Source organism: Hymenobacter sp. YC55, assembly GCF_029433095.1.
Lineage (GTDB): Bacteria > Bacteroidota > Bacteroidia > Cytophagales > Hymenobacteraceae > Hymenobacter.
The window spans coordinates 922,745-1,038,087 of the sequence record NZ_JARNTX010000002.1 but is presented as its reverse complement, the minus strand read 5'-3'; the positions used below and the strand labels follow the sequence as shown (position 1 = coordinate 1,038,087).

Sequence of the window (115,343 nt, the reverse complement as noted above, 5' to 3'; positions counted from 1 at the left end):
AGGCTGGTGCCGACGACTTCATTGCCAAGCCAATTAAACCTCGGGCCCTGCTTAGCCGCCTAGCCGCCTTTGTACGCCGCGACCGGGACCCACAATCCGTGCAAGACACCATCGAAATCAACGGCCTCAAAATTGACCGCACAGGCTTCTCGGTGTACCAGGAGGGCCGCAAGATTACGCTGCCCAAAAAGGAATTCGAGCTATTAGCTTTTCTAGCCGCCACCCCCCACAAGGTATTTGGGCGTGAGGAGCTACTACAAAATATCTGGGGCAACGACGTATTCGTGCTGGCTCGTACCGTGGACGTGCATGTGCGCAAAGTGCGCGAGAAAGTAGGCGACCACCACATCCAAACTATCAAGGGCGTCGGCTACAAATTTAACACCGACTAACGCTCTGCAACCCCAATTAAAGAGGCCTCTTTTGGACGGCAGAGCGGTACTTACAAGCAGTATTCTCTAAGTTCGAAAGAGGTCTTTTCTTGACGTCCTATCAGCTTTCCTGATTTCAAATTAGCCTCTGCCACAGCTACTGATAGCTTATAATCATCATTTGATCATTTATCTTTAACCTTGAATTAATTGTTGTGTTTGGCTTGAATCTCTCATCGCGCATTATTGCCATCATTCTGTCGTTGCTTGTCGCGGCTGCGCTTACCACGCTTGCGTGGGTAGGCCCTACTATGGAGTTGCGCGAGGGTGTTTTGGCAGCGGGCATCACAGTGGCTACGTGCTTTTTGCTGCTGTATTTGATGTTCGAGGCGTTAATTTTTCGCGAAATCAACAGCATCTATTCTAGCCTGGAAAATGTGAAGCGCAAAGAGTTTCGCAAGCTGTCCAATAAGTTCTTGTTCCGGCCCGAACCTCTCAAGCGCATGCGCGACGAGATAGTGGAAATGGCCGAACGCAAGCAAAAGGAAATCGACGAATTAAAACGGCTGCAGGCTCTGCGCCGTGAATTCCTGGCCGATGTATCGCACGAGTTGAAAACGCCCATATTCGCTGCGCAAGGCTTCTTGCACACCATCCTCGACGATGAAGAAGTAGATGATTTCACTCGCCAACGATTTCTACAAAAGGCCGCCAATAGCCTCGACGCACTGGACACGCTGGTTCAGGACCTAGTCACTATTTCGCAGCTGGAAAAGGGCGTAGTACGAATGCGACGCCATGGCTTCGACTTAGTGGCTTTAGTACAAGAGATTTTCGAGCAGTTGGAATTGAAAGCTGCTCACCGCAATGTGCGCCTTGAATTGTTTCCTCCTGATCTGACCGAAACTGGCGTACGGGTACTGGCTGACCGCAACCGCATCCGCCAAGTGCTCATCAATTTAATTGATAATGCCATTAAGTACGGGCGCGAAAACGGACACGTAATTGTGTCGTTGCAGGAAAGTAGCAAATCCGTGCGCATATCCGTGCGCGACGATGGCGCTGGTATTCCGAAGCAGCACATGAACCGCATCTTCGAGCGATTCTACCGCATCGACAAAAGCCGCTCACGCGACTCGGGTGGCTCTGGCTTAGGCCTCGCTATCTGCAAGCACATCATTGAAGCGCACAAATCAACTATTCGGGTGCGCAGCGAAATGGGCCAAGGCACTACACTCGAGTTCAAGCTGATGAAGCCAAAGAACGTACTGCCTGAAGCGAAGCAGAAAAGTGATGAGCTGACGTATGATGGGCAGTTGAGCGACAACGAATTGTCGGGCAGCAGGTAACAAGCAGCGGACGGATGGCACCTTAGTGCTTACTATTTTGTCAGCTAGGACCTGTCACTTCAATCCGCTTACCTTTGCGGCTTCCTTATGAAGCTACCTAATTTTCAAGATCTCATTCTGTTCGAAGACGAAGATTACGTCGTCATCAACAAACCTCCTTTTCTTGCCACCCTCGACGAGCGATTTGGCGGCGCGCCCAATATCCTACGCCTCGCCCGCGAGCAGTACGACGACGTGCAGGCCTGCCACCGCCTCGACAAAGAAACCAGCGGTTCCTTGGCACTCGCTAAAAATCCGGCTGCGTACCGCCATTTGGCCATGCAGTTCGAGGATCGCAAAGTGCGCAAAATCTACCATGCCGCAGCTTGGGGAGTACACCAATACGAGGGCTTGCGCGTAGAGCGCAACATCGAAACCACTACCAAAGGCAGAGCTCGGTTGGCGTACAATGGCAAACCTGCCGTGACGCTGGTGCGCACTATGGAGGCGTTTGCCCGCCATACGCTGCTCGAGTGTCAGCCCATTACGGGCCGTATGCACCAGATTCGCTTGCACCTTGCCTATCTGCAAGCTCCTATCATTGGCGATAAGATGTATGGCGGCGAAGATTTCTTTCTCTCTTCTCTGAAGAAGAAGTTCAACATGAAAGAAGGAGAAGAAGAGCAGCCCTTCATCAAGCGTTTTGCGCTACATGCCGCCAGCCTCACGTTTGCCAAGCTCGACGGAGAGAGCGTCACTATTGAAGCGCCTTACCCAAAAGATTTCCGGGTGCTGGTTGATACACTGCGGCAGTATCAGTAAGAGGGTAAGCAGCACGAAAACTTTCCTTCTCAAAACCAGGAGGCAGCTAGTTTCTGCTTAGCGCCTGTCTTAAAGCCTCTTCCTCGGCACAATTATTAATCACTATGTTGTAAATCCGGGGAAAGGCGGTAACTTTGTGTCCGTTTTTCCCGGACCTAGTTCGGTTTCATCTCATTTCCAAACGCTTACCTTCCTCCCAATGGATCATCTGAGCTTCAAGACGGTATCCGTCAACAAAGCCAACGCCGATAAGGCCTGGGTTGTGGTTGATGCCAGTGTTGCGCCCCTGGGCCGTCTGGCCAGCCAGATTGCCAACATGCTGCGTGGCAAGCACAAGCCATCGTTCACGCCCAACTCCGATTGCGGCGACAACGTTATTGTTATCAACGCCGACAACCTGCGTGTAACTGGCAAGAAACTGACCGACAAAATCTATGTAACCCACTCGGGTTATCCAGGTGGTCAGAAGCGCGTTAATCTGCGCGACAAAAAGGCTAAAAACTCGGCTAGCGTAATCGAGCACGCCGTGAAAGGCATGCTGCAAGGCAACCGCCTCGGCCGCGAGCAGTTCCGCAACCTGTACGTGTACGCTGGCAGCGAGCACCCACACCAAGCACAGCAGCCACAAGCTGTTGAACTGAAAAACCTCTAAGCCGATTTCGGCCTCTTTTTTCTTTAATTTTTCACTTAATGGAAATCTCCAACACCTCTGGTAGAAGAAAAACCTCGGTGGCGCGCATTTACATGCAAGCCGGGCAAGGGAATATCACTATCAATGGCCGGGACATGAAGACTTACTTCGGTAACGAACTCCTGGAAAACATTGTCAATCAGCCCCTCGCTATCGTAGAGCAGGTTGGTCAGTACGACATCAAGGTAAACGTAAATGGTGGCGGTATCTCGGCGCAGGCTGAAGCTATCCGTTTGGCCATCTCGAAAGCCCTCGTAGGGAACAGCGAAGAAGTTCGTCCGGCCCTGAAGAAGGAAGGCTTCATGACCCGCGACCCGCGCATGGTGGAACGCAAGAAATTCGGTAAGCGCAAAGCTCGTCGTTCGTTCCAGTTCTCGAAACGCTAATCCCAGAGGAAATTCATCATGGCTCAGTCCACCACTTATAAAGAACTGCTTGACGCTGGTGCCCACTTTGGTCACCTCACGCGCAAGTGGGACCCGAAAATGGCTCCGTTCATCTTCATGGAGAAGAACGGCATCCACATCATCGACCTCAACAAAACCCTTGTTTCGCTGGACCAGGCCGCTAACGCCATCCGCAACATTGCAAAGAGCGGCCGCAAGGTGATGTTCGTTGCAACCAAGAAGCAAGCGCAAGAAATAGTAACTTCGGAGGCTACCCGCCTCAAGATGCCTTTCGTAACCGACCGGTGGTTGGGTGGTATGCTCACCAACTTCGCCACGGTACGCAAGTCGCTGAAGAAAATGAGCACCATCGACAAGATGGTGAAGGAAAACACTGCTTACGCTGCTCTCGCTAAGCGCGAGCGTCTGATGATGACGCGTGAGCGTGAGAAATTGGAGCGTGTACTCGGTGGTATCGCCGACCTGAGCCGCCTCCCCGCTGCCCTGTTTGTGGTAGACGTGAAGCGCGAGCACATCGCCGTGAAAGAAGCCAAGAAGTTGGGCGTTCCAGTATTCGCTATCTGCGATACCAACTCCAACCCTGAATTGGTAGACTTCCCAATTCCAGCCAACGACGACGCTTCGAAATCTATCCAGCTGATCGTAAACGTGATTGGCAAGGCTATCGAAGAAGGTCTGTCGGAGCGGAAAGTCGACAAAGAAGATGCCGACAAGAAGCAGGCTGAAGACGAAGGCATCCAGGAAAAACTGACGGCCGACGAATAAGCTTTCAAGAAGCTAGAAGTGAGAAGTCAGAAGCTAGAATCCGATGGTGCTTACCAGTTTCCGGGTTTTGCTTCTGACTTCTTCTTTTGCCGTTTCCACTCACAAATATCAACACTAGCTAGTAGCTACTAGCATCTAACTTTTCCCAAGAATGGCAGCAATTACCGCCCAAGACGTGAACAAGCTGCGCGCCATGACCGGCGCCGGCATGATGGATTGCAAAAAAGCTCTGGTAGAAGCCGAAGGCGACTTCGAAGCCGCCCGCGACATTTTGCGCAAGCAGGGCCAAAAAATTGCTGACAAGCGCTCCGACAATGCTACCTCCGAAGGTCTAGTACTGGCAAGCGTAAGCGAAGACGGCACCAACGGCAAACTGGTAGCTTTGGCTTGCGAAACCGAGCCGGTTTCGAAAGTTGCTGACTTCCGCAACCTCGTTCAGCAAATCCTGGATTCGGCTGTGAAGACCAATGCTGCTACCAAGGAAGACCTGCTGGCAGCTTCGCAAGAAGACGGCCGCAGCCTGCAAGACCACATCACCGACTTGATGGGCAAAATCGGCGAGAAGCTGGACGTAGTAGCCTACGCCAACATGACTGCTGAGAAAGTAGCTTCTTACATCCACTCCGACGGCAAAAAAGGCGTATTGGTAGGCCTGAAGAACGTGAACGGTGCCGACGTAGAAACTGTAGGCCGCGATGTGGCTATGCAAATTGTAGCTATGAAGCCCGTAGCCGTTGACAAGGACGGTGTGGATTCTGCTACCGTTGAGCGTGAAATCGAAATCGGCAAAGAGCAGGCACGTGCTGAAGGCAAGCCTGAAGCCATGCTCGAGAAGATTGCCCAAGGCAAACTCAACAAGTTCTACAAAGAGAATACTTTGCTGAACCAAGAGTTTGTGAAAGACAACTCCGTAACCATCGCGCAGCTGCTCGACAAAACGTCGAAAGGCATGACCGTAACCGACTTCAAGCGCGTAGCCATCGGCGCTTAGCTTTTAGCCTGATATAATTGAAAAGCCCCGCTAGCATTATGCTGGTGGGGCTTTTTTATGCATCATTGCGGTATGGATGCAAACAGAAAAAATGCATATCGGTATTTACTATATCAATTCTTAATCGAAGTCAGAACAGTACCTATTCCGCCAAGTCCTCAGCAATTTGATACTGCAACTTTCGAGTGGTTAGCTAAAACGAATTATTACACAGGAGCGGTGGCCTATCAATTACACAACTTTGCTCTGGCTGCGGCCAACGACTTCACTGACTTCAACGAAGAACATTTCTGGGCCGGCTTGGAGCACTTTTCAAAGCAAAACCCTGAGATACCACTAGCAAGGCGTTACAGAACAGTATTCGAGCGCCGTTTAGCTGAATTGTTAGAATAGTAGACTATTGCCCATTACTCCGCCGCTCATATGCCCGCACCCGCGCTGCGGCATTCTGTCGAATGTTCATGTAGAACAGGGCATAATCGACGAGGTGAAAGGAGTGGCTTAGCTCGGGGCGGCCGGGCAGCAGGAAGCGGGGGTAGCCGTAGGATTGCGGCCGGTGAATCCAGAGCAGGCCATTATGGGCTTTGGCATCCACTACGGCGGTATCTACTTTATTGAAGCTGTAGGAAATGCCACCGAGGTTGAGACTCGATAGGGCCGCGGTGGTGTCGCAAGTCCAAGTAAGGGGATTGGTGACGGTACTGTGCTGATAGGGCGCATATTCCTGGCCCCAGTCCACGGTGTTCCAGGCCACGTAGCAACCGGTTTGGGTGGAATCAGCACACGGACGAACTGCCTGTAGTGTACTATCGGGCACGTTAAAGCCAATCAAGTAGGCAGCCACGAGTTGGCGACGCAGGGCGGGGTCGTGCTCGAAAAAGTCACGCAGTAGCTGAGTGAGGTGGCGGGTGCCTTGGCTGTGCCCGGCAAGGATGATGGGACGGCCTTGGTTGTAGTGCGCGAGGTAGTACCGGAAAGCTGACTTCACGTCCTCGTACGCTAAGTTGATGGCTTGGGTACCGTTATCGGTTTGCTCATCAAAAAATGAGAACAGAGTTGCCTGCCGGTAGCGCGGCGCATAGATGCGGGCGGTACCGTTGAAGACTGATGCCTGCCGACGCATCGTGCTGATGTCGGTAATATGGTTGATTTGCTTGTTGTCAAGATCAGCGTTCCAACCCGCTCGGCCTAGATAAGTGGTAGGATGCACGAAAAACACGTCGGCAGCGGCCGTAGCTTGCTGGTCGTGCAAGCCGGAACGCGTGGGCACGACGTCGGCGGCATCGACGCGAGACGGCAAAGCGGCCCAATTAGTAGGCTGCGCGTAGTCGGGAGCGGCGGGCACGGAATAACTAGGAAACTCGCGGCTAGGCTTGATAACGTTCAGGCAAGAGCACAGTAGCAGCACGGGCAGCACGAGCGCTAGCCAGCGTGGAAAGCCATAAATAGCAGAAATCATAGAAAGCTGATAGTCCTACTAAGAGCGCTACTGGAACACAGGAGCGCATTTTCAATAGTGTCCAGCAAAAGTACGGCAGGCGCTGCACGTAACCACCTGATACTGGACTAGAAATAATGAACCAACGAGATTTTTAAGTGGAATTCTCTTACTTGCATAACCCCGCTAGCGCTACTTTTTCGGGGTATCCGACCTTGCAAGCTTTATGATTATACATAATCGGGAGGCTAAGACGTTTACTACGCTTCATGTTCAGGCAGGAGGTAATCACCTTTTCGCTAAACACAGGCAGTTAATTTAACTTGTACTTTTCGGCTAGCCTTAGACGAGGTTGAGACCTAAACATAATATTTTAATGTGCACGCCACAAAGTATATACACAGCAATACCCTCTCGACCTGAATTGAGTGGCACGATATTGCCTTGCTGCTTTCTGCTTTGCTAGTCCTTGCCTCACCACCAACACCAACCAATACTCTTGCCGGAAACCATTGCCAGCTAAAGCCCCGAATGAACGTATTAGCTACTCAGTGCCTTTCCTGTACCCTACTCTGCATTCATTCTTTCATGGCCTCGACTAGTAAACGCCACCTATCTTTTTGGGCCTGCGGCTTGGCCTTGTTGCTAAGCGCCTGCGATGTACCGGGCGAGAAACGAGCCGCAAGCAAGGCCGCCGCTACCACCGCTGCAACTCCTAAAACCGAAGAAACAACCAACAAGACCACCGGTCTGCGCCAGCTCAATGTATTTGTCGATATATCGGGCGGCATGCAGGGGTTTGTGCGGGCCAACCGGCCAGGCGACCCGGGCAGTGAATTTCAACGCACCGTTACGGCCTTACTCTCCGACGTGCAGGGCCGGACGACGCAAGGCACGACAGCCGGCTACTATTTTGTGAAAGAGAATCCGGTAGTTCAACCCACTTCCTACGCCGAGTTAAGCCAGACTATAAGCCGCGGCATCGAGAATCCGGCGGCGGGCACTGAAATGCCCGATATGCTACGCGAAGTGCTAAAGCTACAAACGCAGAAGCCCGGCACGGTCAGCATTATCGTTTCCGATTTCATCTACGGCCCCAAGGACCCCACCCAAACGTGGCGCGTGCGCACCGACGTAAAAGATGCGCTCAGCACCGCGAATCCAGCAGAGCTAGCGGTGTCGGTATTTGCGAATACGTCGGAGTTTCGGGGCAACTTCTATCCTGGCAACCGCACCAAGCGGCAGACCCTAACTGGGACCAAACTACCCTACTACGTGTGGGTGCTCGGGCCAGCACCGTTGGTGGCGCAGGTAAATCAGCAATTGATGGGACGGCTGGATCAGCAGCCGCAGGTGCATTTCAATGCCAAATACGAGGCACCTACTTACGGTGTCGTGACGGGCTACCAAGGCAAGGGCGAATGGTATGCGGAACCCGGACCCCAAGGGGGCAAGGCCACGGGCGTGTCGTTCACTTCATTGTCGGCGAAAGAGCCCGCGCAGTTTGTGGTTGGCTTTGATTTGAAACACCTCCCGCTGGCCGCGCAAAAAAGCTTTTCTGTATCGCAGTTGCGCCTGGAGCCAGGCAACACCGATGCCAAGTTGGTGAAAACGTGGGCGGCGGCTGGTGGCCCACCCGTACCGGCTGCGGGCCGAGCATATACGCATTTCACTCAAATCAGCGTTTCGAAGCTTCCTTCAACGGCCTCGCGGCAGAAGCCACAAACGCTCCGGCTGGCGCTGGCGCCTACCGCTCCTACTTGGGCTAGTACCTACTCCACTTCCAATGACAGTAACATTGCCGGCCAAGGCCCCAAGACCTTTCTGCTAACGGAAGTGCTTGCGGGCGTAGCCGAAAGCTTCGGCGGTCAATCCGCCACTGGCCCTGTGCTCTTCGATGTGCCAGTGGCCCTGCGTCGCGACTAACACTAACACAATTATCTACCAACTCTCTACTGCCTCTCCCTTTCTCTTCCAACTCTATGCTCCAATCGTTTTTCACTGCGCTTTATCAGGCCTTGTTGGGCAACCCGGACCCGTCCAGTCTTATTCCGGTGTACCGGCAAAGTATTTTCCCGGGAGTGGGTTTGACCACCTTCTTTGTGGCCTTGGGTATGGCGCTGCTTTTCTATGTGGTGTTAAACCGCGTGGTTACTACGTCCTTTTTCAAGACGCAGCATTGGGCCATTATGCTTTTGTTGACGGCCGTATTAGGCGCTATCGTTGCCTGGCAGCAGGCCGCTGCCGCAGTGGAAGCACAACTGGCAGAAACCGGCGAGGAGCTGGCCGTAGCGCAAGTTTCCACGCTGAAACGCTACCTGTGGGGGTTCACGGCCACAAATACGTTGGTAGCAGTTCTATTTTTCATTCTCTGTTCTTTCGCGGTGAAAAGCCTTTCCGTTAGTGCCCGTACCACACCGGTGCGCTGGCCTAACTAGACCTTCATCCAACCAGAACGTCATGCTGAGCTTGCCGAAGCATCTCGCTAGTGTGGTAAACCTTAACGCTGGCCCAGCGATTCGAGCGAGATGCTTCGGCAAGCTCAGCATGACGAGTATACCTTAGCAACATCAGCATCCGAAATGCTTCGACAAGCTTTCAAGCTTAGCATAACGTTCTGATGTAATCCTTAAATCTGGCAGAAACGATGCTCAGCACTGTTTTAGCCACTTCCTTTTACATATGGCAACGCTTTATATTTTCGGCATCGGGGGCACTGGCTCCCGGGTCATTCGTTCGCTCACGATGCTGCTGGCCGCGGGAGTGGAACTCCAGAACTGCAACCGAGTTGTTCCCATCATTATCGACCCGGATGCGCTGAATGGTGATAAGCAGCGCACCATTGAACTGCTGAAAACTTACCAGCGGCTGCGCCAGCAATTGCGGCCCGCGCCGGAAGCTGGACAGTTTTTCCACACCGAAATTGCAACGCTGGCCTCTATGGCTGCTACTTCGGGCCAGGAGCGCGACCCGCGGGTGAAAGAAACCTTCGAGTACAACTTCAGCGGCATGGACGAGCCGTTGCGCGACTATCTGCACTACAACTCGCTGCCCGTTGAAACCAAGCACTTGGTTGATTTGCTGTTCGACCCCAAGAGCCTGAACGAGCCGCTGACAGTCGGCTTCAAAGGCAGCCCCAATGTGGGCAGCGTGGTGTTGAATCAGCTGATGAACTCGCCGGAAATCGAGTTTTTCGCCAACGGGTTCGGGCCCGATGACCGAGTGTTTTTTATCTCGTCGATCTTCGGGGGCACGGGGGCGGCTGGCTTTCCGCTGCTGCTCAAGAACCTGCGCAACCCCAAGGGCAACTTGGCCAAGAAGCACCTACTGAACACGGCCCCGATGGGCGCGCTGACGGTGCTGCCCTACTTCGACCTGAAAAGCGACGAAACCAGCTCCATTGACTCCAACACCTTCATCACGAAGACCAAAGCGGCACTGGCCTACTATCAGCGCAATTTGCCCGACCTGAACTCGCTCTACTACGTGGGCGACCAGGCACAGAAGCAACAGGAAAACCGCGAAGGCGGCAACCAGCAGCGCAACGATGCCCACTTCGTGGAGCTAGTCGGCGCGCTATCGGTGCTGGACTTCATGCGCCAACCCGCCGCTGTGCTCCAAAACGACCATCATTTCTACGAGTACGGCTTGGAGCGCGACGACAAGGAAGTGCGCTTTGAGAGCTTCGACCCCAACCAGACTCGGCCGCTACTCGGCCCGGCTCTCACCCGGTTCCAGTTCTTCACGACGTGGCTGGAGCACCACTTCCCCGCCACCGACGACGCGGTGTACGCCAAGAACATCAACCTGAAGAATGCCTGGCAAACCACGCCCTTCTTCCGCGACCTGCGCCGCTTCCTTTTCGACTACAACTCACCCGAAGGCCAGCCGATCAGCTTCAAATCCTGGCTGCGCGAACTACGCGACAACGCCCGCCACTTCGTGCCTTTCCGCCTCGACGAGGCTGATTTCGACAAGATTGTGCAGGGCCAGGAAGTGAAGAAAGGCTTTTTCAACTCCGACACCATCAGCCGCAGCTACGTGCGCGAACGGCTCGACAAGCAACTGCGCAAGGTAACCGAAGCGGAAGCGCCCGGCGAGTTTGTGCGGGCCTTCAGCGAGGTAATGGAGGATGTGGTAGACGCCAAAGTACCAGGGTTTTAATCAGTAGCTAGCTCCTAAATACTTCAGAACGTCATGCTGAGCGCAGCCGGAGGCGAAGTCGAAGCATCTCGCTCGACTCGTTGTAACGGCAAAACGAAGTTAGCACACTAGCGAGATGCTTCGACTCCGCTCAGCATGACAGACGATTCTAATAGAAGAGCCAACAATCAGAAACGAAACGCACTACATGAGTAATATCTTACAGCTGCTGGAGCGCGGCAATGCTAACCTGCGCGGCTGGCAGGAATCCAACCAACTAACGGCTTTGGAAGCCGAGCGGATGCTCGACCCCGCCGGCGGCAACTCCCGCCGCACTGCTACTGCCATTCCCACGCCTTTTGGCCGGCTGCACTTGCTGGAAACCGCATTCAAGTTCGTGAAGCAGCAGCCACAGGGCCACTCGCTGTACCACCGGCAGGTGTCGCAGTGTTGGGACTTGCTGGAGCTACTGTTTTACAGCAAGCCCACCGACGAGTACCAGCTGCGCTTTGTGGCTTGGCACAAGCAGGAGCAATTGCAGCAGTTGCAAGGCAGCTCTGATCCGCGCGTGAAGCTGCTCGGCGACACGCTGGCGCTGTACCTGGCCGATGAACACTTCCGCGAGGTAGACGCGCTGTATTTGATTTTCGCGGACCGGCAGGATGCCAGCGGCCGCCGCACCACACAGCTGTTGGGCGGTACTTCGCCGTTTACGCTGGTGTTCGTGCATCCCGAAGTACGTCCCCTCAACACGCAGCGCAAAGGCGGCACCGGCTTCTACTTCGACAACGAAGTAGTGCCTCTTACTGCCCGCAAGGCTGATTTCCAGACCTACATCTTCGGGCTGTTTGAAGTCGAGAAGACCTTGCGCAGCAAAGATTTTGCGGCCAGCGTGTACGACTTCCTAACGGCGCTGGACCGGAGCCGCATGAACGAGCTGGCGGAGCTGAATCAAACGGCATCTTCCTTCAACCAACCCTACGAGCCGCTGCGCGATGCGCAAGGCAACGCCGTGCAGATTCGGGGCGTGGAGCTGCGCCACTTGGCCGAGGCACAGCAGCCGATTAGCAGCGACTGGTTTGTGGCCGCTACCGTGCCACAGCTCGGCAAAACGCCGCTGGCGCTGCTGCCCGGTCTGGATTTGCGCCGCGGCAACTACTTCGGCGGCACACCCGGCACCGATTCTACAGTCATCAAGTGGAGCTACGACGAAGAGCTGGACAAGCGCCGGCTGGAAGGCTTGGGCGTGCAGTACCCCTTCCTGACGGTGAACGACTTGCTGGAAGACATGCTGGTGGAAGTCCCGTTTGCGGTGAACACCGAGCGGTTCCACTTCGGCACGGTGCTGCCGGAGCCGGGCACGCGCCTGGAAGACCGGCCATTCCGGTTCCTGCTGCCGCTGAAGCGCCGCTACTTCGACTACTTCCGCCCCGAGGACCTAGACCGTTACCTGCGCCTCACCGTGTTCGACAACCACGTGCTGGTGCAGCTCGCCATACCTGTTACGAGTGGGCGCGAGGTGATGTACGAGCGGCGCTACTACTACCGCCCCGGTCCTGGCTCCAGCGCCGATCAGACGGTGGCCGCTGTGCCGAGCGACAACGCCAAAACCCCTTACAATGGCGGCCGGGTAAGTGCCCGCGTGAACGTGGGTGTGTTCCCGTTCTACAAATTCCCGAACGTGGCGCAGACAGGCGGCAACAGCCACTACTACGTGCAGCTAGCCGACCAAAACGAAGGTGCCGACTTGGCGCGTCTGCGCTTCTACACGGGACAGCAGGCGTTGGCACCGGCAGGCGCAGGCAACATGCGTGGTGTGCGCACGCACCAGCGCATGGGCCGCAACGCCCGCGGGCCGGCCAGCACCTACTACGAGGTGGTGGGCACCCATTTCGATTTCATGGAAGTGGAAACGCCAGCCGCCGACTTTGCACGGCCGGGCCGGGCAGTGAGTGGCTTGCTGGTGCCGCGCTGGCAAACGGCCGTGGGTGGTTCGCAGCGGTTCACATTTGCCGTGGACTTTGGCACTACCAACACGCACGTGGCCTTCGCAACGGCCGAGCGGGGCGAGCCTCAGCCGTTCAGCATCACTAAGGAGAAAGAGCTGCAAGTGGTAACGCTCAACAAGCCTCTTGCTTCTGCTGATTATCTGCTACCCGTTCGCTACGGTGTGGGCAGCTTGGGCACCATGCCACTAGCCGACACGGTGCGCAACCGCGAATTCGTGCCCGCCTTCATTGGTACCGATGGTGCTGACGTGGCCTTCCCGATTCGGACGGCCACGTGCGAGTCGCCGGCGTTTGTGGGTGAGGGCGACCCGATGCTGTTTGGCAGCATCAACATCGGCTTCCACTTGAGCCGCGACGGGTCGTTGTACAACCACCCCGAGGATGGGCGCTATCAAACCAACTTGAAGTGGGATACGGAGGGCGCCCACCGTGCCGCCGGGGTACAGCGCATTCGGGCGTACATTCGGGAGCTGCTGCTGCTTATAAAGCACAAAGTAGCGCTCAACGAAGGCGACGTAAGCCAGACCCAAGTGGTATGGTCGCGGCCCTTGAGCATGAAGAAGAGCGGCATCCGGGATTTCGAGGAAATCTGGCAGGAAGAATTTTCGCGCATCTTCGGGCAGGAAGCCGGCACCCGGTTGGCGCACATCAGCGAATCGTGGGCGCCGTATCTGTACCTGACTGACCCGCGCACCGACGGCGGCATTGTGCCGACCGGCGACGAAAACGTGGTGAACATCGACATCGGCGGTGGCACTACCGACGTGCTGCTGTTGCGCGGTAGGCAGCCGGAAGCTACCCTCTCGTTCCGCTTTGCCGGCGACGTGCTGTGGGGCGACGGAGCCGGCGGCGGGTCGCGCCAGCAGAATGGCTTGCTGTATTACTACGTGAGCCGCACTGCCAACAAGCCCATCAGCCAAGAAGCGTGGGCGGCTCGCGAGGTGGTGAAGGCGGCGTTGGAAAGCAAAGCCGGTTCGGCCGATGTGGTGAGCTTGCTGTTTGGGTTCGATAAGCAGCTGGAATTCTCGAAAGAGTTGCGCGGCGCCAAGCATTTGCGCGTGGTGCTGTTCTTGCACTTCGCGGCCATCGTGTACCACGTGGGGCAGGTGTGCAAGGCCCGCGGACTGGATGTGCCGCGCCATTTGTGCTTCAGCGGCAAAGGCAGCACCTACCTGCGCATGCTGGATTTAAACTCCAACCTGTCGGCGCTGACGGAGCTGGCGAAGCTGGTGCTGCAATTTGCCTCTGGCCAAACCGCGCCGCGCGACTTCCGCCTCACGCTGGTAGGTCAGCCGAAAGAAGCTACTGCCAACGGCGCCGTGCTCTGGAAGATGAAGGACGGCAACCACCTCAACGACCCCAAGGAGTTCGTGCTGCCCGGCACGGTACCCGCCGACGTGGAGCCGTTTGCAGCGCCAGCCCCAACCTCAGTGTTGACCTTGGGCGACGCCACTGCCCTTCGCGAAGATGTGCTAGCCAACGCCCGCCGTCTGGTTCGTTTCCTCACCCACGATTCGCAGGAAGTCCGCGACTTGTTGGAGGATTTGAACGTGGAAATGAATCCGGACTTCGTGTACAACTTCCTCGATGGCCAGCTCAAAGACAGCCTGAATGCCGGTCTGAACTCCTTGCTCAACAACGGCGCGAAGCCGGACGACCGACTGCCCGAAACGCTGTTCTTCTTCCCCTTCCGCGACGCCCTATTCCAGTTAGGCCGCGAGCTATTCAAACGGAATTATGCCACGCAACTGCAGTAAGAGTTCGGCCGCCGGCCAGTGGCTACGCGCCGCCGCGGTAACCGCCTCGCTGCTATCCGGGCCGGCGGTACTGGCACAAACCAGCGGCAACGCGGCGGGAACCACCGAAGTGGTTCCCGCCAATGCCCGCGCCCAAATGTGGGCCGCTACCGCCCGGTTTGTTTACACCGATGACCCGGCCTTAAAGCCAATCCAGGCGGAACTGCTGAAGACTATCCAGGACAAGAGCATTTCTGCTTTCAATCAAGGGGTTGATGCCGCAGTGGTATTGGAAAAGCAGAAGCTTGGTGCGCAACAGCGGGTACTGAAGTTCCGGGGGGTTGTAAGCACTATTCAAGACAAAGTCAACCCGAGTGACTACGGTGGGCTGGCCCAAGCCATCGTGGCGGAGCTGCAAAAGAACCCGGACCGCATGGCGGACCTGGAGCGCAAAAGCAGCCTAACGGCGCTGTCTAGGCAGCTCAACCAACTGGCTACGGGTACCGCAACTACGGCGGCCGAAGCAGCCGATACCGCCCCCACTATTGCCGACGTCACCGATGTAGCGGCTACCCCGGTTCAAGATTCCGGAGCTGATGCCTACGAGGTGCCGGAGGGGCAGCTACAGCCTGAAGCACAAACCAATATTCCTACCTCAACCCCTGCTCCTGCTATGCCCGATTCCGCTACTCCCCCACTTCTCTGGGCTGCTTTGTTGATGTCGGGTCTGAGTTTGTTAGGCGTGCTGTACTTGCTGCTGACTCGTAGCAAATCGAGTGGGCGGCAACGTTCTTCGTCTTATGACGCAAGCAGTTACGATAGTGAATCCGCTAGGACTTCAACGCAACGGCAACAGTCATTCAGCCAAGACGGTCGTTTGAGCAATGCGCAACTTATGGAAGTGCGCGAAGTGGTGTACAAGGCCTTGAATGAAACCAAGTCGCCTTCAACAGCACCAGCGGTACCAACTCCCAAACCAAAGCAAGCGCCCAAGCCGCCAACCCGCCAAGCACAACCCCAAGCGGCCGCACCAGCCCCGGTAGCTCCACCGCAGCCGGTGGCTTATGCGGCTCCTGAGCCCGAACAAACTGACGACCCATTTGCCGTAAGCCCACACGTACTTGCGGCACCGGTAGAGCCGGCGGCCCCGCGGGTGCACGTCATCTATGCCAATCAGCAGCCCATCAACGGGGCGTTCTTGCGCGACAACCTAGCCGACGCGCCCGCATCGTACACCATTTTCGAAATCATGGTAGACGAGCGGACTCCCGATCAAGGCACCTTTGTGGTCACGCGCAACGAAAGCGGCCACGGCGGTTACATCGGTAGTCACATGAGCATCTTGGAGCCGGCTTGCACCTACAACTACCCTACTGGCCCGGTGTCGCGCATTATCACCGAAACGCCTGGCACTGTGCAGCGCACTCCGTCCGGCGACTGGCGCATCAATCAAAAAGCTCGGATTTATTTCGTGTAGTCGGGTGTAACTTTGTAAAGGAACGTCATGCTGCGCTGGCCGGAGCATGACGTTCTTGTTTTGATCTAACACAGCACACTTGTCAGAGTGATTTCTCTGCTGATGTTGTCAAACTATATCCGTTATGCTGAGCTTAGTGAAGCATCTCGCTAGAGTAGTAAAATCATTTACTATCACAACCTCAGCACGCGAGATGCTTCGGCTGCGCTCAGCATGACACACTTACCACTTACACTTCTCTTTTAAATCGTACGTGCCAATGGTAATTGCCCTGCTGGAACTGCTAGTAGTTATAGGCATTCTGACGGTGCAGATACTGGCTTTCCGCCGGAGCCGCCTCGATATTGAGCGGCTAGCTACCCTGTTTCCGACGGACGACCAGTTGCGCCTGCGCCGGGTGGAAGACGCCACCACCGGCCAGCAAGTAGACACGCTGGAAGCTCCCGCCGCCTCCCCCGACTTCAAGGACGTGCTGGTAGATACCAACGCCTACCTGCTCAAAAACAAGGGTACCGCTAGCTTCGATATTCTGCAAAACATTGCCGAGCGCCGGGCCGAAGCACTGGACAACGAAGTGCAGCAAGGCACTTCTACGCCCCTGTATGTCGGCTTGATGGGCACCTTTTTGGGAGCCATTCTTGGGTTGGGAAGCTTGCTGCTGAGCGGAGGCAAGTTCGATGAAGCTGCCATTCAGTCGTTTTTGCAGGGCGTGGCCATTGCCATGGTGGGCAGCTTGCTTGGCTTGTTTTTCACGCAGTGGGCCGGCATGCTTTACCGCGCCGCGCACCGCCAGGCCGAGGAGCGCCAAAACGACTACTACACCTTCCTGCAAGTAGAGTTGCTGCCCATTCTGCACTCCGATATGGCCAGTAGTTTGAGCAACCTCAAGTCGGTGCTCGACAGCTTCAACAAGGAATTTGTAGATAAGATCTACGAGTTCGGGCCTATTATCAATGCGCTGAACGAGAACATCAGCACGCAGAAGAACTTTCTGGAAGAACTGCAGAAAGTAGGCTACACCCAAATGGCCGATGCCAGCATCCGGGTGTTCGATAAGGTAGCCCAAAGCGCCCACCACTTCGAGAACTTCCTGGTGTACCAGGATAAGCTAAATGCCACCATGATGGCCGGCAACGCCGTGGCCGACCGAGTTTCGGGCTTGCTCAACCGCCTCACGAATCTAGAAAAGGGCTTAAATGCCGTACCAGAGCTAGTTTCGCAGCACGATGGCACGGTGCGGGCGCAGCTCCAGTTTTTCCAGCAGAACCAGGCCGAAATGGCGCGCATGGCGGGCCAGACGCAGCAGTTCTTTGATGAGCAGTATCATCAGCTGGCCGATGTGATGCGCCGCCGCATGGGCCACTTCCAGAAGGAAGCCGATGAGGCCGCCAACTTGTGGCAGGACCACTTTAAGACGCTCAACCGCGACAATATCTACGAGAAGATTGTGCGCTACATGGAGCCATTCAAGAACCTGCACCACCAACAAGCGCAGCTCAACGCGCAGCAAGACCTGCTCAGCCAGTCCATCAACCGCACCAATGACCGGTTGATGCAAAAAATGGCCGACGATGCGGCCATCAATACGCAGCTTCTTCAGCAGATGAACACCCTCAACACACTGCTCGAAAAAGCCACCGCCAAAGGCCCCGTCGGCCGCATGATGGAAAAAGTATTTGGGGGCCCAGCTCCTGCCAAGCCCAAGGCCCGATGAAGACGACCGGCCGCAACAACTTCTTCTGGCCAAGCTACGTGGACCTGATGACAGCGCTGTTTCTGGTGATGTTGGTCTTGTTCGTACTTAGCTACAAACGCTTTCAAGACCAGCAAAACAACAACGAGCGCCTGATTGCCGAGCTCCGCGTGCAGGTGCAGGAGAAGCGCAAGCTCGACGAAATAAAAGCTGCCCTCCAACGCCTGGAAAGCGACTATTTCACCTACAACCAGCGCTACAAACGCTACGAGCTGAACTTCCCCGTCACGTTTGCGCCCAAGAGCGACGCCCTGCCCGATGTGGCCCGCACGCCCCTCACGCAAGCCGGCCGCTTCCTGCAACGCCAGATGCAGACGCTCGACAACGACAATGTGCAGTACCTCATCGTGGTGGAAGGCCGCGCCGCCAAAGACCTGCGCTACCCCGACGACGACCCGCGCAACCTCGACGGCCCAGCCGTTCGGCAGCTTAGCTACAACCGCGCTCTGGCCGTTATTCGCCTCTGGGAGCAAGCCGGGGTCCGTTTCCCCGCCAACCTAGAAGTGGTAGCCGCCGGCAGCGGCTTCCGGGGCTCTGGCCGCTACACTGGCCCCGAAGAAGGCAAAAACAAGCGCTTCATCATCCAGATTCAGCCCAAGATTGGCTCTTTGGGGAAGTAAAAAACAAAGGTCATCACACAGAAACGCCATGCTTCATCAGGTGAAGCATGGCGTTTCTGTGTGATGACCTTTTGTTCTACTCCGTAGTTGGACTGGTGCCAGGAGTTGTAGCAGTAGGAGGATCGGAAAGTGTGTTTTCTAATAGGCGCTCCTGCTTTTGGTAGGTGATTTTGTAGTCGGGATTGAGGCGCAGGCGCATTTGGGCGCGGATGTACTGGTTTTTCTGGAGTGACTGACGGAAGCCACGGCCCCGCTCGATGTAGGTAACCACGCGGGAACCGTCGTTGGCGGGTGGGCTTACCCGAAGGGAGCCGGGCTCCACTTGAAACTGAGCGTCTTTTAATTCCGCAAACCGATTCTGTTCCAGCCAGGCGCTAATAGCGGCCGGTGTGGTATTGCGCAGAATAACGAATAGCTCTACCTGCGGAGCAAAGTACTGGTCGGCGCTGAAAGGGGGCGCTTGAATATCGGCGTAGTAGGCGGCTAGCACGTCGCGCACTCGGTCGGTGGCCTCACTGGCACTTTCGGCGGGCGTCGTTTCGGTGGTGGCAGGCGCGCTGGCGGATGGCGTTGCTTGAGTAGCATCGGTGCTGCTACCAGCCGCCGCAACCGAATCGGTGGTGGCGGTGGGAGGAACAACGGGCGCTACACGTACGGTTTCGGGCGCAGTGGCTGGTGGCAAATCCAGCTGCTCGGCCTGCGGGCCCGTTTCGGGGGCTACAGCTACTGTATCGGCGGCGGTTTGGCTGATACTCGTCAGGTGCTCACTCGACCTTGATTGGCCCATAACCAGATACCAGATCAACCCTAACAGCAGCAACGCACCGCCAATAGCTAATATTTTACCTAGAGGACTCTTAGCGGGCTCCTCCACCTCGTCGTCCTCATCGATAGGCTCCGTTGCTTGCGTCTGCTGCCTTGTATTGACGGGAGGCGGCGGCACAGGAGGCGACGTCGGACGCACAATGGGCTCCACTGGCACCGTCGTTTGAGCTTTCGGCGGAAAGAAATCAGGCGGCGCGGCCGCGGGAGTTGGTGGAGGCGTAGAGGAAGCAGGCGGATAAAACTGCGGTGTTTCCCTTGGCGGCGGGGGCGGCGTGGTGGGCCGGGGAGGAAAGAACTCGGGCGCAGCCGTTGGCGCAACAGGAGCAGGAGTGGGTGGTGTCGGCGGCGTGTAGGGGGCGGCGTATGGTGCGGGTTTCTCCTCGCGCACTGGAGCCGCAGGTGGCGGCGGGGGGGGCGAGCCTGGTGTTTGGGGCTGCTTGAAAAAGTCTATCAGCGGCGGCAGTTCTTCCACCGGGGTTGGGGCCGAAGCGGGTGCAACGGGCGGCGTGGCTTGTGGCTCGGAGCGTACGGGCTCGGTTGACGAACTCGTTGTTGCAGGTGAGGTGAAAGTCGGGTTTAGTGGAACCGTGGGCGGGGCCGATGGTGGAGTTGCTGGCGCCGCCAATTGATCGGCCAGCAACCGGCCCTTCAGCGTCTCGAATTCCTGCGGCGTAATCGTGCCCGCGTCGAGCAGCTCCCGGAGCTGGCGAAGCGTATCGAGGGGTGAAGAACCTTTTTCCATGTACAGAGAGCGTGTAACGAAGGCAGAATGACTCCAGCCTTAAACGGTAGTAAGCGAATGACGTTATTTCGTAGTAACCAGCTCGAACTGAAGCGGCTACAACAAACCTGATTTATTTTCGGTCGAGAGTGGAAAGCCGGTCTTTCCGCCGCTGGAGCTTGGCCTTGCGTAGCTCCAGCTGCTGGGCATTCACGAGAAGCTGCGCAGAATCCTGGCTGGCTTTGGTCTTGTTTTCGATGTTTTGCTTTTTCAACGACTCAATCTTTTCTAGGTTGCTTTCCGTGTTTTTAGCCAAGCTCGCCCGCTCTCTTTCCAGCCGCTCTTTTTCTTTCTCGGTATCGCGGAGTTCTTTCTCTGCTGCCTCAATCTGCTCCCGGTATGCTTTGAGGCGGGCAGCCGAGGCAAAGTTTTGCGCCATCGTACGCATGGCCGCAAATTCGGTGGGCGTACTCTCCGGGCTGAAATACGTCTTAGCATCGTAGCCGCCAAACACAGCCAGCTCCGTAACACTATCGGAGGGCGCCGTTACCATGGCGTAGAGGTCAATAAGCTTACCCGATACGCTCGACGCGGGCACTTGCTTGGCGGCTAGTACGTCGCGTTTGCCTACGCCGAAAGTGCCGTTGCCTTTGGGTTTGATATTGTACGTATCCTTCAACCACGACTGCCAAAAATCACGCGTCCACTGGGGCGTACCTTCCACTAGCACTTTGGCAGCGGCCCGCTCACTCTTTTCGTAATTGACACTATTGTCGCGCACCTCATACATCTGCGCGTTGGCGGAACGACCTGCTAGAACGCATACAAGCAGGCCAAGCAGAAAGGCAATTTGGTTTTTCATCGGAATTGAAATCAGTAAACACTGAAAAAGCCGCTCGTAGGGGCGGTGCTAAGGGGCGCTAGTAGATGTCGTGGCGCTCGAAGGTGGCCTGCAAATCCTGGTGCATGAGCTGAAACCGGTTGATGACGGCCTGCATAAACTCCTCGTCGAGCAGACTGCGGACTTCTTCGTCGCTGGTTACATCCATTTCGCTCACCTTATAGGTTTGTTCGAGCGGGCCTTTTTCGAGCTTGATGAGGTACTTACCATTCCAGGAAAAAAGCGTGATTTTGACCTCGGGGTGCGGAATATCGGCAAGCTGGCGCATGGCGGAAACGGGAAATGAAAAAGAATGCGCGAAGATAGGCAAGGCCGCTCGACCAACAGGCCAAGCTCGACATAACACCTGACTTCGCGCATCGTAACAGTGCAAATCACCCTACTCCCTTTTTGTTTCACACTCAACCTCTTGCATCATGGCACAAGGAGATAAGTCGGCGTACACCGACAAGCAAAAGCGTCAAGCTGAACACATTGAAGAGAGCTACGAAAAGCGTGGCGTACCCGAGGAAGAGGCCGAAGCCCGCGCCTGGGCCACTGTTAATAAGCAAGACGGCGGCGGCAAAAAGAGCGGTTCTGGTCGTAAAAAGCCCGCTAGCCGCGCTAAAGACGAGGAATAAAAGAGCAAGTGCATAATGTGAAGCGCTGCTTCGCGGCCCCCAGAACGACTTTCGTTGTTCTGCCGCCCGCGAAGCAGCGCTTTAAGTTGTATGAAACTGCTGTTGCGCGTACAGCAGGAACCGTTGCGCTGGCCGTGCCAGGGGCTGCCCTTGCAGCCACAACGCCTCGAAGTTGCGGGGCAGCCGCAGTTGCTGTATCGGCACCACTTCCAGGAGGCCGGCGGCCAGCTCCCGTTCCAGGGCCCGCCTCGATACAAAGCCTAAGGCCGCGGGGGCAGCTTCCAGATAAGATTTAATGGCCTCGGTGTTGTCGAAGTAAAAGGCTACTTGCAAGTCGGCGAGTTTGATTTTGTGTTCGCGCAAAGCAAACTCCAACACCTCCAGGGTGCCAGAGCCTCGCTCCCGCAACACCAGCGGGTGGGCTAGGGCTTCAGCCAGCGGCATGGGCTCGGAGGGTGGCCCCGCTGGTGTAGCCCGGCGCACGGCTACTAGCTCATCGGGCAACAGAGGCTCGTAGTGCAGGTCGCGGCTCTTAGAACGGCCTTCCACAAAGCCCAAATCGAGTTGCCCAACCAAGATGGCCTCGGCAATATGCTCGGAGTTGGCGTTGAGCAAGGTCAGCTCCACCTGGGGGTAGCGCCGCTGGAAGCCGGGCAAGATGGCGGGCAGTACGTATTGCGCCAGCGTGGTGCTGGCCCCAAGGCGCAAGCGGCCGGCGGCTTCGCCGTGCAAGTTGTGCAGTTGCTCGGTAAGCTGCTGATGTAGCCCTTCCACTTCGTTGGCGTGCGTGAGCAGCAAGTTGCCCGCTTCGGTGAGGGACACCCGATTGCCACGTCGCTCAAACAAGCGTTGACCGTAGCTGCGCTCCAATTCCCGAATATGTTTGGTAATGGCCGGCTGGCTGATATAAAGCTCCTGCGCGGCCCTGGTAAAGCTTAAGTGCCGGGCCACCGACTGGAAAACGCGCAAACGAAAATCAGGCATATGCGCAAGGTAGATGGGCAAGGTGATGTTTTAGCAACGCAAGTTGAACATCACCTTTGCTACGTCACCAAACCACTATTTCTTCTTTTGTGCTACCAGCTTCACCAGCCGCATCTGCTGCAAACCAAAGTCGCCTACGCCTACTTTCTCTTCGTAGCGCACGATGGTAAAGCCAGCGGCGGTGTATAGCTTTTTCAGCTCGTCGGTATCAAAAACCACGTTCTCCCCAATCTTGCGTTGTTTGGTAGCATCTCGGTGGAAGCCTTCGATAACCACTAAGCCACCCGGTTTCAGGCTCTGGTACACTTTATCGACGTGGTGGCGCCCGCCCGCGTAGATGAAGGCCACCAAATCCCACCGATTAGAGCCAAAGTCGAACTCTGAGTCGTCCTGTATAAAGGTAGTGATGCGCAAATTGGCTTTGCGGGCGTTGTCCTGGGCCAGATTCACGGCTTCATCCGCAATATCGACGCCGTACGCGTCCCAGCCTTGACGGGCCAGAAACAGCGTGTTGCGGCCTTGGCCCATGCCTACATCGAGCGCCTTGCCAGGCCGAAGGCCTCTAATCGTTTCGGCTAGTAGCTTATTCGGATTGGTACTGAACGATACGCGCGTTTCCTTTCCCGTCAGCACGGCATTCCACTTCTGCCGCTCCATCTCCTTCGCTTCTTTCTGGTTTGCGCCCGGCTTTGCGGTCGAGGCAGCTTGTTGTGCATAGCCTGCTGACAGCACCGACAGCACCAGCGAAATAGTAAACAAGGATTTCATAGTGGTAAAATAGCTAACCAAATTTATATGTAATCAACCAGCTACAACGCCATGTACTCGGTCAGGACCGGATTTTTCTGGCTGAAGTGGCCGCGGAAAGCAGTTCACCTCAATGAACGTAACAGAGCTAAACATTAGTTTTTATTGCTATTGATTTTCAAGCTCAACAATAGCTTATATACGGTAGCAGCTAATTGCCATGAAACAGCTGTACACATTGGTGCATATAGAGTACCCGCGGACCCGAGCGGCAAGTAGAAAACATAAAAAAGGCCTAGAAATACTCTAGGCCTTTTTTATGCAAGTAACAGCACTCCTACGATTTGCTGTACTCGGTGATAAGGCGCACTAATAGGTTGTTGAGGTACTCAACTTGGTAGTCGCCCACTGACGCTTCTAGGTGGGTGTTGCCGATACCGCTGTGGTTGGTGATGAACACGTAGGTGCCACCAGTGCTCAGGGCCAGCGTCCGCATCAAAAACTCGGTGCTGGTGTCGATGCCGCTAGCCGTTATCGGAATCAGCCGGATGCCTTGGCGGGCAGCCGTGCGCGTGAGTTCCTGGATGCGGGTACGGTCTTCGTCGTGGGGCGGCGCATCGAGCACCAGAAACAGCAACCTGCAACGCGCCTCGGTGCTCCATTGCTGTTGCAATGCCACGCTCAGGGCCTCGTCTACGGCTTCCGGAAAGTCGCCGCCCCCGCCTGGGCCTTGGGCCTGCACGAAGGTGAGCAGTTGGTTTACGTTTTGGGTGAAGGGCAGCGCGCGGGTTACGTACTCGTCGCCTTTGTCGCGGTAAAACACGCTGGCTAAACGCAAATCAGCGGCGGGCACTTGGGCTTCTGCCCGCGTAACTACGTCGCGCAACTCGGTTTTCAGGTAGTTGATTTCGTCGCCCATCGAGCCGGTCGCATCAACCACAAACATGATATCGACGGGCGTCGAAACCGTTGGGCTGGCAGCAACAACCCGCGTGGCTTGGTGCTCGGTGGCGGGTACGGGCGCGGGAGTGAACACCTGGCCGTGGTAGTTTACCTGTACTGGCAACGAAGTGCTGGCAGCCGCAGCCTGAAACAATGTCGGAAACAGTTCGACCCGGCCCAGACGGTCGGTAACCCCAGCGGTAACTCCCGTTGAGGCGGGATTCGCTCCGATGGTTACGCGGGCACCTGCTAGTGGCTGCCCGGCGGTGTTGGTGAGCGTGAGAGTGTAGCGCTCGGTGGAGTATAGCTGCCACTGCGCCGGCAGGGCTGTCCAGGTCGGCCGTTTTAGCACATCCAGCCAGAACCCCCAGTTGCGTAGATCATTCCACTCACCGGCCGTTATTACCCCAGCCTGACTGGAACCGCTGGGATTGTTGCTGCTCCCCGAGCCGCCCGACCCAACACGTCCACTCGGGCCCGCGTCAGTCAAACTATAACCCGACGAAGAGCTTCCGCTACTATCATCAGCATCGGCGCAGCCCTGCAATAGTGGCAGAAGCAGAAAAGAGAGAAGAAGTTTTTTCATCGATAAAAGCGAAAGGTGCGTGGTATATAGCTTCCCAAGGAAGAGCCACTTGTCGCGCCAGGAGTTGCAACCAGCTAGTCATTTTTCTTGGCGGTTATATTCTCATGCGCTAGTCACTAGCACCTAGCGCCATTGCGTGGTTACAACGTCTATAGGTTTTGCAGTAGCAACCTTCTGCCAACAGGGTTTGCACCACCTAGTGTGCATTAGTGGCAAGCTTGAGCTATGCAGCCAGAAGCACGCTTGCTAAGCTTAATAAACAATACAGCGACCAGCTGCTCCTTGGGCTGCAAACAGCAGCCTTGCAGTGGCATGCTCAAAAAATTCTAAGTACTACCACTTAAAATATTAATTTAGTGCTATAGTATTGTATTATGCCTTCCATACGTGTTTTATCACTAACAGAAACCGCTCGTGTTAACACGTTTACTAAGTTTTTGGCTGCTTATAGGCTGTTTTTTGGGTAGCAGTGCTATTAAGGCAACTCCATTGCAGGATCATATCGTAGCAGATACTCTTTATCTCAAAGAGTCGAACGGCAAGCACCTTTCCGAAACGTACCGGTATTGCACCGAGCCTTTTAGTGCGCCGGCTAGTGCCCAACACGCCGATTCGCTGTGGCAGGCCGGCAAATTTCAAGCTGGACCTTGGCACCGCACACTCAACCTTGGCTTTGTGCATCGCCGCTTGTGGCTACGGCTGGTGGTGAAGAATACCCTGGTTGAAAAACGGCGCTTCCTGTGGAGCCTGTACAACTACACCGATAGTGCTACGCTCTACTGCCGGCGGCAAGGCCAGACGGAATTTCAGCAAATAGCCTCCGCTAGTTCCCGGGTGCCAGCCAAGGAGCGAGTGTTTCCGGCACGGGGCCTGTGCTTGCCCTTCGAGCTGGCTGGTGGCGAGGCCGCGGAACTATACCTGCGCATCGACCACCACGCTGGGGCCCTGTACCTGCCCACCGACGTAACGACCACCGAAGATTTTCTAGCCTGGGAAGTGAATTACGTCTTCCACAAACGCTGGATTTGGCTGGTGGGCTTCTACCTCAGTAGCGCGCTGTTCAACCTCGTGCTGTTCGCTTTTCTGCGCGACCGGATTCATATCTGGTATGTGTTGTACGTGGTGTGCACCACCATTTTCCTGCTCATGGAAGATGGTCTGGATGCTCTGATGCTGTCCACCGGCCCCTACCAGCTGCTCTGGGGTATCGGGCAGTTCAACTTCATGCTGCTGGCGGTGGCGTGCGGCGTACGCATTATGCAGTTGTTTCTGCGGCTGCGGGCGGGCTGGCCGCGGTTGTACCAAGCCGGCAATGTGTTGGCGGCGCTGGCGCTGGTGTTCGTTGGAGCGTATTCGCTGCTGTATCCGGCGGCAGCGCGCAGCCACGGCATGGGGCTCTTGGTTCTTAATGGCGGCCGTGAACTGCTATTGGCAGCCATTTTCATGTATGGCTGGGTGGTGTTGTTGGCAACGCTGCTCACCAAGCGCCGACGCCGGCTAGCCGCCTATTATGCCCTCACGTACTTCTTTTTCTTCACGGGGTTCATCTTGTTTTGGTTCAACCACATTGGCCTCACCAACCTGCACCTGATGCAGCCCAATGCCTTAGCTTGGGGCTTATTTTTCGAGTTGCTGGTATTGAGTGCGCTGCTCACAGGTCGTTTCCGCTACACACTTCACCAAAACGCGCAGCTACGCATCAAGCAGCTACGGCAACGTAATGCACAAGGAGCCAAGCTTATAGCGGCCCAGGAAGAAGAGCGGGAACGGCTGGCGCGGGAACTGCACGATGCCCTCGGGCCTAATCTAGCCGCCTTGCACTTGGCCTGGCAGGGCCGGGCCGTACAGCAAGCCATTGCCAGCTCGCCAGAAGCCGCTGCCGCAGGCCGCCATACCGAGCTGCTGCTCCGCCATCTGCGCGACGAGGTGCGTACCTTCAGCCACGCGGTACTACCCGCGGAGCCTGGCTTGGGGGGATTGACGGAGTCGGTGGGAGCGCTGGCCGAACTGCTCAACATCTACGGTAGCCCCACGGTGCGCACCTTCTGCGACGAGGGCATCGACCAGCTTCCGCAGCCTTTGCAAACAGCCGCTTACCGCATTGCCGCCGAACTACTCAACAACGCGGTGCGCCATGCCAACGCGACCGAGGTGCAGGTGCAAGTGCTGCGGCACCCGAACACCTTGGAAATAATGGTGGAAGACAACGGAGACGGTTTCAAACCGAAAGTCAACGGTACTGGCATCGGACTACGCGGCGTATATGCGCGGGCCGAGTATCTTCGGGGCCAAGTGCATATTGATAGCACCAACAAAGGCACTAGCATTGTGGTCCGCTTGCCTTATTCAAGCAAATAAGTTGGAGGCAGAAGCTAATTGTTGAGTTGGGGAATTAAAATTTCATGCTGAATTTACTGTTTGGGGCCCTTGCTGCTCCTCACAATTTCTAGCTCAACTGCTCACTAGTACATCATTTCACCAGTTTGCTTATGCCCTGCCGCTTACTCATTCTGGATGACCACCTCATGCTCATGCAGGGGCTGGCACGGCTGGTAGCCGAGCAGCCCGACTTGCAGGTAGCCGGGCAGTTTAGCTCGGGCGAGGCGCTGTTAGCTTGGCTGTCCGCCCCGAATCCGGCTCCAGCCGACGTGCTGCTGCTCGACTTGCACCTGCCCGGCCAAGATGGCCTAACGCTGCTGCCCCACCTGCGGCAGCAATGGCCCGCCATGCGCGTGTTGGTGTTTAGCACCGCTTCTACAATGGAGCTCATGGAGCGCTTGCACGTTTTGGGGGCGAGCGGCTTCGTGCCCAAATCGGCGGATGCCGATAGCTTGCTGACGGCTATCCGGACGGTGTATGCCGGCAAACAGGCGTTTCCGCAGACCCGTCAATCCGCTACGCAACAACTCTCCAACGACTCGTCCCCGCATGTACTGCAGCGTCTTTCTGCGCGCGAACGAGAAATTATTGGGCTGGTGCGCGCGGGGCTCACCACTCGGCAAATTGCGGACCGCCTCTGCTTAGCAGAACTGACAGTAGGTACCCACCGCCGTAATATCATGCACAAGCTCGAGCTACATGGCCCCGCAGCCTTAGTAGAATTTGCGCACAAACATGGCTTACACTGAGTAGGCCTTCGTGAACCGGTAGCAACTGCTAACCGAGTGTACAGCTGCTACTCGGCGGTTTCGGGCACTGCCAATACTCGTGACGGGCGCAGCAACCAGACCAAACCAAGTACCACCGCGCTGCAAACCAGGCCTAGAACGGGCACGGTAATAAACTTCAGCAGCCAGCCCGTGAAGTAGGCACCACTCACACCGCACAAATTCACGAGGGCCATATAGGTGGTGAACTGCGAACCTTCGATGCGCGGCTGGCATAAAGCCATGAGTAGTGGCAGCGCGGCCACGCTCAAGCTGGGGTCGGCCAAGTTCCAGACCAACAGCCCCACGGTAGCTACCGCCGAATTGTACCACCAAAAGCTTAGGCCACAAAACAGCAGCAGGAAGCTACCCAGCCCGAGCAATACGCGGCGCTGGAGTCGGGCGGCGCCGATACGGTCGGCGAGCGTACCGCCCGCTATGACCAGCGTAAGGGTAGCCAGGGTGCCCCAGCCGCCTTGCAGAATCGAGACGTCGCCATCGGGCCAGTGCAGCACCTGAATAAGGTGGTAGGAATACGCCCACCCAAACATGCCCAAACACAGATACGCCACGGCAATAATGACAAACAGCCGCAGCGTGCGAGGTGCCGTAATAGCCCGAAACAGCTCCTGAAACAGCCATTTTAGCGGCGGGTTGTCGTTGTGGCGACGAGGCTCTGGGCTTGCTCCGAATGTGGGCACAAGCCGGTCGGTACGGTCGAGGCGGATGAAGAAGGTGAGTACCGTGAAAAAGAGCAGTGCCAATGACTGCGCCAGAGCCGCCTCGAAAAAGCCGTAGCGGTGCAGCAACCACGACAGCCCCGCCGCCCCGGCCGAGATACCCAACAGAAAGCCGCCCCGCATAAAAGCATTGACCCGGCCCCGCTCCTCTTCGGGCACCACCGCAATGGCAATGGCATCCACGCTAGCATCCTGAATGGAAGCAAACACGCTGTGCACCACAAAAGCCAGCTTCAGCCAAGACAGTTGCGCCACCGGGTCATGGATGAGCAGCAGGGCAAGAGAGGCCAGCGCGGCAACTAGCTGCGTAAGCACCACCCATTGTTTGCGCTGCCCAATAATGGATTCCTGGTACTTGTCAATCAGTGGCCCCCACACAAATTGCAAGGCCCAAGGCAGGCCCACAACCGCCGAAAATGCAGCCACCGTGGCCGCACTCAAGTTTTTGCCTATCAGATAATTGACCACCGCCGTCAAGCCGAAGCCCGCCGGAATACCTTGCATTACATACAGATAGAAGAAAGTGAAGTACCGCAGACCAGCACTTTCGCGGAGCACAAGATGGCGCACAGAAACAGGCTAAGACAGAGGCGTATAGATGATACCGTGGATGCAGGTACTAGGTAACAGCTACGCTTTGAAAACATCCCGCACCTATTTCAATACTTCTTCGGTCACCTTGCTGATGTCGCCGCTTACCTTCTGAATGAAGTCTAGTTGCTCGGTGAGCTGCGGGTCGGGAGCAGTGGTGGTTTCGGTGCGGGCAGGCGAAGTGCCAGCTTCAGTGGATGCGGCCGGTAGTTCTTCGGGCTCCTTGATATCGAGGCGGCGTAGGCTGCGGTGCAGGGCTTGCTGCGCTTGGCGCACTGGCCGCAACAAGTTGCTGCCGCCCAGCGGGCTGCGGCTGTCGTTGTTTGAAAGCAGGGCCGAAGAAATGGACGCCACGTTGGAGGAGAGAATATGGTTGAGCACCACAAATTCGTGCACCTCGTTGGGGTGGTGCTGCTTGGCGCGCGGCTCCGACATCATGCGCTGAAACGCCGCCGCCAGGTTGGCCGAGCTAACGTACACTTCCTTACGGGCCAGCTTGTAATCCACTTCCGCCACCGACGAACCGAGCAGTGTTTCGGTTAGCGTTTGAAGATAAAGCAAGTTGGCCCGCAGTACAGCCGTCATGTAATCCTGCAGCTGGTCGGATTCCCAGTTCGGAAACAATAGGTAGCTAGCTGCAAATGCAATGAGGCAGCCGAGCACGGTATCTAGAATCCGCTCTTCTACCACTTGCAAGTAGCCGAGGCCCAGGAAACTAAACAAAATCAAAACGAAGGGCGTCATAAACGTGACGGCCACAATGTAGTTGCTCCTTGTGAAGCTAAACGAGGTCAGCATAAACACGAACAGCAGTGCCACCAGCGCCATCCGGTCTTGCACCAGCCACAATACTAGCCCCCCAATGATGCCGCCCGCCAGCGTGCCTAGTACCCGGTGAATATTGCGCTCCTTGGTCAAGCTAAACGCAGGCTTGAGCATGTAGGTGGTGGTCATCAGAATCCAGTAGCTGTGGTGGCCGGGCAGTAGCACCTTGGCTATCACATACCCCACCAAGCAAGCCAGCGCCATCCGGATTGCGTGCCGAAAAGCACTGGAGTTGAGCGTCAAAGAACCCCGCAGCTCGTCGAGCGCAAAGCTCTGGTGCGATACAAACCGTCCATATTCCAGCTCCCGGCTCGCCGGGGCCGCCTTGCCATCGAAGTACGCCAGAATGTCCTGGAGCCGCTGGCTGAGGTTGCGCAGATTCACCAGAATCTTCTTTAGCACCAGCGTGTGGCCGGGTTGGGTGGGGTCATCCAGCGCATCGATGCGGGCCTTGAGCTGCTCTAGGCTGGCGGTGAGTTGCAACCGTGAGGTGTAGCTGTGGTTGGCTTGAATAGCGTAGCCAATGCTTTCCAGCTCGGACGCCATTTGCTCTACTAGCCCCGCTATGGCGTCGAGTATGCCGGTACTTTCGAACCGGGAATGAATGGCTTTGTAGTCGTAATACGTGACGGTGATGTGCTCGTAGAGGTCCATCAAGTCCACAAAGGTGAGCACCAGCCGCCGGCCCGTGCCCGTCGATTCCTTCATCATTTGCCGGGTGCGGAACAGCAACTCGCGCACGGCATCCTGCTTTTCGCTGACCGTCACCTGCTGGGTCATGAGGCGACGGTAGTCGTTTTCGAGGTTGGTACCGGTGCGGTAAAACTCGGCTTTGAGACGCAGAAACCCCGCCACCGCCCGAATACACTCGCCCAGCGCCTGCTGGGCCGAGCGGTACGGCCGAATCTGATAAGTAAGCAAGCTAACGGCCATGTACCACGCGGCCCCCGCCATAACAAGGGCCGTAAACTCAAGCAGCTTCGCAAACGGCAACGCGCGGTCCATCATCAAAATGACCAGCAGCAACCCTGCCGTACCCACCGAGCCCGCCCTAGTGCCGTACACCAGGAACAAAGTAAACAGGAAACTAAATAGCACGATTTCCACTCCTAGCAGCCACAGATGCGGCTGCGCCAAGCCCGTAATTAGGGCCACCACAGGCAGCAGCACCAAGCCGGCGGCCATACCATTGCGCTTGTGAATGAGAGGCCCCGGGGCGTCGGTGATGCTCAGGCACAACGCGCCGAGCGATAAGTCCATGCCTATTTCCAGCTTGCCTAGCCACCCAAACACGAGGCCAGGCAGCAGCACAGCCAGCGTAATACGCAAGCCGTCGGAGAAGTCTTGGCTGAAGAAGAAATATTGAAGCTTGCGGGTGTGTTCGTTCATTGCAGCAGGCTGCGGGTCCAAACTCATCTATACGATGAGTTTGGTGCCAAGCTACACACGGTTGTTGATTGTTGGTTGTTGCATGCTAATTGATGATAGGTAATTGTTGAAGGTTGATGGCCGGGTTAGCCGCAACCGGGCATGAACATTCACCCTTCAACCATCAATAACCAACTATTTGCTTACGCGTGCATCTGCTCGATGATAGGCAGCGTGTACCGCTCGCCGCTGCTTAGCAAGTGCATGCGCAGGTCGCGGATAGAAAACGGCTTGCCGGGCTCCACTTCATGAATGTTGGTGTCCGTCACGCCCATGCCATCCAGCACCACCACTAGGCCACTGCCAATTACTTCCAGCTCCCGCCCTTTGGTCACGACTACGGCGGTATCTTCTTCCAGCCCCAACCCTATACACGACGGATTGGTGGCAATAATCTGGGCCATGCGTACGATGCGGCCACGGGCCACAAAGTGCGTGTCAATGGCTACGTTGTGCAGAAACTCCAGCCCGGTCGTGATATGGATTTCATCTTTATTCATTCCCGCGTTGTTGCGGCCCTGGTAGATCATGGGCGTACTCATGGCCGTAGCCCCGGCGCTGGTGCCGGCAATAACGAATGGCTCAAGCGTGTACCGCTCTTTGAGGCGTCGCTGAAAAGCAGTACCCCCGAGCAGCGCCGTCAGCCGAAGCTGGTCGCCGCCGGTGAACATCACGCCCCCAGCTTCTTCCAGCAAGCGCAAGCTTTCCTCGCTCTCTGCTTCCTCACGGCTCCGAATATTGAGCACATTCACCCCACTGCATCCTAAGTCTTTGAAAACGTCGATATAGTCTTGCGCTGCTTCTTCAGGCTCTTCCGACGCAATGGGCAGCACTAGAATAGGGCCTTTGTTGCCTATCTCATCAACCACCCGGCGCAAAATAGAGTCGGCGGCCATGTCGGCATCCTCGCCATTCGAGACATCCTTGCGCTCGTGCCCCCCAATAGAAATCAACATTCCGAGTGGATGAGGACACAGGGATTCTTGTTGAGCAGCTGCGGTTTTCTTTTTCGATGCGGGCATGAGAATGGGAAGGATGAGTTGAACAGGTGGGTTGGGCTCGATGCTTCAAGCAGCCACAGCAGAGCCAGCCGAAGCATCGGACGGGAATTGGAATAAGGTTTTGCAGAAACCTCTGGGACAGATGGCACCCACCACTACTACAGGGTGATGGGCACCATTGCTTGTTCAAATAAGAAAGTGCTTGCTGCCTCTCTACAGAAAAACAGCAAGTAGTTTACTGCTCGATTTTAGCCAGGTCTTCGTTGGCAGGCCCGTCGAGTAGGCGGCCATAGGCATCGAAGCGCGAGCCGTGGCAAGGGCAGTCCCAGCTGGTTTCCAGAGAGTTCCAATGCACGATGCAGTGCAGGTGCGGGCAAACGGCCGAGCACTCGTGCACCTGACCTTTTGGGTCGCGGTACACGGCTACTTTCAGCGGGCCACGGCCTATTACGGCCCCGGAACCAGGCGCGACGTCTTCGACGCTCTTCACTTCGCCGCCCGTTAGCAGTTCGGTGTACTCGGCGGCTACGTTCAGGTTTTCCGTGACGTATTCTTTCACTGATTCCAGCTTCAGCGTCACGCGGCCGGGGTCGTAGAGCTTGGCCCACGGGTTTTCGCGGCCCATAATCAAGTCGGTGATAATGATGGGGCCGAGCGTGCCGTGGGTCATGCCGTGGCCTGAGTCGCCGGTGATGATGTACACGTTGTCGTCGTCCAGCGGATTACGGCCGGCGTAAGCCAGCCCGTCTACTGGCTCCATCACCTGCCCCGACCACCGATAATCAATGCCTTTCACCGAAGGGAAGTTTTCGCGCGTCCAGTCTTCGAGGCACTGCAGATGGTCCTCGGGATTGGGCTCCTGGCCGGTTTTGTGGTCTTCGCCGCCCACTATCAGCAAATCGTAGTCAACTTGGCCGCCGCGGGGGCCAGCGTCTACTTTTTGCAGGCGGATGTAGTGGTAGGGGTCGGCTGTGTCCCAGTACAAGGCCGTCGTGACGGAGCCCTTGGGCACCCGGGCGCCTATCACGTAGGTGCGGTACGGGTGTTGCTTGGTGTGCATCACCACCCGGTCGTTGAAGGGCGTGTTGGTGGCGATTACCACAGCTTCCGCTTTCACTTCGTGGCCTTCGGTGGTCGTGACGCCGGCGTTGCTGCCGCTCTTCACTTCGGAGGCATGGGTGTTGGTGAAAATTTGGCCGCCCTGGCGCGTAATGGCCTCAGCCAAGCCGCTTAGGTATTTCAGAATGTGAAACTGGCCCTGATTCGGGAACACCAGGCATTCGCCCGTGATGAAGCCTTGGGCACCCGCATCGGGCAGACGCTTCACATCGGTAAGGCCGGCGCGGTGCGCAGCTTCCAACTCTTCGTCCAGCTCTTTTACTTTGCCGTCCTTGGGCAGATACAAGTAGCCGTTGAGGCGCTCGAAGTCGCAGTCAATGTTCTCGCGCTTTACTATGTCCTCGATTGTATCGACGGCGCTGCGGTGGCTGTCGGCGGCCAGGCGCGCGCCTTCTTTACCAAAAAGCTGTTCCAGCGTCGTGTATCGGTCGTCGAGGGCAAACGAAAGGTGCGCCGTGGTGCGTCCCGATTCGCCAGACGCTATTTCACCATCTTCCAACAGTACCACGCTGCGGCCTTCACGACCTAGCAAGTAAGCCGTAGTCAGCCCGGCAATGCCCCCTCCTACCACCACCACATCGGCGGTAACGGACTCGGTTAGCTTCGGAAACGTAGGCAGCGGGCCAGTGGTAGGAAACCACGACGTCTGGGTGACGCCGGTAGTGCGGGCGGGGTTCAATTGGGCCATACATAGAAAGGTTGGGGAGCCTTTCTTTACGCCCGCTTTCCAGTCTTAGTTAAGGCCGAGCTTCAGGGTGAATAGGTGACGTGTTGCCTTTGCCAACCAAAACGTCCTGCGGAACCTGTAGCGCCTCAAGCCAAGGACACAAGCATCTGGCATGCTGACATTGCCAAAGTAACTGTCATGCTGAGCGTAGCCGAAGCATCTCGCGTGCTGACGTTGCAATGGCAAGGGGTTACCACACTAGCGAGATGCTTCGACTGCGCCTCCGGCTCCGCTCAGCATGACAGTTACTTTAGCAGCATCAGCACGCGAGATGCTTCGGCTGCGCTCAGCATGACGGGCTGGTTGTATTTGTATTGTTAGCACGCCAGATGCTGTGTCCTTGGCTTGAGGCGCCACTGGTTCAATTAGCCAACTAGATATGCCACGAAGAATTTGTAAGGCCTGACTACCCTAGTAAAGAATATCGTCTACGGGTGAGAGCTTGGGCGGGAGGTGCGTTTCGCCGAGCATCTCGCGCAGGTCGATTTCGATGGTGCGGCAAATGGCGGTCATCGGCACGTCGTTCATCTCGTTTTCAAACGGGTTTTCGCTGATGTGCCCGACGATTTCGATGGTGTTGAACACCCACGACACCAGCACCGAAAACGGTACCGTGAGCCAGATATGGTCGGGGCCCATTTTTTCGAACTCCCCGATCAGGCCCAGGGGTAGCAGCGCCGCAAACAGCCACACAAAGACAAAGCTAAAAAACGCGTATTGGCGCGGGAAAGGCGTGTTTTTGATTCGTTCGCAGCCGCCTTGCAAGTTGTTGAACTGCTCGATGCTGGTCATCATGTTCACGTGCTGAAAGTCGTTGAGCAGGCCCCGCTCCTCGCGCAGCACGCGCAAATCGGCGGCTTGCTGGCGCAGCAAATGCACCGGCGGGTTTTGCTTGCGCTGCATCTCCATCGATTCGGCCGGGTCGAGGAAGGGGCCGACCTGCTGGTCCCACTGGTCGTTTTGGCGGCGCAGGTGCAGGCGTAGCGCGTTGCACCACGCTATTTGGCGGTACACCAAGCGGCGGTGCCGCAACGTCAACTCGGCGTGCGAAGCCGCCGGAGCATCCACCCCGGGCCCGTCCACCACCGACGTTACAAATTCCAACGCCTGCATCGACCAGGTGCGGCTGTAGTTGACGATGCCGCCCCAGATCTGACGCGCCTCCCAGAATCGGTCGTACGAGCCGTTGTTTTTGAAGCCTATGTAGAAGGCCACCGCCGTACCTAATGTGGCAACCGGCTGCCACGGAATCGACAAGGAACGAAAACCAATTGGCCCATATACAAGACAAACCAACAGGGAGTACAGCGTGAAAACGACCACACCCTTCCAGGCATATTTCCAAATGATGTGCCAGCGCAGATTACTACGAACGTACATGGGCTATTTGTTGAATTGTTGATTGCTGACTGGTTGAGTATTGAACACTAAATGGCAATTGTTCTGGCGAAGGCTAGCCCCATCAAGCCACAAACAACCACTTATTTACTAGCTCAACAATTCAACAGCTACCCTTCGACTTCAATTCCCATGAGCTGCATGAGCTGGCTGGCATTGAAGGAGCGGCAAGGGCCCGGCGTGAGGTGGTAGTCGAAGTGAATCTGGCCGTTGGCGAAAGTGCTGTTGAAGCTGAAGTTGCGGACTTGCCCCGGCCACTCTTCTTCCAGCGCTGCCAGCTCTAAGTCGTGGGTGCTGACGAGGCCCGCCGCACGGCGCTGGTGTAGCTGCCGCAGCAAGGCGCGGGCGCCCCGGTGCCGATCCAGCGAGTTGGTGCCTTTCAGGATTTCGTCGAGCAGGTAGAAAACCGGCAGTTCGGCCTCATTGGCAGCGGCTTGCCCACTGCTTAGGTCGAGGAGCAGGCGCAGGCGCTTGAGTTCGGCGTAGAAGGAAGAGGTGCTTTCGGCGAGGTTGTCTTGGGTGCGCATGGCTGTGAACACCTGCGCCGGGCTGACGCGAAAGTGCCGGGCACACACGACGGCACCGGCCAAAGCCAGCACCATGTTCAGCCCTAGCGTCCGCAGAAACGTGCTTTTACCCGCCATATTGGACCCGGTCACCACCACCGTTTGGGCCAGCCCTACGGTATGAAAGTCGTTGGTGATGCGCGTTGAACTGAAGATAAGGGGGTGCCCTAGTTCGGTAGCTGTTACTTCCAGCTGCTCGGCGCTGAGTTCGGGCACCACGTAGCCGGGGTTGGCAAATTGCCACCCGGCCAGACTAACCAGCGCCTCTAGTTCGGCTTGCACTTCCAGCACCGTAGTCAGCTCCGAGCCGAGGCCGCGCTTCCAGCGCTCAAGCTGCCATACAGCGTGCAAATCCCAAAGGAGCAAGCTATTCAATAGCAACGCGCCCAACGGATGCTCGCGCCCCCGAAACAAGCCCGCCACGCTGGAAAGCTGCCCGAGCCGCTGCGTAGCGGCCGCGCCGTGGCTGGCTTGCTGCAACGTGGCCAGTAGCTGTTGCAGCCGGGGCGCCTGCCAGTTTCGGTCTGGGTCCTGCTCGAACAAGGCCAGTTGCGCCTGGGTGGCCCGTAAGGCGTCCCGCATGGCGGTGGCCTGCTCGGCGTACTCGTTGCGCACAGCCGCCAAGCGGCCATTCAGCAACCCAACCACCAGCTGCACCGCTACCAAGGCGTAGAAGCCATAATCGAGCAGCCAGGCCACAATGCTTGCCACTACCAGCAGCGGCAGCAGCACCAGCAGCGGCTTCAGCCAGGGTTTGCCGGCGAAAAAATCGGGGCGAGCCAGCCAGGCGCTAAACTCCCGTGGGTCGGCTTGCTGGCGCGGAAAGTGCCGCGCCCGAGCCTGCCATTCTTGCAGCCAGGTTACATCGGGCGCCAGCTCGGTGGTAGCTTGCTGGCGGGCCTGCACCTCGGCGGGTTTGGCAGGATGCAGCAGCCAGCTAGCTAGCCAGTCGTGCCCGAGCCGGGTGGTAGCCCGGTTGAGTAGCTGAAACAGCGAGTGTTCCCCGAATACATCGAGGTCGGCGGCGTACGGATGCAGCGCGTCGAGGTAGCGCAAACCCGGGTCGAAGCCCGTGAGCTTACCGGCCAGCCGATCCAGCTCGTCTTGGTTGATGCGGGCCAGCAGCCGATGATGCTCGCGCTGGTAGCTGATGCCACCGTGCCAGCGCACCAGAATAGAAAACAACACCCATATAGCCAGCACAAAGGCTATACCCGGCGCAATGTGTTCGTTGGAAAACAGCCACCACGCGCCCGCCGCACCGCCCACAAACAACAGTAGCCGCAGCCAACCGCCCAACTGGTGCCGCCCGGCAAAATACTTTTCGCGGGCTACATGGGTGGCTAGGTTTTCCGTGAAAACCTCGGACGGAGCAACAGTAAGCGGACGGACAGCGTTGGAAATTGGCACGGCAACAGCATGGGTAGAGAACTACGAAGGTACGAGGCAGCAAATAGATGATCAGGGCACCACGGCTCAGGTAACGATGGACTGATGCCCTATCCTCGCCTGCGCAGTGTTGCGCCCCGTCCCCTACCGCTCGAACCGCACCGTAACAAACAAGTTGCGGCCGGGGGCACTAATGCCGGAGGCAAACACGCGGTAGTTGGTATCCAGAATATTCTCTAAGCCGGCTTGCAGGGCCCAGCGTGGCGTGAGCTGGTAGCTGGTGCGCAGGTTAAGCGTGTACCAACCCAGAGCCCCAGCCGGCGTGGCCTGCGGTAGGTTGTCCTCCCCGCTCGGGCTGTATTGCGCCACAGTTTTGCGGCCATTGAAGAGCGCCGAGCCTTCTGCCAGCACGCGGCGCAGCTGATAAGTAAGCGCCGTACGACCGTAGATTGGCGAAATGTGGTCGAGGGGTACGTCGGCGGTACGGTCGCGGCCGTGGGTGTAGGTTAGGGTGCCGTCGAAGCGCAAGTGGGCCGGTAAGGCTAGTTGGGCGCGGCTCGAAATACCATAGATGCGCGCCTGACCCGTGTTGACCGTGGCCACGGTCTGGTAGGTTTTGCCGTTGTACTGCGTGGTAGTTTGCCCATCAGGAGCCGCAAAGGGGCGTACCACCAGCGCATTGCGCAGGTTGGTATAAAAGCCCGTAACAGCCAGCAGCAAGCGGTTTTCAATGTTTTCGGACAGCTCTAGTTCGTAGTTCACTACCCGCTCGGGTTTCAAAGTAGGATTCGGAATAATGAGCGTGCCGATGGTCTGACCGGTGCCGGTGGTTTGCTCGAAGGTGCGGCTCAAGTCATCTACGTTGGGGTTGCGGAACCCGGTAGCCACCAGCCCGCTCACGCGCAGGCCAGCCGGCAGCATGGCCACCAAGCCCACATTGCCATCCAACGACGATGAATTTTGCTTCACGGTGTTGTAAGGCGAGTCGAAGAACTGCCGGTTGAAGGCTGCTTCCACTTGCACGTTGCTGAACCGCAGGCCGTCCGAGAAAATCAGGTGGTCGGTTATTTCCCAGCGGTGCGCGGCGTAGGCGCCAAGCGTACCGTAGGTCGAGCCGTTGGGGTAGCGGGTAGCAATGGGCCGCACTGCGCCGGTCAGCACGTTTACGCCCTCGCCGATGCTGCGCACTTTGTTGTGGGTTATTTCGGCGCCGTAGCGCAACTCGTGCTGGCCAAGGTCCTTAAACAAATCGAGGTTGGTGCTTAGCACCCGAACTTTCTCAGTGTTTTCCTGGCGTTCATTCACGCCAAAGTCGCGCACCAAGCGGCTTTCCTCGATGTCCTGCACGGCGGGCGTCAGGCGCAGCACGTCGTATAACTTGTTTTGGCGGGTTAGCTCCAATTGGTAGCTGGCAAACAGACGCTTTTGCGGGCCGTACTCCCACTCAGCATAACGCAGGGCGCCGTTGCGGTAGGTTTGAAGGCGGTCGAAGCGCGGAATATCGGAGGTGGTGGAGAACTGGAGGTTGAGCGTGTGGCGCTGCCCGACCTGCGGCTGGAACAGTACTTTCTGCACCACGTCTAGCTGGCGGTAGCCCGTGAATTTCTGTTGGTTGGGATGGTCGTTGTTCACCACTACATCCTTGCCGTCTTGCCGCTCCACGTACTGTTTCACCTCCCCAAAGCCGGGGTACTTATCCATGCCATTGCGGCCTTTGCGCAAGTCGTCGAAATCGGTGGCCGTAATGCTGGTTAGCAGGGCCCACCGCTGCCAGCCCAGGCTGACGTCGGTATGGGCGGTTTTTTCGCGGGCGGCGGTGGCGTAGCGCAGCAGGTTGTTGGTGTGTACCTGCGGGCCGGAAGTGCCGCCGTCCGCTAGTTTTGGCTGCTTGGTGTAGAGACTGATAACGCCGCCCAACGCGTCGGAACCATACATCACGGCTCCGGCCCCACTTAGGATTTCCGTCCGCTCCAGCGAGTTGGCATCTACCGTCAGAATGTTTTGGAGGTGGCCCGCACGGTAGATAGCATTGTTGAGCCGGACGCCGTCCACGACTAGCAGCACCTTATTGGCCTCGAAACCGCGCAACACCGGCGAACCGCCCCCGAGCTGGGACTTCTGCACAAACACCCACCCGGATTGTAGTAGCGCATCGGCCGTAGTAGCCGGATTCAATAACCGAATCTGGCGGGCGCTCAGCACGTCTACTTGCTGCGGCAGATCTAGTTTTCGCTCGCCCTGAATGCGGTTAGCCGACACCACCACCTCATTTAGGCCCACAATGCGGGTGGTATCGGGCACGGCGGTTTGAGCGGCGGCAGGCAGCGAATAAAGCAGGCCGAAGAAGACGGGTAGAGTTTGCTTCATGAAGGTTAGATGAAGAGAGACAAACTCAAAGTTACTCAACAACAGTAAGTGCCAAACTATCTTTCCTATAGGCGCTTTCGCGCGTTGCTTCCAGGTCAGGCAAAGTAGTTGCCGGCCCTAGGTTCGTGCAGTAAAGCAAAGCTCCGGTGCCTTCCCAAACGCCTCTTCTGCTCCTGGCCTGCTCTTTCTGCTACCCGGCTATCCTGCCACTGCTGCTATACATTTCAGCTCGATGGCAATGGGTGTAGGCAAGCAGTTCACCTCCACTGTGGTGCGGCAGGGCTGGTTGCTCTGGAAATATTCGGCGTAGAGGCGGTTGTAGGTTGGGAAGTCAGCTTTCATGTTGGTCAGAAACACCGTTACGTCTATTAGGTCATCCCAGCGGGCCCCGGCTTCTTCCAAGATGTAGCGCACATTCTGAAACACGGCATGGCACTGTCGCTCGAAGTCATAGTGCAGGATGTTGCCTGCCGCATCTAGCTCTACGCCGGGCACCGCCTGCTGCCCACGCTGCCGCGGCCCCACCCCGGACAAGAACAGCAGGTTGCCCACCCGGCGTGCGTGCGGGTACAGCCCTACCGGCTCGGGTGCCCGGCTGGAATTGTGGGCGGTGGAGGCAGCCGATGCGCCACCGGCGGAAGTAGTGTCAGGTCCCATACGCCAAAACTAGCCGATTTTCGGGGTGGATGGAGCGCCACTGAACCAGCATGCCGACTGGTGCGGTTGTTGAGTTACCTTCATGCACTCCACCCTATCTACTCCTGTATTTCTCGCTATGCAGTCTTTTTTCCGTCGTTTCGCTTTTGTGGCGGTGCTGGCCTTGCCGATGGCCGCACCCGTACTAGCCCAGCAGAAATTGAAATACCCCAAGCCGGAGCCCGATCAAATCTATGATGCCGTGGCCCAGCCTGCCGTACCCATCGGCGGTGTAGAAGCCTACGCTCAATACCTGGCCGACAATCAGCAATATCCCACCGCTGCCTTGCAGCGCGGGGCGGCCGGCACGGTGGAGGTTACGTTTGTAGTCGAAAAAACGGGCGTGATTTCCAATGTCGCGGCCAGCAAGCCCGTCGATCCGCTGCTCGATGCTGAAGCCGTGCGCTTAATCAAGGGCGGCCCCAAATGGACGCCTGCGCAGCACAAAGGCCAGAAAGTGCGCCAGCGCGTTAATATCCCAATAGCCTTCCAGATACCGCTCGGGGCGGGCGGCCCAGCGCCGGCCACCGAACCAGATGCCGCTGGCACCACCCCGGCAGGCGCTCCCAAACCAGCGGGCAACACCACCAAGACGGGCGCCACTATCATCACGCCCGACCAGCCGGCCCGGCCTGTGGGCGGCACCGAAGCGTTTTTCGAGTGGATTCAGAAAAACCAGCAGTACCCCGCCTTGGCCCGGCAACGGAAAGTAGAAGGCAAAGTGATGGTGGAATTTGTGATCCAGAAAGACGGCTCCCTCACAGATGCGAAAGTGGTGAAACCCCTCGGCTCGGGCCTCGACCAGGAAGCGCTGCGGCTGATTAAGATAGCGCCCAAATGGACGCCCGCTTCGTATCAGGGGCAGCCATTAAAGCAAAAGATGGTCTTGCCTGTTCTATTCCAGTTATAAAGTATTTGGCGAGCCTATGCGTCCTGTTAAGTAGGAAAAGGGTATCAGGTAGCGGATATAGGCGGCGTTTTGCCTCGCACAAATGACCTGCGTGCAGTATCTTGTTATTAATATCCAACTACTTATACGGAGTAGCTAGCTTGTTATTTGTTTTCAAGTGAAACTATTGGCACCTAGCCCACACTAGTTGCCAACGGTTTTCGAGCGTCCTTTCCGCCTTCCACATGCTTACTCTTCCGCTGCTTTCTGCTCCACCCGTAGCTACTCAGCCCCCCCTCGAAGCCGATACCTTCAAGGTTTGGCCCTACCAAACGCGTTTTCTGCAAGCCGCTCAAACCATAGCCAACGGTATTTTCAACGCCCTCGACGACGAGTTGGAACCGTTCACGATGCTACTGGCCCTGCATGTCGATTCGCCCCAACCCGATGCGCCGCTGGTTCATCTGGAACCCGCCAACCACGGCCTTGATACGCTGCATTTCACGAATGCCGTAAACCGGGGCCGTGACATCGAACGCCTTGTTCCCGTTTCGCTTGCCATCCGCGAGGAAGTAACCCCCGAAATGCTCAACCGGCGGCAAGAGTCGTTGGGCATTCGCACGGCCGTGCAAGACATATTCGACAAGCTCGACGAAAACACCATTTACCAGCACGTGCCAGGCTGGCCTATCCGAATCAACGGCTACTTCGTGATGACGGTACTGCGGGTGCGGCGCAAAGCTATGCGTGCTTATCCGTCGTTGCGGCCGCACCGCTTCTTTACCGATGGCCGACCATTGGCGCCCTCCCTGTTGGCGGCAGCCATTTTCCGCTTTACCGAGGAGTGCGTGAAGTCGTTGAGCGAGCCGGAACCTGGTTCTGGTATTATGATGCGCCCCCGCGAAACCGAGGAAATATTGCGCGCCGCCGGCAAAAGCCTACTCGATACGCCCGCGCAGGCACTCGGGGCCGAACCCGGAGCGGCCCGGCTTTTCAACACTCTGAACACCATTTCCAGCTTGCGCTACGAAGGTGCCGGCGGCGTGGGCAAGCTCATTATGGCCCGCCGCCGGCACCCCAACGTGGAAGAGGTGTTTGCCCTGACCTGCCCTACCCCACTCACCGACTACCGGGCCGTGCGCAAGCTGCTCGAAATGACTACGCCCGACGTAAGCTTGCTCTCCGACAGCGAGAACGTGTATGCACTTGGCCGGTTAGTTGGCGAGTACGACCCCACTCGGGAAGACCTGTTTGTCATTAACTTCATCAACCACTACGCCTGGGAGTTTCAGCACGACGGCAAGGTGCTAATGCGCACTATTTACAGCCAGCCGAGCCTGCCCCGGTCGCGCGTCAATCGTACGCGGTTCCGCAAAGACCTTAAGCGCACGTTTCATCTCACCGACCCCGCCAAGATCGAGCACCTGTGGGAAGTGGTGCTGGAAGCCAGCCGCCAAAAGCACGGCACCCTGATGGTCATTACCACCGAGGCCCTGGCCGAAGCCGACCGCCTGAAGCTGCAATGTACGCTTATCGAGCCGGTGCCCCTCACGCCCCTCATCACCCGCCTGGTTACGTCCATCGACGGCGCCGTACTTCTCGACCCCGACGGCTACTGCTACTCCATCGGCGTCATCTTGGATGGTAAAGCTTCGGGTCGTGGTACCAGCACCCGCGGAGCCCGCTACAATTCGGCCATTCGCTACGTGGAAACCTCGCCCTACCCCTGCCTGGCCATTGTGGTCAGCGAAGACGGTATGGTGAACATCATTACCAAAGACCGATTGGAGGAAGAAGACTAGCAACACTGCTTCTCTTAGCTGCACTGCGCAAAGCTCTGCCTTCCCGGAAGGCAAGCTTTGCGCAGTTTTTTATTGCCTCTTGAGTAGCAACACCAGCTACTGCTAAAGCTTAACAGTAGCGCAGCCGCAGGTAGGCCTGACAAACAGTAATTGAAAAGTGCTTACGCTCTGTTAGTCAAGTCGAAACAAAAAACAGGCGGTATGAAAAGGACAGGCTATTGAAGTCTGCTAACACGTTCATGCACATAATTTTATTGGTTTATATCTAGATAAACATTTCTGATTCTCCTATATCATGGATAGGTTTAGACACAAGCCGCCTTCCAGGCCATTGTGTTTCGTTCTTTCACTTCTATCCAGTTCTATGAAAACAAGCTTTACGCCTTCCAACTGCCGCCCCCTACTACTAGCTGCTATGCTGGCATTGCCCGGTTTAGCAGCGGCGCAATCCACGCCCCTACGCACTGCCTTGCAGCAGCTCAGCAGCCGAAGCACCAAGCTTGGGTTGAGCGCTACTGATGTAGCCGACCCCGCCGTAACCAGCTCTTACACCGACGAAGGCTCTGCCATTACGCACGTGTATTTGCGCCAACGGTATCAAGGAATTGAGATTTTTGGGGCAGAAGCCGACATGCACCTCGACCGCAACGAGAAAGTGGTGAGCATGAATACGGCTTTCCTGCCGAACGTAAACTCGCTGGCCCGCGCAGCGGCAACTGAGCCTTCGCTCACGCCCGTGCAGGCGGTGGCCGCTGCTGCCAGCGCGCTGAACCTGCCGGCTCCCGGCAACCTGACGCTCACCAAAGCAGGCGCGCCAGCGGTCGGCATGGTTTTCAATGAAGGCGGCATTTCACTGGACCCGATTTCGGTTAAGCTCATGTACCAGGCTCGGCCTAGCGGCGAGTTGGTACTGGTGTGGGACGTAACTATTGCCCCCAAGAGCGGCGACCATTATTGGAATGCCCGCGTTGACGCCTCAACCGGCCAATTGGTAGACAAAACCGATTACACCATCTCGGAGCCTTTGGGCTTTGTGGAGCTTACCCAACGGGCGTTGGCTACCCCCACCTGGCCCGAAACCCAACCTGGTGCGGCCGCCACACCCAATAGCTACAACGCCTACCCCTTAACCGTGGAGAGCCCCCTCTACGGGGCCCGGCAACTACAAATAAACCCGGCCGACCCCACGTACTCGCCCTACGGCTGGCACGACACCAACGGCGCAGCCGGCCCTGAGTTCACCATCACCCGCGGCAACAACGTGCACGCCTACGAAGACCGGGCGGCCCGCAACGGCAACCCCGTTGGGTACAGCCCCGATGGTGGCACCGATTTGTCGTTCGACTTCCCTTTTAACCAGACGGATGCCCCGCAGGTATATCAGGACGCGGCCATCACCAACTTGTTTGTTTGGAACAACCTGATGCACGACGTCATGGCCTACAAGGGCTTCAACGAAGTGAGCGGCAACTTCCAGGTGAAAAACTACACCGACACGGGCCTCGGTAACGACGACGTGCGGGCCGAAGCGCAGGACGGCGGCGGTACCAACAACGCCAACTTCTCGACTCCGGTTGATGGCGCGCGTCCCCGCATGCAAATGTACCTCTGGCCCGGTGGCACGGGCAGCATTGTCAGCCCCGCCACCATTGCGGGCTCCTTGCCGATGCGCGGTACAGCGTATGGCCGGACTTTGACAGCCGCCGGTCCTATCTCCGGCAAAGTAGTACTAGCCAACGACGGCTCGGCCAACCCGCCGCGCAGCTGCAACCCGTTGCTGAACGCCGCCGACATCAATGGCAACATTGCATTGGTGTATCGGGGCGGCACTTGCTCTACTCCTACTAAAATCCGGAATGCACAAAATGCCGGAGCCCGGTTGGTAATCATTGCCGACAGTATTCCGAATACGGCCATTGCCAACTACGGCGGCGCCACCGATACGGTAGGGCTGCGCATCCCCTCGGTTGCTATTTCCAAGGCCGATGGCGACAAAATCAGAGGCGTACTGACCTCCGGCACTGTCGTGACGATAAGCGTGAGCGGCATCACCCGCGACGGCGACTTCGACAACGGGGTTATAGCGCACGAATACGGACACGGCATTTCCAACCGCCTCACCGGCGGTCCGGCTAACTCGAATTGCCTCGGCAACGCCGAGCAGATGGGCGAAGGCTGGAGCGACTTCTTCGGCCTCTGGATGACCACCAAGCCCGGCGACCAAGGCTTCACTCCGCGTGGCATCGGCAACTACGTAACCGGTGCCCCCACCGATGGGTACGGCATCCGTCCACAACGTTATTCGACCGACTTCGCCGTCAACAACCAGACCTACGCCAACATTGGGGTGGCGCCTTATACAGCCGTGCACGCTATTGGCTCGGTATGGGCGGCTACACTCTGGGACTTGAACTGGAAGCTGGTGGAGAAGTACGGCTACAACCGCAACCTAAAAGCGGCCACCGGCGGCAACAACATCGCCCTGAAGCTGGTACTGGATGGCTTGAAGCTGCAAGTGTGCCGCCCCGGCTTCCTCGATGGCCGCGACGCCATTCTCCGTGCTGACTCTATCTATAATAATAAGGCCAACACCTACCTGATCTGGCAGGTATTCGCCCGCCGGGGCATGGGCATTGACGCCGTGCAGGGTTCGAGCAACATCCTCACCGACCAAGTGGCCGGCTACCTGATACCGACCCGCGTACTGGCTACGCAGTCGCAACAGCAGCGCGACGAGCTAGTGGAAGTATATCCGAACCCCGCCAGCAGCGAGCTGACCGTGCGCCTACCTGTTAGCAGTAAAACGCCCGTGCAGGTTTCTCTCTTGACGGTGCTGGGCAAAACGGTGCAAACCACTGCCGTGCCATCTGGACAGTTGCAGCAAGGTGCTCGCCTGAACACCAGCGACGTGGCCAATGGTCTCTACATCGTGCAGCTACGCTCCTCTGCCGGCACCTTCACCAAACGAGTGGTGATTCAGCACTAGAAAACGTTCAATTTCGATCAAGCAACAAAACGCCCGTCTGAAGCTTCAGACGGGCGTTTTGTTGCTCTTGAAAGTAGAGTAAAAGAGAATCTTTATGGCTGGGAGCTTTTAGAAACATAAAGCGTCCCGTTTTGCTCGCCGCAAAAAGCAAACTTGTCTCGCCGGCCGCATAAGGGGGCTGAACCCGTGACGTACAGCCGAGACTTACTATCTAGGTATAAACTCGTGAGTTCATGCTCCTGCGGCAAGCTCAGCGAACGACCAGTCGAAGTCTTGATACCCACCGTCTCAACGTAGAAGCTACCAGTAGAGCTTGGCGAAGTAGGGGTTAACAGGTAGTCAATGCTGTATTCGGTACCCACCGAGTTAGTGACGCGGTTTCGCGCTACCCTCGATTCGTACGTTTTTCTGCTCCATTTTCTATAAAGCTGCCACGTTGTACCTCCGTCCAAGCTGAAATGAGAAGGGTTGGCTGCATAAGCTGTCGAGGTATTTGAAGCATTTCCAATTTGGCCATTCAGGGCTAGCAGTGTATCCTGCTGCTCAAGGAAGCCAAACAGGCCAATGTTAGACGTATAGTTAGCGGTTGACCACGTCTTGCCCCGGTCTTTGGTTTGGTAGATCTTGAAATTTGTGGTAATAACCAACGTGCCGTCGATGTCGCCGTGTACGGCTTGAATGGCGCGGTTGTCGGGAGATGTAAGGATGTACCAGTCCTTGTTTTCAGGCTGTACATCGTTTTCCGAATCTTTCTGGCACGCGTTTAATGTTAATAAGAGTACAGCGGGTAAAAGGAACCGTTTCATAATAAATAGATAGAGAGTGAATTGCGGGAAGCAAAGGTAGAAGTATCCTGCCTGCCGACTTCGAGCATTTTTTATCAGTTTAAAATCAAACTACTTGCTCTTTGTTGTATCCGTTTCGCTTGGTCGGAATGCTAGGCAAAGCAGAAGCTGGGTACTCCCCTGGCCCAGGCGGATGCTGGGAGTACAAAGCATTCCTATCTTTTCACTAGCCACGCCTTCGCCGCTTCTATGGTTAGGTCGGTGGCTTCCTGCGGCTGCTTTTCTATTTCCTGATCGGGCGTGAGCCGCTGGGGATATTTTTGGTGGTTTCGGTCGGCAGTAACCGAAACGGCCAAGTTGATTTTAGCGCCATCCGATAGATCAAAGCTGCGGTTGGCGGTGGTGAACCCGGCGGTGGGCTGGCCGAAAAAGCGGGTTGCTGGCCGGCCCACAAAGGATATAGCCGTCATTTCGCCGCTGCTAGCTGTGCGGGACCCAATCAAAACGGCGACTGGCGCATTCTTGCTACGCAGGTGATAGGGCGCCGCTACTTTTGTTCCGCCTCCTGGCTTTCCAGCGTAGGCTTCGCCTTTATTGTAGGCCCAAGCCACCTCGTCTTTTGCCTTCACGAAGTAGCCTAAGGTTCCTTCTCCTAGCAAGGGACCTAGCCCGGCAATCATTGGGTACATATTGCCGCCGCCATTATTGCGCAAATCCACAATCCAGCCTGACACGGCGTGCTTGGTGTCGATGGCACGAATGAGGCTTTGTATTTCGGTTGCGAAATCGAGTGTTCGTTGTTCGTTAACAGAGCCAAAGCTGGGCACCGCTACGTAGGCTATGCCTTGTTCTAAATAGTTAGCCACCGGTTTGGGAGCTTGCTCGGTAGGCTGAGCGGCGCGGTAGGCAGCAGCCCGCTTGGGGCCACTGAAACTGCTGTGTTTGTCGCCGTACTGGGTCAGCACGTTAATCAGATGCTCTACTACCAAATGGGCCTCGCGCTCCGTTTGCATGCCGCTGGCAAAACCGAGCATTTCTGCTTTCGTCTGCGGCCATTGCACCGAATCGCGCACCAATGCATTTTGCTGTACTATGACAATTGCCTCGTCGAGGTAGGCTTTTACTACCGGAGAGGGAGGAGTATCATTTGTACCGGCGGCCGTTTCAAAGCGCACCTCATCAAACCAAGCCTCGCCTTTTCCTTGCATATAACCGCCAAACACAAACCGCTTGGCGTTTGGTTTTACCAATAATGTTAAGTCCAGCTCGCGCCAGTCGCCCGTGCCAGTTGGTTCAATACCTCGGCTTTGCGAATTGACGAAACCAATCATCTTTTTATCGTCCCATATCTGACACCAAAGCGCCACCCCGGCTGGATTTCCCGATTTTATGGAAGTTCGTAGGTGCACCACAGTGGGGCGGGTTAGTTGCACCGGGCAAGCTTGCGAAAAGCTTTGAAAGCCACTGGGCGCATCTACTGTACTAGCTATTTTCAGCGCTTGTGCGCCGCTCAGAGTGTGGGTGCGGTCTAGCTGCGCACTGAAGCCCGCTGTTTCCTTGATAGTCCACGCATCGGGCCGAAGCTGGTCGGTGGGCTTGGTAGCCTCGAAACCAGGGTTCTGGATGCTCTGACTCATGGCGGAGCCACTAAGCAGCAGCGCTAGCAAAAGAAATAGTCTTGTTGTCATACCAAATCGTAATGGCCTTACCCTTCTGCAACAGCTGGCGGCCAGCACAATATAGCTAGGCAAAGTGGCAGTTATCGGTAGACCACGAACTTGGCAGGAAATCTATGCGCCTAGCAGTTTCATTTTGCCCTGAACGACCACGTAATGCGGAAGGTGGCCACTGTGTCGCCGGCGTGGTCCACGCCCGTGCTGGTGCAGACCACCGTGCGGCCCTCGCCGCTGGCGCGGCTGTCCGCAATGGCTTGCGCAATACGGAGGCCGTCTGCGCTGGTGAAGGCAATCAGGCCCGTTGCCTTTTTGGTGAAATCAGCTTCTAGGCCTACCACCAACATCGAGACACGACCGGCACCTTGGGTATACATCATGGCCAGCATGCCGCTGGCCATTTCGGCGGCCATGCTCAGGCAAGCGAAGTAGATACTGCGGAATGGATTCTTGGTGAGGTACTTGAACGGCACCGTAATAACGGCCCGCTCTGCTGTAACCTCGCGCAACCGCAGCCCCGCCAAGTAGGCCATCGGTAGGCTGCGTAGCATAAACAGCCGCAGCTTCAACGGATTCGAGATGGTGCGTCGGAAAGCCGCAGCAGCCGGCGTGTCGACAGAGGCAGCAGGAACAGGCGTCATGGTAGCGGAGTGTAGTGTAGCATAAATGTAGTCTTTTGCTTCACGCATCGTGGCTAAGCCAGCGGAACAAAGTGCTGTCAAAAGCCCTATTCAACAATACGCGAAACCTCTTCTTCGCGCTACACAGTAAGCTGTTTAAAAACCGAGGGGAAATAGAGCCACACCGTATTTGCTGTGGCTCTATTTCCCCTCGGTTGTTCTAAGGTTCTGACAGTTGCCAGGCTGTCAAGTAAGCTCGATTACAGATTAGCTTTTCGTCTTCTCCAAGACCAGCACTACTTTGTTGAAGTTGGCGGCGGCATTCACTACGTCGCGGAACACTTCAAAGTCCTTCTTCGGCCAGCGAATCTGGCGGTAAGCTTCGGTGATGGTGACTTTGACGGTCTGGCCCTGCACATCGTACTTCGAGTTGAAGTAGTAGAGCGGATCTTTGGCATCGGGGCCGGCTTTCACGTCGGCATTCAGGTCTTGCAGGTTCCGAACGTGGTAGCCCGCTGGCAGTTCTAAGGTAATAACGCGGTTGTAGCGGCGGTTATAGTCGTTTTCCACGTCGTACTGCCGGGTTTCCGGCTGGTACAGCTCCGACTGCGGCCCCAGCAAGTCGCCAATCTTGAATAGGTAGCGCTGGCCCGCCTTGTTGAGCAACGCAGCCGATTCTACATTGGCATCTACCAGAAACGGCTTATTGAGTGGGCTCAATCCGGCCTCGCCATTGGTTGCTTTCACGCTCTGGAAGGTGGCATCCGGCACGCTGGACTTTATCAACGACTGCAAAATTTCCGCACGCTTCTCTTCCGGTATCAGGGAGTAATAAGGCTGAATGTCCTGCGCGTGGTAGCCGCCCAGAATTTGGTGCATGTCCACAATAGCCTTGTCTAGCTCGGGCGAAAATTTCACCTTGATGTCTAGGTCATAGGGGCTTTGCTCGGCACTCAGCGTTGGAATGTCGCGCACAGTACCCACCGCCGACTCCGTGGACCCAAGCTTCACGGTTCGCACGAACAAGCCTTTGTTGGCTGTCCAGCCGGGGGGCACCATGCCGTAGCGGAAATCGGGACGGGCGGGGGCCAGCAGTTGCTTGGTTTCGGGGAAATAGAGGATGTAGTTGTCGAGGTAGTTCCAGGAATCAAACGACTCGTCGAAGACTACGCTGGAACGGTCGGAAGTCACTACCAACTCGTGCTCGATGTTGAGGCGCCGCAGCAGGGCCGCAAACAACCGGGTCATGCCCATTTCGGAGGCATTGTGCGTGGCCGCTATCCTAGTTAAGTTGGATTCGGCGCTTTCCTTCACATTGAAATTAGTTTTGAGATACTGCTCTAGCGCCCGCACCCGCGTTTCCAAGTCACCAGTTGGCACCTTGGCAGTTTTCAGAATCTTATCGGCCGCCTTGGCTTCGTCTTTGGCTAGCGTGTAGGTGCTTTCGTACAGGTACATACTGGCATCGGCCCAAGTAAAGAGGCGAGTCCGGCCGCGCTGGGCGGTATAGGCTAGCTTGTACTCCACACGCATACGCTCAGCGTCGACGGTGGCAAAAGCTTCTTCCCGCACGGCCGGTACGTGGGCCAGCTTCATGTTGAGGTGGTGCTTGCCAGCCAACAACGTGTCGCGGGGCGAAGCCGGGCCGTTGTACACCCGGGCGTCGAAGGTGAGGGCCTCCGGCGAAATCAACTCGAACGTTACGTCCCGCGCTGGCAGGTCGCTCTGCAAATAGTCGCGCCCGAAGAACTTGGGGGCCTGCTCCCGGAAAAACACGTACTCTATTTCCGAGCCTTTCTCGACGCCTTCCACCGCAAAAATCTTGAAGCCCCGGCGGCCGTCTTCGTCTTTCAGCTCTTTGATGTTGCCTTGGTTCACCTCTACCACTTCCCCGCGCGGGCTGATGGTGCGGGCCTTCAGGGACAGCAACTGACCACCGTCTTCGGGAATATAGATTTTGTTGAACCGCTCGATACCGTCGGAAGTATTCACGCGCATAATGCGGTGCTCGGTCGAGTACAGTTTTAGCGCCTTGTCTTGGGTGCTGTACATGTATTCGTGCGCCGTAAACTCGCGCAGCACCATGGCCGGGTGCTTTGCTTCTTCCTCAGTGATGGACAGACGCTTGGTGCGCTTGGCGTCCCAATCGTAGGTGGCGTATTGCAGCGCAGCCGGCACCGTTTGGGCCAGCACCGGGCTAGCCGTAAGCAAGAATACCACCGCCGTGGTGCGGATAGTTGATAAGAATTTCATAGGTAGTAAAAGATGATACTAGCTGATAGGGAGAAGGCCCATTCAGGAGGTTCGCCTGCCGCGGCTACACTCGCTTTTTCTTGAAAATGACGGTTTCGCGGTAGGCAGCATTTAGCTTCTCAATACCGGCGTTCCACTGACTGAACTGCTTGGGCTCCAGCATCAGGTAGTTGATGTACACCTCCCGATCCTGCACGATTTTGTTGCCTTGCCGCTCGTACTTGATGCGGAAGCCGAACAGCGGGTCGTGCGACTCGGTAGCGGCTGGTAAGTACTCCACGTCGTAACCGGCTGGTATTTCCAGTTCGGTACGGGTGCGGTTTTGATGCGCGTACTCGTTCACGCGAGGCAAGCGGCGCTTGGTAGCGTCAATCTTGTCGTGGGCGTAAGGCTGCTCCAGGTTCAGGTTCACGTAGATTTCGTCGTCGAGCTTCTGCACATAGTCTTGCAAACGGTACTCGTAGTCGATGGTCAAGGGCTTGTCGTGGGTATCGAGGTGGCTGACCTTGTAGCTATCCACGAAGAACTTGTTGTTGCCTCGTTCCAGCAGCGCCTTCACGTACTTGTTTTCCTGCTGCTGATCGAGGCCATCAAGGGCATAGCTCTGCCGCACCTTCGCGTAACCGCTGAGTTGCATGCTGCCTTTGCCACGCAGCCCACCCTTATCGTCCAGCATCAGCGCCGACACGTCGGAAATAGGGCTCCGGTCTTTCTCCATCACCGGCACGCCCACCACTTTGCAGTTTTTACCGTCGATTGCCAGCAAGGCTTCTTTGCCTTGAATGAAGGACGAGGGCATCCCAAACGGCATGTATTTGTTGGTGGCATCGAGGAAAACATACTTGCCAGGGCTGGCTTCGTACGTCGTTATCATATGGTTGTCAACGCCGGGTGTGGCTAGCTCGGAGTAGCGGTAAGGCAGGTCGCGGGTTCCTATCCAGGTGAGGTAGGATTTGATGCCCGCCATGCGGAGCATCTCGCGGGTTAGGTTGGCCATGTCCTTGCAATCGCCGTAGCGCTTGGCGTACACTTGGCCGGCGTCGCGGGGAATAAACCCGCCCATGCCATTCTCGAAAGCCACGTAGCGGATATTGTCTTGCACCCAATAGTAGATGCGCTGCACCCGCTCTTGCTCGGTTTTAGCTCCCACCACCAAGGAGTCTACCACCTTGTGCAGGGCGGGGCTTTCCTTGGGGTCGAGGTTGCTCACGAACCCCGAATACAGGTTATACAACTCAGGTACGCCGGCTAGCATCTTGCGCGCCGGCCCGGCCACCGAGGGCACTTCCTCCACAAAATAGACGAGGTGCGGCAGGTAATAGGCTGCCTCCGGGCCGTTGTCGTCGCGGGGCGGGCTTGGCAGGTTTTCGGCAGTCCACCGGTAGGTTACCAGATTGCCTTTTTCCTGCTTGGTGAAGTTGATGGGCGTATTCTCGACGTGAAACAGCTTGTAGTTGACTTTGATGCTGCGCGGCGCTGTAATCGTTAGCTCGGCATGCCGCATTGGCACGTGCGCTCCGAAATAGAACGGCGTCAAAAAGCGCGGGTCGGGGTGGCGCACGGTATAGTCCGTGATGGTGCGCGCCCCCGGCGACACGGCCGGAAAGCTGAACGTAGTAGCGCGGGTATCATCGTAGAATATACCCGACTGCAGCTCGAACTTCTCTTTGAAGTCGGTCACCTTAACCGCTTTGTAGCCGTTGCCGGCGGGCACCATCGTGCGGGCCTCCAACTTCTGCAACCGGCTGAAATGCGAATTGAATACCCGGTCGCTGGCATAAGCCACCGATTGGGCATCGAGGTGCAGCATATCTTGGTAATGACGCGCCAAAATCACCACCGAGTCGCCTTTTAACTCCAGGGTTAGGTCGGTGCGGTAATCTAGGTACACTGCTTTCTCGCCGGGAAATTGCGCCTGCATTTGAGCAACCAATTGCGTAGGCTGCTGAGCCCTGACGGGTGCAGCGCCTAACAGCAAACCTACTTGCAATACCAGCAGCGCAGCGGCGCGGCCCACTTCCTTACTTGCCTTCATACACGTACTGGTTCCAGTGAATTTCCTTTTTGATAGGCTTGCCTTGAGGGCTATAGTACACGGTGGGCCCTGATTTCTCGCCGCTACGGTAGCTTTCTTCGCGCTCCAGCGTCCCATCGGGCCGGTAGTAGCGGCAGCGGCCGTGGCGTTCATCATGGAGATACTCTTCCTCCTCCATAAGCTTGCCCGATGAGTAATAGCTGGTCAGCTTACCGGTTATTAAGCCGTCGACGAGCGTCATGCGCCTAAACACTTGCCCGGAGCTGTAGTAGACTGTGCGAGTTCCATCCCGCATGCCGCCCTTGATGGTTTCCTCTAGCGCAGGCTTACCGTTGGCAAAACTAGTTTTGATAGTCCCGGCCATGTGCTCGATGCGCTGCCAAGGTCCGGCCGGGTCGCGCCCGTCGCGGAAACCGACCAAGTCGCCCCGCTCGAACAGTTTTTCCACCAGCAGTTCGCCGTCTGGGTTGTAGAAGCGGCTTACGCCTTGCTCGGCCCCGTAGAGAAAATGCCGCACCACATCCAGCTGACCGTTTTCATAGTAATAGCTCACGTCGCCGTCGATGCTGCCTTGGCGGTAAAATGCTTTAAGCTGTAGCTGCCCCGATGCGTAATACTCGCGCCACTCCCCATCCCGCTGCCCACCCACGAAGTTTCCTTCTCTACTTGCCTTGCCATTGGGGTGGAAAGACTTGTATGCCCCTTCCCGCATGCCGGCCACATAGTTGGAACTGATTTCGGGCTTGCCAGAACTATAATACCACGTAGAAGGCCCTTGGTACTCGTAGCAAGCCAGAGCTGCGCGGTTGCGCAGCTTACCGTTGGGATAGGCTAACGTCGACTCTTTGGTGTCGGGCTGTAGCACATTGCGGCTAACTACTTGCCCAGTGGTGTCATAGGTCGACACCTGCACTTGGCGCCCAAACTCATACAAGCGCGACTCCGTGAGTTTGCCGTTGGGGTCAAGGCTACGGGTCAGGCCATTTTTCTGGCCTTTGTGCATTTCGTATTCTTCGCTCACGCGGCCGTCGGCGTAATAATCGCGCCAGGGTCCTTGCAGTTGCCCGTTGCGGTAGTAGCCCGTTTGGGATGGTTTACCGTCGCGGTAATACATCATGAAAGACCCATCCAGCAGGTCGTTGTGGTAGGTAGATTGGCTCTTGAGTTGGCCGTTAGCGTAAAAGTCTTCTGCAGTGCCTTCGAGTAACCCTTTCTGATAGTGCCGTATCCGCTGCACCCGACCGTTGGCATAGGCCCAGCGCCATTCGCCGTCCATTTGCCCGTTCAAGTAGTTGCCGCTGCCTTTCGAAACACCGTCAACATTCAGCGTTGGCACGGTCACGCGGCCCTTTTTAACGGGAGTATCAAGGAGGGCACGGCCATTAGCCGGATCATAATAGCGCTGACGCGTGACGCGGCCATGCTCGTAGTCGATATCAGAATAGAGCCGGCCCTGGTAGTTGTAGTCGTGGTAGGTGCCGTGCAATTCGCCAGCTTCATCGAAGGTTTTTTCTACACTGAGCTTGCCATCCGGGAAAAATTCTTTCCAGGTTCCGGTGCGCTTGCCGTGCGTAAACGTGCCGCTAATCTCCACTTGCCCGTTCGAGAAATACTCGGTGTAAGAACCGTGCAGTTCGCCCCCATCATACGAGCCGCGCTTTTCGGGCGTGCTGTCAGCGTAATTCACTTGGAATGGCCCCTGTTTTTTGCCACCCACGTAGTTGTACTCATACTCCACGGTGCCATTCGGGTACAGCGTGGTTTGCGGGCCTTCCTGCTTGTCGTCGCGGACCTGCACGCGCATCAGCGGCTTGCCGTTGGGATGAAAGGTGTTGTAAGCACCGTGCAGCAGCCCCTGCCGAAAAGTGCGCACTTCCGTTAGGGTGCCGCAGTAGTTGAATAGCTTCATCTCGCCGTCGGTCTTGTCGTGCGCATAAGTCATTTCCGCCGACGGCACTCCGTTGTCGTGGAACTCGCGCACCGGACCATGCACTTCACCATTAACGTAAGTGGCAGTTCGGGTGAGTTGGCCGTTCGGCCCGTAGTTGCGCCAAACTCCCGTGCGCTTGAAGTCGGCGCCGTAGCTGCCTTCTTCCTCCACTGCTCCATCTGAGGTTAAGTAAGTCCAGGGCCCCGTGAAATGGCGCTCCTTTCCTTCTATAGTGCCCGCGCCCAACCCTTGCAAATTTCCTTCGTCACCAAACCAGCCGTCCACAATTGCAGTTTTGCCTTCGCGGACTACAGGTTGCTTGTCGCGGAAACGGAGCAAGGCGGGCGAAAGCACTTGGTACAGCTTCTCGACTTTGCTTTTGTTGCTCTTCACCCACTGAGCGGCCTTCGTATCGTCGGCAGAAGCTAGGACGAGGTAAGTACCGGTGGTTAAGTTGTCGCCCTGACGCAAGACTTCCACCAAAGGTGCGTAGAGGCGCACCCACAAGTCATCGGCGGGTGTGGCCGTAGTTGGAAACTTCTCTACCAGCAACTGCACCTGCTTCACCAGGTCGGCGCTAAACTTCACTTTCGAAACGTAGTCTTTTCGCAGCGCTACTTTGGAATCGAGCAGCAAGTCCAGCTCCTTGAAAGCCTCATTGCTAGTTAGAGCAGAAATACGGTCAACATCTTTAACTTCCACCGTATGGGAGGCGTGCTGTTCCAGTTCTACCAGCACATCGTGGCTGCTCGGGCCGTCGGGCAGCACCAGCAGATACGCCAGCAAACTAAGCATAGCGTGGCTGGTCTGCCCCTGCCGCGATGCTAGTTCGGCTAATACATAATGGCTGGCTGGATGCGCAGGGCGTAGTTCCAAGCTACGCTGCAGGCTCGCTAGCCCGGGCTGAAATTTCTTGGCCGCAATCTGGGCTACTGCTTGGTTGTACCACAAGCTTTGGTAGTAAGGAAACAGCTTCAAGCCCGCCTGGAAAGCAGCTAGTGCTTTGTCTGAATGCTTTAATTCATCTTCGGCCGAGCCGAGCGTGATGTATGGCTGGGGATCAGAAAAGTGCAAGGCCAGGGCCCGGTTAGCGGCATCCGCAGATTCCTGATAACGCTTGGCCGCTAAGTAAGTAAGCGACAGTTCGGCCTGCACCGATGCATACAGAGAGTCTCCGGGCGTGACGGTGGAGTAGCGGGCAATAGCGGCATCAAATTCGTCTTTGTCGTGCAGCTTAACGCCTTCTTTCAGTACTTCAGCTGAATTGATAAGTGGCGGCAACCCACTCGATGCTGGGCCTTGTGCATAAGCAGCGCAAGCAGCTAAAAGCAGCGCGCAGGTTGTACTATAAGGTAAAAGGTGCATCTAATTAAATAATCAAACAATGCTAATTCAAGAGGCATGCCCACTATTACAAAGCGGATATTCTTACAATAATACACAACAGACCCTCCTTCTGAAACAGTCAGAGGGGTTCTCATAAATAATATTTTTCAGGTAGGGCTTGCTATCTACTGCTTTCTACTGCCCAGCTGCTTTCTTTTGCTTGGGAGCTGGAGCAAGCGGATACACGGTTAGTTCGCGGTAGCCATACGTAGGGTCAGGCTCGCGACGAAAATCGAGCTGTTCCAACACGCCTATTACCACTTCGGCCGTGGTGTAGATCAGGTTGCCATCCAGCAAATGCCCGCCTAAGGTTCGTCCTGTCGAATCGGATACGGCCAAGTGCAAATGGCTGCCATTGGTAGAAAGCGTACCAACCAACGACACTATCTCGAAATGGCCCCGGTACACAGTTGGGTTTTCTTGGTTGGCCAGCCGCAACGTAGCTTGGGTGAGGCTGCCTACACACGTTACCATAGCTCCTGCCCGAATTTGATGCTGCCGCACGAAAGCATCGAGTTGCTGCCGCAAATCCTGACCAGGCGTTAGGCGCAGCGCGTAGGTGCGCATAGGGGAGGCAGTAGGCTTGGCAGGTAACGCAGTGGGCATAACAGCGGGGGTTTGAGCGAAAAGAAAAGCCGGCCACAAAACCAGCAGCAAGATCAAGCGCATCAAGTAAGCAGTTGAGTAGGCTGTAAAGAACGAATAAGCGGCGCAAACATAAACGGGCCGCGAGCTTCGTCACAGTGGTTACTTACCACTACAACTTAGCCCGCGGCCCGTTTATGTTTGCGCCGCCTGATTAGCCTTCTGTGTTAGCAGAAGTTACAGATAGTCTTACCGATTGAAACGCACGTTGCCATAGCGCACCCGAATGTTGACGTTGCTGGCAGCCGGAGCGCCGGTTTTCACCACATTGAAGGTGCCTTGCATATCGCTGGAAACGGGGCTGGTTTCTTCGGAAGCCACGCGCACCAACTTCTTGTCTACCAAGAGCTTACCATGTTGCGTATTTACATCGAAATTGAAGCCAGCTTCGTCTTCGAAGTTCAATAGGATAGTGCTGTAGCCGCCGTCCAAGTTGATCTGACGGAAGTTGCGCCCTGTATTGCGCACCTCGAAGTTGGGGCAATACTGCACCGTCATATCCAACTGGTTGCTGAGCTTATCGATGCTGAATTTCGAGTAGCCTGAGGTGCCACGTAAGTTACGCACAGTACCCAGGGCCACGTCGCCATATTTGCTATGTACCGTGAGGTCCTGCACTATCCCGATGTTGATATCAGAGTAGTTGTTGCGCAAATCTACGTTCTGACCACCGTCGAGGCGCAGGCGAGAGTACGAGGCATCAATACCCGCTTGGCGCACATACGGTATGGCAGCTTGGCCATTGCCAATGCGCAGTAGGTTTTGGCTTCCTTCGAGGCGCCCAGTACGCAACGTACCGTACTCAACAGCCAGTTCGGTGGAGCCGCTTAGGTCGCCTAGAATGCTTACTTCCCCAAACGTGTTATGAATGTTCAAGGGGGTGTTCCGAGGCAGCCAGATGGTGTAGTTCACCTCGTAAAGCTTAGTCCGGCTCCAGCATCCGTGCGGCATTGTGCTGAACTTCGACTTGGCCGATACGCCCCCGGTGGTTGGATCAGTTTCCAGCAGCTGCACCTGAATCATTTCCTGTAGCTGCTGGGCTTTCTCGTCGGTGTCGGCGCGGGTAATGATGTCCACATCAGTCCGAATTTCTGACCGGCTCCACACATTAACCTGTACCCGGCCGTAGCGGGTAATTAGGTTAAAAGGCTTGCCGTTGGGCACCGCAAAGGTGCGGCTTAGCTTGCGTGTCCGTTCGGCAGCGGGCAGGGCCGTTCCATCATTCTGCTGCTCTTGCTGAGGGTCCTGGCCCAAAGAAGCTTGCTGTCCTTGCTGGCAACGCCCATCTACTGGCACCTCTGGCCCACCACCTTGAGGCCAGAAAGTCGGAATTTCCGCCCCGGACTGCTGATAGTACTGAACATCAGTTGCGGGCTGCGTGCGAACCGGTTCCTTTGTTTGCTGCTGCGCCTGCACGGTATTGCCGGCCACTACTAGGCAGCTTACCGCCAGCACACGGCTGGTCCACAGAAAAGTGCGGCGGGAATAGTTCATGGCATCGGGTGATTGTCGGCAACCATCATCGGTTGGGCATGGTACTCTTGTACCTGCTCGCGGGTGCGGGTCTGCTGGTTCAGAATGTCGAGGCGAATTTGCAGGTTGCGGTTCATGGCTTCCAACACTACATCAGGCTCCGGATTGCGGTAGAGCTCAACCTTCAGCTGACGATAGGTGGAATCCAGACTAGCTAGTTCACGCTGCCAGTCGGCCGTGGACGGAGCGCTGGCTACGGCCGTGGCCGCTTCAAGCTGACGCAACTCGTTTTGCCGCTCGCTGATTTCGGCTGCATAGTAGGTTTCCATGCGGCGCACGGCAGTACCTAAGTGCTGCGCTGGTGCTTCCGTTGAATTAGCCACCGGCGAAGCACCAAAGTATAAGCCGGCACTCAGGTCCTCCAACTCGGTGCTTGGCGCAGCCAGCACCAGCGGCGAAGTGCCTGTATTGGCCCAGCCAATTGCCTGCTGTTGCTTGTTCCATACGGCACCAACACCAGCCATCAGCAAGAGTGCTACTGCCGCGGCCACACCAGGGCGTGGCAGCCAGCTGTGGGTACCAGCAACTTTAACTGGTTTTGCCGGCGTGGCTTCTGGCGTTTCAGGATACAGTTTTACAATGCGCAACGATTCACTAGCAGCCGCTTCTTCGGAGACGGGAGCTACAGCGCTGGCCGTGGGTGCAGCCAGTTGCTGTTCGATGTCATCCCACAAATCCGGGCGCGGCTCGAACGCATCGAACTTGGCGCGGTGCCGCTCGATGAAATTCTCCAGTCCGGTTTCTTTGTCGTTCATAATGAGGGTGGTACTAGGCACGTGGTTTATTTCAACCCGTCGCGCCCCGTCGTTTTGGGGTGGGCGGTACACGGCAGGCGAAATAAAGTGAAGTAAGAAAGGTGTGTTTACGAAGTCAGGCCCCGCTGGCAAGCTAGTTCAAGCAGTTTTTTGCGGGCCCGGCTATACTGCGACTTAGAGGTAGATTCGGTAATACCTAAAATGCTGGCAATTTCAGCGTGGTCGTAGCCTTCGAGGAGGTATAAGGTCAGGACTACCCGATAGCCATCGGGCAATTCTTGTACGCAGCGCCGCACCACATCGGCCCGCCACTGCACGCCCTCCATGTCGGCGGCCTGATCTGGCAATTCCAAGCCGGCCGCGTCGTGCTGCTCGCCTAGAGGAACCAGTTGCAAGCGCCGATTGCGCAGGCAGTTAATACTCTTATTGATAACTATTCGTTTCAGCCAACTACCAAAAGATGAGTCGCCTTTATAACTGTGCAATTCTCGGAATGCACTCAGAAACGACTCTTGCAACACGTCCTCGGCCTCGGCGAAATCACCGGTAATCCGCAGGGAGGCGTTGAACATGGCTTTCGAATAGCGCTTATAAATTTCGGCCTGCGCCCGTCGGTCGCCCAGGCGGCACCGCTCGACCAGCGGGGCGTTGATATCGGTATACGCAAAAGCTTCCATAGCGTCGGGCGAAGGCAGCGAATTAGAGGATGGATGATCGTAAATATCCAACTTTCTGGGCAAAGCCGCTAGAGGGTGGCGGTCATGCAGGAGAAAGACTTAGCTACTTAAGGTGAGGTTGCACAGCATCAGTAAAATTTCAAACAGTCGGCACTTTCGCCGGCGGCTGTGTTGCCTAAGCTGGCTTCACTAAATGCAGAAAACACACAACGCAATAGGCCTGCCTAGTAGTACTAAGCAGGCCTATACAAGGGAAACGAAAAGGAATATTATTTAAACATCAAACTTAATGCCCTGCGCTAAGGGCAACTGGGTGCTGTAGTTGATGGTGTTAGTTTGACGGCGCATGTACACACGCCACGCGTCGGAACCGGACTCCCGGCCGCCGCCAGTTTCTTTCTCACCACCAAAAGCGCCCCCAATTTCTGCGCCACTCGTGCCAATGTTGACGTTGGCAATTCCACAATCGGAGCCGGTATGGGCAAGGAAGGCTTCGGCCTCGCGCATGTTCAGCGTGAATATGCTGGACGACAAGCCCTGCCGCACGCCATTTTGCAGATCTATGGCTTCCTCCACCCCGCCGTTGTACTGAATCAGGTACAGGATCGGCGCAAAGGTTTCCTCCTGCACCATGTGGTAATGGTTTTCAGCCTCTACTAGCGCCGGCTGCACATAAGTGCCGGTCTCGTAGCCCGCACCCGACAGCACTTCGCCACCGACAAGTAGTTTGCCACCTTCAGCCTGCACCTCTTCGAGGGCTTTGGTGAAGTTCTGAACGGCCTGCTGATCAATCAGTGGGCCAACCAGCGTGCCTTCCTGCAAGGGGTTGCCAATGGGTAGGTTGGGGTATATTTTCAAAAGGCGAGCCTTCACCTCCTCAAATACACTGGCATGAATAATAACCCGCCGCGTAGTGGTGCAGCGCTGTCCGGCCGTACCTACTGCACCGAACACAATGGCTCGGATAGCAATGTCGAGGTCGGCGTGCTCGGTAACGATGATGGCGTTGTTGCCGCCAAGTTCCAGCAAAGCGCGCCCAAGCCGGGCACCTACGACTTCGCCTACTTTCTTGCCCATGCGGGTGCTACCCGTAGCTGACACCAGCGGCACGCGGCTGTCAGCGGCCATCTGCGCCCCAATTTCGGCTTCCCCAACAACCAAGTTGAAGATGCCTTCTGGCAGTTCGTTTTCGCGCAGCACGTCGGCCAGAATATGCTGCACGGCTACTGCGGTAAGTGGGGTTTTCTCAGAGGGCTTCCAAATGCATACATCACCGCACACAGCAGCCAGCATAGCATTCCAACTCCAGACAGCTACCGGGAAATTAAAGGCCGAGATAATACCAACTATGCCCAGTGGGTGGTACTGCTCGTACATGCGGTGCGCAGGCCGCTCCGAGTGCATGGTGAAGCCGTGAAGCTGCCGCGAGAGGCCCACTGCAAAGTCACAGATGTCTATCATCTCCTGCACTTCGCCGAGGCCCTCCTGCAAGATTTTGCCCATCTCGTAGCTTACTAGCTTACCTAGAGGCTCCTTGTATTGGCGAAGCTTATTGCCGATCTGCCGCACTATTTCTCCGCGCTTCGGAGCAGGCACGGTGCGCCAGGTAATAAATGCTGCTTGTGCTGTTTCAACTACGTGGTCGTAGTCGGCGGCGGTGGCCAATGCTACCGTCCCGATACGGCGGCCGTCGGCGGGCGAATGGATTGTTTTGGAAGGGCTATCCGCGGCGCTGCCCCATTGCAAACCCGTACTCCAGGCTCCATTGGTGGCTTGTATACCTAGCTCACGCAGCACCTGTTGAATACCATGTGGATCATGTTCTTGCACGTCGGTGCCAGTGGCGGCCGCTTCTTCTAAGGCTTGTTTCATGATATGAGGAATAGGATGGGGTTGGGTACAGCAAAGGTACTCTGCTTCCAGAACTAAGATTGACAACACCGTGCACAACGATGACCTGCCTATCTAGGTGATAAGGCCACATTACTTCAGCCAAAACCACGCAATGGCATTTTTTCAATAATTAAATAAATCTAATTCTTGCTTACTTTGCATGCAAACCGTGTTACTGATCTGCTTGTCATAGAAAAACAAATTATTTATCATTACGTCAGATTTCAAGACACTTTGTACTATGCCGTCTCCCACCTCCGCTACTATACCTGATACAACCTATACAGATTATCTTAATCTTACTTATCGCCCCGACTTACAGACGGTTGTATTGCGCTGGTTGCGCGATGTTTCATTTCCTGAATTACAACTAGCGCACCGTGCGGCTTTAGAGCTCACAACATATCATAAAGCCAGCTTTTGGTTTGTGGATGTGCGACGTAGACTAATAGTTAATAACACTCATACTCGTTGGCTGACTGATGAATTTTTCCCGCATGCAGCAACTCAATCACCAACAGGCAATCTGCGAATTGCTTACCTCACGTCTCCTAACCGACAACGGATTATCGACGACGATTCCGATATGCAGCTCACAATTGCCCGTGCCGCAAGCACTAGCCAGCCTTATCGTTTGTGTACCTTCGTCGACGAAGCTTCCGCTATGTCTTGGCTGCTGAATGGCTAATTAGTTGGTTTACACTTGGCAAGGAGCCTTCTACTCAATATGTTCACTAAAAATGGAGGTTGAAATCAACAATCACTCTGTCGTCGGCTTTCGTAAGGCTATCTTATTACGATGTCTGTCGGGAGAAAGCTTGCTCTAATCATCAAGTGTAACCCGACAAACGTATGCAGCCTCAAACCTCTACCATCGCCGACCATCTTTCTCTTACCTATCGCCCTGATTTGGGTGTACTTATTGCGCGGTGGCAGCGCCCTGTAACCTTAGAGGAACTACAAATCGGTTATCGGGCCTTGGCTGACGAAGCGGAGCGTGTCGGGACAGTACGATGGTTGCTCGACACCCGAGCCCTGACTCTAAGCAAAGAAGCTGGCCAATGGGTGAACGATATGTTTTACCCCACCCTGGCATCTCGTTTCAACCAACCTTTGCGTATGGCCTATATGGTCCCCCCCGATAGCCAGCGCCAACTGCGGACCGATGCCGAAATGGCCGCACTTCTCGAACGGTTCGAACAAACGATGTATCCGTATTGCTTTCAGCTTTTCGATCAAGAAGGGGAAGCGCAAAGCTGGCTAGCTACCCCAATTACTTAGGGCGAAGACAACGACTACCAATGAAGCTGTTCCTTTTCGGGAACTGTCCTTTGTTGAGAGTACTATCCACTTTGCCACATAAACGCAATAAATTAGTAGAAGCATATACAATAGCTACTCTTGTATTCTATCCTTTAGCCTGCCCTCATTATTTGCTGTGCTAAACTCTTATCTTATACCCTTGGTCTAACATCTATATGCACGCCGTAATGTCAGCCGTTACTTGCTCGATCCAGTACCGACCAGACCTGGACATTCTGGTGGTGCGTTGGCCTGATGATGCGGCCTTGCTGCAATTGCAAGCCGACTTCACGGCCGTATTGGCTGCTGCTCAGCAGCACAATGCTGCGCGCTGGCTTCTCGACGTGCGGCGGCGAGAGCATATCAGCGTAGAACTAGGTCGCTGGACTACCACCCTTTTCTATCCGCAAGCAGCAAGTCGCTTGGCACCTCAAGTGCTTCATATAAGTGTGCTCTGCTCTCCAGCCCGCATGGCCGTTTACGCCGGAGACCCTGTTCAGATGCAATATCTTACGTTTGGTTTGGCTCCTGAGCGCCCCTATTTTATGCGCCTTTTCGGCGACGAAGGTTCGGCCATGGAATGGCTTCGTACGAAAGCGTAAACCTGATTAGCCACGCATTGTAACCCGACTGCACACTGACTTTTGACTGTATACAAAAAAAGCCTCTGCTATTCGGCAGAGGCTTTTTTAATTAAGAATACTTGAAATTACTCGGCTTGCCCAATGGGGTAATACGCCTTACGACCGTCAGGATAAACACCTTCTACAAGGGCACCTTCGCTGTCTTTAGCCGCTTCGAGGAACTTCTCTACATCTTGAGGCTTCGTTACCCGATTCTTGTCGATGCGCGTAATGATGAAGCCGTCGGCGATGCCAGTTTCACGGAAATTAGATTTGCCGATACCGCTGATCTTAGCACCACCATCCAAACCAAGCTTATTCATCTCCTGCTTGGTTACGGGTGCCAGCGTAGCACCTTCGTACTTAATGGCTTTGCTAACTTCCTCCCGAATGATATCCGTGGTGCCAGTAGCGTTGCGCAGAGTAGCAGTAGCGGTCCGAGCATCATTACCACGCAGGTAAGTTACCTTAATCTTGTCGCCAGGGCGGAAGCGGGCTACTTGCTCCTGAAGCTGAGACGAGGTGTTCACCTTGGTGCCGTTGATTTCAGTGATGATATCACCGGGCTTGATACCAGCCTCCGATGCCGAACTACCCTCCGTCAGAGACTGAACATAGACGCCATTGAGCGTAGGGAGCTTTTTCTCGGAAGCCAGCGTGGCATCAACTTCCTGGATGCTCACACCCAAGAGGGCGCGCTGTACCACTTTATACTTCAGCAGGTCGTCGATTACTTTGCTCACGATAGAGCTAGGCACGGCAAACGAATAGCCTACAAACGAACCAGTTTGAGAAGCAATAGCCGAGTTGATACCAATCAGGTCACCGTTCAGGTTCACAAGAGCACCACCAGAGTTACCAGGGTTCACGACAGCATCGGTCTGCAAGAACGACTCGATGCCCATACCTTTCTGGTCGCGCAGGATGCTGATGTTACGCCCTTTGGCCGAGATAATACCAGCTGTAACCGTAGAGTTCAGGTTGAAAGGATTGCCTACCGCCAGTACCCACTCCCCTACTTTCACTTGGTCGGAGTTGCCGTAGCGGATGAAAGGCAGGTTGTCGGCCTTTACCTTGAGCAACGCCAAGTCGGTGGTTGGGTCAGTGCCTACTAGTTCGGCGTCAAACTTACGCTTGTCGTCCATTATCACCGTAATCTTGTCAGCCTTGTCGATTACGTGATTGTTGGTAACGATATAACCATTGGCAGCAATGATAACGCCCGAGCCAGAGCCCTGCTGTACCCCTTGGCCACGGCCATGATATTGTTCGAAATCGTCGCCAAAGAACTGCCGCAAGAACGGATCCATCTGAGCACCGCCCTGGCTAGGCTTCGGAGCATACTCAGTTGTGACGTGCACCACAGCCGGCGTCACCGATGCTGCCGCCGCCGTGAAATTAAGACCTTCGGGTACCACGTAGTTGCTGCTGCGCAGCTCACTCGTGTACCGAACGTTAGGGTCAGCAGCCACGGTTTGAGGCGTAATCGCACGCTCGGGTTCCAGCAGCTTGTACCCACCCACTGCTACACCGCCGCCAAGAATGGCAGAGCCTAGCAGACCGAGCATCATTTGTTTTGCTTGCATGGGTAATATGATAGTTGAAGAAGAAAAAGAAGAGAACCTAATTTACAAATCCAGCATGAAAAGCAAATGAAACTACTTGCTTATTCCGCTGCAAACGAAAGATGCGTACCAAGTAGTATTGGGTTGCATCCAAGGAAGGTTTTTAGTTACTCTAGCTGATTTCCAGTTGTTGTTCTACGTCTCTCGGAACGACAACTAAAAGCTAACGAGGAAGTAACTACCAGCTATATATACAACACTTAAACCAAGTAAAAAGGCACCCAAACGGATGCCTTTTTTTCAGTTTTTTCGGTGCTTAGCGCACTTCGATGTGATGTTTCGTCACTTTCTTGCTGTCAAAAGGTAACGTCACGCGCAGGATGCCGTCGGTAAGTTGAGCATCAATAGCGGTTACATCAACGGTGTCAGGGAGGCGGAAGCTACGCGTGAAGCTGCCGAAGCCGGTTTCAACACGGCGGAACTTAGGAGCATTCTCTTCAGCTACCGGAGCCTTGCGCTCGCCACTGATTACCAGTTGGCCTTCCTGAAAATCGATTTTTACGTCCTCTTTCACTACGCCAGGTAGCGCTAGGTGCAGTTCGAAACCTTGCTCAGATTCCAGCACGTCGGCGGCAGGTACGAAAGATTTAGCGGGGTCCGTAACAGCTGGCAGGGTGTCGCGCAGCATATCATTCAACAGAGAGTTGAAAGTGCGGGTAGACCGGAGAGTAGGACGGTTGTTATACAGCAGAGTTGCCATGGTAATAGGTTCTATTTTGAAGTCAGAAGTTGATGTTTCCTTTGCAGGTACAACCACTATCTATAAAATCTATACCAAAGGTATTTGACCTACTACCTTTAAGACATTATGTCCTATTTTTGAAAATTTGTCTTAGCTAATATTAAATCCCAATGTTCAAAAAGTGCGCTTAGAGCATTTCAGCCAATAAAAACAGTTTAAAACGAATCAGACATATTGTCCGCATTTGCAATTAGTGTTGCGTCGGAAGCTGCCGCCGCTCAAAAGGTTCACCACCCCTAAATAAGGTTAGACGCATATCTAGCCCGATTATAGGCGCGATAAAATTTGTTCGCCCACCGCTCGTTTGGTTGCCAAGGGCATCGAACTGCGGCAGCGTGTTGAGGTAGGTTGACTGAGATGCTACCCAGGGCGTAAAGTCGAAATGTTGCGAAACCCGCACACCTACCTCGGCCCGTAAGGTGCCAAAGTCAATAACTCGTTCTTTCAACTCTGTTTCTTCACGCTGTAAGCGCAGATAGGCCCCTGCTTCATAGGCCAGTCGAGGGCGAATGGCTGTGTGCTCGCCTAGGGGGAAAACCCGGTCTAAATCGAGGCGCAGGCGGGTGATAGCACGGCTCTCAAAATTTTCACCGCCCGGAACGAAATACTCTATTCCAAGGCGCTGCCGAAAATTGAAGCTACCCAACGTGCTCCAGTGGCGCAGGAACAGCTCGGGAATAAGGTCAGTGTATAACTTACCTACATCTCCGCCTCCGCTATACCCATTGTAGAACTCGGCCCGGAGCGTAGCACCTCCGCTCCATTGCTGGTCCCAGAATCGCTCGTACCCCACGTTCAGTCCTACACGCTCAACATCAAACCCTCGCGAAGTTCCTGTATAAAGCGGAGCCCGCAGGCCAATTAGCAGGTAGTCATCGCCTTTGAGGGCTACCTCTGTTTGTAGCTCTGGCAACAGCGATGTATTCGTGATACTACGGCGTTGCGCAGTAGTCGAAACAGCACAGAATAAGCTGAATACTAGTGGCAAACAGTACAAGTAGCGCATATGACAAAACTATAATAAAGTATACTGCTTAGCTTCTCCTCTTCGAGCGTCAACTTTGAGGCACATTGCACCTCTGCCTTAGCTACCCGCTCATGCAAGCGGGTAGCTAAGGTTTATGTTTAGCTGAAATCACCTGTGCAGGCAGCCAACGTTAGCAACGGCTTAACCGCGGCTGTATGCTATTGACCTGCCAACTCGTTCAGCGTGAGCCACGCCATTAGACCGGGTCCTGTTTCCAAGGACTTGGGCTCGATGTCGAAAGTAGGCGTGTGCACAGAAGAAGAGAAGCGGCCATCATCGGCACGGGTCCCGAGGCGGTAGAAGCAAGCATCAGCGGCTTGCGAGAAGTAGGCAAAGTCTTCGGCGGCCAGCCACTGGTCGAGTTCGATTACGTTTTCAGCACCTAAGTACTGTTCGGCAGCGGCGCGAATACGGGCGGTTAGTTGAGGCTCGTTCTCCAAGTACGGGTAGCCCCGCCGGATTTCCAGCTCGCACGTAGCGCCCATCGACTCAGCTAAGCCTTCGCAGAGACGGCGCAGGTGCTCGTGCGCCTCGTTGCGCCACTCCTCATTTAAGGTCCGAAAAGTGCCTTCAATGTATACTTCGTTGGGAATAACGTTGGTGGCACCGTTGGCAATAACTTTTCCGAACGACAGCACGGAAGGCATTTTGGGGCTGGCACGGCGGCTCACAATCTGTTGAGCGGCCACAATAATGTGCGCCGCTACCAGCACAGGGTCGAGGTTCATTTCGGGCATGGCCCCATGGCCACCTTTGCCGCGCACCGTCAGGTACAGTTCGTCGGTGCTAGCCATGTAGCGACCCGGCCGGATGCCAATCTGCCCGGCGGGCAGCATCGGGAAGACGTGCTGGCCAAGCACGCTGGCCGGCTTAGGGTTTTCCAGTACCCCTTCTTTGATCATCAGCGACGCTCCGCCCGGCAGCAATTCCTCGCCTGGCTGAAACATCAGCTTTACGGTGCCCTCAAACTCGTCGCGCAATTGCGTCAGGATGCGGGCTGTGCCGAGCAACGACGACGTGTGTACGTCGTGGCCGCAGGCATGCATCACGCCAGGATTCGTGGATTTGTAAGGCACCTCATTCTGCTCGGTGATAGGCAATGCGTCCATATCGGCGCGCAGAGCTACGGTCCGAGTGCCAGGGTTGCGGCCTTCGATAAGCGCCACCACGCCGGTGTTGGCAATCGGCTGCGGGGAGAGGCCTAGCTTAGTTAACTCAGCCGTGACAAAAGCGACGGTGTTAAATTCCTTGAACGAGAGTTCTGGATTGGCGTGTAGGTGCTGGCGTAAGGCTACCGTGTCGGCGGCTGTTTCAGTTGCCAGGGCTTTGATACGAGGAAGCAAGTGTTGCATAGACAGACAGAAACACCACCCGTAAGTTGGTGCATAGTTGAATGAGGCCGCAAGATACTCTAACCCAACGGGCATCGATAGCCGGTACCAACAGTTTGCCGACTGAACGTCGGTATTGCCCTAGTAGGCCGCCTTGTTCAAGAGCACTTGCATGGATTCCAATTCGGCTTTGGGAGCCAGGGGGCGTATGCGCATCATGGCTTGCTCGGCCTCCAGGCGGGTTAGGTAGTCGCCGACGTGCAGGCGGAATACGGGCTGCTTGAACGTGAGGTAATCCGTTTCGTCGGGGTAGCGGCTGATGATGGCGCGGCGCACTGCCATAGCTTTCTCACGCTCCAATCCTACGTAAGCCAGAATACGATACCCTTGGGCATACTTTACGTTCTGGTTGGTATAGGCCTGGTCGCGCAAGCGCTGCTCTATTTGCGCGTTTACGTGGTTGGTAGGTGCTACCACAGGCTTAGGTGCCGGAGCAACAGGCTCTTTGGGCGCAGGAAATGTGGGCCGATACCGGCTTACATCTTCAACAGTACCTGCTTGACCTGTCTGAGCTTGAGAATTCCGCACCTTGGAGGTATCGGCGGGGGTTGCGGTGCTGGTGGCCACCGGGGCCGAAGTGGCACAGGCACCTAATGCAAACAAAGTGGAAAGCAATAACACGTTACGCAGTAATGGTAGTATCATCTTCATGAAGCAAAACGAGGCTATTAGACGAGCCGATTCGGTCGGCGCCAGCAGCTATGAGGGCCAATGCTGCGGTGCGGGTGCGAATTCCGCCAGCTGCCTTGATGCGAATACTAGCGGGCAGAGACTGCCGCATCAGCATCACATCTTCTACCGAAGCCCCGCGGCTGGCAAATCCGGTTGACGTCTTCACAAAGTCGGCACCAGCTTCTTCGCATAGCTCACAGGCCAATACAATCTCGTCTTCTGAGAGTAGGGCAGTTTCAATAATCACTTTCAACAGCGCCCCGCGCAAGTGGCATAACTCCGCCAACTGGCCAATTTCCTCTTCCACTTCCTCTAAATGCCCCGCTTTCAACGCCCCAATGTTGATAACCATATCTAGCTCGGTAGCGCCTTCGGTCAGGGCTTGATGGGCTTCAAAAAATTTCACCTTCGCCAACTGATACCCGAGCGGAAACCCTACTACCGTGCAAACTGCCACGCCAGAATTGCGTAATTGCTCGGCTGCTTGGCGAACGTAACACGGTGGCACACATACAGTGGCAAAGTGATATTCCGCGGCTTCAGCGCAAAGCTGGCTGATTTGCTCGGGGGTGGCATCGGGTCGGAGCAGTGTGTGGTCGATGTGGGGAGCGAGGTTCATATCACTAAAGATAATGTCAACGAGGGATTTAGCTGTGAGTTTGCTGGAGCAGCAGGTAAACTATGTACGTACTAAAGTCGATTGGCAGACTGCTTATAACACCAAGCGGGAGCCAGCGACTTTCGCCGGCTCCCGCTTGAAGCAATTATTCAGCCGAATTTTCTAGGCTATATCTACTATTACGCAACGGTTGTTGAGCAAGTCTTCTTCTACCGTTTTGAATTTTACATCCCGCAGGATGCGGCCATCCATGTACTGCACGCTGACTTTCTCGTTGCGGTTGGCAATTTTCTGCGCCCGCGCTGGCTGCTGCTTTTCGGCAACGGCGGCCTCGTGGTCGATGTCCTCAGGACCTGCCCCCAACGATACCGACGATACTTCCTTCTCAGCCTTTAGCTTGGGCATAGGGGCTGGAGTGGGTAGTTCATCTTCGATGTAAAACTCGGGGTCGTTGGTGCCTTCGGCGCCGGCTTGTACGGGCACATCGGCGCGGAACAAGAAGGCGAGTGTCTCCTCGTTCACTTTACCAATCATGCCTTTAAACAGCTCAAAGCTCTCGAACTTGTATACCAACAGTGGGTCCTTCTGCTCGTACACGGCGTTTTGCACCACTTGCTTGAGGTCGTCCATCTGGCGCAGGTGCTGAGTCCAGGCGGTGTCGATGGTCGACAGCACCACGGCTTTCTCCATGCTCCGGATGATTTCGTGGCCACCGGTGGCTTGGGAGCGGCGCAGGTTGGCTACGGCCGATACTTGCTTGCGACCATCCGTGAACGGCACGGCAACATTTTCGAACGGAGCGTTTTGCGCCAGCAGGTCGTTGACCAGCGGCATGGCGTTGGTAGCAATGTGGTCGTTCTTGCTGTGGTAGTAGCCGAGCGCCTCGTCGTAGAGCTTCTGCGTGAGCTGACCAGCGGCTAGGCCTTTCATTTCCTGCTCGGTGATGTACGTGTCGTAGCCGTAGATGCGCAGGATAGCCAGCTTGAAGTCTTCGTAGTCGCCGGAAATTTTGTGCGTAGATACCACGTCCTCGGCCACATCGTAGATCATGTTCCAGATGTCAAGCTCCAGACGCTCGCCGAACAGGGCGTTGCGGCGGCGCTTGTACACCACTTCGCGCTGGGCGTTCATCACGTCGTCGTACTCTAGCAGGCGCTTGCGCTGGCCGAAGTTGTTTTCCTCGACTTTCTTCTGCGCCCGCTCGATGCTCGACGTAATCATGGAGTGCTGAATTACCTCGCCTTCTTCGAGGCCCATACGGTCCATGAGTTTAGCAATCCGGTCGGAGCCGAATAGGCGCATCAGGTTGTCTTCCAAGCTCACGAAGAACTGCGAAGAACCTGGGTCGCCCTGGCGGCCGGCACGACCACGCAACTGGCGGTCAACGCGGCGCGACTCGTGACGCTCGGTACCAATGATAGCCAATCCGCCCGACTCCTTAGCAATGCCACGCAGCTTGATGTCGGTACCACGGCCGGCCATGTTGGTGGCAATAGTTACAGTACCTGGATGACCGGCAGCAGCTACAATCTCGGCTTCGCGCTGGTTTTGCTTGGCGTTCAACACTTGGTGCGGTATGCCGCGCAGTTTCAGCATACGGCTTACCAGCTCGGAAATTTCCACGGAGGTGGTACCCACCAGCACAGGGCGGTTGGCTTTCACTAGTTCCTGGATTTCCTCAGCTACCGCGTTGTACTTCTCGCGCACGGTTTTGTACACCTTGTCGTGCTCGTCGTGGCGCTGGATACCGCGGTTGGTGGGTATCACTACCACGTCGAGCTTGTAGATGCTCCAGAACTCGCCGGCCTCGGTTTCGGCCGTACCCGTCATGCCGCCCAACTTGTGGTACATGCGGAAATAGTTCTGTAGGGTTACGGTAGCGTAAGTCTGGGTGGCGTCTTCTACGCGCACGTTTTCCTTGGCCTCGATGGCTTGGTGCAAACCGTCGGAGTAGCGGCGGCCTTCCATTACGCGGCCAGTCTGCTCGTCCACAATCTTCACCTTGCCGTCGTCGGTCAAGATGTACTGGTCGTCACGCTCAAATAGGGTGTAGGCTTTCAGCAGCTGGTTCACGGTGTGTACCCGCTCGCTTTTCTCCTGGTAGTCCTGCATGAGCTGCTCCTTCTGGTGCAGCTTGTCTTCGTTGGTCAGCGCCTTGTTGTTTTCGAGCGCCGCAATTTCCGACCCGATGTCGGGCATGATGAACAGGTGCGGATCTTCGCCTTGAGCCGTAATCAGGTCGATACCTTTTTCGGTTAGCTCGATCTGGTTGTGCTTCTCGTCGATGGTGAAGTACAGAGGCGCATCGGCCGTTGGCATCTGGCGCGCGTTGTCTTGCAGGTAGAAGTTCTCCACCTTTTGCAGCACAGCCCGCACCCCGGTTTCCGACAAGAACTTAATCAGGGGCTTACTCTTGGGCAGGCCACGATAGGCGCGGAACAAAGCCAAGCCTGGCTCGCCTTCCTTGGTGCCTTCTTTACCTTCTTTGAGGCCTTTGCGAGCTTCCACCAAGTACTGCTGCACCAAACGCTTCTGCGCGTCCACCAGCATCTGAATGCGGGGCTTGAGCTGATAGAACTCGTGCACATCACCACGCGGCACGGGGCCGGAGATGATGAGTGGGGTCCGGGCGTCGTCAATCAGTACCGAGTCTACCTCGTCGACCATGGCGAAGTGGTGCTTGCGCTGCACCAGCTCCTGTGGGTCGCGCGCCATATTGTCGCGCAGGTAGTCGAAGCCAAATTCGTTGTTGGTGCCGTAGGTGATGTCGGCGGCGTAGGCTTTGCGACGAGCATCGGTGTTAGGCTGGTGCTTGTCGATGCAGTCTACGGTGATGCCGTGGAACTCGAACAGCGGCGCATTCCACTCCGAGTCACGCTTGGCCAAGTAGTCGTTGACGGTTACCAGATGCACCCCGCGCTGGGACAGCGCGTTGAGGAAGGCAGGCAGAGTCGAAACCAGCGTTTTGCCTTCACCGGTAGCCATTTCGGCAATCTTGCCCTGGTGCAGTACCACGCCGCCAATCAGCTGCACGTCGTAGTGCACCATGTCCCAGGTGATTTCAGCACCACCAGCAATCCACTTGTTGGCCCAAATAGCTTGGTCACCTTGGATGGTGACGTTCTTTTTGCGCGACGCGTACTCCCGGTCGTAATCAGTGGCGGTTACCACCAACTGACCGTTTTCCTTGTAGCGGCGTGCGGTTTCTTTTACAATAGCAAACGCGTCGGGCAGCACTTCCATAAGCACCACTTCCAGATCTTTGTTGCGCTGCTTTTCCAGCGCATCAATCTGGTCGAAAACCTGCTCTTTCTGCCCGATATCCAAGGTAGTATCCTCGTTGACGCGGGCGTGCAGAGCGGCTATCTGGTCGTCGATGCCTTTCAGACGCTCAGCAATGCGGGCGCGTACCTCATTGGTCCGCTCGCGCAGTTGGTCGTCAGATAGTTGTGCCAGTTTGGCATATTCGGCATTTATAAGCGCCACGTAGGGGATAATCTCCTTCAAGTCCCGGTCCGATTTGGTGCCGAAAATCTTGGCGACGGTTTTCCCTAAAAAATCAAACATGCTAGTCTATTTAAGCTGAAACGCGAGGGCGTACCTCAAATTTACGGCGTTTTTCGGGAAACTCCCGGAGCAGTACCGCATATGCGTCGCCTCGACCCTCTAAACGACGAAACCCCGCTACCTCAAAAAGAGTGCGGGGTTTCCACGAAAGAAAGGTTGTCAGGTTTTTTGGTTGGGGTTTCTGGGTGCTGAAAAGGGATTTCAGGTGTCCGCCCAGAAGAGCAGCGCGCTTTAAATTGGCACTTAATTCAACCCCAATAGATGGTATACTTTAGGAAGCTAGCGCAATAGGCTCCTCGGCCTCTTGTCTCAGCTTGTTCATCATCTCCCCTACGCATTGGTGCAGGCGCTCTTCGGCAGAAGGCAGTAGGTTGCCCTGCTTGCTACCCAATACACTGTAGGCAGGACGGGCGGCGGGCAGGCCAAAGGCTCGCATCGAGCACGCCGAAACAAATGATTGGTCCAGCCCGGCCATGTCGGCGGCTAGGCGGGCTAGTTCGGCCCAGGTGTAAGCGCCTTGGTTGGCCAGGTGCCACACCCCGCGCTCCTCATCGATGAGTAGATTGAGTGACACGTTAACAAGATCGGGCACGAAGGTGGGCGAGATAAGCACGTCATCAGCGGCCTGGAAGGCTTGTTTTTGCTGGCCGGCGCGCAGGGCAGCGTACACAAAGTTGTGCTCGTCCCAGGGGCTGAAGAAAGCGCTGGTGCGCACGACCAAGGCGTTGGGCTGCTGAAGCAGCACATCGCGCTCGGCTCGGCGCTTGCTGTTGCCATACACGTTCAGAGGGCGCGGCTGGTCGCTTTCCACGTAAGCCGACGACTTGTTGCCATCGAATACCAGGTCGGAAGAGAAAGTAAGCAACTGGATACCACGGGCGGCGCAGGCATTGGCCAGAATAGTTGGGCCTATGGTATTCTCGCGGTAGCATCGCTCGAAATCCTTCTCGGCCTCGTCAACCCGCACGTAGCCGGCGGTGTTTACTACCGCCCACGGATTGTATTTGGCAATAGCTTTTTCAACAGACTGCACATCGGTGATATCCATTTCAGCACGGCAAACAACCACGGTTTCGATGCCCCGGATGGCGCATATCCGCTGGAAGGCTCGGCCGAGTGTACCGGTAGCACCAGTGATAAGTAACGGCTGAATTACTGGCTGCGAGATGCTCGTGGCCAGATCATTAGAGGGTAAGATTTGCATCGTTTTAGGTGGTCTGGTGGGTGGGACAATGATGGTGGTAGAGGAAACGCTCTTCTCGTTCCCACCATCCTTTGGAAAGCAATAAGGGGTGTTCGTAGTGGCCCTCCCGCGCCAGGCTACGAATCATCTTAAACAACGCTGTAGGCCGGGGCGAACCGCCCGACATATCGAAAACGCCACTTTCATAAAAGGTACCCGGCCGCGTGAGCAGCGAGTTCCAATCGTAGGCGCCAAGCAACGACCAAATAGTGATGGCGCGCATATCAATGCCTTCTTCCTTGAGCTGATTGGCAACCTCCCAGCTTTGCTTCACCCACCGCATCTGCTCTTCCCGGGTGCAGTCGATGTGCACTTCCGTAATAGCGAGGGGCAATTGGTACCGTTCCCACGCTTCCATAAGTAGGCGGTGTGGGCCGGTTAGTTCTACCAAGCGTACGCGCACCGCTTCCACGTCGGCGTAGTCGGGACGCTCATGGCCGGAAACCCGGTGATGGCCAAAGTAGGCCTCGTGGTTTTCGTCGAGGAACCGCTCGGAGGTGATATAATAATTGATGCCCAATACATCGGGTGGGCAAGGGTCATTGACCAGCTCATTCAGTTCCTTGGCCGTGGCACCGTTGGTGCGCAAGTAGTCCCACAGCGGGTGATTTTGGTCAATGCGGCCACAGAGTAAGTCGAAGGTTAGCCAGCGCCGGTTGTTTTCGTAGTCGGCTTGGTATTGCAGGCCAGGCGTGCATTGCGTTTTGCCAAGGTCTTCGGTTTGAACCAACTGCGCCTGCGGGTTGATTTTGCGGATGGCCTGCATGGCCGCCTTTACTCCTTTGATGTGATTGAGCTGAATGCGGACAAACGTGCGGTCGTCGAGGCCGTGTGGGTACCAGATGCCATAAAGGCCGCTAAAGCGCGCTGTGGTAAGGGGCTCGTTGACGGGCGTGTAGTGGTTGATCCAGGGGTAGCGCTCGGCTACCATCTCAGCGAAGCGCGCTAAACCGGGAACAAAGTTTTCGCGGTGGAGCGCCGTGTAGCGCGGACCGCTGCCGTGGTGCAGCAACGTCACGATGGGGTCGATACCTAGTTCGCGGAGGCGGCTCATGCGCTCATCGGTCCAGGTCCAATCAGGTTCGTCGAGGCTGTTGGGGGCTACTTGCTCCCATAGAATGGGGTAGCGAAGCTTCTTGATGCCAAGCTCAGCAAACAAGTCGAGGTCTTCGAGGCGGTAGCGGTGCCCACTATTTTCGAGCTGATCCGTGTAACCCTCGCCAATGCGGCGAATGGTACATTCTACGCCACCCCACATTTCAACATTCTTGTCAGGCATAGTTTCGGTAATTGGAAAGGAAGAAGACTAAGCAACTTACAATCGGCTTTATTTTGCCATAAAGTGACGAGGTTGCCCGGTCCTAAAACAAGCCTGTCATCTATCCTCGGGACAAAAGACCACATAGGCCTTCTCCCGAGAGTAGATGACAGTTTTCACTGAGCGACTATGATCGTCAGCTTCATAATAGGTTCTTATCGTGGCCGGATGGCCCCGCGAGGTACTGGAAGGATACCGCGCAGGACTTTCTGGTGAGATGGTCGCAGTGCGTTGCAGGAGACAGGTGGATGCCCACTGCACCGCTATGGACCACGTTAGCTTACGGCTTGCCTTTGGCCGGATCGCGCGGTACGAGCTTATCGATGATGGAAGCCGAACCGGTAATGGCGGGCTTGGCAGCGGCTTTCACGGCTTCCTCGCTCTTCTCGGTTAGCTTTTTGTACAAGGTCAGGGCTTGGGCTACTACCTGGTCCATGTTGTAGTAGCGGTAGGTAGCCAAGCGGCCCACGAAGTGCACGTTGGGCGTGTTGTCGGCCAGCTTCTTGTACTGGTTGTAGAGCTCGGCGTTTTCGGGCTGTGGTACTGGGTAGTATGGGTCGCCCTCGGCTTTCGGATACTCGTACACGATGGCCGTCTTGGGGTGCTTCTGGCCGGTGAGAGCCTTGAACTCCGTGATGCGGGTGTAGAGGTTGTCGTTGGGGTAGTTCACTACGGGCGCCTCCAGGTAGTTTTCCTGGTTCAGGGTCTCATGCTTGAACTCCAAAGAGCGGTATGGCAGCTTGCCATACTTGAAGTCGAAATACTCATCTACCGGACCAGTGAAAATCATTTCCTTGAACGGAATGAAGTCTATAATGTCGTGGTAGTCGGTGTTGAGCATCACCTTGATGTTGGGGTGATCCAGCATCTTCTCGAACATACGAGTGTAGCCGTGCAACGGCATAGCCTGGTACGTATCGGTAAAGTAACGGCTGTCGCGGTTGGTGCGGGTGGGCACGCGCGAGGTCACAGACTTATCAAGCTCTGAGGGGTCGAGGCCCCACTGCTTGCGGGTATAATTGCGGAAAAACTTCTCGTATAATTCGCGACCTACTTTGCTAACTACTACGTCTTCCGACGTCTTAATAACGGGAATTTCCTCGGCCAAAGACTCCAGGAACTGCTCTACCTCGAAGCTATTGAGCGAGAGGCCGTAGAGCTTGTTGATGGTGTCGAGGTTGATAGGCATCGGTACTAGCTGTCCGTCAACGGAAGCCAATACGCGGTGCTCATACGGACGCCAATCGGTGAAATTTGACAGGTACTCGAATACGTCTTTCGAGTTGGTGTGGAAGATATGCGGTCCGTATTTGTGGACTAGGATGCCCTCCTCGTTGTAGTGGTCATATGCATTACCGGCAATATGGCTACGCTTGTCTACGATGAGGACTTTCTTATTCGAACGGGTGGCTAGGCGCTCGGCTAGCACGCTGCCAGCAAAGCCGGCCCCTACTATTAGATAATCGAACATAAGCTAAGAGTGTTTTGGAAAGGATTAGGGAGAATGGAAGAAAGTCAGGAAGCGGACACCAGCGAGGAATCGGCTGTTTCGGTAGCTGCGTTAGTGGATTTGGCCTGAAGGCGAGCTAGCATCAGGTCGCGCATTTGCTGCCAGGTCAAATCCCAAGAAATAGTGGCCAGATATTCGTCGGTGCGGCGGCGCCAATCGGCATCTTGCGTTTGAACGAGCGCCTTTTCAATGGCCCGCCCAAAGTCGTCGGCATTGGCGGCAATCTGCACGAGGTTTAAATCCCCGTAGGGCCGTACCACGTCGCGAATGGGCGTGCTAACTACCGGACGGCCAGCGGCCAAGTACTCGGGAGTTTTGGTGGGCGAGATATACTTGGTGCTTTCGTTGTCGGCGAACAGCAAGGTAGCAACGTCCCAGCCATGCAAATAGGAAGGCAACTCTAGGTAGTTCTTGCCACCCAAGTAGTGAATGTTCTTCTGGCGAGGTAGTTGGTCGTCACTAATTTTAACGACTGGCCCGATAATGACAAACTGCCATTCGGGATGGTTGGTGGCCAACTGGCGGAGCAACTCAATGTCGAGGCGCTCGTCTACCACGCCAAAGAAACCGATGCGCGGGTGCGCAATACCGGCTTGATCGGCTGGGTCGTCCATGGGCTGACGAGCCAAACCGAAGTGGTCTTTGTCGATGCTGCTTGGGAAAGGGTGCGCATCGGGGTGTTGCAGCTTTTTGGATTCGTAGATGGTATACCCACCCGTGAAAACCAAGTCGGCCTTCTTGAAAAGCTCTTGCTCCCGCTCGCGCAATCCGTCGGGTGCAAACTTGAAGCTAGCCAACTCATCCATGCAATCATAGATGGTGAGGACGGGCTGAAAGTCGCGTGACTTGTTGAGCGCCATCGGCGTATAGTACCAGAAGATGTACTGCTTGAAGTTTTCCTTCTCGAAGTATTCTGCCAGCAGCTTGGTTTGAGCTGCGTCGGAATCTTGCCAAGTCAACCCAAATGGCAAATGAGCCACCACTACCTTCACGCCGCTCTGACGTTCTTTTATTTCAAGATGTGGCTCTACTTGGTCGGGATGCACAAACGGATCTTCCACGTAAAGTACGCGGCCGTGTTGGGCAAAGCGCGACAACAAGTGCTGTGGACGTTGCCATACAAAATCCCAATGCAAGTGCGCAAAGCAAACCAAATCTGGAAATGATCCAGAAGGTGTTTGAAGAGCAGGTGAGGTTGAGTCGGAGGCAGAGGAGTTTACCTGCGCTGGGTCAGTCAGCGACATAGAGGAGGAGTAAGTAAGAGTTTGTATATACCGTCGGGTCTTAAAAGGCAGTCTACAGATTCACTACCCGTTGGATATTGCACTATACGTAACTCTCAAATAAAAGGATACAGCCCCGCTACAGGAATTAATTTAGCTGATAAGTTCAACTATAAAACCGGATAAGCCTTTTAATACACTTTTTCGATTAAAATAGTTACATTCTAAAAATATTAGTAAACAGTGGAGCTCGACAGTATATAGTGTATATCAGTTCCTTTGCTGCTAGCAACCTCAACTATAGTTTTCGGGCTGGAACCATGTCGCTAAATGTCCAATAAATATTGGTATTCTACCACGTCTTGCCAACCCGCGGCCGTCCGCAGCCACTCCTTACGCACCCCGACGGATTGAAATCCAATTTGATTGAACAGCTTTTCGCTGGCTACGTTATCGACGCCAATGGTGCAATACAACTGATGCAGGTGCAGCGTTTGCTTCGCGTACGTTGCCAGAAGTTTTAGTGCGTGATACGCATAACCTTTTTTTCGCTCGGTGGGCAATAAAGCAATGCCAACTCCGGCCCGCTGGTGCCGCGGCTCGAAGTCAAACAGATCAACGGTACCCACAGCTTGCTTGTCGGCTACGCTGCAGATGACAAGGCGAAGCTGCCGCACTTCGTGAAAATCGGCTGCGGCATTGTCTAAATACTGCCGGAGCGTATGGCGCGACACTGGTACTACCGCATCGGACACGTGCCAGAGCGACGCGTCGTTTTCCAGCGCGTAAAGGAAATCGAGGTCTTCTGCTTCGAGAGCCCGCAGGAAAACTAGGTCGTTGCGCAGCATAAGCGGCAAAGGCTTTGAGGTTCGAATAACTGAATCAAGGTTCGGCAACACTACATAAACTTATTCAGGTACGCGGCCGCATTGCAGCTATTTTCTACGTAGTGTACCTACACGCATTACGGTAAAGCACGCGCAGAGCCGTCTGCTGCTGTAAGCAGGATTCATCTTTATCTACTTCATCATGAAATACAACCTATTAGGCAACACTGGCCTACGAGTATCGGAGCTGTGCTTGGGTACGATGACCTACGGCGGCAAAGGGTGGGCCGCCGCAATGGGCTCCCTCGACCAACAAGCCGTGGACGAGCAAGTGAAGCGCGCTGTTGAGGCGGGCATCAACTTCATCGACACCGCCAACGTGTATTCGGAAGGCATGTCGGAAGAGCTGACGGGCCAGTCCATCCATAATTTAGGTTTGTCGCGCGACTCGCTGGTGCTGGCCACCAAAGTGCGCGGCAAGATGGGCGAAGGCCCCAACCAGGTTGGGCTGACCCGCAAGCACATTTTCGACCAAGTAGAAGGCTCGCTGAAACGGTTGAAAACCGACTACATCGACCTTTACCAGATTCACAGCTACGACCCGCTAACCCCCATAGAAGATACCCTACGCGCGCTCGACGACTTGGTGCGTAGCGGCAAGGTGCGCTACATCGGGGCCAGCAACGTGGCGGCTTGGCAGCTCATGAAGGCGCTCAGCTACTCCACTTACAACCACGTGGAGAAGTTTGTGTCGCTGCAGGCGTACTATACTATTGCGGGCCGGGACTTAGAGCGGGAGCTAGTGCCACTGCTGCAAGACCAGAAAGTGGGCCTGATGGTGTGGAGCCCGCTGGCCGGTGGTTTCCTGAGCGGCAAGTTCACCCGCGACCAACAAAGCGAAGAAGGCGCCCGCCGCTTGAACTTCGACTTCCCGCCCGTTGACAAGGACAAGGCGTTTGATATTCTGGACGTGCTGCGCCCCCTCGCCGAAACCAAAGGTGTTTCGGTAGCGCAGATAGCGCTGGCTTGGCTGCTGCATCAGCCCGTGGTTACGAGCGTGATTATTGGCGCTAAAAAGATGGAACAGCTAGAAGACAACCTGAAGTCTGTAGATGTACAGCTGACCCCGGAGGAGCTCAAGCAACTAGATGAAGTCAGCAAGCTAAGCCCCGAGTACCCTGGCTGGATGCTGGACTTCACCGGCGGCGACCGGCAAGCGTAAGTGTGTTAGGTACGTAGCTTAGATTGGGTTAAATCAACCTTGTTTAAGACTATAAAACCCATCTAATAACCAGTCTGTCATCCTGAGCACAGCGAAGGACCTTATACCCACATAATGAACCGTTCTTACGATTATCTTTCTGTAGGTATAAGGTCCTTCGCTATGCTCAGGATGACAGTTTGATTTTGGTTAACTAATACCTCAAACCCTTGAGGTAGCAACTACACCTCTACCCTACCTTCGAACACTCGCTGCGCGGGTCCGATGAGGAAGATGTTGGTAAAAGCGCCGTCGGGCTGCGCCTCGAACGTGACGCGTAGCTCGCCGCCGGGCGTTTGTAGGCGCACCGGACTTTGGGCACCGCGCTGCGACGCCGCCAAGGCTACGGCCGTGACGCCGGTGCCACAACTCAGGGTTTCATCCTCGACGCCTCGCTCGTAGGTGCGTACCTGCCAGGGCAAATCGGGTGTTTGTGGTGCTTCTACGAAGTTGATGTTGGTGCCTTGCTCGCGGAAAAGTTCGCCGTAGCGGATGGCACGGCCTTCAGCAAACACGTTCAGCTCGGCTAGGGTGCTAGCGGGCATGAAGCGCACAAGGTGCGGCGAACCAGTATTCAGGAATACACCGTCGTGCTCCTCGATATGCCGGTGGCCGGCCACGTCCTGCATGCGCAAGTGCACTGTGCCATCCGCCTCTATCTGCGCCTCGTGCAAACCATCGGCAGCCAAGAAACGCGTGGTACTTTCAATGACGCCGAGCTGCTTAGCAAAGGCCACCGTGCAACGGCCGCCGTTGCCACACATCGAGCCCAGGTGGCCATCGGCGTTGAAATACACCATCTCGAAATCGTACTCGGGGTGCTGGCGGAGCAGAATGAGCCCGTCGGCGCCGATACCCCGGCGTCGGTCGCAGAGGTGATGCACGAGGGCGTGGTTGGTTTCGTCGAAGCGGTGGGCGCGGTCGTCCACCATCACGAAGTCGTTGCCGGTGCCTTGGTATTTGAAGAAGGAAAGAGTCACGAGGAAGAAAGGTCAGACGAATTTGCGCAGCAGGGCTATCTGCCCGGCGTGGTAAAGATAATGCTGAATAACGCCGTGCAGTAACACATAGATGGATACGCCAGAACCATCGTCGCGCTGGCGTGCGTCACCAATCACCGTATCTAGCTCCGAGGCGGGCAAGGCTTCCGTAATGGCCACTAACTGTTCGTGCGCTTCGTGCAGTTCTTGCCGCGCACGCAGCCAAGCCGCTTCATCCGCAACAACCGGAAAAGACGGCCAATCGTCCCGCGTCATGGCGGTGTGTTCCCGGGCTTCAACCCGTTGCGCTACCGTGACGGTCCAGGTGGTGAGGTGCCGCACTAGCTCGCCGATGGTGTGCACGCCTGGCCACGGATAAGCTGCGGCTTGCGCGGCCGTAATATCAACTAACGTTTGTTGCAGCGAGGGTCCAGACCAAGCGTCGCCATTGAAAGCGCGGCGGAGTTGGTCGGCAATGCGTTCTGGTTCAGACATAGAATCGGTCAGGGTTTGTTCAAAGTTTTCAGACACTGCTTACTTGATGTAGCGTAGTCTAGTTTTTGAAAAACGAGAAACCTTCTTTCGGAGGGCTATTCAACGAGCGCCTATTAAGCAAGCCGACACGCATCAACCAACGGCCAACAATTACCTTTGCCCTGCATGTATACTTTCCTTACCACTAGTCCCTGGTCCGACTACGAGTTGCTCGATGCGGGCAACTTCGAGAAGCTGGAGCGCTTCGGCCAGCATATTTTGGCCCGCCCCGAGCCGCAGGCCATCTGGGACCCGCACTTGGCCGCCAGCGAATGGCAGCGCGCCCACGCCACTTTCACCCGCGAAAAGGGCAGCCAGGAGCGCGGCCAGTGGAAAATAAAGCCCGGCACGCCCGAGCAGTGGGTGATTGGCTACGAACGGCCCGACGGCCTGAAGCTGCGGTTTCGGTTGGGCATGTCGTCGTTTAAGCACGTGGGGCTGTTCCCGGAGCAGGACCCCAACTGGCAGTTTATCTACCAGCAAACTCGCAAACGCAAGGCGGCCGTACCGCGCGTGCTAAACCTGTTTGCGTACACCGGCGCTGCTACGCTAGCCGCCCGCGCCGCCGGCGCCGACGTCACTCACCTCGATTCGGTGAAGCAAGTCAACTTCTGGGCCCGCGACAACATGGAAGCCAGCAACCTGGACGGCGTGCGCTGGTTGGTGGAAGATGCCATGAAGTACGTGCGGCGCGAAGTGAAGCGCGGCAGCAAGTACCAAGGCCTTATCCTCGACCCGCCCGCTTATGGCCGCGGCCCAAACGGCGAGAAATGGCAACTCGAAGACGAACTCAACGAAATGCTCAAGCTCTGCAAAGAGCTTCTCGACCCTACCGACCATTTCTTTCTCGTCAACTTGTATTCCCTCGGCTTCTCGGCTCTAATTCTGGATAACCTCGTGAACGAGATTTTCCCAACAATGCGCGAGAAACGCGAGATTGGGGAAATTTATCTGCACGATGCCGGGGCGCGCAAGCTGCCGCTCGGCACGTTTTGCCGGTTTGCTACGTAAGGAGCGGCTAATGAATTTTTCTCTGTCATCCTGAGCGTACGAAGGACCTCCTACTGTATGCGCGCAACTGTAGCAACTTGCACTGACGTGAGAAGGCCCTTCGCACGCTCAGGATGACAGGGGAGTATAACAATCTGATTTCAAATAGATAAATCACGGAATGCTGCCTCTCCACTCCATGCACCGTCGCCTCGCCCTGATTGACATGGGCACCAACACGTTTCACTTGCTCATTGTGGAGCTACCCGAACAACGGCACACCGAGCCGCTGGTGCTGTTGCGCACCAAAGTTGGCGTACGGCTTGGGCAGGGCGGCATCAGCAAGGGCGAAATCACCCCGGAGGCTTTTGGGCGGGCCTTGCACACCATGGAGGCATTTCAGGAGGAAATCGAGTTGCATCAGGTGACGGACGTGCGGGCTACGGCTACCAGCGCCGTGCGCGTAGCCTGCAACGGCGCGGAGCTGGTGCAAACTATTTTCGAGCATACCGGCATTCGGGTGGAGGTAATTCCTGGCGAGCGAGAAGCGGAGCTGATTACGAAAGGCGTTCGGCAGGCAGTGCCTCTCGGCAACGAGCGCAACCTGATAGTGGACATCGGAGGTGGCTCGGTGGAATTCATCATTGCCGATGAGGTCACCATTTTCTGGAAGCAAAGCTTCGAAATTGGGGCGCAGCGCCTACTCGACAAGTTTTTTCCGGATGCCAGTGGCGTTATGCCCGCCACGGCCGTAGCCGCCGAGCAAGCTCACCTGAGCGTGGTGCTGGCTCCGCTCGTGGCGGCCATTCAAGAGTATCAGCCGGTGGGCATTGTGGGTGCTTCCGGCAGCTTCGACAGCCTCGCTGACATGCAGATTGGCCAGCTGCGCAACGAAGCCGACCTTCCGCCCTGCACCGAGCTAGCTATGAGCAGCTTCCAGGAAAGTTACCGCCAACTGCTTAGTGGCAACCACGAGCAACGCAAAGCCATACCTGGTATCCTGCCCATGCGCGCCGACATGCTCGTAGTGGCCTCCGTGCTGTTCGATTTCGTGCTAGGCGTCAGCGGTATCACCCGCATCCGCACCTCGGCCTTCGCCTTAAAAGAAGGCTTGCTGGCAGAAATGATGAACATTGGTTAGCAGGTGTTTTTGAGCAGAAGCTAAAGAAAAGAGTTGCCTCCAAACAGAAGGGGCTAAAGGCTAACGAATCGTTGTTTACCGAGCCCGTCATGCTGAGCGTAGTGTAACGAAGCCGAAGCATCTCGCTAGTGTGGTGAATTCATTTAGCCTCACAACGTCAGCACGCGAGATGCTTCGACTGCGCTCAGCATGACGTTCTAATAAACAATTCTTCGGTCGACCACCCTTAGTCCTTCCTCAGATGAGGAGGGGAACTAGCTTGTAAAGTCTTGACTTTGTGAAAATTGCCCTTTACCCTGCCTAGTTAGTGCCCTGCTTCTTGGCAAACGCGGTGGATAAAGGACATCTTCTCGACTACCGCGGGGCGGATGATGAAGGGGTAGGAATCGGGCTGGCCCATGCTGCGGTTGAGACTATTCATGGCAAACGTGAGGGGCAACCACTGATCCATGATGCGCTGGAAGTCGTCTTGCTCGTAGGGTTCCTCCTCGATGGTAGCTTGCAAGTGCTGGTGCGTTTCAGCCACCACGGGGTTCACGCTCAAGCCAAAGGCATGCGCCGTTTGCAGCGTATCGACGATGTGCAGATAGTGGGCCCAGGTTTCGGCCCAATCTTCCCACGGATGGCTGCTGGCGTAGGAGCTGATGAAGTGCTGAGCCCAATCGGTGGGCGGACCTTGGGCGTAGTGGCGTTTGAGGGCTTCCCCATAGTCTTCTTGCTCGTCGCCAAACAGCGCCCGAAATTCGGTTAGGTGCAGCGTGTTGTCGATTAGCCGGTCCCAGTAGTAGTGGCCCACCTCGTGGCGGAAGTGCCCGAGTAACGTGCGGTACATTTCGGCCATGGCTTTGCGGGCCATTTCTCGCTCGATGTCGTCGGCTTCGGCAATGTTGATGGTAATGAGTCCTTCGTCGTGGCCGGTCATCACCCGTTCGCCGCCTTCCTTGTTGGGGTCGGCCAGGAAGTCAAACCAGAGGCCCCGCTCGGGGTCCACGGCCTTGCTCACGACGGGCAACCCCATGCGTAGCAAGCTGTAGACTAGGCGGTGTTTGGCTACTTCCAGCCGCTGCCACCGCGCCCGGTGCTCGGGCTGCTCTAGGTTAGGTATGGTATGATTGAGGGCGCAAGCGGTACAGAAGGGCGTGGCATTGCCGGCTGGCACCAGCCAGTTACAGGCTTGTTCGGTGTGGTTGTGGCAGTACGTATAGGTTGGGGCCGTGGGCTCGGTTGCGCCATAAAGCCGAAAGGTGGAGCCGTCGGGTTCTGGTACGAGCGGTAGCAAGCGCAACTGCTGGCTCTCGAAGCCGAGCGGGTATTGGCACTTTTCACACTTATCATTTTCGAAATACAGCAGCTGGCCGCAATGAGTACACTTGAAAAGTTGCATCGGGTTGGAAGAGAAGGTCAGGCTAGAGTTGGGCCTGTGTACGATTGATTACGTAAAGCTGCTATCTGGTGGGGCAGCACTGACATTGTGATTCGCTTTCTGTACGAGAACTGGTAGCAAAAAACAACAGGTATCAAGTGCCTCACTAGCATACAGTAGCTTGAGTTCATAGTCTTAATTACGACAAATAAGAAATCAGCTACTTTCTACGTAAGCCCCTAAGCAAGTGGCACTAGCAGACCAAAATCATATAAAAGATCAAAATAGCTCTATAAATTAAGAGGCATTCCGCATTTTATTCCCGTATTTCCTGCATCACCCCCCTTATAGACAAAGGCAGGCTTTTTACAATCTTCTGTTTTCTCTTTCCACTGTCGTATGCAATCCACCTCGCTTCTTCACTCCTACCGGGAACAGGCCAACGTGTGGGACGAAATGTTTCAGACGGAAAACATTCGGCCGGAGTACCGCAACTTCGTAACGGCTATTGAGAACCTACCGGGCACAGAAATGACCCGCAAAGTGGAACTCGCCAAAAAGCTGTTTCTGAGCCAGGGGGTCACGTTTACGGTGTATAGCAGCGGGGAAGGCATCGAGAAAATCTTTCCCTTCGATATTATACCGCGCATCCTCAACTACGAGGAATGGGTCCGAATTGAGGCGGGCATCAAGCAACGGCTGAAGGCGCTCAACATCTTCCTCAAAGACATCTATCACCAGCAGTTCATCATCAAAGACGGCATTATTCCGGCGGCGCTGGTGTACTCGTGCCCGCAGTTTTTGCGGGAAATGATGAACGTCAACGTGCCCTACGACATCTACACCCACATTGCGGGTGTGGACCTGATTCGGGACCACGACGGCGAGTTTTACGTGCTCGAAGACAACCTACGCACGCCGTCGGGGGTGTCGTACATGCTGGAAAACCGCAGTATCACCTACCGCATTTTTCCTGACTTGTTGCCCAAAAACAACGTGCAGCCCGTCAAGGACTATCCTGATCTGCTGTTTCGGAATCTGCTGGCGCTCGGCAACCGGCAGGCCAGCGAGGCCACGGTAGTGTTGCTGTCGCCGGGCATCTACAACTCGGCGTATTTCGAGCATAGCACGCTGGCGCGTCTGATGGGGATTCGGTTGGTGGAAAGCCGCGACTTAATCGTGCACGACCATTTCGTGTACATGAAAACCACCCGCGGCCTAACCCGCGTCGATGTTATCTACCGCCGCGTCGACGACGACTATATCGACCCACTGGTGTTCCGGCCCGACAGTGCGCTCGGCGTGTCGGGGCTGTATTGGGCGTACCGCAAGGGCAACGTGGCCATTGTGAATGCCATGGGCAACGGCGTGGCCGACGACAAAGCCGTGTACTGCTACGTGCCCGACATGATTCGCTACTACCTCAACGAGGAGCCCATCCTCAAGAATGTGCCCACCTACCAGCTCGACGATCCCGACAAGCGCCAACTGGTGTTTGACAATATGGCGCGCATGGTCATCAAGCGTACCAACGAGTCGGGCGGTTACGGAATGCTAATCGGCAGCAGCGCCACCGAAGAGGAAATGGATGCCTTCAAAGCCGCTATTAATGCCGATCCGCGCAGCTTTATTGCGCAGCCCATCATCAGCCTCTCCTCCACCCCCTGCTACATCGACGGCGTGCTCCAGCCCCGCCGCGTCGATTTGCGGCCGTTTGCCCTCTACGGCCCCACCGGTATCGACATTGTGCCCGGCGGCCTCACGCGGGTAGCCCTGCGCGAAGGCTCGTTGGTGGTCAACTCCTCGCAAGGCGGCGGCAGCAAAGATACCTGGGTGCTTGGGCCGACACAGTAGCACACTCCAAAACCACTACCTCGCTTTAGCGAACAGACCTCACACGCTTATTTCACAACTCCACCTATGCTAAGTCGCGTTGCTGACACTATTTATTGGTTGGGCCGCTACATGGAACGCACACAGTCCATGCTGCAAGTGGTTCGCATCAGCTACATCACTTCGCAAGATGAGCACCGGTACTTGGGCTGGAAGCCGTTGCTGCACAACTACGGCGACCTTACCCGTGAGGAAATCAACGAAACGGTGCGCGACACTGCCCAAATTATCGGACACTTGGTGTTCGACAAGGCGAATGCCGTATCGGCGTACAACAACATCATGCACGGCCGCGAAAACGCCCGCGCTGTGCAAGACCACATCACCAAGGAGGTGTGGCAGAGCCTCAACGAGTATTACCACACTATTCGGCAGGAAGAAGTAGCCCGGCAAGCCACCGTAGAAGACCCTGTATCGGGCCTGGATATTCTGCTTCGGCAGGGCTTATTGTTCACCGGAACTGTGCAGCACACCATGCCGCGCGACGAAGGCTACGTGTTTCTGAACATGGGCAAGTACCTGGAACGCGCCATTCAGACCACCGACATTATCCGCCTCAACCAGCACGCTTTTTCGCAGACCGAGCAGCACCCCATGGGCGCCCCGGAGCTGCGCTACGTGCTGTACGCCCTCTACGGCCACGAACTGTACTCGAAAACCTACAAGGGCATTCTGGACGCGGAGTCGGTGCTGCACATGATAGTGTACAACCAGGATTTTCCGCATTCGTTGTCGTATAGTCTCCGCCAGTTGATGCGCGGTTGTGAGCGGCTGAAAGACAAAAGCCTGCCGGCTAGCTACGAGCAATTGCGTTTTCTGGTAGGCAAGGTCAAGAACAGCGTAACGTATAGTGGACTACAGGCGGGCAACGAAGCGGTGCTCGACCAATTTTTGCTGCAAACCCGCAACGAGCTGCTGGAAATTACCACGGCTTTGAACAAGTATTACTTCGGCAACAGCTAAGGCTTGCGGTTGTTGACAGGCGCATTTTTTCAGACATAGCTTAATTCTGGCAGCCGTATGCCTTTCTACAAAATCAAGCACGTAACCCGCTACGCCTACGCCGCCCCGGTTATCGACTGCGCCAATCAGCTGATGATTTACCCGCTGGAAGACGACCGGCTGACGGTGAAGAACCACAACGTTTCTATCTCGTTCAACCCCGACGTGGCGTTTTTCACCGATTATTTCGGCAACCAAGTGGGCGTGTTCACAGTGATTAGCCCGCACTCGGAGTTGGTTATTGATTCCAACCTCGAGGTAGTGACTACGCCTATCCAGTTTCCCATGGACGAAGCGTCGGCCGAAGATCAGTGGCGCAACCTAGTGAGTTTGCGGCACGACGTAGCTTACATGGACTTTCTGACCCCGGAGGCGTCGGAGCTGCATGAGGAAATAGAGGATACCTTGCGGAGCATCGTCAATGGTGATGATAAGCCGCTGAAAAACGCGCTGGTGTTGTCGGAGTACGTGTACGACAATTTCGGCTACCAAAAGGGCGTGACCAACGTGGAAACGCCCACCGACGAAATCTGGCGGCTGCGCGCGGGCGTCTGCCAGGATTTTGCGCATATGTTGCTGTTCATGCTCCGCCAAATCGGGATTCCGGCCCGTTATGTGAGCGGCTATGTGTGCCCCAAGGAAGAAGGCGTCCGCGGGGCGGGCGCTACGCACGCCTGGGTGGAAGCCTACATTCCGTTCTACGGCTGGCTGGGCCTCGACCCCACCAACAACTGCATCGTCAATGACGGGCACGTGCGCATGGCCATCGGCCGCAACTTTTCGGATTGTACGCCTATCAAAGGCACTTACAAAGGCACCGGCGCGCACACGCTCACGGTATCGGTACACATCGAGAACGGCGAGCCGACCAAGCAAGCGCACACCGATACGGAGGTAGAGGAGCCAGTGTACGTGCAGGAAGTGAAAGAGCCGATTGTTCCGATTAACTCCTACCGCAAGTACGTGACTTGGGAACAACAGCAACAGCAGCAACAACAGCAGTAGCCGGCACCTCTGCCCGTTTTGGAAAGTGACGTAAGTTTGGGCTCTGAATCAGGGACCGGCTCGACTTCGCCGTTGCCCTTCAAGCCCCAACCTTACTTGTCGCCGCTGCGGTGGCTCTGCCATGATTTTCTCTTACAACCAACTCTTCTCTTTCACTGAAGCTGTTTTCCAGAGCATCGGCTGCCCTGAGGCCGATGCTACCTTGGCCACCGAAACGCTGCTCTCCGCTGATTTGCGCGGCATCGACTCACACGGGGTAGCACGGCTGGTGGGCTACGTACGGCTGTGGGAAGCGGGCCGCATCAATGCCGCCCCCCGCGTGGGCGTGACGTACGAAACGCCGAGCACCGCCATAGTGGATGGCGATGGGGGCCTGGGCCTAGTAGTAGGCCCCAAAGCTATGCAAGTAGCTATTGAGAAGGCGCGGCAGGTCGGCACGGGCTGGGTATCGGTGCGCAACTCCAACCACTTCGGCATTGCGGGCTACCACGCCATGAAGGCCCTGGCCCACGACATGATAGGTATGGCCATGACCAATGCCTCGCCCCTGGTAGCACCCACCTACTCGCTCGACCGGCTGCTGGGCACCAATCCCATAGCCGTAGCAGTTCCGGCCGCCAATCAGCCCGACTTTGTGTTGGATATGGCTACCACCACCGCCGCCAACGGCAAGCTCGAAATTGCCCAGCGGAAGAACATCCCTATTCCCGAAGGATGGGCGCAGGATGCTGCTGGCACAGGTTCTACTGACCCCAATGCCGTGAAAAATGGTGGGGCCTTACTGCCGCTAGGTGGTGCCACCGGCTCGCACAAGGGCTATGGGCTTGGAGCCGTGGTGGACATCTTTTCGGCGGTGCTTTCCGGGGCCAACTACGGGCCGTGGGTGCCGCCGTTTGTAGCGTTTCTGCAGCCGCCTGCCGATCCGGTAGGCCAAGGCATCGGCCACTTCTTCGGCGCGATGCGCGTAGACGCCTTCCGCCCCGCCGACGAGTTCAAAGCCCACATGGACAACTGGATTAGCACCTTTCGCAATGCCCGCGCCACTGAGGGCCAGCACGTCCTCATTCCCGGTGACCCGGAGCGCGAAACCGCCGCTCACCGCCTCCTCGACGGTATTCCTTTGCTTGACGCTGTGATTAAAGATTTGGAAACAGTAGGAGCTAAGTTCGGTGTGAAGCTTTCGTAAGACATTTACAACACCAAACCTTATACAAGCAGAAAGCCCACCCTTGTTTCCAAAGGTGGGCTTTCTGCTTGTATCGAAAGACTGTTGCTAGCTATTGTTAGCAAGCAGCGTGTTGATGGCAATATCTTGGTTCAGATACTTCGAAGAGTAGCTTTCATCGTTGCCGTTCAAGAACAGACAAGTACCACCGTTAACGGCGTCGATTATCTCGTCTTTTTGATCCATTGGCAGCGCGGGGCAGCCAAGGCTACGACCCAAACGGCCGTTTTGCTTGATGAAATCCTCACTCACGTAATCGGCCCCGTGCATAACCACGGAACGTTCGAGGGCATTGGTGTTGAAGCCTTCGTCTACGCCGTCGAGCTTGAGGGAACGGCCATGCTTACCTACGTACTCGTCTTGCGTTACGTAGAAACCAAGGCTACTCATGTTCGACTCGTTCTTATTGGAGAAGGCAGTGGCTTCGTTTTCGCCGGAATTGTGGCCGTGCGCAACCAGCGTGTTGAACTTCACTTGCTTGTTAGCCAAGTCGATTACCCACAAACGCTTAACGGTGCTAGGCAAGCCAAAGTCAACTACTGTGAGCAGCTGCTTGTCGTTGGACAAGCGGCCTTCGCTTTGCAGGTTAAGGTAACCGGTTAAGGCTTTCTCGAACACGTCAAAGCGCAAACCCTGACTTTCGAGCCCGAGTTCTTGATATAAATTGTGCGTCCGTTGATTAAAGAAAGTTGCCTGCAACTCCTTCACGGAAGGCAATTTGGCTTCCGTGCTAGCAGCACGTACTTTCGAGTTAATAACAGGGCTGGCCAACGGCGTAGCCATAAATAGCGACGCCACGAAAGGCAACACCCGGCGCGCTACCCGACGGGCGCGACGCTTGAAACGCTGGCGATATACTACACTAGTTTTTTCCATCTGCGCTGAAAGGGTTGCCCCTGCTTTTTAGATGAAACCCCTTGAAAATGAGGCTACCTGAGAAGACTATACGCAACATCCGTGCGAATGGTACACGACGCGAGTGTTTTTCGCGCTGTGAGTAAGTAAAACACCTCTAGCGCCGTATTGATTTCATATTCACTATTTTATTTTTACTATCCATTGGCCTACAGCCTTATAGCACGCAAAATACCTTGCCACTCTACTAATGGGCATCAAAGGGCGCAACTACTGTAGCCAAGCAGGGCTTAATTAGCTTAATGCCAGCCGTGCGCTGCTAGTTGCTGTGCTGCCACCACGCCGTCTAGCCACTTCGACTCCATACCGGGGCCGCTGAGCATCAGACAAGACCCCTGGGGCAAGCTTTTGATAATGGCCCGGTACTGGTCGGGCGGCAACGCCGGGCACCCGCGGCTGTAGCCAACTTGCCCGTGCTCCTGCAAGTAGGCGGCACTCACGTAGTCGGCAGCGTGCAGCACTACGTAGCGTGATTCGGCATTGGAATTCTGCCCGGCATCGAGGCCATGCAAGCGGCGCGATAAGCCATGCTTGCCGCCATAAGTATCTTCGGTGCGGTAGAATCCGAGGGAGGTACAAGCCGAATGTTTGGTATTGGAGAACCGGGAGGCACGCAGATGCCCCGAGCCCCGCCCGTGCGCCACGTGGCTACGGTGCAGTACGCGGCCCGCTGCGAGGTCCAACACCCACAGGCGTTGCTCGGAAGAAGGCAGATCCATATCGGCCACAGCCAGCACGCCAGGTTTCTTGATGCGCCCGGCATGGCGCAATGCTAGGTAACCCACGCAGGCTCGCTCGAGCACTTCGGGGCGGAGGCTAGCAGCTTCTAAACCAAGCGCAGCGTGCAATTCCTGTACGGCTTGGTGCAGCGAGTCGGGCACGGCCGACAAAGGCAACAGTGGCGTTAGTCGCAACGAATCCGGTACAGCTGCCGCAACAGCCGACGTATCTGGTGCCGCTTTGGCTACGGATTGGGTAAGCCCTCCCGCCGTTTGCGGATTTCCTTCGGCTAGTTGGCAGCCACCGGCGGCGCATAAAGCCAATGCAAGGCCAATACTCGAAAGTGGAAAGCGCTGGAACATGTGGCCAAGTTACCACTTGCAAGCAGTTTCAACGCCCTCCGTTTCAGTTTTTCCGCTTCTAGGCTTCTCCATGTTATCGAAGCAGGATGGTGGTTGTTCCAGAGCAGGAATGGGTCGACCCTACCGTTCAGACCTTAGGCGCAATACCCCATCCAAAACTCTGTAGTTAACCGGACGGGATATACAGGCAGAACTACCCCTTAAATAATTGTTTCTCGCGCGCTGAGCTAAGCCTGCTGGCCGCAGCTATAGCGAAATAAACCAGGCTCTACTGCGAGATTTTAAAGAAAAGAAGGAAACGGGCAACCACTCCGCTGCAAATCCGGTAGGTCTAAAAGCAAAGTAGGAAGTAGCAACAGTAGGTAAATGAGCGGTTGGCCGACCAAAGACAAGCCAAGCTCAGTACGTACTGCGAGAGGAGTCTGCGAGTGGTAGTTGAGCTCAGGAAACCTTGGCGTACTATCTGATAACCATACGTAAGCACAACCGTGCTTGCGCTGCATTACGCTGCAATTCCACTTAAATCTTTTGCTTGACGACAGTCCGTAAGTAGTGAAACCGACGCCCCGCTATTTCTTCACTATTTTTGCGGCTGCGCGCGGGTCGATGGTTAAGTTACCGTCGGGTTCCGTTTCGCCCACTTAGCGCGCTCCGGCGCTCTGCCTTTTCACGCATGGCCAAAGTTGCAATCAACCTCTCCACCGGAAGTATACAGCAGGAAGAAATCATTGTCGGCATCGACTTAGGCACGACCAACTCGCTGGTTGCCTACATCCACCCCGACACCCGGCAGCCCCTGGCCATCAACGACCAAGGCCGCGGCACCATCGTTCCGTCGGTAGTGCACTTCCCGGCCGGCGGCGAAACCCCTATCGTCGGCACCGACGCCAAGGAATACCTGCTCACCGACCCGCAGAACACAATTTACTCGGTGAAGCGCCTGCTCGGCAAGAGCTACAAAGACCTCGGCGGGCACGCATCCGACCTCGGTTACAAGGTGATTGACGATAATTCGGAAGGCTTGGTGAAAATCCGCGTCGGGGAGAAGTTCTATTCTCCTATCGAGCTGTCGGCGGAAATCCTGAAAGAGCTGCGGGCCCGTGCCGAGCACGCCCTCAAGACGCCCGTCAATAAAGCCGTTATCACCGTACCGGCCTACTTCAACGACTCGCAACGCCAGGCCACCCGCGACGCGGGCCGCCTGGCTGGCTTGGAAGTTCTGCGCATCGTAAACGAGCCTACCGCCGCCGCGCTGGCTTACGGCATCGGCCTCTCGCCCGACGAAGAGAAAACGGTAGCGGTGTACGACCTCGGCGGGGGCACCTTCGACGTAAGTATCCTGCGCATTCAGCAAGGAATTTTCGAGGTACTGAGTACTAACGGCGACACCTACCTCGGCGGCGACGACCTCGACCGCGCCATTATCAACCACTGGACCGCGCAGCATCAGTTAACTTCTACCCTAGCCCAGAACGTGCCGCTGCAACAGGAACTGCGCTTGTTAGCCGAAGCCGCCAAGAAATACTTAAGCCAGCACGACGACTTTGGCGCCAACTTCGACGGCCTCGTGTTGCGCCTCACCAAACCTGAGTTCAACAACTTAGTGCGGCCGCTAGTAGAGCGGACCATCGTTTCGTGCCGACAGGCGCTAGCAGATGCCAAGCTTTCCCCCAAAGACCTGGATGCGGTGCTACTGGTAGGCGGTTCTACCCGCGTACCACTCGTGTATGATTCTGTGTCGGAGTTCTTCCAGCAGCCAGCCAACAACTCGCTGAATCCTGACGAGGTGGTAGCCCTAGGGGCCGCCATCCAAGCCGATATATTGGGCGGTAACCGGCGCGACGTGCTCCTGCTCGACGTGACGCCTCTCACGCTAGGCATCGAAACGCTAGGCGGTCTGATGGACCCCATCATTGCGCGCAACTCCAAAATCCCCACGAAGGCGGGCCGCCAGTACACTACCAGCGTGGACGGTCAGGTGAACCTAAAGATTTCGGTATATCAGGGCGAGCGGGATTTGGTAAATGAAAACCGCAAGCTCGCCGAGTTCGATTTGCGGGGCATTCCGGCCATGCCGGCTGGCCTGCCCAAGGTGGATGTAAATTTCATTCTGAACGCCGACGGCATTTTGAAAGTAGAAGCCATCGAGTTGCGCTCTGGCACCAGCCAAGCCGTCGAAATCAAGCCGCAATACGGCCTCACCGACGACCAAGTGGAAAAGATGCTTATGGACTCGCTCACTTTCGCCCGCGAAGACGTAGCAGCCCGCATGGTGATTGAAGCGCGTACCGTAGCCGAGCAGATGCTCTACCAAGTGGAGCGGTTTGTGGAGAAAAACCACCTGCATCTGACTGAAGATGAAATAACGCTCACGGCGGCCGCCACCCAAAACCTGCGTGAAGCTCTCGAGACGAAAGAAAAAGATACCATTCTGAAAGCCGTCGACGAATTAGAAGCTCTTACCAGCCCTTATGCAGAGCGGGTAATGAACATCTCCATCAAGCAGGCGATGACCGGCAAGAAGATTGGGTAGCTTTTCGTTTAGAGTTTTCAACAACCTGCGCAAGCTGCATTCACGCTAGCGCTTGAGATTATGATTCCGTAGTACCTTCACCCGCCCCGCTAGCCTCTAGCGGGGCGGTTTGCTATCCGGCCGTTCTGCCCCATCAAAAACGGCAATGCATTGAGAAAAGCGCCACTTGTGGTAATAAAGAGTACATAAATTGTTTCACTTGCTGCTTGCCGGTAGTAAACGGCACAAAACGCATGAATCTGCACCTTGCTCGTCTTTATCAGATTGCTCAACAGCCTACTCGGCGCATTATCGGGTTAATGTCGGGCACCTCACTAGATGGGCTGGATGTGGCGCTGTGTCAGGTGCGCGGCCACGGACTGAATACACAGTTAACCCTAGAACGTTTCACCACGGTACCATATGATGATGACGTGCGCTACCGAATCCGGCAGGTGTTCGCAGGCAATCAGGTGAGCCTGGAATACCTGACGCTGCTGCATCCCTGGCTTGGTGTCCTTCACGCGGATATGGTACTAGCCTGCTTGCGCGAGTGGCACATTGAACCCACCGCCGTCGACCTAATTGCCAGCCATGGTCAGACCATTTACCATGCGCCCTACCACCAGCACCAACGCCCCGACTTTTCGCTCAATGCTACCCTGCAACTCGGTGACGGCGACCATATAGCCGTGCGCACCGGCATTATTACCATAAGCGACTTCCGACAGAAACACCTGGCTGCCGGCGGTGAAGGCGCCCCGCTAGCCGCCTACGGTGATTATCTGCTACTCAGTAGCCCTGAAGAAGAGCGTCTGCTGCTTAACCTAGGTGGTATTGCCAACTTCACCTACCTGCCTCGCACTGGCCAGGATGCTAGCACGGCCTTCAGCACTGATACCGGACCCGGCAATACTTTGCTCGATGCCACGGTGCGTGCCCAACGCCCTGGCTTAGCCTATGACGAAGATGGCCGCTTGGCAGCCGCAGGCCAGGTGCACCAGGAATTGCTGAACACCTTACTCGATCATCCTTTCTTTGCTGCTGCCCTACCCAAAACCACTGGCCCCGAATTATTCGGACCAGCCTATTTGCAGGAGGCACAGGCGCAAAGCAGCACCTCAGATTTGAAACTAGAAGATCTGCTTACTACCCTTACCGAACTAAGCGCTGTGGGCGTAGCAAGAGCTGCCATTCAGGCCTTTGGTAGCGAGCCGGCCTTGGCGGTATATGCGAGTGGCGGTGGAGCGCATAATCCTGCTCTGTTGGAGGCCTTGCGGCGGCACTTGCCAGGTTGCCGCTTCGCTACAACCCAAGAGCTTGGCATTTTGCCCGATGCCAAGGAAGCCATCTTGTTTGCTGTGTTAGCCAATGAAGCTGTGGCCGGGCAGCCGATTTCCATCGGTACCGGGCGGCAACGGGTACCCGCCGTGACAATGGGTAAGATTTCCTGGCCCGGCTAATTAGCGCACGGGAGCAGCCAACGGTATTAACCCGAAGCTTAGCACCTGCCGGGCCGTGGAGTCACGAAACGTCACATCGAGCTGCACGCGAGGCCGGGCAGTTAAGGTATCGGCCTTGAACATGAAAGCTACAAACGACTGGGGCGCTTGTCCGTCGCGGAGACGAAAGCCAAGCTTGTACAGGTCGATGGCAGGCCCAAAACGTCGGCCCTGCTCATAAAGAGGCTGGGCTACAGCTCGAAACCGAGCGGGTGTAAGGGCTGAGCCCACCTCGGGGGCAAGCATACGATGGGCGGCATCAAACTCCCCGCGCAATACGGCCAGCAAAAACTGCCGTGCCGCCTGTATCTGCGTGATACGCGGCGCGGGCGTTTCAGCACCCAATGGCCCACTTGCTAGCAGTAGCCATATGACAACTAGCAACCAACGAGGACTAATGGCAAGGTGCGGCAAGCGGGTCTGCTTCATAAACGGCAGGTAGTTCATTTTCTAACTCGACTGGCTTGCTCGTTGTTCCTTCAACGCAGATCGGCGGTGAGTGGCTGGTTCTCTCGAACACAGCTACCCACCGCCGATACTCAGCTTCACGAGAAGCTCTAGGTAATGCTACCCGCTGCGTTACTCAACTACAATACGCCGAGTGGCATTGAGCCCTGCACCAGTCAGGCGCAGGACGTATATACCGGGACGTAGCGTGTGCGTATCGAAGCTAACTGGGGCCATCCGGCTGTTAAGCGTTAGTTGCTGCTGGCTTATCTGCCGGCCGAGAGCGTCATATAGGCTTAAATTGGCTGTCTTGCCGTTGCCAGCACCTGCCAGCTGCACCGTAAGGCTCTTGCCAATTGTGGCAGGGTTTGGGAATACACTCAACGTCAAGCCCGCTAGCTGCTCGTCGCGCGTACCTTGCACAACACCAACCGTTAACGCGCGAGTAGCTACGTTGTTGGTTTCGTTGGCTTCTGAAATATCATTCACGTGGTCGGCTACAAACAATATATGGTAGGTACCAGATGCTATGTTGGCCGGAACAATAAGCGAAGTGCCCATTGGTTGTGAAGAACTTGGGCTGAGCAGTCCAGCCTGAGAATTACCAAGGAAAATATCATTGGCGCTGAACGCTACATCCGTTGAGAGATAATAGCCTACGGCGCTCTGTGGAGCTGTGGAATTGCCTTGATTGTTTAGCATACAGCTAGCTGAAATGATACCGCCGGGCATCACGGCACTACTGGAAAGAGCTGCCTGCGTAATCATCAAATCGGGCAGTATCGGCGCTGAAATGAACAAGCTGGTAAACGTGACGTTGTTGGTTTCGCTGATTTCCGTAACGCTGTTCTGCGGATCAGCCACGTACAATATGTAGTAGTATCCCGTTGTTGAGACGGAGCTAGGAATAGTAACCTGCGCGTTACGCGTAGCCGACTGGTTGAATGGCAACGCACCACCCGTCACGCTACTCAACAGTATGTCCGAAGCATCCAAGGTCGTGTTGGTTGAGAAGTAATAGCTCAACGTGCTGCTAGTGGCCGTTACGCTTCCCTGATTCCTGATCGAGGAGAAAAGCGTTATGTTGCTGCCAGTCGTTGCGGAGGTCGGGTTGCTTGCGGAGAGCACCGGCACCAAATCAGGCAATGCGGCCGGCACAACGCACGACACAGTTGCTTCAAATCCGTTATCTACCACACTGAAGTCAGTATTGAATTGCAGGGTAAGTGCTCCGGTGCTGTTAGTGGCCGTAATAGTGCCCGGATTAGTGTAGTAAGTACCAATTATGGGCGACGAAGTAGTAGGGCCATCATAAATAGTCAGACGGTCACAGCACTGCTCAACGGAAAATGAGTTGAACACTAGCTGAATCTTGCTGCCTGCCGTACCCGGATTGATTACCAGACTACCGTAGGCGCCATTGTTGTAAATTCCGGTACCACCATGGTCATACACCGTCGTGTTGCAGGTAGTAATGGTAGCCGTGCCTGAATACGGCACCACGATTCCATTGAAGGGTGCCGACACGGTAAAGGACAGTGCTACCACGTTGTTATTCTCATTGGTTTCATTCACCAAGGCAGTATGATCGGCTACATACAGCAGGTAGTAGCTGCCGGGCGTTGTACCAGACGGAATTAAAAGGTTAGCTGAGCGGCTGCTATAGTCATTGGCCGACAGATATCCACCCGTTGTAGAACCCAACAGTACATCATTAGCACTTAGCACATTATCAGTGGAGAGATAATACCCCACGTTACTGCTCTGTGTGGCAGAGTTACCTTGATTGTTGATGGTAACAAAAGCATTGAAGGGTATACCAGCTCCAGCTGAACTTTGCGACACGCTTGGCTGCGTCAACTGTAAGTCGATACCAGGAGCTACAATGTTGAGCGTGGTGCTGGTAGTGTTATTGTTTTCGTTGGTTTCTGCCACCGAGTTCTGGTAATCGACTACGAAGAACACATAATAGGCACCAACAGCAGTGCCAGCAGGAATGGTAATACTCCCCGAACGATAATTGGAATTGTTGCCCGCAAGGACACCACCTACTGTGCTACCCACGAGTATATCATTAGAGCTTAACACATTATCAGCGGACAAGTAATATCCCACGCTAGATGAAGCAGCACTGCTATTGCCTAAATTGTAGACGTAGCTATTGGTGGTAACACTACTGCCTGGCAGCGCGGAGCTATTATTCAGATAAGGCTGCTGAATCGTTAGATCTATAGTGGGCGCTAGTACGGTAAGCACGATGCTGCGCACGTTGTTGGCTTCATTGGTTTCCGTTACGGCATTTTGATCATCAGCAACGAATAGCACGTAATAGGTGCCTGGAGTAAGCGTACTCGGCACCGTAAACTGTGGGTAAACCGTGGAACCCTGGTTGGTTGTCAGCTGCGACACTGCATTAGCTACCAGCAATTGGTCATTAGAACTCAACGTGGCATCAGTAGAAAGGTAAACGCCCGTGTTGCTGGTGTTGGCCGTTGTGTTGCCTTGGTTGAAGATGTAGGCGCTAGCACTAATAAAAGCCCCGGGTACCACCGTGTTCTGGCTAAGCTGCGCTGTTTGCACCACTAAATCAACGCTTGGTGCCGACACGGTAATGGATACTGCCGCTACGTTGTTTGTCTCATTGCTCTCATTTACCACGTTTTGGTAGTCCGCAGCAAACAAGATGTAATAATTGCCGGGTGTGGTGCCAGGTGGTACGTTGGTTGTAGCGCTACGGTATTGGCTGAAGCTAGGCGTCAGTTGCCCACCAAAAGAGGATGTAAGCAGCTGGTCGTTGGAATCAAGAGTAATATCCGTGGAAAGGTAGTAGCCTACGCTACTGAAATTGGCAGTGGTATTACCCTGGTTTACTATCGTGCACGACAAGCTCAGTGAGTTGCCTGGTGCCGTATTAGGGGTATTGACGCTGGTTTGCTGAACGACCAAGTCTGTACTTGGTGGTACTACGTTCAGGGAGATGCTAGCAACGTTGTTGTTTTCATTGCTCTCGTTTACTACGCCCAAGTAATCAGCTGCAAAGAGCAAATAATAGTTGCCCGGTGGCGTGGAAGCTGGCACAGGCAATGTCGCGGAGCGGTACGACGACTGGTTGCTTCCTAGCATACCACCCACTGAGTTACCTAGCAGCACATCATTGGCACTCAGGATAGCATCCGTCGATAAATAATACCCTACACTGCTGCTGTTAGCGGTTGCTCCTGACAAATTGTAAACTGTGCAGTTCACTGACAAAGAGTTACCGGGTGCAACAGCTAATGGCTGTGCGGAGGCGCCTTGAATAGCCAAATCAGCTTGTGGAACCGACGTAACGCAGGCAATAGTTGCTGCAAACCCGTTGTACTGAACAGTGTAATCACTGCTAAAGCGCACTGTAAGCGTGCCAGCAGCGGTAGTGGCATAAACAGTTCCTGGACTTTGGGAATCATAAGTTCCTATCAAAGTAGCTGCTGTGTTGGAGCCATCGTAGATAGAAAGCCGATCAAAGCTCGTTTCAACATTAAATGATGTGAACTCGAGGCGAATTTTGTTGCCAGCTGTCGCAGGGACCAACGTTATTGTACCATCAGCGTTGGCAGAGTAAGTACCATTTGCGCCACCATCATCGTAAAGTGTTCCTCCACAAGTGGTAATAGTAGTTGAACCATTAGCTGGTAATTGATACGTCTGAGACATGGCCGGTAACGCCAAAATCAATAGCAGCAACAGGTTTCCAAACGACATGGACAGTCGTTTGAGTAAGAAGTAAAGTTGGGGCATACAGTAACTGAAAGAGATAAAATGAGAAAGCCAGCCCTACGCTCTTGCTTTAAGAGCGGGCTGGCAAAAAGAATAAGCAAGAAAAATGCGCCGGCTGGCGCAAAAGGCTAATTTTCCTCTTGGTGAGGCACCAGAATAAATACGTCTTCACTAGGGCGTTTCATAATATACCGCTCGCGGGCAAACTTCTCTAGTAGCTCAGGGCTACTAAGCAACTCGGCCCGCTCTTTTTTCACTGTCTCTATATTCTCTAAATAATAGTTACGCTCGGCCTGCAGTTCCTGCAGCTTAGCATACATATCATATTGTTTTACGAAGTCGTTAGCATCAAATACCAGCATCCACACCAGAAAGCTAACGCCCACATAAAAGTAAAAGCTGCGTAGGAATCCGGGAATGCGCATAACGGTACTACTTTTCAAGGCCCAAATATAGAAGCAATTATTGTAGATTTACAAGATAGCAGCTTTCTTTTATTTGCCGCTTTTCTATCTTGTTATCTACCCTTTTCCTTACCTGAACGAAATAAAAACGGTCCTGTTGCTGAGCAGCAACAAGACCGTTTTTTACACTATAGACCAAGCTGCTTGTTGATCTACATTTTGCGGCCAGGAAAGTAGGCTACTTCACCTAATTCCTCCTCGATACGGAGCAACTGGTTGTATTTGGCCATACGGTCAGAACGTGAGGCAGAACCCGTCTTAATTTGACCAGTGTTCAACGCTACTGCCAAGTCGGCAATGGTGTTGTCCTCTGTTTCGCCCGAGCGGTGGCTCATGATGCTCTTATAGCCGTTGCGGCGACCTAGGTTTACAGCATCAATGGTTTCGGTAAGCGTACCAATCTGGTTTACCTTGATAAGGATAGCATTGGCAATCTTCTCGTCAATACCGCGCTGCAACCGGTTTACGTTGGTTACAAACAAATCGTCTCCTACTAGCTGCGTGGTAGAGCCAATACTATCTGTCAACGCTTTCCAGCCAGCCCAGTCGTCCTCGTCCATGCCATCTTCTATGCTGATGATTGGATACTTCTTGGTCCAGTCGGTCCAGTAAGCCACCATTTCCGAAGAGGTCAGCTTGTCGCCCGTGCTTTTCTTGAAGTGGTACACTCCATCTTCATAGAACTCGGAAACTGCAGCGTCCATGGCAATCATTACGTCTTCGCCCGGACGGTACCCGGCCGTTTCGATAGCCTGCAACACAATCTTGATAGCGTCTTCGTTGGATTTGATGTTGGGGGCAAAACCACCTTCATCACCCACGTTCGTGCTAAAGCCTTGCTTCTTCAGTACGTTCTTGAGGTGGTGGAAGATCTCAGTACCCCAGCGTAGCGCCTCCGAAAAAGAAGCTGCACCTACGGGCATGATCATGAACTCCTGGAAGTCAATTGAATTGTCGGCGTGCGAGCCACCGTTCAGGATGTTCATCATGGGCACAGGTAGCGTGGTCGCCCCTACCCCACCCACATAGCGGTAGAGTGGCATACCAGCCTCTTGTGCAGCCGCGCGGGCAATAGCCAAAGAGGCACCTAGGATGGCATTGGCACCCAAGTTTGCCTTGTTTGGCGTTCCATCGAGTTCCAGCATGATCTTATCAAGCAGGCCCTGTTCAAACACCGAAAAACCAATCAGTTCTTCCGCAATCTGGCTGTTTACGTTCTCAACTGCTTTGAGCACGCCTTTGCCCATGTACATGCTCTTATCGTCGTCGCGCAGTTCTACGGCTTCGTGTTTGCCGGTGCTGGCACCCGAAGGAACAGCCGCACGGCCTACCGTACCACTGTCGGTAGTTACGTCCACTTCCACGGTTGGATTGCCGCGCGAATCAAAAATCTGACGGGCATGAATGGCGGTGATGATGCTCATACTTGAAAGAATAAGGTTGGAAAGTTAGGAAGCGCGAAACGAGCCATTTGAATAGCTCGACAAATACACATCGTTTGTGGCGGCAAGGTAAGGAATTCAGAAAACAGCCAATTCAGTTTTACCACCTTTTGCCTTAATCCTATAGCATCCTATCAATCATCAAGCTTTATCCAAACAAAAAGGGACGTACCAAACGGCACGTCCCTTCCTTATTTGAAACAAGCACTCAGACTACGAAGCAGACTCTTCGTCTTTCTTCTCGTCACGAGTTTCACCTTCTTTCAGCGTGTCGGTAGCGGTATCTTCAGGAGCAGCTACCTCCGTGGTTGGAGCAGCAACAGGAGCGTCAGTTACTACTTCAGCCGACGATTGGCCTTCGCCAGCCGTAGCCGTGGTAGCTTTCTTCTTGCCACGCGAACGACGGGTGGTAGTAGTCTTTGTGTCGCTAGCATTCTTCGCTTCCAACAACGTTTCGTTGTAGTCTACTAGCTCGATAACGCACATTTCAGCATTGTCACCCAAGCGTGATTCGCTCAGCTTGATAATGCGAGTGTACCCGCCAGGACGATTAGCAATTTTAGCTGCTACGTCACCGAACAGTTCTTTCAGGGTTTCCTTGTTCTCCAATACCGAAAACACCGTACGACGCGAGTGAGTCGTATCGTTCTTGGCTTTGGTGAGCAGGGGCTCTACGAATTGACGTAGAGCTTTGGCTTTCGCTACTGTAGTCGTCACACGCTTGTGCATGATCAGAGACGAAGCCATGTTCGACAGCATAGCATTGCGGTGCGAAGCTGTGCGGCCGAGGTGGTTGATGGTTTTACCGTGACGCATAAAAAGAAAAAAAGTGTGGGCTTGCGAACGACGACCACGGCGGAAAGCAGGCGAGTCGCACTACCTTCTCATTAGAACCGCCGCCCCTTGGGCTCACTGATGAAAAATATTAAGGGCAAAAAAAGGTGCTCTTCCCACAGGCTAAAGCCATCTTAGGAAGAGCACCAGTAAAAATCTATTCTTCGTCGAGCTTATACTTGCTCAAATCCATGCCGAAGTTCAAGCCTTTTTCCTCTACGAGGTTTTCCAGCTCGGTCAGCGACTTCTTACCGAAGTTGCGGAACTTCATCATGTCCGACATATCCAGCTGCACTAAGTCACCGAGAGTCTTGATGTCGGCGGCCTTGAGGCAGTTGTAGGCACGTACGCTTAGATCCATATCTGCCAATGGCGTCTTCAGAACTTTGCGCATGTGCAGCGTTTCTTCATCCACGGTCTCCTCTTCTTCAGCCTTAGCCGTCTCGAAGGTCATGGTGCTGTCAGAGAACAGCATGAAGTGTTGAATCAAAATATTAGCAGCGCCTTTCAACGCTTCTTCCGGGTGAATGGAACCGTCCGTATGAATCTCGATGAGGAGCTTCTCGTAGTCGGTTTTCTGTTCCACACGGGTATTCTCGATGCTGTACTTCACGTTCTTGATAGGTGTGAAGATAGCATCGATTGCAATCTGCCCGAATACTTGGTCGGTTGGCTTGTTCTCCTCAGCAGGCACATAACCACGGCCTTTCTGAATTGAGAATTCAAATTCAAGCTCCACCGAAGGATCGATGTTGCAGATAACGAGGTCTGTGTTCAGAACCTCGAAACCGTTGGTGAACTTGTTAATGTCACCAGCAGTAAACGTTTCTTGGCCTTTGATGCGAACGGTGATTTTGTCCTCTATAGCATCACTGACCTTCTTGAAGCGCACCTGCTTCAGGTTGAGGATGATTTCGGACATGTCCTCAATCACACCCTCAATGGTCATGAACTCGTGCAGAACGCTGCTGGTGCGAACCGACGTGATGGCGTAGCCCTCCAGCGACGACAGCAGGATACGGCGCAACGCGTTGCCGATCGTGACGCCGTAGCCTTTCTCCAGCGGTTTAAATTCAAACGTTCCGTAGAAGTCGTCGGATTTCTCCATCACTACCTTCTCCGGCATTTGAAAAGCTAAGATTGACATAAGTTGGGGCGGTTTTAGTATTGAGTAATGGGTATTGGATATTGAGGCTTAGAGAAGCTCTCAGTACCCACTACCCAATACTTGAATCCATTTAAAGAAAGTCGAAGTAAACAAGCGGCTTGCACTAACAAGCCTACTTCCAAAATTACTTCGAGTACAACTCGACGATAAGCTGCTCCGTGATTTTCTCCGGAATCAACTCACGCGAAGGAGCGCTGATGAACTTACCAGCCATTTCCTTGCCGTCCCATTCCAACCACGAAAAAGCGCGAGCATTACGGGCGCTCAAGCTAGTTGTAATAGCTTCCAGCGACTTAGACTTCTCACGTACTGCCACGATGTCGCCAGCGCGGAGCTTGTAAGAAGCAATGTTCACGACTTCACCATTTACGGTAACGTGCTTGTGTAGTACAAGCTGACGGGCAGCACGACGGGTCGTAGCAATGCCCAAACGGTATACAGTATTATCGAGGCGTGATTCCAGCAAAGCCAACAAGTTGTCACCGGTGATGCCGGGCATAGTAGCTGCTTTGTGGAACAGGTTCTCGAACTGCTTCTCGAGCACGCCGTACATATATTTAACTTTCTGCTTCTCCATCAACTGGACAGCATACTCGCTTTGTTTCTTGCGACGACCACGACCATGCTGGCCGGGAGGATAAGCTTTCTTGGTGAGTGCCTTGCTTGGGCCGAAGATCGGCTCACCAAAGCGACGGGCAATCTTGGTTTTTGGACCGGTATAACGTGCCATTTCGGGTTTGTTGAGTTTTGAGGGGGTTGAACTGCGCGTGTCGGGCTTCTCAGATGTGCCTTACCAGATAGAAAAGACGCATCAGAAACCCGACACCGGAGGCAAACACTGTGCTTGCCAGTTCAGATAATTATACGCGACGACGTTTGGGAGGACGGCAGCCATTATGGGGCAGCGGCGTCACGTCCTTGATGGTCGTTACCTCAATACCCACGTTACCCAGCGTACGGATAGCAGACTCACGGCCAGCGCCCGGACCTTTAACAAACACTTCGGCTTTACGCATGCCTAAGTCATGTGCTACTTTACCGCAATCGGTAGCAGCCATCTGTGCAGCGTAAGGCGTATTTTTCTTGGAGCCACGGAAGCCCATCTTACCAGCAGAGGCCCAAGAGATAACTTGGCCATTGTTGTTGGTGATGGAAATGATGATGTTGTTGAACGAAGCCTTGATGTGTACCTGGCCTACTGGCTCAACAACGACAACGCGCTTCTTGGCTTTGTCTTTTCTTTTTTGTGCCATTTGGTTATCGCGAAAATGAGCGGAAGGTGTTGACTCTCATCTTAAGACAGGAGCCGATTCCCACTACGTTTTATTTAGTAGCCTTCTTCTTGCCAGCAACGGTCTTGCGCTTGCCCTTACGGGTACGCGAGTTGTTCTTGGTACGCTGACCACGAACAGGCAGACCTTTGCGGTGACGCAGACCTCGGTAGCAACCGATGTCCATGAGGCGTTTGATGTTCAGCTGCACTTCTGAGCGCAGCACACCTTCGGTCTTGAATTCAGCAGCAATCACGCCGCGGATTTCGCCAGCCTCTGCTTCAGTCCAATCTTTCACCTTCTTGTTCAGGTCAACGCCTGCTTTGGTGAGGATCTGCTGAGCAGAAGGACGGCCAATGCCGAAAATGTAGGTCAGCGCGATTTCGCCGCGCTTGTTATCTGGGATATCTACCCCTGCAATACGAGCCATGTGCTTTATTAAAAAGTCTGGTGCTACTACCCTTGACGCTGCTTATAGCGTGGGTTTTTTTTGTTGATGACGTAGAGTTTGCCTTTGCGGCGGATGATTTTGCAATCAACACTACGCTTCTTGACGGACGTTTTGACTTTCATGTCGTCGGTTTATTTGTAACGGTACACAATTCGTCCCTTCGACAGATCGTAGGGTGACATTTCTAATTTAACCTTATCTCCCGGCAAAATCTTGATGTAGTGCATCCGCATCTTGCCCGAAATGTGGGCAATCAGTTGGTGACCGTTCTCCAGTTCCACCCGGAACATAGCATTGGAAAGGGCTTCCAGGATGACTCCGTCTTGCTCAATGGAAGTTTGTTTGGCCATAAGGCTACTGTAAGGCTTTTTCTATGTATTCGAAGGAGGTAAGAATCTCCGCTTTATCTTTTCGTACTACTACAGTGTGCTCGAAATGCGCTGAAGGCTTGTAGTCTTTGGTCCTGATGGTCCAGCCATCTTTCTCTTGTACTACATCTTTCTTCCCTAGATTCACCATTGGTTCAATGGCAAGAACTAAACCGGTCTGTAACTTCAGTCCCGAACCACGTTTTCCGTAATTAGGTACCTCTGGCCGCTCGTGCAATTTCTTACCAATTCCATGACCGACTAGTTCCCTGACCACACCATAACCTTGTTTTTCAACGTGGTTTTGGATAGCATAGCCAACATCACCCATCCGGTTGCCTGCTACTGCCTTCTCTATACCGAGATACAGTGACTTCTTAGTTTCCTCTAGAAGTTGAAGCACTTCTGGATCTACCTCCCCAACTGGATAGGTGTAAGCACTATCAGAATGGTAACCATTAAGCAACACCCCTGCGTCAACCGATATAATGTCTCCGCTCTTAAGGGTATGGTCTCCAGGGAAACCATGCACTACAACCGAGTTAGGAGAGATACAGAGACTATAAGGGAAATCATTATAGCCTTTGAATGAAGGTTGTCCGCCATGGTCACGAATGAATTCTTCCGCTCGCTTGTCTAGCTCACGTGTAGTTATTCCTTCCCGAATCATGCCCGCAACTTCTCCGTGGGCTTGAGCGAGCACTTTGGCGCTTGCTCGAATGAGTTCTATTTCCTCCTCAGTCTTGTAAACAATCATGACTGATTAAGAAGCCATTGCTATGTTCTGAGAACGACCACGCAGCTTGCCTGTTTTCATCATGCCGTCGTAATGACGCATCAGCAGGTAGCTTTCCACCTGGTTGAGCGTATCCAGTACTACACCTACCATAATGATAAGCGAGGTACCGCCATAGAAAGCCGAGAAAGGACGAGTCACGCCAGCTAACAGAGCAAGCGATGGGAAAATTGCAATCAATGCTAGGGCAACCGCACCAGGCAAAGTGATATGGGTTAGCACCTCATCAATATACTCTGAAGTATCACGACCAGGCTTGACACCAGGCACGAAACCACCGCTACGCTTCAGGTCATCCGCAATTTGATTAGGATTAACGCTAATAGCTGTGTAGAAGTACGTGAAGACAATGATGAGTGTAGCAAAGACTAAGTTGTATTGCCACGATGTGTAATCCGAAAACTTCACGCCGATATAGCTAGCCGTTTCACTGTCGTTCTGCCAAACTGAGGCAAGAATAGCAGGCACGAACATCAACGACTGAGCGAAAATGATCGGCATTACACCAGCTGCATTCACCTTCATAGGAATGAACTGACGCTGTGCGTTCAACTGCGCAGTGCTACCTACTTGCTTGGCATACTGAACCGGAATTCGGCGTACAGCCTGCGTCAGCACGATAACTGCCATTACCACTAAAAACAAGACAACTAGTTCAATCAAGAAGATCAATGAACCGCGCATGCCTTTAGCAGCCGCCTCACCGATAATAGCACCTGGCAGACGTGAGACAATCCCGATCATGATGATCATGGAAATACCGTTGCCAATACCCTTATCAGTGATCTTTTCACCTAGCCACATGCAAAACAGCGTCCCGGCCGTAATTATCAACATCGTAGTGATGGTGAAAAATGTACCAGGGCTGATAATAGCGTCAGCATTGATGGTGGCAATAAAGCCGACCGACTGCGCCATTACAATAGGAATGGTGAGAATACGCGTATACTGATTGATCTTCTTCCGGCCCGACTCTCCTTCTTTTTGAAGCTTCTGGAAGTAGGGCACTGCTATCGTAAGCAATTGCAATACAATGGAAGCCGAGATATAAGGCATAATACCCAAGGCAAAGATGGAAGCATTGCTGAATGCACCGCCAAGCAGCGTATCCAGAATGCCAAACACCCCTGATGCACCTCCCGTTTTCAAACGAGTTGCATCGACGCCCGGCAGCACCACGAAAGAACCTAACCGGTATATGGCAATGAAGAAAAGCGTATTGAAGATCCGCATACGCAGATCTTCAATCGCAAAAATGTTCTTGATCGTAGTGATGAACTTGTTCATTGCCAGTCTTGCTTTACAGCGTCACAGCTTTGCCCCCAGCTTTTTCGATAGCCTCAACAGCTGATTTCGAGAAAGCGTGAGCGTGAACTTCCAAAGCCTTCGTGATTTCACCACGACCTAAAACTTTGATCTTAGCGCTTTTCGAAGCCAGACCAGCTGACACGAAGAATGCACTGTCAAGCGTAGTAACAGAACCGTTTTCAGTTAAGCCAGCTAATACGTCTAGATTAACTGCTTTGTACTCGATCCGGTTAATATTCTTGAAACCGAACTTAGGTACGCGGCGCTGCAATGGCATCTGACCGCCTTCGAAGCCCGACTTTTTGGAATAGCCCGAACGGGACTTTTGGCCTTTGTGACCGCGCGTCGAAGTGCCGCCACGGCCGGAACCCGTACCACGGCCAAGACGCTTGTTGTTGCGCGTTGAGCCCTCGGCGGGTTGGAGATTACTGAGATTCATGGTCGGGATATCCTAGAGTGCGGTTACTTCCAACAAGTGCTGCACTGCAGCTACCATACCAGCTACTTGAGGAGTGTTTTCCACCGCCTTAGTGCTGCCAATTTTACCAAGACCAAGGGCCTTGATTGTGCGCTTCTGACGCTCAGGGCGGTCAATAACGCTTTTGACGAGTTTGATTTGGATCTGCGCCATCGTTACTTAACCATTAAAAACTTGGGCGAGAGTAATGCCACGAGCCTGTGCAACTTGCATAGGATCACGCATTTTTAACAGAGCATCGAAAGTAGCCTTTACTACGTTGTGGGGATTCGACGAACCCTTTGACTTAGCCAGTACGTCCTTAATACCTGCGCTTTCAAACACAGCGCGCATAGCACCACCGGCAATTACACCAGTACCTGCTGCTGCTGGCTGTACCAACACAAAGCCACCAGAGTATTTACCTTCCATTACGTGAGGCACAGTGTGCTTGTAAAGGGGAACGCGTACTAGGTTTTTCTTTGCGTCGTCGATGCCTTTAGCAATAGCGTCGGTAACTTCGTTGGCTTTACCAAGGCCGTAGCCTACAGTACCGTTGCCATCACCTACTACTACAATGGCCGAGAAGCTGAAGCGACGACCACCCTTTACTACTTTTGCTACGCGGTTGATAGCTACTACCTTCTCTTTCAGATCAGATTCGCCGGCACGGGGAGCTTGTTGCTGCTCACGGTTGCCACCACGTTCACGGTTTTGGCCTTGGCCGCCGCGGTTGTTGTTGTCTTGGGCCATATTCTTAGAAATTGAGGCCGCCTTCGCGGGCTCCTTCTGCCAATGATTTTACGCGGCCGTGGTAGAGATAACCGGAACGGTCAAATACCACTTTCGAAATTCCTTTTCCTGTAGCACGGGCGGCAATTTCTCTGCCGACTGCGGCGGCGAGGGCGACTCCGTTGCCCCCTTCCACCGAAACGTGCTTCGAGGAAGCAGACGCCAACGTGTGGCCGGTAGTGTCGTCAATAATCTGAGCATAGATGCCCGTATTGCTGCGAAACACCGACAAACGTGGACGCTCGGACGTGCCAGCCACCTTTGTGCGGATGATGCGCTGGATCCGTTTTCTTCTAGTTGCTTTATCGAAAGCCATGATCTGTTATTATTTCGAAGCTGTTTTACCAGCCTTACGACGAATCTGCTCACCCACGAAGCGCACGCCTTTGCCTTTGTAAGGCTCAACTTTGCGCAACGAACGAATCTTGGCGGCTACTTGACCAAGCAGTTGCTTATCGATGCTGTTTAAAGTAACGATAGGGTTCTTACCTTTCTCAGTTACAGCGGTAGCAGTTACTTCCTTTGGCAGAGCCAAGAAGATGTTGTGCGAGTAACCCAAAGACAATTCGAGCGTAGTACCAGCCATTGCGGCTTTGTAACCTACACCCACCAGTTCCAGCTTATGCTCAAACCCGTTGCTAACACCTTGGATCGAGTTGTTAAGCAGCGAACGGTACAAACCGTGCATCGCCTTATGGCGCTTCTGCTCGGTTGGACGCTCAACTACCAACTGACCGTCGGCTTGCGTAATGGTGATGTCGCGGTCAACTGGAACTAACAAAGTGCCTTTAGGGCCCTTTACAGTTACTTGATTTTCTTTGCTCACTTCAACCTGAACACCGGAGGGCAGGCTGATGGGCAGTTTACCAATGCGTGACATATCTAGTTCTTGTCGATTAGTAAACGTAGCACAGCACTTCGCCGCCCACGTTCTCGGCTTTAGCTTCTTTTTCCGTCATTACTCCTTTCGAAGTAGAGAGGATAGCAACACCCAAGCCGCTGAGTACACGAGGCATGTTGTCAACGTGTGCGTATTTACGCAAACCCGGCGTGCTTACACGCTCCAGCTTTGTGATGGCAGGCTGCTTGGTAGCAGGGTTGTACTTCAGCGCGATTTTGATCGTGCCTTGTACTGCAGCATCGTCAAAACGGTAGCTCTGAATGTAGCCCTTCTTGTAGAGCACCTTCGTAATTTCCTTTTTGATGTTGCTGGCCGGAATCTCTACAACCCGGTGGTTTGCCTTAATGGCATTGCGCACCCGGGTCAGGTAATCGGCAATCGGATCTGTATTCATTTCAGGGTAAAAAAAGAGGCGCCCTTTTTTAGGGAGCCGCAAAGATATGAAAAATTTCACCGCCGCCGAAAGCGGCAGTGAAATTTTCGTTTAAGACTTCTTGGCTCGTCTTTGCGGGAGCGGCCAATGGTTTCTCTCGGCAACCTGCCAAGTATTGTTGCCTTTAGCGTGAGCTAAGAAGCAACAGGTAACAAATTACCAGCTGGACTTTGTTACGCCGGGGATTTTGCCAGCCAATGCCATCTCGCGGAAGCGTACACGGCTGATGCCGAACTTACGCATATAACCACGAGGGCGGCCGTCGATCAAGTCACGATTGTGCAAGCGCACAGGCGACGAGTCACGGGGTAGTTTGTCTAGACCCTCGTAGTCACCAGCAGCTTTCAGCGCTTTGCGCTTCTCAGCATAGCGGGCAACTAGGGCGATGCGCTTACGCGCTCTTGCTTTTGCTGATTCCTTAGCCATTGTTGTCTTGCTTCTTGGCGTTAGCGAAAGGCATTCCGAAAGCGCGTAGCAGCTCGTAGCTCTGCTCGTCGTTTTCAGCGCTGGTTACAAAAGTGATATCCATACCCGAAATCGACTTGATCTTGTCAATCGAAATTTCAGGGAAAATGATTTGCTCCTTAACGCCTAGGGTATAGTTACCGCGGCCGTCGAAGCCTTTATCATTGATACCTTTGAAGTCACGAACGCGGGGCAGAGCTACCGTCAAAAGACGGTCCATGAACTCATACATCCGCTCACCACGCAGCGTTACGCGGGCACCGATTGGCATACCTTCGCGCAGTTTGAAGTTCGAAACTGAACGCTTGGCGATGGTAGGAACTGCTTTCTGGCCAGTAATAGTCGAAAGCTCATCCACACCATTGTCTACCAGCTTCTTGTCGGCTACAGCAGCGCCAATACCGCGGTTGATGCAGATCTTGGTGATGCGTGGTACCTGCATGATGCTCTTGAACTGGAATTTCTCCTGGAGCGCCGGTATTACTTCTTTTTGATATTTCTCTTTGAGTCGTGCTGCCATTGTCGTCGTACCGAATTAGGCTTTAGGAGCTTCCACTGCCTTCACGTTGCTCACGTGAATACCAGCTTCGATCTTGGTGATGCCACCCTGAGGATTCTTTGCACTTGGTTTGTTGTGCTTAGTAACCAGGTTCAGGCCTTCTACGATAACACGCTCCGTGGTACGGTTCACCGACTTGATAACGCCGGTTTTGCCTTTTTCATCACCGGCGATAACCAAAACGGTATCACCAGTTTTCACGTGCAGTTTCGCAGGCTTTTTGTCTTTGGTCTTCGTTGCCATTGCTTAGAGAACTTCAGGAGCGAGCGAAACAATCTTCATGAACTGCTTTTCACGCAGTTCGCGGGCTACTGGGCCGAAGATGCGGGTACCGCGGGGCTCATCGTTATTGTTGAGCAGTACCGCAGCGTTGTCGTCGAAACGAATATAAGAACCGTCCTTACGGCGAATCTCTTTCTTCGTGCGAACTACAACTGCTTTTGATACAGTGCCTTTTTTAGCGTTGCCGGAAGGAATAGCCGACTTGATTGCAACTACAATCTTGTCGCCTACGCTAGCGTATTTCTTGCCTGTGCCACCGAGGACACGAATGCAAAGAACTTCTTTGGCGCCGCTGTTATCAGCGACGGTCAGACGGGATTCTTGCTGTATCATCTTACTTGGCGCGTTCTACAATTTCAACCAATCTCCAGCGCTTGTTCTTGCTCAATGGGCGAGTACCCATGATGCGAACTGTATCGCCTTCGCCACATTCGTTATTCTCGTCATGAGCCATGAACTTGGTCGACTTGGTAACGAACTTACCGTAGATCGGGTGTTTCATTTTGCTCTCCACCATTACGGTGATGGACTTATCCATCTTGGCGGAGGTAACGCGCCCGATGATTTCTTTGCGCAGATTCCGCTCAACGGCGGAGGTTGCCTGCTGCTCTTCGTTGCTTGCCATCGTTTAGTTAGCAGTGTTAGTAGCCTGCTCGTTCTTCCGACGGGTCTGCTCAGTCAGCAAACGGGCGATGTTCTTGCGGCTAGTTTTCAAACGACCTGGATTCTCCAATGGCGAAATAGCGTGCGCGAAACGCAGCGATTGACCATTAGCTCTTTCGGTCTTGATTTGTTCGTTCAGGGCCTCGTCCGAGAGGGCCAGGATTTCAGTGTTCTTCATCTTACTTGCTTTCTACGTAGTCGCGACGAACAACAAACTGAGTCCGAACTGGCAACTTCTGAGCAGCCAGACGGAGCGACTCCTGAGCCACTTCCAGCGATACGCCGTCCGATTCAAACATGATGGTACCAGGCTTCACGCAGGCTACCCAATACTCGGGCGAACCTTTACCCTTACCCATCCGCACTTCAGCAGGCTTCTTGGTAATTGGCTTGTCTGGAAAAATACGGATCCATACTTGCCCTTCACGCTTCATAGCGCGGGTCATGGCGATACGGGCAGCCTCAATCTGGCGAGCCGTAATCCAAGCCACTTCCAACGACTTGATAGCGAAGGAACCGAAGTCTATGGAGCTGCCGCGGAAGGCGAGACCTGTCACGCGACCCTTTTGCATCTTGCGATACTTGGTCCTTTTCGGTTGTAACATGAGATATTAAAATTGAAATTCAGAAGAAGGAAAAGGACTAGCGACGTGGAGCACC

Annotated in this window: 102 protein-coding genes and 1 pseudogene (2 of these 103 running past the window's edge); 33 read left to right on the top strand and 70 right to left on the bottom strand. The window is 55.0% G+C overall.

The annotated features are described in order from the left end of the window. The 8 genes from P1X16_RS17625 to P1X16_RS17590 all read left to right on the top strand — a co-directional run. On the top strand, window positions 1-392 hold the 3' portion of the coding sequence (locus tag P1X16_RS17625; protein WP_277231596.1) for a response regulator transcription factor. It extends 307 nt beyond the left edge of the window; only the last 392 of its 699 coding nucleotides appear in the window; its start codon lies off the left edge, out of view; it ends in the stop codon at window positions 390-392. Between the two features lie 194 nt (window positions 393-586). After that, window positions 587-1,720 carry an ATP-binding protein gene (locus tag P1X16_RS17620; RefSeq protein ID WP_346771253.1) on the top strand — a complete coding sequence of 378 codons (1,134 nt, stop codon included), beginning with the start codon at window positions 587-589 and terminating at the stop codon, window positions 1,718-1,720. Between the two features lie 87 nt (window positions 1,721-1,807). Then, window positions 1,808-2,521 carry an RluA family pseudouridine synthase gene (locus P1X16_RS17615; RefSeq protein ID WP_277231591.1) on the top strand — a complete coding sequence of 238 codons (714 nt, stop codon included), beginning with the start codon at window positions 1,808-1,810 and terminating at the stop codon, window positions 2,519-2,521. A 199-nt stretch (window positions 2,522-2,720) separates the two neighbouring features. Further along, window positions 2,721-3,173, top strand: coding sequence for a 50S ribosomal protein L13 (gene rplM / locus P1X16_RS17610; RefSeq protein WP_277231587.1), 453 nt, complete (start codon window positions 2,721-2,723; stop codon window positions 3,171-3,173). A gap of 38 nt (window positions 3,174-3,211) precedes the next feature. Beyond that, window positions 3,212-3,598 carry a 30S ribosomal protein S9 gene (gene rpsI / locus P1X16_RS17605; RefSeq protein WP_277231584.1) on the top strand — a complete coding sequence of 129 codons (387 nt, stop codon included), beginning with the start codon at window positions 3,212-3,214 and terminating at the stop codon, window positions 3,596-3,598. Between the two features lie 18 nt (window positions 3,599-3,616). Further along, the gene (gene rpsB / locus P1X16_RS17600; RefSeq protein WP_277231582.1) at window positions 3,617-4,384 is read left to right on the top strand and encodes a 30S ribosomal protein S2; all 768 of its coding nucleotides are present in this window, start codon (window positions 3,617-3,619) and stop codon (window positions 4,382-4,384) included. A gap of 151 nt (window positions 4,385-4,535) precedes the next feature. Beyond that, window positions 4,536-5,375 carry a translation elongation factor Ts gene (tsf, locus tag P1X16_RS17595; RefSeq protein ID WP_277231580.1) on the top strand — a complete coding sequence of 280 codons (840 nt, stop codon included), beginning with the start codon at window positions 4,536-4,538 and terminating at the stop codon, window positions 5,373-5,375. A 72-nt stretch (window positions 5,376-5,447) separates the two neighbouring features. After that, window positions 5,448-5,768, top strand: a complete 321-nt coding sequence (locus tag P1X16_RS17590; protein WP_277231576.1) for a hypothetical protein — start codon at window positions 5,448-5,450, stop codon at window positions 5,766-5,768. A gap of 4 nt (window positions 5,769-5,772) precedes the next feature. On the opposite strand, the gene P1X16_RS17585 is transcribed toward P1X16_RS17590, so the two are convergent. Beyond that, complete coding sequence (locus P1X16_RS17585) at window positions 5,773-6,834, bottom strand: DUF3089 domain-containing protein (protein WP_277231575.1); 1,062 nt, start codon at window positions 6,832-6,834, stop codon at window positions 5,773-5,775. A 567-nt stretch (window positions 6,835-7,401) separates the two neighbouring features. Between P1X16_RS17585 and P1X16_RS17580 the strand changes: the two genes are divergently transcribed. From P1X16_RS17580 to P1X16_RS17550, 7 genes are all read left to right on the top strand, one after another. Next, on the top strand, window positions 7,402-8,739 hold the full coding sequence (locus P1X16_RS17580; RefSeq protein WP_277231573.1) for a hypothetical protein: 1,338 nt from the start codon (window positions 7,402-7,404) through the stop codon (window positions 8,737-8,739). 56 nt (window positions 8,740-8,795) lie between these two features. After that, window positions 8,796-9,251, top strand: a complete 456-nt coding sequence (locus P1X16_RS17575; RefSeq protein WP_277231571.1) for a hypothetical protein — start codon at window positions 8,796-8,798, stop codon at window positions 9,249-9,251. 244 nt (window positions 9,252-9,495) lie between these two features. After that, window positions 9,496-10,977, top strand: a complete 1,482-nt coding sequence (locus P1X16_RS17570; protein ID WP_277231568.1) for a hypothetical protein — start codon at window positions 9,496-9,498, stop codon at window positions 10,975-10,977. A 187-nt stretch (window positions 10,978-11,164) separates the two neighbouring features. Next, entirely contained in the window at window positions 11,165-14,722 is a 3,558-nt protein-coding gene (locus tag P1X16_RS17565; protein ID WP_277231565.1) for a hypothetical protein, read from the top strand. Then, window positions 14,703-16,178 (top strand): hypothetical protein, encoded by a 1,476-nt coding sequence (locus P1X16_RS17560; protein ID WP_277231563.1) that lies wholly within the window; start codon window positions 14,703-14,705, stop codon window positions 16,176-16,178. Before P1X16_RS17565 ends, P1X16_RS17560 begins: the two co-directional genes overlap by 20 nt. Window positions 16,179-16,437: 259 nt before the next feature. Continuing rightward, on the top strand, window positions 16,438-17,892 hold the full coding sequence (locus P1X16_RS17555; protein ID WP_277231561.1) for a hypothetical protein: 1,455 nt from the start codon (window positions 16,438-16,440) through the stop codon (window positions 17,890-17,892). Next, on the top strand, window positions 17,889-18,551 hold the full coding sequence (locus tag P1X16_RS17550) for a hypothetical protein (protein ID WP_277231559.1): 663 nt from the start codon (window positions 17,889-17,891) through the stop codon (window positions 18,549-18,551). Before P1X16_RS17555 ends, P1X16_RS17550 begins: the two co-directional genes overlap by 4 nt. A 76-nt stretch (window positions 18,552-18,627) precedes the next feature. Here P1X16_RS17550 and P1X16_RS17545 read toward each other — a convergent pair whose 3' ends face one another. The 3 genes from P1X16_RS17545 to P1X16_RS17535 all read right to left on the bottom strand — a co-directional run bounded on the left by P1X16_RS17545 (window position 18,628) and on the right by P1X16_RS17535 (window position 21,266). Beyond that, entirely contained in the window at window positions 18,628-20,118 is a 1,491-nt protein-coding gene (locus P1X16_RS17545; protein WP_277231557.1) for an SHOCT domain-containing protein, read from the bottom strand. 112 nt (window positions 20,119-20,230) lie between these two features. Continuing rightward, window positions 20,231-20,959 (bottom strand): hypothetical protein, encoded by a 729-nt coding sequence (locus P1X16_RS17540; RefSeq protein WP_277231554.1) that lies wholly within the window; start codon window positions 20,957-20,959, stop codon window positions 20,231-20,233. Between the two features lie 58 nt (window positions 20,960-21,017). After that, window positions 21,018-21,266 (bottom strand): hypothetical protein, encoded by a 249-nt coding sequence (locus P1X16_RS17535; RefSeq protein ID WP_277231553.1) that lies wholly within the window; start codon window positions 21,264-21,266, stop codon window positions 21,018-21,020. Between the two features lie 148 nt (window positions 21,267-21,414). Here P1X16_RS17535 and P1X16_RS17530 point away from each other — a divergent pair, with 148 nt between their 5' ends. Then, the gene (locus P1X16_RS17530) at window positions 21,415-21,618 is read left to right on the top strand and encodes a hypothetical protein (RefSeq protein ID WP_277231551.1); all 204 of its coding nucleotides are present in this window, start codon (window positions 21,415-21,417) and stop codon (window positions 21,616-21,618) included. Between the two features lie 81 nt (window positions 21,619-21,699). On the opposite strand, the gene P1X16_RS17525 is transcribed toward P1X16_RS17530, so the two are convergent. The 3 genes from P1X16_RS17525 to P1X16_RS17515 all read right to left on the bottom strand — a co-directional run bounded on the left by P1X16_RS17525 (window position 21,700) and on the right by P1X16_RS17515 (window position 24,877). After that, complete coding sequence (locus P1X16_RS17525; RefSeq protein WP_277231550.1) at window positions 21,700-22,602, bottom strand: LysR substrate-binding domain-containing protein; 903 nt, start codon at window positions 22,600-22,602, stop codon at window positions 21,700-21,702. A gap of 75 nt (window positions 22,603-22,677) precedes the next feature. Beyond that, window positions 22,678-23,370 (bottom strand): class I SAM-dependent methyltransferase, encoded by a 693-nt coding sequence (locus tag P1X16_RS17520; protein WP_277231548.1) that lies wholly within the window; start codon window positions 23,368-23,370, stop codon window positions 22,678-22,680. 316 nt (window positions 23,371-23,686) lie between these two features. Further along, complete coding sequence (locus P1X16_RS17515) at window positions 23,687-24,877, bottom strand: vWA domain-containing protein (protein WP_277231546.1); 1,191 nt, start codon at window positions 24,875-24,877, stop codon at window positions 23,687-23,689. A 489-nt stretch (window positions 24,878-25,366) separates the two neighbouring features. On the opposite strand from P1X16_RS17515, the gene P1X16_RS17510 reads away from it, so the two are divergent. Both P1X16_RS17510 and P1X16_RS17505 read left to right on the top strand, forming a co-directional pair. Next, window positions 25,367-27,235 carry a 7TM diverse intracellular signaling domain-containing protein gene (locus P1X16_RS17510; RefSeq protein ID WP_277231544.1) on the top strand — a complete coding sequence of 623 codons (1,869 nt, stop codon included), beginning with the start codon at window positions 25,367-25,369 and terminating at the stop codon, window positions 27,233-27,235. 131 nt (window positions 27,236-27,366) lie between these two features. Then, entirely contained in the window at window positions 27,367-28,005 is a 639-nt protein-coding gene (locus tag P1X16_RS17505; protein ID WP_277231541.1) for a response regulator transcription factor, read from the top strand. Between the two features lie 47 nt (window positions 28,006-28,052). Here the strand turns inward: P1X16_RS17505 and P1X16_RS17500 are convergent, their stop codons facing one another. The 8 genes from P1X16_RS17500 to P1X16_RS17465 form a co-directional block, all read right to left on the bottom strand. After that, window positions 28,053-29,333, bottom strand: a complete 1,281-nt coding sequence (locus tag P1X16_RS17500) for an MFS transporter (protein ID WP_277231539.1) — start codon at window positions 29,331-29,333, stop codon at window positions 28,053-28,055. Window positions 29,334-29,417: 84 nt separating this feature from the next. Continuing rightward, entirely contained in the window at window positions 29,418-31,568 is a 2,151-nt protein-coding gene (locus tag P1X16_RS17495) for an FUSC family membrane protein (protein WP_277231537.1), read from the bottom strand. 182 nt (window positions 31,569-31,750) lie between these two features. Beyond that, complete coding sequence (locus tag P1X16_RS17490; protein WP_277231534.1) at window positions 31,751-32,563, bottom strand: cyanophycinase; 813 nt, start codon at window positions 32,561-32,563, stop codon at window positions 31,751-31,753. 280 nt (window positions 32,564-32,843) lie between these two features. Further along, window positions 32,844-34,415: an FAD-dependent oxidoreductase gene (locus P1X16_RS17485; protein ID WP_277231532.1), complete on the bottom strand. Its 1,572-nt coding sequence runs from the start codon at window positions 34,413-34,415 to the stop codon at window positions 32,844-32,846. Window positions 34,416-34,865: 450 nt separating this feature from the next. Next, entirely contained in the window at window positions 34,866-35,834 is a 969-nt protein-coding gene (locus P1X16_RS17480) for a bestrophin family ion channel (protein ID WP_277231530.1), read from the bottom strand. Window positions 35,835-35,962: 128 nt separating this feature from the next. Next, window positions 35,963-37,828 (bottom strand): DNA mismatch repair protein MutS, encoded by a 1,866-nt coding sequence (locus tag P1X16_RS17475; RefSeq protein ID WP_277231528.1) that lies wholly within the window; start codon window positions 37,826-37,828, stop codon window positions 35,963-35,965. Between the two features lie 123 nt (window positions 37,829-37,951). Continuing rightward, window positions 37,952-40,174, bottom strand: a complete 2,223-nt coding sequence (locus P1X16_RS17470; RefSeq protein ID WP_277231526.1) for a TonB-dependent receptor — start codon at window positions 40,172-40,174, stop codon at window positions 37,952-37,954. Between the two features lie 198 nt (window positions 40,175-40,372). Beyond that, complete coding sequence (locus P1X16_RS17465) at window positions 40,373-40,831, bottom strand: RidA family protein (protein ID WP_277231525.1); 459 nt, start codon at window positions 40,829-40,831, stop codon at window positions 40,373-40,375. 118 nt (window positions 40,832-40,949) lie between these two features. Here P1X16_RS17465 and P1X16_RS17460 point away from each other — a divergent pair, with 118 nt between their 5' ends. The 3 genes from P1X16_RS17460 to P1X16_RS17450 all read left to right on the top strand — a co-directional run bounded on the left by P1X16_RS17460 (window position 40,950) and on the right by P1X16_RS17450 (window position 46,547). Then, window positions 40,950-41,780, top strand: a complete 831-nt coding sequence (locus P1X16_RS17460) for a TonB family protein (RefSeq protein ID WP_277231523.1) — start codon at window positions 40,950-40,952, stop codon at window positions 41,778-41,780. Window positions 41,781-42,004: 224 nt separating this feature from the next. Continuing rightward, a complete protein-coding gene (locus P1X16_RS17455; RefSeq protein ID WP_277231521.1) occupies window positions 42,005-43,561 on the top strand; it encodes a DNA integrity scanning protein DisA nucleotide-binding domain protein in 1,557 nt (518 codons plus the stop codon). Window positions 43,562-43,925: 364 nt separating this feature from the next. Beyond that, entirely contained in the window at window positions 43,926-46,547 is a 2,622-nt protein-coding gene (locus P1X16_RS17450; RefSeq protein ID WP_277231519.1) for a T9SS-dependent M36 family metallopeptidase, read from the top strand. A gap of 92 nt (window positions 46,548-46,639) precedes the next feature. On the opposite strand, the gene P1X16_RS17445 is transcribed toward P1X16_RS17450, so the two are convergent. The 11 genes from P1X16_RS17445 to P1X16_RS17395 form a co-directional block, all read right to left on the bottom strand. Continuing rightward, window positions 46,640-47,353, bottom strand: a complete 714-nt coding sequence (locus P1X16_RS17445) for a hypothetical protein (RefSeq protein WP_277231517.1) — start codon at window positions 47,351-47,353, stop codon at window positions 46,640-46,642. Between the two features lie 194 nt (window positions 47,354-47,547). Further along, window positions 47,548-49,020: a S41 family peptidase gene (locus P1X16_RS17440; RefSeq protein WP_277231514.1), complete on the bottom strand. Its 1,473-nt coding sequence runs from the start codon at window positions 49,018-49,020 to the stop codon at window positions 47,548-47,550. A 119-nt stretch (window positions 49,021-49,139) separates the two neighbouring features. Continuing rightward, window positions 49,140-49,694 (bottom strand): DUF4442 domain-containing protein, encoded by a 555-nt coding sequence (locus P1X16_RS17435; protein ID WP_277231512.1) that lies wholly within the window; start codon window positions 49,692-49,694, stop codon window positions 49,140-49,142. A gap of 198 nt (window positions 49,695-49,892) precedes the next feature. Beyond that, the gene (locus tag P1X16_RS17430; RefSeq protein WP_277231509.1) at window positions 49,893-51,878 is read right to left on the bottom strand and encodes a DUF3857 domain-containing protein; all 1,986 of its coding nucleotides are present in this window, start codon (window positions 51,876-51,878) and stop codon (window positions 49,893-49,895) included. A 64-nt stretch (window positions 51,879-51,942) separates the two neighbouring features. Next, complete coding sequence (locus P1X16_RS17425; RefSeq protein WP_277231507.1) at window positions 51,943-53,913, bottom strand: DUF3857 domain-containing protein; 1,971 nt, start codon at window positions 53,911-53,913, stop codon at window positions 51,943-51,945. Further along, window positions 53,900-57,124, bottom strand: coding sequence for a hypothetical protein (locus tag P1X16_RS17420; RefSeq protein ID WP_277231505.1), 3,225 nt, complete (start codon window positions 57,122-57,124; stop codon window positions 53,900-53,902). Before P1X16_RS17420 ends, P1X16_RS17425 begins: the two co-directional genes overlap by 14 nt. A gap of 240 nt (window positions 57,125-57,364) precedes the next feature. Then, window positions 57,365-57,835: a PPC domain-containing DNA-binding protein gene (locus tag P1X16_RS17415; protein ID WP_277231503.1), complete on the bottom strand. Its 471-nt coding sequence runs from the start codon at window positions 57,833-57,835 to the stop codon at window positions 57,365-57,367. Window positions 57,836-58,063: 228 nt separating this feature from the next. Continuing rightward, window positions 58,064-59,368, bottom strand: coding sequence for a hypothetical protein (locus tag P1X16_RS17410; RefSeq protein ID WP_277231501.1), 1,305 nt, complete (start codon window positions 59,366-59,368; stop codon window positions 58,064-58,066). After that, window positions 59,365-60,234, bottom strand: coding sequence for a hypothetical protein (locus P1X16_RS17405; protein ID WP_277231499.1), 870 nt, complete (start codon window positions 60,232-60,234; stop codon window positions 59,365-59,367). The genes P1X16_RS17410 and P1X16_RS17405 overlap by 4 nt, the downstream gene beginning before the upstream one ends. Window positions 60,235-60,269: 35 nt before the next feature. Next, window positions 60,270-60,839, bottom strand: a complete 570-nt coding sequence (locus P1X16_RS17400; RefSeq protein WP_277232972.1) for an RNA polymerase sigma factor — start codon at window positions 60,837-60,839, stop codon at window positions 60,270-60,272. Window positions 60,840-61,112: 273 nt separating this feature from the next. Beyond that, window positions 61,113-62,711, bottom strand: coding sequence for an aldehyde dehydrogenase family protein (locus tag P1X16_RS17395; protein WP_277231497.1), 1,599 nt, complete (start codon window positions 62,709-62,711; stop codon window positions 61,113-61,115). A gap of 262 nt (window positions 62,712-62,973) precedes the next feature. On the opposite strand from P1X16_RS17395, the gene P1X16_RS17390 reads away from it, so the two are divergent. From P1X16_RS17390 to P1X16_RS17380, 3 genes are all read left to right on the top strand, one after another. Continuing rightward, entirely contained in the window at window positions 62,974-63,420 is a 447-nt protein-coding gene (locus P1X16_RS17390; protein ID WP_277231495.1) for a hypothetical protein, read from the top strand. 164 nt (window positions 63,421-63,584) lie between these two features. After that, complete coding sequence (locus P1X16_RS17385; protein ID WP_277231493.1) at window positions 63,585-64,013, top strand: STAS/SEC14 domain-containing protein; 429 nt, start codon at window positions 63,585-63,587, stop codon at window positions 64,011-64,013. A gap of 209 nt (window positions 64,014-64,222) precedes the next feature. After that, window positions 64,223-64,636: a hypothetical protein gene (locus P1X16_RS17380; protein WP_277231491.1), complete on the top strand. Its 414-nt coding sequence runs from the start codon at window positions 64,223-64,225 to the stop codon at window positions 64,634-64,636. Between the two features lie 107 nt (window positions 64,637-64,743). On the opposite strand, the gene P1X16_RS17375 is transcribed toward P1X16_RS17380, so the two are convergent. The 12 genes from P1X16_RS17375 to P1X16_RS17320 form a co-directional block, all read right to left on the bottom strand. Further along, a complete protein-coding gene (locus P1X16_RS17375) occupies window positions 64,744-66,243 on the bottom strand; it encodes a Do family serine endopeptidase (RefSeq protein ID WP_277231490.1) in 1,500 nt (499 codons plus the stop codon). Between the two features lie 295 nt (window positions 66,244-66,538). Then, complete coding sequence (locus P1X16_RS17370) at window positions 66,539-66,982, bottom strand: Hsp20/alpha crystallin family protein (protein ID WP_277231488.1); 444 nt, start codon at window positions 66,980-66,982, stop codon at window positions 66,539-66,541. Window positions 66,983-67,214: 232 nt separating this feature from the next. Further along, window positions 67,215-68,030, bottom strand: a complete 816-nt coding sequence (locus P1X16_RS17365; protein WP_277231487.1) for a hypothetical protein — start codon at window positions 68,028-68,030, stop codon at window positions 67,215-67,217. Between the two features lie 179 nt (window positions 68,031-68,209). Next, the gene (locus P1X16_RS17360) at window positions 68,210-69,403 is read right to left on the bottom strand and encodes a M20 family metallopeptidase (RefSeq protein WP_277231486.1); all 1,194 of its coding nucleotides are present in this window, start codon (window positions 69,401-69,403) and stop codon (window positions 68,210-68,212) included. A 120-nt stretch (window positions 69,404-69,523) separates the two neighbouring features. Further along, window positions 69,524-70,087, bottom strand: a complete 564-nt coding sequence (locus P1X16_RS17355) for a sporulation protein (protein ID WP_277231484.1) — start codon at window positions 70,085-70,087, stop codon at window positions 69,524-69,526. Then, window positions 70,065-70,733, bottom strand: coding sequence for a deoxyribose-phosphate aldolase (deoC, locus tag P1X16_RS17350; protein WP_277231482.1), 669 nt, complete (start codon window positions 70,731-70,733; stop codon window positions 70,065-70,067). The genes P1X16_RS17355 and deoC overlap by 23 nt, the downstream gene beginning before the upstream one ends. 162 nt (window positions 70,734-70,895) lie before the next feature. Next, window positions 70,896-74,300 carry a preprotein translocase subunit SecA gene (secA, locus tag P1X16_RS17345; RefSeq protein ID WP_277231481.1) on the bottom strand — a complete coding sequence of 1,135 codons (3,405 nt, stop codon included), beginning with the start codon at window positions 74,298-74,300 and terminating at the stop codon, window positions 70,896-70,898. 271 nt (window positions 74,301-74,571) lie between these two features. Then, the gene (locus P1X16_RS17340) at window positions 74,572-75,504 is read right to left on the bottom strand and encodes an SDR family oxidoreductase (RefSeq protein WP_277231479.1); all 933 of its coding nucleotides are present in this window, start codon (window positions 75,502-75,504) and stop codon (window positions 74,572-74,574) included. Window positions 75,505-75,508: 4 nt separating this feature from the next. After that, window positions 75,509-76,822: a family 1 glycosylhydrolase gene (locus tag P1X16_RS17335; protein WP_277231477.1), complete on the bottom strand. Its 1,314-nt coding sequence runs from the start codon at window positions 76,820-76,822 to the stop codon at window positions 75,509-75,511. A 319-nt stretch (window positions 76,823-77,141) separates the two neighbouring features. Next, complete coding sequence (glf, locus tag P1X16_RS17330) at window positions 77,142-78,332, bottom strand: UDP-galactopyranose mutase (RefSeq protein WP_243797523.1); 1,191 nt, start codon at window positions 78,330-78,332, stop codon at window positions 77,142-77,144. Window positions 78,333-78,376: 44 nt separating this feature from the next. Next, window positions 78,377-79,615 carry a glycosyltransferase family 1 protein gene (locus P1X16_RS17325; RefSeq protein WP_277231474.1) on the bottom strand — a complete coding sequence of 413 codons (1,239 nt, stop codon included), beginning with the start codon at window positions 79,613-79,615 and terminating at the stop codon, window positions 78,377-78,379. A 305-nt stretch (window positions 79,616-79,920) separates the two neighbouring features. Next, window positions 79,921-80,442, bottom strand: coding sequence for a GNAT family N-acetyltransferase (locus tag P1X16_RS17320; RefSeq protein ID WP_277231472.1), 522 nt, complete (start codon window positions 80,440-80,442; stop codon window positions 79,921-79,923). A gap of 181 nt (window positions 80,443-80,623) precedes the next feature. Here P1X16_RS17320 and P1X16_RS17315 point away from each other — a divergent pair, with 181 nt between their 5' ends. After that, on the top strand, window positions 80,624-81,643 hold the full coding sequence (locus tag P1X16_RS17315) for an aldo/keto reductase (RefSeq protein WP_277231470.1): 1,020 nt from the start codon (window positions 80,624-80,626) through the stop codon (window positions 81,641-81,643). A 221-nt stretch (window positions 81,644-81,864) separates the two neighbouring features. Here P1X16_RS17315 and dapF read toward each other — a convergent pair whose 3' ends face one another. Next, on the bottom strand, window positions 81,865-82,662 hold the full coding sequence (gene dapF / locus P1X16_RS17310; protein ID WP_277231468.1) for a diaminopimelate epimerase: 798 nt from the start codon (window positions 82,660-82,662) through the stop codon (window positions 81,865-81,867). A 12-nt stretch (window positions 82,663-82,674) separates the two neighbouring features. Further along, a complete protein-coding gene (locus tag P1X16_RS17305; RefSeq protein WP_277231466.1) occupies window positions 82,675-83,157 on the bottom strand; it encodes a DinB family protein in 483 nt (160 codons plus the stop codon). 165 nt (window positions 83,158-83,322) lie between these two features. On the opposite strand from P1X16_RS17305, the gene P1X16_RS17300 reads away from it, so the two are divergent. Then, the gene (locus P1X16_RS17300) at window positions 83,323-84,207 is read left to right on the top strand and encodes a class I SAM-dependent methyltransferase (RefSeq protein WP_277231464.1); all 885 of its coding nucleotides are present in this window, start codon (window positions 83,323-83,325) and stop codon (window positions 84,205-84,207) included. Between the two features lie 178 nt (window positions 84,208-84,385). Next, a complete protein-coding gene (locus P1X16_RS17295) occupies window positions 84,386-85,327 on the top strand; it encodes a phosphatase (RefSeq protein ID WP_277231461.1) in 942 nt (313 codons plus the stop codon). A 304-nt stretch (window positions 85,328-85,631) separates the two neighbouring features. On the opposite strand, the gene P1X16_RS17290 is transcribed toward P1X16_RS17295, so the two are convergent. Beyond that, window positions 85,632-86,711, bottom strand: coding sequence for a putative zinc-binding peptidase (locus P1X16_RS17290; protein ID WP_277231459.1), 1,080 nt, complete (start codon window positions 86,709-86,711; stop codon window positions 85,632-85,634). A gap of 378 nt (window positions 86,712-87,089) precedes the next feature. Between P1X16_RS17290 and P1X16_RS17285 the strand changes: the two genes are divergently transcribed. The 4 genes from P1X16_RS17285 (at window position 87,090) to P1X16_RS17270 (ending at window position 91,776) form a co-directional block, all read left to right on the top strand. Beyond that, window positions 87,090-88,544 (top strand): circularly permuted type 2 ATP-grasp protein, encoded by a 1,455-nt coding sequence (locus tag P1X16_RS17285; RefSeq protein ID WP_277231457.1) that lies wholly within the window; start codon window positions 87,090-87,092, stop codon window positions 88,542-88,544. Between the two features lie 66 nt (window positions 88,545-88,610). Then, window positions 88,611-89,546 carry an alpha-E domain-containing protein gene (locus tag P1X16_RS17280; RefSeq protein ID WP_277231455.1) on the top strand — a complete coding sequence of 312 codons (936 nt, stop codon included), beginning with the start codon at window positions 88,611-88,613 and terminating at the stop codon, window positions 89,544-89,546. A gap of 57 nt (window positions 89,547-89,603) precedes the next feature. After that, on the top strand, window positions 89,604-90,590 hold the full coding sequence (locus tag P1X16_RS17275) for a transglutaminase family protein (RefSeq protein WP_277231454.1): 987 nt from the start codon (window positions 89,604-89,606) through the stop codon (window positions 90,588-90,590). 121 nt (window positions 90,591-90,711) lie between these two features. Then, window positions 90,712-91,776, top strand: a complete 1,065-nt coding sequence (locus P1X16_RS17270) for an Ldh family oxidoreductase (RefSeq protein WP_277231452.1) — start codon at window positions 90,712-90,714, stop codon at window positions 91,774-91,776. 87 nt (window positions 91,777-91,863) lie between these two features. Here P1X16_RS17270 and P1X16_RS17265 read toward each other — a convergent pair whose 3' ends face one another. Continuing rightward, window positions 91,864-92,691: a murein L,D-transpeptidase catalytic domain family protein gene (locus tag P1X16_RS17265; RefSeq protein ID WP_277231451.1), complete on the bottom strand. Its 828-nt coding sequence runs from the start codon at window positions 92,689-92,691 to the stop codon at window positions 91,864-91,866. 278 nt (window positions 92,692-92,969) lie between these two features. Beyond that, window positions 92,970-93,812: a murein L,D-transpeptidase catalytic domain-containing protein gene (locus P1X16_RS17260; RefSeq protein WP_277231449.1), complete on the bottom strand. Its 843-nt coding sequence runs from the start codon at window positions 93,810-93,812 to the stop codon at window positions 92,970-92,972. Between the two features lie 673 nt (window positions 93,813-94,485). On the opposite strand from P1X16_RS17260, the gene hscA reads away from it, so the two are divergent. Further along, window positions 94,486-96,345 (top strand): Fe-S protein assembly chaperone HscA, encoded by a 1,860-nt coding sequence (gene hscA, locus P1X16_RS17255; protein ID WP_277231447.1) that lies wholly within the window; start codon window positions 94,486-94,488, stop codon window positions 96,343-96,345. Between the two features lie 233 nt (window positions 96,346-96,578). Further along, the gene (locus P1X16_RS17250) at window positions 96,579-97,787 is read left to right on the top strand and encodes an anhydro-N-acetylmuramic acid kinase (protein WP_277231445.1); all 1,209 of its coding nucleotides are present in this window, start codon (window positions 96,579-96,581) and stop codon (window positions 97,785-97,787) included. Here the strand turns inward: P1X16_RS17250 and P1X16_RS17245 are convergent, their stop codons facing one another. The 27 genes and pseudogenes from P1X16_RS17245 to rpsC all read right to left on the bottom strand — a co-directional run. Continuing rightward, window positions 97,788-98,255 carry a hypothetical protein gene (locus P1X16_RS17245; RefSeq protein ID WP_277231443.1) on the bottom strand — a complete coding sequence of 156 codons (468 nt, stop codon included), beginning with the start codon at window positions 98,253-98,255 and terminating at the stop codon, window positions 97,788-97,790. A gap of 150 nt (window positions 98,256-98,405) precedes the next feature. Then, window positions 98,406-101,966: a CARDB domain-containing protein gene (locus tag P1X16_RS17240; protein WP_277232969.1), complete on the bottom strand. Its 3,561-nt coding sequence runs from the start codon at window positions 101,964-101,966 to the stop codon at window positions 98,406-98,408. Between the two features lie 191 nt (window positions 101,967-102,157). Continuing rightward, the gene (locus P1X16_RS17235; RefSeq protein ID WP_245119650.1) at window positions 102,158-102,454 is read right to left on the bottom strand and encodes a septum formation initiator family protein; all 297 of its coding nucleotides are present in this window, start codon (window positions 102,452-102,454) and stop codon (window positions 102,158-102,160) included. Window positions 102,455-102,645: 191 nt separating this feature from the next. Next, the gene (gene eno, locus P1X16_RS17230; RefSeq protein ID WP_277231441.1) at window positions 102,646-103,917 is read right to left on the bottom strand and encodes a phosphopyruvate hydratase; all 1,272 of its coding nucleotides are present in this window, start codon (window positions 103,915-103,917) and stop codon (window positions 102,646-102,648) included. 231 nt (window positions 103,918-104,148) lie between these two features. Further along, window positions 104,149-104,751: a 50S ribosomal protein L17 gene (gene rplQ / locus P1X16_RS17225; protein ID WP_277231439.1), complete on the bottom strand. Its 603-nt coding sequence runs from the start codon at window positions 104,749-104,751 to the stop codon at window positions 104,149-104,151. 175 nt (window positions 104,752-104,926) lie between these two features. Continuing rightward, on the bottom strand, window positions 104,927-105,916 hold the full coding sequence (locus P1X16_RS17220) for a DNA-directed RNA polymerase subunit alpha (protein ID WP_277231437.1): 990 nt from the start codon (window positions 105,914-105,916) through the stop codon (window positions 104,927-104,929). A gap of 145 nt (window positions 105,917-106,061) precedes the next feature. Further along, window positions 106,062-106,667, bottom strand: a complete 606-nt coding sequence (rpsD, locus tag P1X16_RS17215) for a 30S ribosomal protein S4 (RefSeq protein ID WP_277231435.1) — start codon at window positions 106,665-106,667, stop codon at window positions 106,062-106,064. Window positions 106,668-106,797: 130 nt separating this feature from the next. Continuing rightward, window positions 106,798-107,190: a 30S ribosomal protein S11 gene (gene rpsK, locus P1X16_RS17210; RefSeq protein WP_022822149.1), complete on the bottom strand. Its 393-nt coding sequence runs from the start codon at window positions 107,188-107,190 to the stop codon at window positions 106,798-106,800. Between the two features lie 70 nt (window positions 107,191-107,260). After that, complete coding sequence (rpsM, locus tag P1X16_RS17205; RefSeq protein ID WP_022822148.1) at window positions 107,261-107,638, bottom strand: 30S ribosomal protein S13; 378 nt, start codon at window positions 107,636-107,638, stop codon at window positions 107,261-107,263. Window positions 107,639-107,664: 26 nt separating this feature from the next. Continuing rightward, a complete protein-coding gene (gene rpmJ, locus P1X16_RS17200) occupies window positions 107,665-107,781 on the bottom strand; it encodes a 50S ribosomal protein L36 (RefSeq protein ID WP_044003233.1) in 117 nt (38 codons plus the stop codon). A 9-nt stretch (window positions 107,782-107,790) separates the two neighbouring features. After that, window positions 107,791-108,009 carry a translation initiation factor IF-1 gene (gene infA / locus P1X16_RS17195; RefSeq protein WP_022822146.1) on the bottom strand — a complete coding sequence of 73 codons (219 nt, stop codon included), beginning with the start codon at window positions 108,007-108,009 and terminating at the stop codon, window positions 107,791-107,793. A gap of 4 nt (window positions 108,010-108,013) precedes the next feature. Next, the gene (map, locus tag P1X16_RS17190; protein WP_277231426.1) at window positions 108,014-108,784 is read right to left on the bottom strand and encodes a type I methionyl aminopeptidase; all 771 of its coding nucleotides are present in this window, start codon (window positions 108,782-108,784) and stop codon (window positions 108,014-108,016) included. 6 nt (window positions 108,785-108,790) lie between these two features. Then, window positions 108,791-110,110: a preprotein translocase subunit SecY gene (gene secY, locus P1X16_RS17185; protein ID WP_245119654.1), complete on the bottom strand. Its 1,320-nt coding sequence runs from the start codon at window positions 110,108-110,110 to the stop codon at window positions 108,791-108,793. Window positions 110,111-110,123: 13 nt separating this feature from the next. After that, on the bottom strand, window positions 110,124-110,570 hold the full coding sequence (rplO, locus tag P1X16_RS17180) for a 50S ribosomal protein L15 (protein WP_277231424.1): 447 nt from the start codon (window positions 110,568-110,570) through the stop codon (window positions 110,124-110,126). A 12-nt stretch (window positions 110,571-110,582) separates the two neighbouring features. Beyond that, window positions 110,583-110,762 (bottom strand): 50S ribosomal protein L30, encoded by a 180-nt coding sequence (rpmD, locus tag P1X16_RS17175; protein WP_277231422.1) that lies wholly within the window; start codon window positions 110,760-110,762, stop codon window positions 110,583-110,585. 6 nt (window positions 110,763-110,768) lie between these two features. After that, window positions 110,769-111,341: a 30S ribosomal protein S5 gene (gene rpsE / locus P1X16_RS17170; RefSeq protein ID WP_277231420.1), complete on the bottom strand. Its 573-nt coding sequence runs from the start codon at window positions 111,339-111,341 to the stop codon at window positions 110,769-110,771. A 4-nt stretch (window positions 111,342-111,345) separates the two neighbouring features. After that, window positions 111,346-111,696: a 50S ribosomal protein L18 gene (gene rplR, locus P1X16_RS17165; protein ID WP_022822140.1), complete on the bottom strand. Its 351-nt coding sequence runs from the start codon at window positions 111,694-111,696 to the stop codon at window positions 111,346-111,348. A gap of 9 nt (window positions 111,697-111,705) precedes the next feature. Beyond that, window positions 111,706-112,260 (bottom strand): 50S ribosomal protein L6, encoded by a 555-nt coding sequence (gene rplF / locus P1X16_RS17160; RefSeq protein ID WP_277231417.1) that lies wholly within the window; start codon window positions 112,258-112,260, stop codon window positions 111,706-111,708. 16 nt (window positions 112,261-112,276) lie between these two features. Further along, window positions 112,277-112,675 (bottom strand): 30S ribosomal protein S8, encoded by a 399-nt coding sequence (gene rpsH, locus P1X16_RS17155; RefSeq protein ID WP_277231415.1) that lies wholly within the window; start codon window positions 112,673-112,675, stop codon window positions 112,277-112,279. Window positions 112,676-112,870: 195 nt separating this feature from the next. Further along, window positions 112,871-113,140 carry a 30S ribosomal protein S14 gene (rpsN, locus tag P1X16_RS17150; RefSeq protein ID WP_022822137.1) on the bottom strand — a complete coding sequence of 90 codons (270 nt, stop codon included), beginning with the start codon at window positions 113,138-113,140 and terminating at the stop codon, window positions 112,871-112,873. Beyond that, the gene (gene rplE / locus P1X16_RS17145; RefSeq protein WP_277231411.1) at window positions 113,133-113,699 is read right to left on the bottom strand and encodes a 50S ribosomal protein L5; all 567 of its coding nucleotides are present in this window, start codon (window positions 113,697-113,699) and stop codon (window positions 113,133-113,135) included. The genes rpsN and rplE overlap by 8 nt, the downstream gene beginning before the upstream one ends. Before the next feature lie 21 nt (window positions 113,700-113,720). Then, window positions 113,721-113,981 (bottom strand): annotated as a pseudogene (gene rplX, locus P1X16_RS17140) (50S ribosomal protein L24); the annotation flags it as partial. Window positions 113,982-113,984: 3 nt separating this feature from the next. Next, window positions 113,985-114,353, bottom strand: a complete 369-nt coding sequence (gene rplN / locus P1X16_RS17135) for a 50S ribosomal protein L14 (RefSeq protein ID WP_022822134.1) — start codon at window positions 114,351-114,353, stop codon at window positions 113,985-113,987. 1 nt (window position 114,354) lies between these two features. Further along, the gene (rpsQ, locus tag P1X16_RS17130) at window positions 114,355-114,645 is read right to left on the bottom strand and encodes a 30S ribosomal protein S17 (protein ID WP_206981617.1); all 291 of its coding nucleotides are present in this window, start codon (window positions 114,643-114,645) and stop codon (window positions 114,355-114,357) included. Between the two features lie 3 nt (window positions 114,646-114,648). Beyond that, the gene (gene rpmC / locus P1X16_RS17125; RefSeq protein WP_277231406.1) at window positions 114,649-114,861 is read right to left on the bottom strand and encodes a 50S ribosomal protein L29; all 213 of its coding nucleotides are present in this window, start codon (window positions 114,859-114,861) and stop codon (window positions 114,649-114,651) included. Window position 114,862: 1 nt separating this feature from the next. Further along, complete coding sequence (gene rplP / locus P1X16_RS17120; RefSeq protein ID WP_022822131.1) at window positions 114,863-115,288, bottom strand: 50S ribosomal protein L16; 426 nt, start codon at window positions 115,286-115,288, stop codon at window positions 114,863-114,865. 37 nt (window positions 115,289-115,325) lie between these two features. Then, window positions 115,326-115,343 carry the 3' portion of a 30S ribosomal protein S3 gene (rpsC, locus tag P1X16_RS17115; RefSeq protein WP_277231403.1) on the bottom strand. Its footprint extends 855 nt past the window's final position, so 18 of the gene's 873 nt are visible here — the last part of the coding sequence; the start codon falls outside the window, past its right edge; it ends in the stop codon at window positions 115,326-115,328.

Excerpts from the sequence above, each read along its gene's own strand:
- P1X16_RS17615 (WP_277231591.1), top strand. The coding sequence starts at position 1,808 with ATGAAGCTACCTAATTTTCAAGATCTCATTCTGTTCGAAGACGAAGAT.
- rplM (WP_277231587.1), top strand. The coding sequence starts at position 2,721 with ATGGATCATCTGAGCTTCAAGACGGTATCCGTCAACAAAGCCAACGCC.
- rpsI (WP_277231584.1), top strand. The coding sequence starts at position 3,212 with ATGGAAATCTCCAACACCTCTGGTAGAAGAAAAACCTCGGTGGCGCGC.
- rpsB (WP_277231582.1), top strand. The coding sequence starts at position 3,617 with ATGGCTCAGTCCACCACTTATAAAGAACTGCTTGACGCTGGTGCCCAC.
- tsf (WP_277231580.1), top strand. The coding sequence starts at position 4,536 with ATGGCAGCAATTACCGCCCAAGACGTGAACAAGCTGCGCGCCATGACC.
- P1X16_RS17590 (WP_277231576.1), top strand. The coding sequence starts at position 5,448 with ATGGATGCAAACAGAAAAAATGCATATCGGTATTTACTATATCAATTC.
- P1X16_RS17585 (WP_277231575.1), bottom strand. The coding sequence starts at position 6,834 with ATGATTTCTGCTATTTATGGCTTTCCACGCTGGCTAGCGCTCGTGCTG.
- P1X16_RS17580 (WP_277231573.1), top strand. The coding sequence starts at position 7,402 with ATGGCCTCGACTAGTAAACGCCACCTATCTTTTTGGGCCTGCGGCTTG.
- P1X16_RS17575 (WP_277231571.1), top strand. The coding sequence starts at position 8,796 with ATGCTCCAATCGTTTTTCACTGCGCTTTATCAGGCCTTGTTGGGCAAC.
- P1X16_RS17570 (WP_277231568.1), top strand. The coding sequence starts at position 9,496 with ATGGCAACGCTTTATATTTTCGGCATCGGGGGCACTGGCTCCCGGGTC.
- P1X16_RS17565 (WP_277231565.1), top strand. The coding sequence starts at position 11,165 with ATGAGTAATATCTTACAGCTGCTGGAGCGCGGCAATGCTAACCTGCGC.
- P1X16_RS17560 (WP_277231563.1), top strand. The coding sequence starts at position 14,703 with ATGCCACGCAACTGCAGTAAGAGTTCGGCCGCCGGCCAGTGGCTACGC.
- P1X16_RS17555 (WP_277231561.1), top strand. The coding sequence starts at position 16,438 with ATGGTAATTGCCCTGCTGGAACTGCTAGTAGTTATAGGCATTCTGACG.
- P1X16_RS17550 (WP_277231559.1), top strand. The coding sequence starts at position 17,889 with ATGAAGACGACCGGCCGCAACAACTTCTTCTGGCCAAGCTACGTGGAC.
- P1X16_RS17545 (WP_277231557.1), bottom strand. The coding sequence starts at position 20,118 with ATGGAAAAAGGTTCTTCACCCCTCGATACGCTTCGCCAGCTCCGGGAG.
- P1X16_RS17540 (WP_277231554.1), bottom strand. The coding sequence starts at position 20,959 with ATGAAAAACCAAATTGCCTTTCTGCTTGGCCTGCTTGTATGCGTTCTA.
- P1X16_RS17535 (WP_277231553.1), bottom strand. The coding sequence starts at position 21,266 with ATGCGCCAGCTTGCCGATATTCCGCACCCCGAGGTCAAAATCACGCTT.
- P1X16_RS17530 (WP_277231551.1), top strand. The coding sequence starts at position 21,415 with ATGGCACAAGGAGATAAGTCGGCGTACACCGACAAGCAAAAGCGTCAA.
- P1X16_RS17525 (WP_277231550.1), bottom strand. The coding sequence starts at position 22,602 with ATGCCTGATTTTCGTTTGCGCGTTTTCCAGTCGGTGGCCCGGCACTTA.
- P1X16_RS17520 (WP_277231548.1), bottom strand. The coding sequence starts at position 23,370 with ATGAAATCCTTGTTTACTATTTCGCTGGTGCTGTCGGTGCTGTCAGCA.
- P1X16_RS17515 (WP_277231546.1), bottom strand. The coding sequence starts at position 24,877 with ATGAAAAAACTTCTTCTCTCTTTTCTGCTTCTGCCACTATTGCAGGGC.
- P1X16_RS17505 (WP_277231541.1), top strand. The coding sequence starts at position 27,367 with ATGCCCTGCCGCTTACTCATTCTGGATGACCACCTCATGCTCATGCAG.
- P1X16_RS17495 (WP_277231537.1), bottom strand. The coding sequence starts at position 31,568 with ATGAACGAACACACCCGCAAGCTTCAATATTTCTTCTTCAGCCAAGAC.
- P1X16_RS17490 (WP_277231534.1), bottom strand. The coding sequence starts at position 32,563 with ATGTTGATTTCTATTGGGGGGCACGAGCGCAAGGATGTCTCGAATGGC.
- P1X16_RS17485 (WP_277231532.1), bottom strand. The coding sequence starts at position 34,415 with ATGGCCCAATTGAACCCCGCCCGCACTACCGGCGTCACCCAGACGTCG.
- P1X16_RS17480 (WP_277231530.1), bottom strand. The coding sequence starts at position 35,834 with ATGTACGTTCGTAGTAATCTGCGCTGGCACATCATTTGGAAATATGCC.
- P1X16_RS17470 (WP_277231526.1), bottom strand. The coding sequence starts at position 40,174 with ATGAAGCAAACTCTACCCGTCTTCTTCGGCCTGCTTTATTCGCTGCCT.
- P1X16_RS17465 (WP_277231525.1), bottom strand. The coding sequence starts at position 40,831 with ATGGGACCTGACACTACTTCCGCCGGTGGCGCATCGGCTGCCTCCACC.
- P1X16_RS17460 (WP_277231523.1), top strand. The coding sequence starts at position 40,950 with ATGCAGTCTTTTTTCCGTCGTTTCGCTTTTGTGGCGGTGCTGGCCTTG.
- P1X16_RS17455 (WP_277231521.1), top strand. The coding sequence starts at position 42,005 with ATGCTTACTCTTCCGCTGCTTTCTGCTCCACCCGTAGCTACTCAGCCC.
- P1X16_RS17450 (WP_277231519.1), top strand. The coding sequence starts at position 43,926 with ATGAAAACAAGCTTTACGCCTTCCAACTGCCGCCCCCTACTACTAGCT.
- P1X16_RS17445 (WP_277231517.1), bottom strand. The coding sequence starts at position 47,353 with ATGAAACGGTTCCTTTTACCCGCTGTACTCTTATTAACATTAAACGCG.
- P1X16_RS17440 (WP_277231514.1), bottom strand. The coding sequence starts at position 49,020 with ATGACAACAAGACTATTTCTTTTGCTAGCGCTGCTGCTTAGTGGCTCC.
- P1X16_RS17435 (WP_277231512.1), bottom strand. The coding sequence starts at position 49,694 with ATGCGTGAAGCAAAAGACTACATTTATGCTACACTACACTCCGCTACC.
- P1X16_RS17430 (WP_277231509.1), bottom strand. The coding sequence starts at position 51,878 with ATGAAATTCTTATCAACTATCCGCACCACGGCGGTGGTATTCTTGCTT.
- P1X16_RS17425 (WP_277231507.1), bottom strand. The coding sequence starts at position 53,913 with ATGAAGGCAAGTAAGGAAGTGGGCCGCGCCGCTGCGCTGCTGGTATTG.
- P1X16_RS17415 (WP_277231503.1), bottom strand. The coding sequence starts at position 57,835 with ATGCCCACTGCGTTACCTGCCAAGCCTACTGCCTCCCCTATGCGCACC.
- P1X16_RS17410 (WP_277231501.1), bottom strand. The coding sequence starts at position 59,368 with ATGAACTATTCCCGCCGCACTTTTCTGTGGACCAGCCGTGTGCTGGCG.
- P1X16_RS17400 (WP_277232972.1), bottom strand. The coding sequence starts at position 60,839 with ATGGAAGCTTTTGCGTATACCGATATCAACGCCCCGCTGGTCGAGCGG.
- P1X16_RS17395 (WP_277231497.1), bottom strand. The coding sequence starts at position 62,711 with ATGAAACAAGCCTTAGAAGAAGCGGCCGCCACTGGCACCGACGTGCAA.
- P1X16_RS17390 (WP_277231495.1), top strand. The coding sequence starts at position 62,974 with ATGCCGTCTCCCACCTCCGCTACTATACCTGATACAACCTATACAGAT.
- P1X16_RS17385 (WP_277231493.1), top strand. The coding sequence starts at position 63,585 with ATGCAGCCTCAAACCTCTACCATCGCCGACCATCTTTCTCTTACCTAT.
- P1X16_RS17380 (WP_277231491.1), top strand. The coding sequence starts at position 64,223 with ATGTCAGCCGTTACTTGCTCGATCCAGTACCGACCAGACCTGGACATT.
- P1X16_RS17375 (WP_277231490.1), bottom strand. The coding sequence starts at position 66,243 with ATGCAAGCAAAACAAATGATGCTCGGTCTGCTAGGCTCTGCCATTCTT.
- P1X16_RS17370 (WP_277231488.1), bottom strand. The coding sequence starts at position 66,982 with ATGGCAACTCTGCTGTATAACAACCGTCCTACTCTCCGGTCTACCCGC.
- P1X16_RS17365 (WP_277231487.1), bottom strand. The coding sequence starts at position 68,030 with ATGCGCTACTTGTACTGTTTGCCACTAGTATTCAGCTTATTCTGTGCT.
- P1X16_RS17360 (WP_277231486.1), bottom strand. The coding sequence starts at position 69,403 with ATGCAACACTTGCTTCCTCGTATCAAAGCCCTGGCAACTGAAACAGCC.
- P1X16_RS17355 (WP_277231484.1), bottom strand. The coding sequence starts at position 70,087 with ATGATACTACCATTACTGCGTAACGTGTTATTGCTTTCCACTTTGTTT.
- deoC (WP_277231482.1), bottom strand. The coding sequence starts at position 70,733 with ATGAACCTCGCTCCCCACATCGACCACACACTGCTCCGACCCGATGCC.
- secA (WP_277231481.1), bottom strand. The coding sequence starts at position 74,300 with ATGTTTGATTTTTTAGGGAAAACCGTCGCCAAGATTTTCGGCACCAAA.
- P1X16_RS17340 (WP_277231479.1), bottom strand. The coding sequence starts at position 75,504 with ATGCAAATCTTACCCTCTAATGATCTGGCCACGAGCATCTCGCAGCCA.
- P1X16_RS17335 (WP_277231477.1), bottom strand. The coding sequence starts at position 76,822 with ATGCCTGACAAGAATGTTGAAATGTGGGGTGGCGTAGAATGTACCATT.
- glf (WP_243797523.1), bottom strand. The coding sequence starts at position 78,332 with ATGTTCGATTATCTAATAGTAGGGGCCGGCTTTGCTGGCAGCGTGCTA.
- P1X16_RS17325 (WP_277231474.1), bottom strand. The coding sequence starts at position 79,615 with ATGTCGCTGACTGACCCAGCGCAGGTAAACTCCTCTGCCTCCGACTCA.
- P1X16_RS17320 (WP_277231472.1), bottom strand. The coding sequence starts at position 80,442 with ATGCTGCGCAACGACCTAGTTTTCCTGCGGGCTCTCGAAGCAGAAGAC.
- P1X16_RS17315 (WP_277231470.1), top strand. The coding sequence starts at position 80,624 with ATGAAATACAACCTATTAGGCAACACTGGCCTACGAGTATCGGAGCTG.
- P1X16_RS17305 (WP_277231466.1), bottom strand. The coding sequence starts at position 83,157 with ATGTCTGAACCAGAACGCATTGCCGACCAACTCCGCCGCGCTTTCAAT.
- P1X16_RS17300 (WP_277231464.1), top strand. The coding sequence starts at position 83,323 with ATGTATACTTTCCTTACCACTAGTCCCTGGTCCGACTACGAGTTGCTC.
- P1X16_RS17295 (WP_277231461.1), top strand. The coding sequence starts at position 84,386 with ATGCACCGTCGCCTCGCCCTGATTGACATGGGCACCAACACGTTTCAC.
- P1X16_RS17290 (WP_277231459.1), bottom strand. The coding sequence starts at position 86,711 with ATGCAACTTTTCAAGTGTACTCATTGCGGCCAGCTGCTGTATTTCGAA.
- P1X16_RS17285 (WP_277231457.1), top strand. The coding sequence starts at position 87,090 with ATGCAATCCACCTCGCTTCTTCACTCCTACCGGGAACAGGCCAACGTG.
- P1X16_RS17280 (WP_277231455.1), top strand. The coding sequence starts at position 88,611 with ATGCTAAGTCGCGTTGCTGACACTATTTATTGGTTGGGCCGCTACATG.
- P1X16_RS17275 (WP_277231454.1), top strand. The coding sequence starts at position 89,604 with ATGCCTTTCTACAAAATCAAGCACGTAACCCGCTACGCCTACGCCGCC.
- P1X16_RS17270 (WP_277231452.1), top strand. The coding sequence starts at position 90,712 with ATGATTTTCTCTTACAACCAACTCTTCTCTTTCACTGAAGCTGTTTTC.
- P1X16_RS17265 (WP_277231451.1), bottom strand. The coding sequence starts at position 92,691 with ATGGAAAAAACTAGTGTAGTATATCGCCAGCGTTTCAAGCGTCGCGCC.
- P1X16_RS17260 (WP_277231449.1), bottom strand. The coding sequence starts at position 93,812 with ATGTTCCAGCGCTTTCCACTTTCGAGTATTGGCCTTGCATTGGCTTTA.
- hscA (WP_277231447.1), top strand. The coding sequence starts at position 94,486 with ATGGCCAAAGTTGCAATCAACCTCTCCACCGGAAGTATACAGCAGGAA.
- P1X16_RS17250 (WP_277231445.1), top strand. The coding sequence starts at position 96,579 with ATGAATCTGCACCTTGCTCGTCTTTATCAGATTGCTCAACAGCCTACT.
- P1X16_RS17245 (WP_277231443.1), bottom strand. The coding sequence starts at position 98,255 with ATGAAGCAGACCCGCTTGCCGCACCTTGCCATTAGTCCTCGTTGGTTG.
- P1X16_RS17240 (WP_277232969.1), bottom strand. The coding sequence starts at position 101,966 with ATGTCTCAGACGTATCAATTACCAGCTAATGGTTCAACTACTATTACC.
- P1X16_RS17235 (WP_245119650.1), bottom strand. The coding sequence starts at position 102,454 with ATGCGCATTCCCGGATTCCTACGCAGCTTTTACTTTTATGTGGGCGTT.
- eno (WP_277231441.1), bottom strand. The coding sequence starts at position 103,917 with ATGAGCATCATCACCGCCATTCATGCCCGTCAGATTTTTGATTCGCGC.
- rplQ (WP_277231439.1), bottom strand. The coding sequence starts at position 104,751 with ATGCGTCACGGTAAAACCATCAACCACCTCGGCCGCACAGCTTCGCAC.
- P1X16_RS17220 (WP_277231437.1), bottom strand. The coding sequence starts at position 105,916 with ATGTCAATCTTAGCTTTTCAAATGCCGGAGAAGGTAGTGATGGAGAAA.
- rpsD (WP_277231435.1), bottom strand. The coding sequence starts at position 106,667 with ATGGCACGTTATACCGGTCCAAAAACCAAGATTGCCCGTCGCTTTGGT.
- rpsK (WP_022822149.1), bottom strand. The coding sequence starts at position 107,190 with ATGGCACAAAAAAGAAAAGACAAAGCCAAGAAGCGCGTTGTCGTTGTT.
- rpsM (WP_022822148.1), bottom strand. The coding sequence starts at position 107,638 with ATGGCTCGTATTGCAGGGGTAGATATCCCAGATAACAAGCGCGGCGAA.
- rpmJ (WP_044003233.1), bottom strand. The coding sequence starts at position 107,781 with ATGAAAGTCAAAACGTCCGTCAAGAAGCGTAGTGTTGATTGCAAAATC.
- infA (WP_022822146.1), bottom strand. The coding sequence starts at position 108,009 with ATGGCCAAACAAACTTCCATTGAGCAAGACGGAGTCATCCTGGAAGCC.
- map (WP_277231426.1), bottom strand. The coding sequence starts at position 108,784 with ATGATTGTTTACAAGACTGAGGAGGAAATAGAACTCATTCGAGCAAGC.
- secY (WP_245119654.1), bottom strand. The coding sequence starts at position 110,110 with ATGAACAAGTTCATCACTACGATCAAGAACATTTTTGCGATTGAAGAT.
- rplO (WP_277231424.1), bottom strand. The coding sequence starts at position 110,570 with ATGAATCTCAGTAATCTCCAACCCGCCGAGGGCTCAACGCGCAACAAC.
- rpmD (WP_277231422.1), bottom strand. The coding sequence starts at position 110,762 with ATGGCGCAGATCCAAATCAAACTCGTCAAAAGCGTTATTGACCGCCCT.
- rpsE (WP_277231420.1), bottom strand. The coding sequence starts at position 111,341 with ATGGCCCAAGACAACAACAACCGCGGCGGCCAAGGCCAAAACCGTGAA.
- rplR (WP_022822140.1), bottom strand. The coding sequence starts at position 111,696 with ATGGCTTTCGATAAAGCAACTAGAAGAAAACGGATCCAGCGCATCATC.
- rplF (WP_277231417.1), bottom strand. The coding sequence starts at position 112,260 with ATGTCACGCATTGGTAAACTGCCCATCAGCCTGCCCTCCGGTGTTCAG.
- rpsH (WP_277231415.1), bottom strand. The coding sequence starts at position 112,675 with ATGAATACAGATCCGATTGCCGATTACCTGACCCGGGTGCGCAATGCC.
- rpsN (WP_022822137.1), bottom strand. The coding sequence starts at position 113,140 with ATGGCTAAGGAATCAGCAAAAGCAAGAGCGCGTAAGCGCATCGCCCTA.
- rplE (WP_277231411.1), bottom strand. The coding sequence starts at position 113,699 with ATGGCAGCACGACTCAAAGAGAAATATCAAAAAGAAGTAATACCGGCG.
- rplN (WP_022822134.1), bottom strand. The coding sequence starts at position 114,353 with ATGATACAGCAAGAATCCCGTCTGACCGTCGCTGATAACAGCGGCGCC.
- rpsQ (WP_206981617.1), bottom strand. The coding sequence starts at position 114,645 with ATGGCAAGCAACGAAGAGCAGCAGGCAACCTCCGCCGTTGAGCGGAAT.
- rpmC (WP_277231406.1), bottom strand. The coding sequence starts at position 114,861 with ATGAAGAACACTGAAATCCTGGCCCTCTCGGACGAGGCCCTGAACGAA.
- rplP (WP_022822131.1), bottom strand. The coding sequence starts at position 115,288 with ATGTTACAACCGAAAAGGACCAAGTATCGCAAGATGCAAAAGGGTCGC.